Source organism: Acinetobacter sp. A47, from assembly GCF_000805455.1.
Lineage (GTDB): Bacteria > Pseudomonadota > Gammaproteobacteria > Pseudomonadales > Moraxellaceae > Acinetobacter.
Map to the genome: position 1 here is coordinate 1 of NZ_JSUS01000009.1, position 115343 is coordinate 115343.

General features: G+C 45.0%; 98 protein-coding genes and 1 tRNA gene (1 of these 99 running past the window's edge). 47 read left to right on the forward strand and 52 right to left on the reverse strand.

The features are described from left to right. The 4 genes from OC23_RS02915 to OC23_RS02930 all read right to left on the reverse strand — a co-directional run. Window positions 1-5668, reverse strand: a 5668-nt coding sequence (locus OC23_RS02915) for an Ig-like domain-containing protein (protein ID WP_052209135.1), incomplete at its 3' end; no start/stop codon positions are given. Window positions 5669-6068: 400 nt separating this feature from the next. Continuing rightward, window positions 6069-7568, reverse strand: a complete 1500-nt coding sequence (locus tag OC23_RS02920) for a cation:proton antiporter (protein ID WP_038342689.1) — start codon at window positions 7566-7568, stop codon at window positions 6069-6071. Window positions 7569-7850: 282 nt separating this feature from the next. After that, on the reverse strand, window positions 7851-8744 hold the full coding sequence (locus OC23_RS02925) for a neutral zinc metallopeptidase (RefSeq protein WP_038342690.1): 894 nt from the start codon (window positions 8742-8744) through the stop codon (window positions 7851-7853). Window positions 8745-8781: 37 nt separating this feature from the next. Continuing rightward, a complete protein-coding gene (locus OC23_RS02930; RefSeq protein ID WP_038342691.1) occupies window positions 8782-9705 on the reverse strand; it encodes a DUF808 domain-containing protein in 924 nt (307 codons plus the stop codon). Window positions 9706-9869: 164 nt separating this feature from the next. Here OC23_RS02930 and trpS point away from each other — a divergent pair, with 164 nt between their 5' ends. The 3 genes from trpS to OC23_RS02945 all read left to right on the forward strand — a co-directional run bounded on the left by trpS (window position 9870) and on the right by OC23_RS02945 (window position 13689). Then, entirely contained in the window at window positions 9870-10883 is a 1014-nt protein-coding gene (gene trpS, locus OC23_RS02935; RefSeq protein ID WP_038342692.1) for a tryptophan--tRNA ligase, read from the forward strand. A gap of 415 nt (window positions 10884-11298) precedes the next feature. After that, entirely contained in the window at window positions 11299-11943 is a 645-nt protein-coding gene (locus OC23_RS02940; RefSeq protein WP_038342693.1) for a YqiJ family protein, read from the forward strand. Between the two features lie 30 nt (window positions 11944-11973). After that, complete coding sequence (locus tag OC23_RS02945; RefSeq protein ID WP_038342694.1) at window positions 11974-13689, forward strand: flotillin family protein; 1716 nt, start codon at window positions 11974-11976, stop codon at window positions 13687-13689. Between the two features lie 73 nt (window positions 13690-13762). On the opposite strand, the gene sucD is transcribed toward OC23_RS02945, so the two are convergent. From sucD to sdhC, 9 genes are all read right to left on the reverse strand, one after another. Continuing rightward, window positions 13763-14653 (reverse strand): succinate--CoA ligase subunit alpha, encoded by an 891-nt coding sequence (gene sucD, locus OC23_RS02950; protein WP_000114637.1) that lies wholly within the window; start codon window positions 14651-14653, stop codon window positions 13763-13765. Window positions 14654-14665: 12 nt separating this feature from the next. After that, window positions 14666-15832, reverse strand: coding sequence for an ADP-forming succinate--CoA ligase subunit beta (gene sucC / locus OC23_RS02955; RefSeq protein ID WP_001048573.1), 1167 nt, complete (start codon window positions 15830-15832; stop codon window positions 14666-14668). 135 nt (window positions 15833-15967) lie between these two features. Beyond that, window positions 15968-17401, reverse strand: a complete 1434-nt coding sequence (gene lpdA / locus OC23_RS02960) for a dihydrolipoyl dehydrogenase (RefSeq protein ID WP_038342695.1) — start codon at window positions 17399-17401, stop codon at window positions 15968-15970. Window positions 17402-17532: 131 nt separating this feature from the next. After that, complete coding sequence (odhB, locus tag OC23_RS02965; RefSeq protein ID WP_038342696.1) at window positions 17533-18726, reverse strand: 2-oxoglutarate dehydrogenase complex dihydrolipoyllysine-residue succinyltransferase; 1194 nt, start codon at window positions 18724-18726, stop codon at window positions 17533-17535. Further along, window positions 18726-21566 (reverse strand): 2-oxoglutarate dehydrogenase E1 component, encoded by a 2841-nt coding sequence (locus OC23_RS02970; RefSeq protein ID WP_038342697.1) that lies wholly within the window; start codon window positions 21564-21566, stop codon window positions 18726-18728. The genes odhB and OC23_RS02970 overlap by 1 nt, the downstream gene beginning before the upstream one ends. A gap of 741 nt (window positions 21567-22307) precedes the next feature. Then, window positions 22308-23018, reverse strand: coding sequence for a succinate dehydrogenase iron-sulfur subunit (locus OC23_RS02980; RefSeq protein ID WP_004652195.1), 711 nt, complete (start codon window positions 23016-23018; stop codon window positions 22308-22310). A 14-nt stretch (window positions 23019-23032) separates the two neighbouring features. Continuing rightward, a complete protein-coding gene (gene sdhA, locus OC23_RS02985) occupies window positions 23033-24928 on the reverse strand; it encodes a succinate dehydrogenase flavoprotein subunit (RefSeq protein WP_038342700.1) in 1896 nt (631 codons plus the stop codon). A gap of 12 nt (window positions 24929-24940) precedes the next feature. Further along, window positions 24941-25306 carry a succinate dehydrogenase, hydrophobic membrane anchor protein gene (sdhD, locus tag OC23_RS02990; protein ID WP_038342702.1) on the reverse strand — a complete coding sequence of 122 codons (366 nt, stop codon included), beginning with the start codon at window positions 25304-25306 and terminating at the stop codon, window positions 24941-24943. Further along, on the reverse strand, window positions 25306-25707 hold the full coding sequence (gene sdhC / locus OC23_RS02995; RefSeq protein ID WP_152607793.1) for a succinate dehydrogenase, cytochrome b556 subunit: 402 nt from the start codon (window positions 25705-25707) through the stop codon (window positions 25306-25308). The genes sdhD and sdhC overlap by 1 nt, the downstream gene beginning before the upstream one ends. 900 nt (window positions 25708-26607) lie before the next feature. Between sdhC and gltA the strand changes: the two genes are divergently transcribed. Next, complete coding sequence (gltA, locus tag OC23_RS03000; protein WP_038342704.1) at window positions 26608-27882, forward strand: citrate synthase; 1275 nt, start codon at window positions 26608-26610, stop codon at window positions 27880-27882. Between the two features lie 97 nt (window positions 27883-27979). Here the strand turns inward: gltA and OC23_RS03005 are convergent, their stop codons facing one another. After that, complete coding sequence (locus OC23_RS03005) at window positions 27980-28474, reverse strand: DUF1289 domain-containing protein (protein ID WP_038342706.1); 495 nt, start codon at window positions 28472-28474, stop codon at window positions 27980-27982. Window positions 28475-28582: 108 nt separating this feature from the next. Between OC23_RS03005 and OC23_RS03010 the strand changes: the two genes are divergently transcribed. The 3 genes from OC23_RS03010 to OC23_RS03020 all read left to right on the forward strand — a co-directional run bounded on the left by OC23_RS03010 (window position 28583) and on the right by OC23_RS03020 (window position 30970). Then, complete coding sequence (locus OC23_RS03010; RefSeq protein ID WP_038342708.1) at window positions 28583-29515, forward strand: rhodanese-related sulfurtransferase; 933 nt, start codon at window positions 28583-28585, stop codon at window positions 29513-29515. A gap of 137 nt (window positions 29516-29652) precedes the next feature. After that, window positions 29653-30273, forward strand: a complete 621-nt coding sequence (locus tag OC23_RS03015) for a DedA family protein (protein WP_038342710.1) — start codon at window positions 29653-29655, stop codon at window positions 30271-30273. Between the two features lie 388 nt (window positions 30274-30661). Then, entirely contained in the window at window positions 30662-30970 is a 309-nt protein-coding gene (locus OC23_RS03020; RefSeq protein WP_038342712.1) for an ABZJ_00895 family protein, read from the forward strand. Between the two features lie 188 nt (window positions 30971-31158). Here the strand turns inward: OC23_RS03020 and OC23_RS03025 are convergent, their stop codons facing one another. Continuing rightward, a complete protein-coding gene (locus OC23_RS03025) occupies window positions 31159-31683 on the reverse strand; it encodes a YecA family protein (RefSeq protein ID WP_038342714.1) in 525 nt (174 codons plus the stop codon). A gap of 76 nt (window positions 31684-31759) precedes the next feature. Then, complete coding sequence (locus tag OC23_RS03030; protein WP_004775189.1) at window positions 31760-31966, reverse strand: PA3496 family putative envelope integrity protein; 207 nt, start codon at window positions 31964-31966, stop codon at window positions 31760-31762. A 347-nt stretch (window positions 31967-32313) separates the two neighbouring features. Between OC23_RS03030 and rpoD the strand changes: the two genes are divergently transcribed. The 6 genes from rpoD to OC23_RS03065 all read left to right on the forward strand — a co-directional run bounded on the left by rpoD (window position 32314) and on the right by OC23_RS03065 (window position 39184). Beyond that, window positions 32314-34197 (forward strand): RNA polymerase sigma factor RpoD, encoded by a 1884-nt coding sequence (gene rpoD / locus OC23_RS03040; RefSeq protein ID WP_038342719.1) that lies wholly within the window; start codon window positions 32314-32316, stop codon window positions 34195-34197. A gap of 130 nt (window positions 34198-34327) precedes the next feature. Then, on the forward strand, window positions 34328-34615 hold the full coding sequence (locus tag OC23_RS03045; protein ID WP_038342721.1) for a YbeD family protein: 288 nt from the start codon (window positions 34328-34330) through the stop codon (window positions 34613-34615). Between the two features lie 142 nt (window positions 34616-34757). Beyond that, on the forward strand, window positions 34758-35411 hold the full coding sequence (gene lipB, locus OC23_RS03050; protein ID WP_038342722.1) for a lipoyl(octanoyl) transferase LipB: 654 nt from the start codon (window positions 34758-34760) through the stop codon (window positions 35409-35411). 390 nt (window positions 35412-35801) lie between these two features. Then, window positions 35802-36344: a hypothetical protein gene (locus OC23_RS03055; protein WP_038342724.1), complete on the forward strand. Its 543-nt coding sequence runs from the start codon at window positions 35802-35804 to the stop codon at window positions 36342-36344. Further along, window positions 36337-37521, forward strand: coding sequence for an iron-containing alcohol dehydrogenase (locus OC23_RS03060; RefSeq protein ID WP_038342726.1), 1185 nt, complete (start codon window positions 36337-36339; stop codon window positions 37519-37521). The genes OC23_RS03055 and OC23_RS03060 overlap by 8 nt, the downstream gene beginning before the upstream one ends. Before the next feature lie 268 nt (window positions 37522-37789). Further along, complete coding sequence (locus tag OC23_RS03065; RefSeq protein WP_152607794.1) at window positions 37790-39184, forward strand: APC family permease; 1395 nt, start codon at window positions 37790-37792, stop codon at window positions 39182-39184. A 49-nt stretch (window positions 39185-39233) separates the two neighbouring features. On the opposite strand, the gene OC23_RS03070 is transcribed toward OC23_RS03065, so the two are convergent. After that, a complete protein-coding gene (locus OC23_RS03070; protein ID WP_038342730.1) occupies window positions 39234-39788 on the reverse strand; it encodes a flavodoxin family protein in 555 nt (184 codons plus the stop codon). Between the two features lie 117 nt (window positions 39789-39905). Between OC23_RS03070 and OC23_RS03075 the strand changes: the two genes are divergently transcribed. After that, window positions 39906-40289: a winged helix-turn-helix transcriptional regulator gene (locus OC23_RS03075; RefSeq protein WP_038342732.1), complete on the forward strand. Its 384-nt coding sequence runs from the start codon at window positions 39906-39908 to the stop codon at window positions 40287-40289. Window positions 40290-40382: 93 nt separating this feature from the next. On the opposite strand, the gene OC23_RS03080 is transcribed toward OC23_RS03075, so the two are convergent. The 7 genes from OC23_RS03080 to rplU all read right to left on the reverse strand — a co-directional run bounded on the left by OC23_RS03080 (window position 40383) and on the right by rplU (window position 46243). Next, window positions 40383-40853, reverse strand: coding sequence for a tRNA (cytidine(34)-2'-O)-methyltransferase (locus OC23_RS03080; protein WP_038342733.1), 471 nt, complete (start codon window positions 40851-40853; stop codon window positions 40383-40385). A 107-nt stretch (window positions 40854-40960) separates the two neighbouring features. Further along, window positions 40961-42334, reverse strand: a complete 1374-nt coding sequence (cysG, locus tag OC23_RS03085) for a siroheme synthase CysG (RefSeq protein ID WP_038342734.1) — start codon at window positions 42332-42334, stop codon at window positions 40961-40963. Window positions 42335-42401: 67 nt separating this feature from the next. Beyond that, a complete protein-coding gene (gene serS, locus OC23_RS03090) occupies window positions 42402-43673 on the reverse strand; it encodes a serine--tRNA ligase (protein ID WP_038342735.1) in 1272 nt (423 codons plus the stop codon). Between the two features lie 106 nt (window positions 43674-43779). After that, a complete protein-coding gene (locus tag OC23_RS03095) occupies window positions 43780-44550 on the reverse strand; it encodes an RsiV family protein (RefSeq protein ID WP_171194743.1) in 771 nt (256 codons plus the stop codon). Window positions 44551-44675: 125 nt separating this feature from the next. Further along, entirely contained in the window at window positions 44676-45380 is a 705-nt protein-coding gene (gene lolA / locus OC23_RS03100; protein WP_038342738.1) for an outer membrane lipoprotein chaperone LolA, read from the reverse strand. A 278-nt stretch (window positions 45381-45658) separates the two neighbouring features. Beyond that, window positions 45659-45913: a 50S ribosomal protein L27 gene (gene rpmA / locus OC23_RS03105; protein WP_004640422.1), complete on the reverse strand. Its 255-nt coding sequence runs from the start codon at window positions 45911-45913 to the stop codon at window positions 45659-45661. Window positions 45914-45931: 18 nt separating this feature from the next. After that, a complete protein-coding gene (rplU, locus tag OC23_RS03110) occupies window positions 45932-46243 on the reverse strand; it encodes a 50S ribosomal protein L21 (RefSeq protein ID WP_004652230.1) in 312 nt (103 codons plus the stop codon). Window positions 46244-46693: 450 nt separating this feature from the next. On the opposite strand from rplU, the gene sdsA reads away from it, so the two are divergent. The 8 genes from sdsA to OC23_RS03150 all read left to right on the forward strand — a co-directional run bounded on the left by sdsA (window position 46694) and on the right by OC23_RS03150 (window position 57780). After that, window positions 46694-47671, forward strand: a complete 978-nt coding sequence (gene sdsA / locus OC23_RS03115; RefSeq protein ID WP_038342739.1) for an All-trans-nonaprenyl-diphosphate synthase — start codon at window positions 46694-46696, stop codon at window positions 47669-47671. Between the two features lie 14 nt (window positions 47672-47685). Then, window positions 47686-49734: a site-specific recombinase gene (locus tag OC23_RS03120; RefSeq protein ID WP_038342740.1), complete on the forward strand. Its 2049-nt coding sequence runs from the start codon at window positions 47686-47688 to the stop codon at window positions 49732-49734. Between the two features lie 601 nt (window positions 49735-50335). Beyond that, window positions 50336-50986: a phosphatase PAP2 family protein gene (locus tag OC23_RS03125; RefSeq protein ID WP_038342741.1), complete on the forward strand. Its 651-nt coding sequence runs from the start codon at window positions 50336-50338 to the stop codon at window positions 50984-50986. Further along, window positions 50973-52226, forward strand: coding sequence for an efflux RND transporter periplasmic adaptor subunit (locus tag OC23_RS03130; protein WP_038342744.1), 1254 nt, complete (start codon window positions 50973-50975; stop codon window positions 52224-52226). Before OC23_RS03125 ends, OC23_RS03130 begins: the two co-directional genes overlap by 14 nt. A 12-nt stretch (window positions 52227-52238) precedes the next feature. Beyond that, a complete protein-coding gene (gene adeJ, locus OC23_RS03135; RefSeq protein WP_038342746.1) occupies window positions 52239-55412 on the forward strand; it encodes a multidrug efflux RND transporter permease subunit AdeJ in 3174 nt (1057 codons plus the stop codon). A gap of 5 nt (window positions 55413-55417) precedes the next feature. Continuing rightward, on the forward strand, window positions 55418-56878 hold the full coding sequence (gene adeK, locus OC23_RS03140; protein ID WP_038342748.1) for a multidrug efflux RND transporter AdeIJK outer membrane channel subunit AdeK: 1461 nt from the start codon (window positions 55418-55420) through the stop codon (window positions 56876-56878). Window positions 56879-56986: 108 nt separating this feature from the next. After that, the gene (locus OC23_RS03145; RefSeq protein ID WP_005227055.1) at window positions 56987-57337 is read left to right on the forward strand and encodes a YbjQ family protein; all 351 of its coding nucleotides are present in this window, start codon (window positions 56987-56989) and stop codon (window positions 57335-57337) included. A gap of 8 nt (window positions 57338-57345) precedes the next feature. Then, a complete protein-coding gene (locus tag OC23_RS03150) occupies window positions 57346-57780 on the forward strand; it encodes a YbjQ family protein (protein ID WP_038342750.1) in 435 nt (144 codons plus the stop codon). 99 nt (window positions 57781-57879) lie between these two features. Here the strand turns inward: OC23_RS03150 and OC23_RS03155 are convergent, their stop codons facing one another. From OC23_RS03155 to OC23_RS03180, 6 genes are all read right to left on the reverse strand, one after another. Then, entirely contained in the window at window positions 57880-59508 is a 1629-nt protein-coding gene (locus OC23_RS03155; protein ID WP_038342751.1) for an OFA family MFS transporter, read from the reverse strand. Window positions 59509-59743: 235 nt separating this feature from the next. Beyond that, on the reverse strand, window positions 59744-60451 hold the full coding sequence (locus tag OC23_RS03160; RefSeq protein ID WP_038342752.1) for an ATP-binding domain-containing protein: 708 nt from the start codon (window positions 60449-60451) through the stop codon (window positions 59744-59746). A gap of 51 nt (window positions 60452-60502) precedes the next feature. Then, window positions 60503-60823, reverse strand: coding sequence for a hypothetical protein (locus tag OC23_RS03165; RefSeq protein ID WP_038342753.1), 321 nt, complete (start codon window positions 60821-60823; stop codon window positions 60503-60505). Window positions 60824-60853: 30 nt separating this feature from the next. Next, window positions 60854-61660, reverse strand: a complete 807-nt coding sequence (locus OC23_RS03170; RefSeq protein WP_038342754.1) for an SDR family NAD(P)-dependent oxidoreductase — start codon at window positions 61658-61660, stop codon at window positions 60854-60856. Window positions 61661-61672: 12 nt separating this feature from the next. Continuing rightward, on the reverse strand, window positions 61673-62335 hold the full coding sequence (locus OC23_RS03175; protein ID WP_038342755.1) for a hypothetical protein: 663 nt from the start codon (window positions 62333-62335) through the stop codon (window positions 61673-61675). 116 nt (window positions 62336-62451) lie between these two features. Beyond that, a complete protein-coding gene (locus OC23_RS03180; protein WP_038342756.1) occupies window positions 62452-63132 on the reverse strand; it encodes a hypothetical protein in 681 nt (226 codons plus the stop codon). Between the two features lie 366 nt (window positions 63133-63498). Between OC23_RS03180 and OC23_RS03185 the strand changes: the two genes are divergently transcribed. Continuing rightward, window positions 63499-66399 (forward strand): valine--tRNA ligase, encoded by a 2901-nt coding sequence (locus OC23_RS03185; protein WP_038342757.1) that lies wholly within the window; start codon window positions 63499-63501, stop codon window positions 66397-66399. A gap of 188 nt (window positions 66400-66587) precedes the next feature. Here the strand turns inward: OC23_RS03185 and OC23_RS03190 are convergent, their stop codons facing one another. The 5 genes from OC23_RS03190 to OC23_RS03210 form a co-directional block, all read right to left on the reverse strand. Further along, complete coding sequence (locus tag OC23_RS03190) at window positions 66588-66962, reverse strand: endonuclease domain-containing protein (RefSeq protein WP_038342759.1); 375 nt, start codon at window positions 66960-66962, stop codon at window positions 66588-66590. Window positions 66963-67094: 132 nt separating this feature from the next. Further along, window positions 67095-68114 carry a molecular chaperone DnaJ gene (locus tag OC23_RS03195; RefSeq protein ID WP_038342761.1) on the reverse strand — a complete coding sequence of 340 codons (1020 nt, stop codon included), beginning with the start codon at window positions 68112-68114 and terminating at the stop codon, window positions 67095-67097. Window positions 68115-68217: 103 nt separating this feature from the next. Then, on the reverse strand, window positions 68218-68805 hold the full coding sequence (locus OC23_RS03200; RefSeq protein WP_038342763.1) for a hypothetical protein: 588 nt from the start codon (window positions 68803-68805) through the stop codon (window positions 68218-68220). A 136-nt stretch (window positions 68806-68941) separates the two neighbouring features. Then, a complete protein-coding gene (locus tag OC23_RS03205; RefSeq protein ID WP_038342765.1) occupies window positions 68942-69727 on the reverse strand; it encodes a 3-hydroxybutyrate dehydrogenase in 786 nt (261 codons plus the stop codon). 72 nt (window positions 69728-69799) lie between these two features. Further along, window positions 69800-71224, reverse strand: a complete 1425-nt coding sequence (locus OC23_RS03210) for a GntP family permease (RefSeq protein WP_038342767.1) — start codon at window positions 71222-71224, stop codon at window positions 69800-69802. Between the two features lie 500 nt (window positions 71225-71724). On the opposite strand from OC23_RS03210, the gene OC23_RS03215 reads away from it, so the two are divergent. From OC23_RS03215 to OC23_RS03265, 11 genes are all read left to right on the forward strand, one after another. Then, window positions 71725-72648, forward strand: coding sequence for a LysR family transcriptional regulator (locus OC23_RS03215; RefSeq protein WP_038342768.1), 924 nt, complete (start codon window positions 71725-71727; stop codon window positions 72646-72648). Window positions 72649-72786: 138 nt separating this feature from the next. Continuing rightward, window positions 72787-73491 carry a CoA transferase subunit A gene (locus OC23_RS03220; protein WP_038342771.1) on the forward strand — a complete coding sequence of 235 codons (705 nt, stop codon included), beginning with the start codon at window positions 72787-72789 and terminating at the stop codon, window positions 73489-73491. 2 nt (window positions 73492-73493) lie between these two features. Further along, window positions 73494-74135, forward strand: coding sequence for a CoA transferase subunit B (locus OC23_RS03225; RefSeq protein WP_038342772.1), 642 nt, complete (start codon window positions 73494-73496; stop codon window positions 74133-74135). Window positions 74136-74263: 128 nt separating this feature from the next. Beyond that, window positions 74264-75673, forward strand: coding sequence for a short-chain fatty acid transporter (locus OC23_RS03230; RefSeq protein ID WP_038342773.1), 1410 nt, complete (start codon window positions 74264-74266; stop codon window positions 75671-75673). 346 nt (window positions 75674-76019) lie between these two features. Then, window positions 76020-77207 (forward strand): ammonium transporter, encoded by a 1188-nt coding sequence (locus tag OC23_RS03235; RefSeq protein WP_038342920.1) that lies wholly within the window; start codon window positions 76020-76022, stop codon window positions 77205-77207. 427 nt (window positions 77208-77634) lie between these two features. Continuing rightward, complete coding sequence (locus tag OC23_RS03240) at window positions 77635-78579, forward strand: transporter substrate-binding domain-containing protein (protein WP_038342774.1); 945 nt, start codon at window positions 77635-77637, stop codon at window positions 78577-78579. Window positions 78580-78658: 79 nt separating this feature from the next. Then, window positions 78659-79402 (forward strand): amino acid ABC transporter permease, encoded by a 744-nt coding sequence (locus tag OC23_RS03245; protein WP_038342776.1) that lies wholly within the window; start codon window positions 78659-78661, stop codon window positions 79400-79402. Window position 79403: 1 nt separating this feature from the next. Further along, window positions 79404-80087, forward strand: a complete 684-nt coding sequence (locus OC23_RS03250) for an ABC transporter permease subunit (RefSeq protein ID WP_038342778.1) — start codon at window positions 79404-79406, stop codon at window positions 80085-80087. Window positions 80088-80101: 14 nt separating this feature from the next. After that, entirely contained in the window at window positions 80102-80827 is a 726-nt protein-coding gene (locus OC23_RS03255; protein WP_171194745.1) for an amino acid ABC transporter ATP-binding protein, read from the forward strand. Between the two features lie 233 nt (window positions 80828-81060). Then, on the forward strand, window positions 81061-81777 hold the full coding sequence (locus OC23_RS03260) for a phosphatase PAP2 family protein (protein ID WP_038342783.1): 717 nt from the start codon (window positions 81061-81063) through the stop codon (window positions 81775-81777). 61 nt (window positions 81778-81838) lie between these two features. Beyond that, window positions 81839-82651, forward strand: a complete 813-nt coding sequence (locus OC23_RS03265; protein WP_038342785.1) for a serine/threonine protein kinase — start codon at window positions 81839-81841, stop codon at window positions 82649-82651. 16 nt (window positions 82652-82667) lie between these two features. Here the strand turns inward: OC23_RS03265 and OC23_RS03270 are convergent, their stop codons facing one another. The 5 genes from OC23_RS03270 to OC23_RS03290 form a co-directional block, all read right to left on the reverse strand. Further along, window positions 82668-84020 carry an ATP-binding protein gene (locus tag OC23_RS03270; RefSeq protein ID WP_038342786.1) on the reverse strand — a complete coding sequence of 451 codons (1353 nt, stop codon included), beginning with the start codon at window positions 84018-84020 and terminating at the stop codon, window positions 82668-82670. Window positions 84021-84023: 3 nt separating this feature from the next. Next, complete coding sequence (locus tag OC23_RS03275) at window positions 84024-84701, reverse strand: DNA-binding response regulator PmrA (protein WP_038342788.1); 678 nt, start codon at window positions 84699-84701, stop codon at window positions 84024-84026. A 14-nt stretch (window positions 84702-84715) separates the two neighbouring features. Beyond that, window positions 84716-86353: a phosphoethanolamine transferase gene (locus OC23_RS03280; protein WP_038342789.1), complete on the reverse strand. Its 1638-nt coding sequence runs from the start codon at window positions 86351-86353 to the stop codon at window positions 84716-84718. A gap of 290 nt (window positions 86354-86643) precedes the next feature. Continuing rightward, entirely contained in the window at window positions 86644-87795 is a 1152-nt protein-coding gene (locus OC23_RS03285) for a porin (protein WP_038342790.1), read from the reverse strand. 343 nt (window positions 87796-88138) lie between these two features. Beyond that, window positions 88139-89386: an MFS transporter gene (locus OC23_RS03290; protein ID WP_038342791.1), complete on the reverse strand. Its 1248-nt coding sequence runs from the start codon at window positions 89384-89386 to the stop codon at window positions 88139-88141. A 144-nt stretch (window positions 89387-89530) separates the two neighbouring features. On the opposite strand from OC23_RS03290, the gene OC23_RS03295 reads away from it, so the two are divergent. From OC23_RS03295 to OC23_RS03310, 4 genes are all read left to right on the forward strand, one after another. Then, window positions 89531-90157, forward strand: a complete 627-nt coding sequence (locus tag OC23_RS03295; protein ID WP_038342792.1) for a lysophospholipid acyltransferase family protein — start codon at window positions 89531-89533, stop codon at window positions 90155-90157. Window positions 90158-90221: 64 nt separating this feature from the next. Then, complete coding sequence (locus OC23_RS03300; protein WP_038342795.1) at window positions 90222-91139, forward strand: patatin-like phospholipase family protein; 918 nt, start codon at window positions 90222-90224, stop codon at window positions 91137-91139. 181 nt (window positions 91140-91320) lie between these two features. After that, window positions 91321-91779: an NfeD family protein gene (locus tag OC23_RS03305; RefSeq protein WP_038342797.1), complete on the forward strand. Its 459-nt coding sequence runs from the start codon at window positions 91321-91323 to the stop codon at window positions 91777-91779. An 18-nt stretch (window positions 91780-91797) separates the two neighbouring features. Further along, entirely contained in the window at window positions 91798-92649 is an 852-nt protein-coding gene (locus OC23_RS03310; RefSeq protein ID WP_038342799.1) for an SPFH domain-containing protein, read from the forward strand. Window positions 92650-92699: 50 nt separating this feature from the next. Here OC23_RS03310 and OC23_RS03315 read toward each other — a convergent pair whose 3' ends face one another. The 4 genes from OC23_RS03315 to prpF all read right to left on the reverse strand — a co-directional run bounded on the left by OC23_RS03315 (window position 92700) and on the right by prpF (window position 95996). Continuing rightward, a complete protein-coding gene (locus OC23_RS03315) occupies window positions 92700-93068 on the reverse strand; it encodes an MmcQ/YjbR family DNA-binding protein (RefSeq protein ID WP_038342800.1) in 369 nt (122 codons plus the stop codon). A gap of 116 nt (window positions 93069-93184) precedes the next feature. Next, entirely contained in the window at window positions 93185-93652 is a 468-nt protein-coding gene (locus tag OC23_RS03320) for a GNAT family N-acetyltransferase (protein ID WP_038342801.1), read from the reverse strand. Window positions 93653-93730: 78 nt separating this feature from the next. After that, window positions 93731-94648 carry a polyprenyl synthetase family protein gene (locus tag OC23_RS03325; protein WP_038342921.1) on the reverse strand — a complete coding sequence of 306 codons (918 nt, stop codon included), beginning with the start codon at window positions 94646-94648 and terminating at the stop codon, window positions 93731-93733. 160 nt (window positions 94649-94808) lie between these two features. Next, entirely contained in the window at window positions 94809-95996 is a 1188-nt protein-coding gene (gene prpF / locus OC23_RS03330) for a 2-methylaconitate cis-trans isomerase PrpF (protein WP_038342802.1), read from the reverse strand. Between the two features lie 370 nt (window positions 95997-96366). On the opposite strand from prpF, the gene OC23_RS03340 reads away from it, so the two are divergent. Together OC23_RS03340 and OC23_RS03345 are read left to right on the forward strand one after the other, a co-directional pair. After that, window positions 96367-97725 carry an amino acid permease gene (locus OC23_RS03340; RefSeq protein ID WP_038342804.1) on the forward strand — a complete coding sequence of 453 codons (1359 nt, stop codon included), beginning with the start codon at window positions 96367-96369 and terminating at the stop codon, window positions 97723-97725. Between the two features lie 69 nt (window positions 97726-97794). Continuing rightward, window positions 97795-97867 (forward strand) — tRNA-Arg (locus OC23_RS03345). 10 nt (window positions 97868-97877) lie between these two features. Here the strand turns inward: OC23_RS03345 and OC23_RS03350 are convergent. Further along, a complete protein-coding gene (locus OC23_RS03350; RefSeq protein ID WP_038342805.1) occupies window positions 97878-98864 on the reverse strand; it encodes a DUF6607 family protein in 987 nt (328 codons plus the stop codon). Between the two features lie 152 nt (window positions 98865-99016). Here OC23_RS03350 and OC23_RS03355 point away from each other — a divergent pair, with 152 nt between their 5' ends. After that, on the forward strand, window positions 99017-101074 hold the full coding sequence (locus tag OC23_RS03355) for a TonB-dependent receptor plug domain-containing protein (protein WP_081407289.1): 2058 nt from the start codon (window positions 99017-99019) through the stop codon (window positions 101072-101074). A gap of 21 nt (window positions 101075-101095) precedes the next feature. Continuing rightward, window positions 101096-102328, forward strand: coding sequence for an HmuY family protein (locus OC23_RS03360; RefSeq protein WP_038342806.1), 1233 nt, complete (start codon window positions 101096-101098; stop codon window positions 102326-102328). A 52-nt stretch (window positions 102329-102380) separates the two neighbouring features. Here the strand turns inward: OC23_RS03360 and OC23_RS03365 are convergent, their stop codons facing one another. The 3 genes from OC23_RS03365 to OC23_RS03375 all read right to left on the reverse strand — a co-directional run bounded on the left by OC23_RS03365 (window position 102381) and on the right by OC23_RS03375 (window position 105739). Then, complete coding sequence (locus tag OC23_RS03365) at window positions 102381-102941, reverse strand: phosphatase PAP2 family protein (protein WP_038342807.1); 561 nt, start codon at window positions 102939-102941, stop codon at window positions 102381-102383. Window positions 102942-103152: 211 nt separating this feature from the next. After that, on the reverse strand, window positions 103153-104262 hold the full coding sequence (locus tag OC23_RS03370) for a porin (RefSeq protein ID WP_038342808.1): 1110 nt from the start codon (window positions 104260-104262) through the stop codon (window positions 103153-103155). A gap of 139 nt (window positions 104263-104401) precedes the next feature. Further along, window positions 104402-105739 carry a CitMHS family transporter gene (locus OC23_RS03375; RefSeq protein ID WP_038342810.1) on the reverse strand — a complete coding sequence of 446 codons (1338 nt, stop codon included), beginning with the start codon at window positions 105737-105739 and terminating at the stop codon, window positions 104402-104404. Window positions 105740-106497: 758 nt separating this feature from the next. Here OC23_RS03375 and OC23_RS03380 point away from each other — a divergent pair. Further along, on the forward strand, window positions 106498-107958 hold the full coding sequence (locus OC23_RS03380) for a coniferyl aldehyde dehydrogenase (protein WP_038342811.1): 1461 nt from the start codon (window positions 106498-106500) through the stop codon (window positions 107956-107958). Between the two features lie 181 nt (window positions 107959-108139). Here the strand turns inward: OC23_RS03380 and OC23_RS19620 are convergent, their stop codons facing one another. Further along, entirely contained in the window at window positions 108140-108205 is a 66-nt protein-coding gene (locus tag OC23_RS19620) for a hypothetical protein (protein ID WP_413772395.1), read from the reverse strand. Between the two features lie 554 nt (window positions 108206-108759). On the opposite strand from OC23_RS19620, the gene OC23_RS03385 reads away from it, so the two are divergent. Then, window positions 108760-110253 (forward strand): outer membrane protein transport protein, encoded by a 1494-nt coding sequence (locus OC23_RS03385; RefSeq protein WP_038342812.1) that lies wholly within the window; start codon window positions 108760-108762, stop codon window positions 110251-110253. A 254-nt stretch (window positions 110254-110507) separates the two neighbouring features. Continuing rightward, window positions 110508-111737, forward strand: coding sequence for an OmpP1/FadL family transporter (locus OC23_RS03390; protein WP_038342813.1), 1230 nt, complete (start codon window positions 110508-110510; stop codon window positions 111735-111737). A gap of 92 nt (window positions 111738-111829) precedes the next feature. Here the strand turns inward: OC23_RS03390 and thrH are convergent, their stop codons facing one another. Continuing rightward, window positions 111830-112447 carry a bifunctional phosphoserine phosphatase/homoserine phosphotransferase ThrH gene (thrH, locus tag OC23_RS03395; protein ID WP_038342814.1) on the reverse strand — a complete coding sequence of 206 codons (618 nt, stop codon included), beginning with the start codon at window positions 112445-112447 and terminating at the stop codon, window positions 111830-111832. Window positions 112448-112655: 208 nt separating this feature from the next. On the opposite strand from thrH, the gene OC23_RS03400 reads away from it, so the two are divergent. Both OC23_RS03400 and OC23_RS03405 read left to right on the forward strand, forming a co-directional pair. Beyond that, entirely contained in the window at window positions 112656-113276 is a 621-nt protein-coding gene (locus tag OC23_RS03400) for a phosphoadenosine phosphosulfate reductase family protein (RefSeq protein WP_038342816.1), read from the forward strand. A gap of 189 nt (window positions 113277-113465) precedes the next feature. Next, window positions 113466-114854: a WS/DGAT/MGAT family O-acyltransferase gene (locus OC23_RS03405; RefSeq protein WP_038342818.1), complete on the forward strand. Its 1389-nt coding sequence runs from the start codon at window positions 113466-113468 to the stop codon at window positions 114852-114854. Between the two features lie 42 nt (window positions 114855-114896). On the opposite strand, the gene OC23_RS18985 is transcribed toward OC23_RS03405, so the two are convergent. Continuing rightward, on the reverse strand, window positions 114897-115070 hold the full coding sequence (locus tag OC23_RS18985) for a PA1571 family protein (protein ID WP_152607797.1): 174 nt from the start codon (window positions 115068-115070) through the stop codon (window positions 114897-114899). A 136-nt stretch (window positions 115071-115206) separates the two neighbouring features. Next, on the reverse strand, window positions 115207-115343 hold the 3' end of the coding sequence (gene rng / locus OC23_RS03410; RefSeq protein WP_038342819.1) for a ribonuclease G. The gene runs 1318 nt beyond the window's last position; only the last 137 of its 1455 coding nucleotides appear in the window; its start codon lies off the right edge, out of view; its stop codon occupies window positions 115207-115209.

Genomic DNA, 115343 nt, shown 5'->3' on the forward strand with positions numbered 1-115343 from the left:
CTGTACCGGAGATCGGATCAGTACCATTGACCGGATTGATCTCTGGTGCTGCCGGTGGCGTAACATCCACAGTGAAGCCTTGAGTGTCAGTAACCGTGCTGCTGTTACCTGCTGCATCAGTGAAGGTTGCAGTCGCATCGATAGTGGCATCGCTGTCCGCCAGCAAGTCGCTACCAGCCACATCGGCTGTCCAGTTACCTGTTGCTGCATCCACTGTCGCGGTGTAAGTCACGCCATTGATGAGGAGTGTAACCACTGTGGTGGCTGCATCTGCCGGGATACCAGTCAAGCTACCAGTGATGGTCACTGTGCCAGTTGATTCAACTGCATTCAGAACGTTGTCTGCAGTGACATCATTGATAGCGAGTGTTGCTCCTGTGGTATCCGGAGCAGTCACATCAACTACATAGCTCTGGTCTGCAGTAATAGTGCCCGCACCTGTCACATTCACGCTGACATTGATGGTGCTGTCTGCATCTGCAGTCAGATCGCCACCCGGAACGGTCACGCTCCAGGTACCATCCGCCTGTACGGTGGTGGTGTAATTGTTGCCATTGACCACGACTGTCACGGCATCACCTGCTGTGAAGCTGCCCACAACCGCACCGCTAACAGTCTGGTCAACGCCTGCTTCTGCTGCGTTAACGATGTTATCGCCTGCAATCGGATTGATCACGACTACTGGTGTGGTGATGTCAACGGTATAGCTGGCATCTGCGGTTACTGTACCGGTGTTACCTGCAGCATCGGTTGCAGTAATGCTGACATTGATGGTCTTGTCGGCATCAAGGACTAACTGTCCGCCATCAACCGTTACGCTCCATACCCCGCCAGTTTGTACTGTGGTGGTCAGGTTCACACCATTGACGTTGACAGTAACCACGTCACCGACAGTGTATTCACCGGTGACTGTACCGCTAATGGTCTGGTCAGTTGCCGCTTCGCCTGAATCAACCACGCCATCGCCTGCAATCGGGTTGATGGTAATCGTGGTCGTGCTGTTGTCCGGACCAGTGGTATCCACGGTATAGACTTGGGTATCGGTGACTGTGCTGCTGTTGCCTGCTGCATCGGTGAAGGTGGCTGTCGCATCGATAGTGGCATCGGTGTCCGCCAGCAAGTCGCTACCCGCCACATCGGCTGTCCAGTTGCCTGTTGCTGCATCAACCGTTGCGGTGTAAGTCACGCCATTGATGAGGAGTGTAACCACTGTGGTGGCTGCATCTGCAGGGATACCGGTCAGGGTACCTGTGATGGTCACTGTGCCGGTTGATTCTGCTGCATTCAATACATTGTCTGCAGTGACATCATTGATGGTCAGAGTTGCACCTGAGTTGTCCGGTGCAGTGCCATCTACTGTATAAACCTGCGTATCGGTCACATTACTGCTGTTACCCGCTGCATCGGTGAAGGTCGCTGTCGCATCAATGGTCTTGTCACCATCTGCCAGCAAGTCGCTACCAGCTACATCGGCTGTCCAGTTACCTGTTGCTGCATCCACTGTCGCGGTATAAGTCACGCCATTGATGAGGAGTGTAACCACTGTGGTGGCTGCATCTGCCGGAATACCGGTCAGGGTACCCGTGATGGTCACTGTGCCTGCTGATTCTGCTGCATTCAATACGTTGTCTGCAGTGACATCATTGATGGCGAGTGTTGCACCTGAGTTGTCTGGTGCAGTGCCATCTACTGTATAAACCTGCGTATCAGTCACATTACTGCTGTTGCCTGCTGCATCGGTGAAGGTGGCTGTGGCATCAATGGTCTTGTCACCATCTGCCAGCAAGTCGCTACCAGCCACATCGGCTGTCCAGTTACCTGTTGCTGCATCCACTGTCGCGGTGTAAGTCACGCCATTGATGAGGAGTGTAACCACTGTGGTGGCTGCATCTGCAGGGATACCGGTCAGGGTACCTGTGATGGTCACTGTGCCGGTTGATTCTGCTGCATTCAGCACGTTATCTGCAGTGACATCATTGATGGTTAATGTTGCACCTGAGTTGTCCGGTGCAGTGCCATCTACTGTATAAACTTGCGTATCAGTCACATTACTGCTGTTACCCGCTGCATCAGTGAAGGTTGCAGTGGCATCAATGGTCTTGTCACCATCAGCCAGCAAGTCACTACCGGCTACATCGGCTGTCCAGTTGCCTGTTGCTGCATCAACCGTTGCGGTATAAGTCACACCATTAATCAATAAGGTCACAACTGTGCTTGCTGCATCGGCCGGAATACCAGTCAAGGTACCCGTGATGGTCACTGTGCCTGCTGATTCTGCTGCATTCAATACGTTGTCTGCAGTGACATCATTGATGGTCAGAGTTGCACCTGAGTTGTCCGGTGCAGTGCCATCTACTGTATAAACCTGCGTATCGGTCACATTACTGCTGTTACCCGCTGCATCGGTGAAGGTCGCTGTCGCATCAATGGTCTTGTCACCATCTGCCAGCAAGTCGCTACCGGCTACATCTGCAGTCCAGTTGCCTGTCGCTGCATCAACCGTTGCGGTGTAAGTCACACCATTAATGAGGAGTGTCACCACTGTGCTGGCTGCATCCGCCGGAATACCGGTCAGGGTACCCGTGATGGTCACTGTGCCGGCTGATTCTGCTGCATTCAATACGTTGTCTGCAGTGACATCATTGATGGTCAGAGTTGCACCTGAGTTGTCCGGTGCATCAACATCTACGGTATAACCGTGATCGGCACTAATTGGGCCAACACCTGTGACCTCTACAGTGACATTAATTTTACTATCTGTATCTGCAGCCAGATCACTACCTGGAACAGTTACACTCCAGATACCGCCTGTTTGCAAGGTCGTGTTGTAAGTAACGCCATTCACATTGACAGTCACTGCATCACCGACAGTGAAGCTGCCAACAACTGAACCACTGATCGTTTGATTAGTTCCAGCTTCTGCTGCATTAACGACATTATCACCCGCAATCGGATTAACCACGATCACTGGTGTCGTGATATCTACACTATAAGTAATGTCTGCTGTGACGTTACCAACGTTACCTGCTGCATCAGTTGCCTGGATCGTTACATTGATGGTTTTATCTGCATCAAGCGCCAGTTGACCTCCCGGTACACTGATGCTCCACAAACCACCGGTTTGAACCGTTGTGGTAATATCCACGCCATTAACATTTACAATGACAACGTCGCCAACTTTATATTCACCCGTCACGCTACCGCTGATCGTCTGATCTGCACCTGCTTCTGTTGAATCCAGAATATTGTCGCCCGCAACAGGGTTAATCGTAATTGTTGTCGTACTGTTATCCGGTGCTGTTGTATCAACCGTATACGTATGATCAGCAGTAACCGTACCAACACCTGTTACATTTACAGTCACATGTATGGTTTTATCCGCATCGGCGGTAAGTTCAGCACCATTAACCTCAATACTCCAGTTTCCATTGTTATCTAAAGTAGTGGTGTAATCTGTACCATTCACATTGACAGTGACCTGATCGCCGGCAGTAAAGCTTCCTACGACTGAGCCGCTAACGGTTTGATTAGCACCCGCTTCTGCTGCATTCAGAACGTTATCGCCTGCAACCGGGTTAATCACCACAACCGGGGTAGTGATATCTACGGTATAAGTGGCATCAGCCGTTACATTGCCTACATTACCTGCCGCATCTGTTGCCTGAACCGTAACATGGATGGTTTTATCGGCATCCAGTACCAGCTGACCACCGGCAACGGTAATGCTCCATAAGCCACCAGTCTGAACCGTTGTGGTAATGTCTGTGCCATTTACATTGACAGTGACCACATCACCAACGCGATATTCACCTGTTACTTTACCGCTAATGACCTGATTAGCACCCGCCTCTGTTGAATCAACCACATTGTCACCCGCAATCGGGTCAATGGTGATTGTCGTAGTGCTGTTATTTGGCGGAGTAATATCTACAATTTCCGTACCTGGTGCCGATGGGTTACCAGCAGGGTCAGTGGCAATTACCTTGATGGTGTCACCATCTTTTAAGCCACCCGGATTCGGTACCGTCCACTCACCTGTGGTCGGGTCAGCCACCACATCGACCGTACTGCCATTCGGGAAAGTCACAGTGACCTTTGAACCCGGCTCTGCTGTACCTGTAATCGGATCGGTACCATTGACCGGATTAATCTCAGGAACATCCGGTGCAGTAACATCAATCGCATAAGTTTGCGTATCGGTCACTGTACTGCTGTTACCTGCTGCATCTTTGAAGGTTACTGTTGCATCAATGGTTTTATCACTGTCAGCCAGCAAGTCACTGCCTGCAACATCTGCAGTCCATTTTCCAGTGGCCGCATCAACCGTTGCGGTATAACTCACCCCGTTAATCACCAGGGTAACTACTGTGCTGGCCGCATCTGCAGGAACACCGGTTAATGTGCCGGTGATCTTGACGGTTGCTTTTGATTCGGCTGCATTCAGCACATTGTCTGCAGTGACCGGATCGATATTAAATTTGACTGCCCCGGTATCTGGAGGTGTGGTATCAATAACAACCGTTTCCGTACCCGGTGCCGATGGGTTACCAGCAGGGTCAGTGGCAATTACCTTGATGGTGTCACCATCTTTTAAGCCACCCGGATTCGGTACTGTCCACTCACCTGTGCTCGGGTCTGCGACTACATCGACCGTACTGCCATTCGGGAAAGTCACAGTCACCGTTGAACCTGGCTCTGCTGTACCGGTAATCGGATCGCTACCATTGACCGGATTAATCTCAGGAACATTCGGTGCAGTAACATCAATCGCATAAGTTTGCGTATCGGTCACTGTACTGCTGTTACCTGCTGCATCTTTGAAGGTTACTGTTGCATCAATGGTTTTATCACTGTCAGCCAGCAAGTCACTACCTGCAACATCTGCAGTCCATTTTCCAGTAGCCGCATCAACCGTTGCAGTATAAGTCACGCCATTGATGAGGAGTGTAACCACTGTGCTGGCCGCATCTGCAGGAACACCGGTTAATGTACCGGTGATCTTGACGGTTGCTTTTGATTCGGCTGCATTCAGCACATTATCTGCGGTAACCGGATCGACATTAAATTTGACTGCCCCGGTATCTGGAGGTGTCGTGTCCGGATTATTATTCCCGTCGTTATGGTGTCCACCGCCACCGCTTCCGCCACTTGCCGCAGCAATAATACCACCGGCAACCAAAGGAACAGCCCATAACCATGGGTTCATTCCACCGTCATGGTATAGCAAAGGTTCTACAGACTGGATTGGCTGGAATACCACATCTGAAACAGGAGCTTCGGGTACGGCTTCCGGCACAACCGCTGGCGTCTCTTCCAGAAAAACGGCCCCTTCTGTATCTGCATCAGCGTCGGCATCTGCATCAGCGTCGGCATCTGCATCATTTTCAGCATCTTTGAAGCGTGCCCAAATTAATTGGCCATCTTCGCCCTGAAACACAAGGCTATTATCGAGGTTGGCGCCTTCATTAAAGAAGTTTTGAATAACAATCGTTTCCCCATTTTTCAGTAAAATAACGGCATTAGAACCGTCTCTTTTTACTGCCGAGATGTCATTTACAGGTATTTTCACCAAAACGACTGTGGCCTCAGATGGTAAGGACGCTGTTTTTCCCGTCGTATTTGCAAGGGTTTTATGACTTTCCTTGGAAATAATTTGTATTTCAGACATGATTATATTCCTCAATTATATATTATTAATTTCAAATCAATTTCTAATTACGTTATTACTGAAGTTAAAATTATTCTTTCAAGTGATAGACTTCACGACACTACTTTAAATCAAACAGAATAAATGTTAAATAGCTCACAAATTAAAGAAAATAAACTTACATTGAAATAATTTATAACACTTACACAAATATTTGTTTTTAAAAAACAAAAAAAATAATAATTACTTTAAAAAATAAAAAAGTTACACTTTTAAACAAATAAATTTACAAATTATTATTAGGTGCCAAAAAGGTATTTTAATTAAATTAAACAAACTTTTTAAATATATTATTTAAATTAAAATAAAAAGCCTTTTAATAAATAAAAGGCTTTTTTTAACAATTAACAAAATTATGCGCTTAGAAATTATCAGGATTTTCCAACCGTTTTACTTCTTCACGTTTATTTGGATGATGCATGGTTGCCACACCGTCATCCGTCTTCTGGTCCAGCAAGATCTCAGGGTTATAGATGGTAATCACCTCTCTGCCCAAGCTATCTTCACCCACAATATATTTAAACCCACGACGGTTCATCTTGTTACACATGCGTTGGTAAAAGCCCTTTAAACCGACCTTTTCTTCATTCGGGTTATAGTAAAATGCATTCATCACGGCAGGTAAACCAAGACCGCAAACCACGCCAGACAGTAATACACTAATAAATGTATAACCAATCAGGATGCTACTATAAGGGCTAAGTTCAGGAATGTTTGCGACGGCCAGAATCAGGGCAAGTGAAATACCCCCACGCACCCCACCCCAGGACAAGATCGCCAAACTGCCGTTGTAGCTTTTCTTGCGGAAAGAAGGAAATAATGCAAATGCGGCAAAGTTGGCCACAAAACGCGAAACATGCAGGATAATAAAAGCAATGATCCCGCCAATAATCAAATTGGCACTGAGATCCAAAATAAACAGTTCTAAACCGATAAGCGTAAACAGGAACGAGTTAATAATTCCCTCAACGGTATGCCAGAAATGGTTAACCTCACGGATTTCACGCTGCTCACGAATCTCTTGCCATTTATTGCCCACAATCAGACCACCGATCACGCAGGCAATCGGTGCCGAGGCATGGGCAAATAATGCGACCAGATAAGAACCACTGGCTAGCAAGGCGGTGGTCAGGATCAATGACTCCATCTCATGCTTGCCACGCAATAACCGCAAGATCGCAAAACCAAATGCAAAACCGATAATTACCGCTACAAAAATTTCATAGAGCAAGGTTTCAATGGTGGCAAGTAATGAAAAATGTTCACCTTGCAAGACTTTCAATAAAGTCATGAACAATGCAATACACATCGCATCATTAAATAAGGACTCACCTTCCAGTTTAACAATCAGGTGATGAGGTGCACGGATCGAGCTCAGAACGCCTTTTACGCCAATCGGGTCAGTTGCTCCCAGAGCAGCCCCTAATAGCAGTAGTACCCCGATTGGTACAGGATAGCCAACCAGCCATTGGAATAAATACAATAAACCTGCATAAAATCCGGCACATAATACCAGCGCGATGGTGGCCAGAATACCAATAGGCTTCCAGTAACTCTTTAAATCTGAAATCTTAAACTTTAGTGCTGAGGAAGTTAAAATAAAGCAAATTACACCATTAATAAGGAAGTCATAAAAATCGATATTTCGGACCGCAGCTTCAATATTATGAATATTAATGGTAATAAACTGGTTACCATTTAACAGGCTGGCACCCCATTGCAAGATAAAGACAAAAATAGCAGAAACAATTGGAACACCAATCGCCTGAGGAAACCCCAGTATTCGTTTATTAAAAATGGTTGTCGCAATGGATAAGGCAAAAACAACCGTCAATGCTTGTAAAAGAAAAAAATTACCCATACAACCTCTTTATTTAATTCAATTTTCAACACATATACATTATGAGAACCCAAACTTTTATTTAAAAATAAAAAAGCTAAAGCTCATTGTTCTTGCAATTGAAATAAAGAATGAAGGTCTATGCTGCAGTTGTATCACCGTTTTTCATTATTCTTGATTAATGATTTAGATGCAGTAATAAACCAGTCATCCTTAATTCAGCATAGACACGTTATTTTACGTTAATTTTTCTTGTGATTCGTATATCTTCCGTATAAAAATCAAGGACAAATCACCATCAAGTTATTTGAAGGTATTACATTGATTGATATCGCCTGTTTTTAGACCAGTCTGGAACCATTGCATCCGTTGCTCACTGGTACCATGGGTAAAGCTATCAGGCACCACCTGCCCTGTAGCACGGCGTTGCAGATAATCATCACCAATTTTCTCTGCGGCATCCATGGCTTCTTCAATATCCCCTTGCTCAAGGAATTGTGTACGCCGCTGGTTTTGATGTGCCCAGATCCCGGCAAAACAGTCCGCCTGCAATTCCAGTCGCACAGAAAGCTGGTTCCCTTGAGTTTGACTGGCCTGAGCCCGGGCCTGTTGAACCTGACCAGAAATACCTAACAGATTCTGGATATGATGCCCCACCTCATGCGCAATCACATAGGCTTGGGCAAAATCACCGGCCTGATCCTGACGGGAAAGCTCGGTCTGGTTTTGCTCTCCAGAAATCCCCATCTGCTGGCGCATGTCTTTAAAGAAAGAAGTATCAATATAGACTTTTTGATCGGCAGGGCAATAAAAAGGCCCCATGGCAGCCTGTGCCGTGCCACAGCCCGATCTGTCGATACCACTAAACAGCACCAGACGAGGCGGCTTGTAGCTCATGCCCAGTTGCTGAAAAATCGGTGTCCAGGTATCTTCGGTATCGGCCAGCACCGTGCCGACGAAATCACTTGCTTCTTTCTGCTCGGCAGTCAAGCTTTGCGGGGCACTTCCCTGCTGCTGTGAAGATTGCGCTGTAACGGCCTGGGTCGCCTGATACGCCTGCTGGGGATCAACCCCAAAAAACTTCCATGCCACAAAAGCCACCACCAATCCTAATATACTGATACCACCGGCCTTTGCCCCACCGCCGCCACGACGGTCTTCCACATTGGTACTGACTCGACGACCTTTCCAGCGCATAGTTACCTCACATAATGCTGACGATAACGATTCAGGTTTATGTTGCAGCCTTAGGCCAGACTTTTTGAATCAGGCTGACCACCAACAATATAACTGCTCCGGCCACCAGACCAATCCCCAGATTAATCAGCGTAGGCGTTAATGCCCCAATGATTGAACCGACACTCGGGATCAGTTCTAAATGATCAACGGTTTCTTCTGTAAAATGATGCAGTAATGGAATGGTATGCGAAATAATACCGCCACCGACTAAAAACATGGCAATTGTTCCCACAACTGACAGTGTCTTCATCAAAACTGGAGCAAAACCAAGTAAACCACGCCCTATTTTATTTTTAAACTCAGAAGCCTGCTGGGTCAGATATAAACCTAAATCGTCAATTTTAACGATCATTGCCACCAGGCCATATACACCGGCCGTCATGACAACTGCAATAATACTTAATACTGTCACTTTAGACATAAATGATGCAGTTGCAACTGTACCTAACGAAATCACCACAATTTCAGCAGATAAGATAAAGTCGGTACGAATTGCCCCTTTTACTTTTTCCTTTTCAAACTTGGCCAGGTCAACCTCGACATTCTGCAAACTTTCATTTGCCTCTGCGGTGATGGCTGCCTTTTTATGCTGCAAGCTATGAACGACTTTTTCTACGCCCTCATAACACAGGTACAGGCCCCCCACCATTAACAGCGGATTGATTAACCAGGGAGCGATTACACTGATCAGCAAGGCCAATGGTACAAGAATTAACTTATTCACAAATGACCCTTTTGCAACACTCCAGACGACAGGCAATTCGCGGTCTGCACGGACACCACTCACCTGTTGTGCATTCAGCGCCAGATCATCACCCAATACACCGGCCGTTTTCTTTGCAGCCACTTTACTCATCAGGGCGACATCATCCAGAACAGTCGCAATATCATCCAGTAATAGTAATAAACCACTCGCCATTTTTATTTCCTAATTTGTATTTATGTGGCTATTGTAGAACCCCTCACTAAATTCACAATATTATTTTCAGAAAAAGTTTCTGCAATCGCTGACGAAAAAAAATTATTTCCCGTACAATAATATCCATCTTATATTTATTAAATTACTGAATCTTGGAACATATCATGAGTAATATTGATCAACGTCCAATCATTTTGACAGGCGACCGTCCGACCGGACAACTTCATCTTGGACACTTTGTCGGTTCATTACGTTCTCGTGTAGGTCTACAAGACAGTCATCATCAACACCTGTTATTGGCTGATGCCCAAGCCATGACAGACAATGCCGATAACCCGGATAAAGTCCGTAACAACATTCTTCAGGTAGCTCTCGATTACCTGGCTGTCGGGATTGACCCGGCCAAAACCACCATTTGTGTGCAATCATGCTTGCCTGCACTGAATGAACTGACCATGCTGTACCTCAACTATGTGACTGTTGCACGTTTAGAGCGTAACCCGACCATTAAATCCGAAATCCAGATGCGTGGTTTTGAACGCGATATTCCAGCCGGCTTCCTGTGCTACCCGATTGCTCAGGCAGCGGACATCACGGCATTTAAAGCCACGGTTGTACCGGTGGGCGAAGACCAGATTCCAATGATTGAACAGACCAACGAAGTGGTTCGTCGTATCAACCGTCAAATCGGTCATGACCTGTTACCGGAATGTAAAGCGCTGTTATCCAACATGGCACGTTTACCAGGTTTTGACGGTAAGGCAAAAATGTCTAAATCGTTAGGCAATACCATTGTGCTCAATGCGTCTGACAAAGACATCAAGAAAGCGGTCAATGCCATGTATACCGACCCGAACCACTTGCGTATCGAAGATCCAGGTCAGGTGGAAGGCAATGTGGTCTTTACCTATCTCGACGCTTTCGATCCAAACAAGGAAGAAGTAGAAGAATTAAAGGCACACTATCGCCGTGGTGGCTTAGGCGACGGCACAGTAAAAAAACGTCTCGAAGGCGTGCTGAAAGAACTGATTACCCCGATTCGTGAACGTCGTGCCGAGCTGGAGAAAGATCCGGATTATATTATGGATGTACTCAAACAAGGCACTGAAAAATGCCGTATGATTACCCAGCAAACCCTTGATGAAGTGAAAGATGGTCTGGGTTTATTCAAATTCTGATTTATTTTACTTTTCACACAAAAAGCCCGTTTACGGGCTTTTTTAATATAAACAGTTGATTTAAGTTTAATTTTGGAACTTCCCTATAAAATATATAACTAACACTTTTTGTCACTTATTAACATGTATTAACAGTTATTAACATGAATACCTATGAACTTAGTCGGGATTTTAAATATTATTGCCTTGTAGATTAGCAAACACTAATCTCATGACATTTCTCCTTTCAACCGAAACTGTTTTAAACAGATTCGTTGTTCAACGCAATGACAACCCCAATCATTGCGTTTTTTTTCGTCTGCCATAATCTGCATGATTTTGATTGAAATTTACTCGCTTTAGATTTATTCTTATAACTGTTTTATTTTTATAAAAAATTTATTAATTAACTCTAAAAGAAATAAGAGTAATAGCGATGATCTGGGAACTGTTAACACACCCTTCCAATATTATTTTTAGCATTGCCTTAATGCTCTGTCTCTTTATCGGTGTACTTGAGTTTATCCTGCTTCTGTTTGGAGGAAGCTCAAGCTTTCTGGAACAATTCCTGCCAGATAGCCTCACCGAGCTTGACCCTGCCGATGTTTCACTTGAACCATCAGATCACCTGTTGACCCAGCTTTTAGAATGGCTTTATCTGGGTAAGGTTCCCTTACTGATCTGGTTGATTATCTTCTTAACCCTCTACGCCCTCACCGGCCTGATTATTCAGGATGTTTTTTTCCAGTTTACAGAACATTATTTTTCAGCCTGGATTATTGCCCCGGCCTGCCTGTTTCTGGTAATGCCGCTGGTTCGTTATAGTGCGGCACTGATCGCCAGAATTATTCCCAAAGACGAAACCACCGCGATTCGGCATAGTGACCTGATTGGGCGTACAGCGCATATTATTCTGGGTGAAGCCAGACCCAACTCCCCTGCACAGGCCAAAGTCAAAGACCAGTTTGGTCAAACCCATTACGTTCTGGTTGAACCCGAACTGGATACGGTTTTTCATCAAGGACAGGACGTGATTTTAACGCAAAGAACCAAAATCGGATTCCAAGCAATTGTTTGTTAGTTTTTATATTGATTATATGAGGGTGTTTAAATGTTGAATTCAGCATTGTCTGAAATTTTAATTATTACGGGCGTGATTTTTGCCGCACTGATTTTTATAGGAGTCGTGATCGCTCGTCTGTATACCCGCTCAAGTAAGGAAGTCTCTTTTGTACGTACCGGTTTTGGTGGTGAAAAAGTCATTCTCAATGGCGGCGCGATTGTTCTACCGGTTTTACATGAAATTATCCCGGTCAACATGAATACCTTGCGTCTGGAAGTAAAGCGTGCTGCAGATCAGGCCCTGATTACCCGTGACCGGATGCGTGTCGATGTCATGGCCGAATTCTATGTTCGAGTCAAACCGATTGCCGAGTCAATTGCAACCGCAGCCCAAACCCTGGGACGTAAGACCATGTCTCCGCCAGAACTCAAAGATCTGGTTGAAGGTAAATTTGTCGATTCTCTACGTGCCGTAGCTGCCGAAATGGCAATGGAAGAGCTGCATGAAAAACGTGTCGACTTTGTACAGAAAGTTCAGCAAGTGGTCTCGGAAGATTTATCCAAAAACGGTCTGGAGCTTGAAACCGTTTCCTTAACCGGTCTAGACCAGACCAGCTTTAAATTTTTTAACCCGCAAAATGCCTTTGATGCCGAAGGTCTGACCAAGCTGACTGAAACCATTGAAGACCGCCGCAAAAAGCGTAATGACATTGAGCAGGATGCTGACCTGGCAATCCGTGCCAAAAACCTTGAAGCGGAACGTGCCCGTCTTGGCATTTCGCGTGAAGAAGAATATGCCAAACTCGAACAGGAACGTGAAATCTCGATCCGTAAAGCAGAGCAACTGGCTGAAATTGCCTCACAGGAAGCCGGTAAAAAACGCGAGGCTGAAGAAGCACGGATTGCAGCTGAACGTGAAGTCGAGATTAAGCGCATTGCTTCTGCACGTGATGTTGAAAATGAAAATATTCTCAAAGCCCAATTAATCCAGAAAGCACAGGTCGAACAGAAAAAAACCATTGAACTGGCCGAACAGGACCGCGCCATTGCCATTGCTGAAAAATCCCGTGCCGAATCGGAAGCCAAAGCCCAGGCCGATAAAGCCCGTGCTGAAGCGGTAAAAGCAGAAGAAGAAGTCGTCACTGTGCGTGAAACCCAGCGTGCTGAACGACAGAAAGCGGTTGAGCTAGTGGCAGCCAAGCAATCTGCCGAAAAAGAAGCAATTGCCATTACCGTGGCGGCAGATGCCGGTAAAAAAGCTGCTGCCGATGAAGCAGAAGCGGTACGTATCGCAGCAGAAGCGGACGCTGAAAAAATACGCTTGAAAGCCAAGGGTGAGGCAGATGCCAAAGTATTGCTGGCTCAGGCTTTAGAAAAACAATATCAGGTTGATGCCGAAGGTGCCCGTGCAGTCAATGAAGCCGCCAATACCCTTTCTGCTGAACAGGTTGAAATGCAAGTACGTCTGGCATTATTGAAGCATTTACCGGAGATTATCCGTGAAAGCGTGAAACCGATGGAAAATATTGATGACATCAAAATTTTGCAAGTCAATGGTTTAAATGGCTTTGCAGGTGGGTCTGCTGTTGCGGGTGAGAACGCAGAACACGGTACAACTGCGTCACTATCTGATCAGGTGGTGAATAGTGCTCTACGCTACCGTTCACAAGCGCCCCTGATTGATAGCCTGATGAATGAACTGGGCCTGCAAGGGGGCGACATCAATGGCTTGACTCAGGGCTTAAATAAACCAAAAGCCGAATAATATAATCCTGATAACCCAATAAAAAACCCCAATGTCGCCATTGGGGTTTTTTTAAAGATTAAAATCTAACGTATTACGCCAAACCTTTCTCTTTTAAAACTTGCAGCATGGTTGAACCAAGCTCAGCCGGGCTACGAGTATAAGCCATACCTGCTTTTTCAAATGCAGCAAATTTCTCTTCAGCAGTACCTTGACCACCAGAAATGATCGCACCAGCGTGACCCATACGCTTACCTTTAGGCGCAGTTACACCAGCGATGTAACCGACTACAGGCTTAGTCACGTTAGATTTGATGAATTCAGCAGCTTCTTCTTCTGCTGTACCACCGATCTCACCGATCATGATGATTGCATCAGTATCTGGATCGTCCTGGAACAATTGAAGCGCTTCGATCTGGTTCATACCTGGGATTGGGTCACCACCAATACCGATACAAGTAGACTGACCTAAACCAAGCTTAGTTGTTTGAGCAACCGCTTCATAAGTCAATGTACCTGAACGTGAAATGATACCAATACGACCTGGTTGGTGAATGTGACCAGGCATAATACCGATCTTACATTCACCCGGAGTGATCACGCCTGGGCAGTTAGGACCAACCAAACGAGTACCGTTACCATTAGTTTCCAGGTAGCGTTTTGCTTTAAGCATGTCGATAGTTGGAACACCTTCAGTGATCACAACGATCAGGCCAACACCTGAATCAACCGCTTCAACGATTGAATCTAGAACGAATGGAGCTGGTACATAGATTACAGATGCATCAGCATTTGTTTCACGTACCGCTTCTTTCATTGTGTTGAATACTGGTAGGTCAAGGTGAGTTGTACCACCTTTACCTGGAGTAACACCACCAACAACTTTTGTACCGTAGTCTAAAGCTTGTGCAGAGTGGAAAGTACCGTTTTTACCAGTAAAACCTTGTACCAATACTTTAGTGTCTTTATTAATTAATACGCTCATGATTGATACTCCTTACGCTTTAACTGCAGCTACAACTTTTTCTGCGGCATCAGATAAACCGTTCGCAGAAATTAATTTCAAACCAGATTCATCAAGTAATTTCGCACCTAACTCAGCGTTGTTACCTTCTAAACGAACAACAACCGGTACAGTTACGTTTACTTCTTGAACCGCTGCAATAATTGCTTCAGCAATCATGTCACAACGTACGATACCACCGAAGATGTTGATTAAAACACCTTGTACAGAGGTATCGGCAAGGATGATTTTGAACGCTTCGATTACACGCTCTTTAGTTGCACCGCCACCAACGTCAAGGAAGTTTGCAGGCTGGCCACCATAAAGTTTAATGATGTCCATAGTTGCCATTGCAAGACCGGCACCGTTCACCATACAACCGATGTTACCTTCTAAAGCAACATAGTTAAGATCAAATTCAGAAGCTTTTAACTCACGCTCATTCTCTTGAGACTTGTCACGTAAAGCAGCAACTTTTGGTAAACGGTAAAGCGCGTTAGAGTCGATACCGACTTTCGCATCTACACATAAAATTTCGCCGTTTTCACGTACTGAAAGCGGGTTAATTTCAAATAATGCAAAATCATTTTCAACAAATGCCTGGTAAGCAGCTGTCATGATTTTCACGAATTGACCGATTTGTTTGTCTTTCAAACCTAAAGCAAACGCAACTTCACGTGCTTGGAATGGTTGTAAGCCAACTAATGGATCAACTTCAACTTTGATAATTTTTTCAGGCGTTTCTTCCGCAACTTTCTCGATTTCTACACCACCTTCGGTAGAAGCCATGAAAGTAATACGACGGCTAGAACGGTCTACAACCGCGCCTAAGTAAAGCTCGCGCTCAACTGGGTAAACGTCTTCAGCAACGATAATGCTGTTAACTGGTTGACCATTTGCATCTGTTTGATACGTTACAAGACGAGTACCAATGATGTTGTTAGCAAATTCGATAACATCTTCTTTAGACTTTGCAACTTTAACGCCGCCAGCCTTACCACGACCACCAGCATGAACTTGCGCTTTCATTACTGCGAATTTACCGCCAAGCTGTTCAAATGCAGCAACTGCTTCGTCTGCATTTGTTGCCAAGATACCTTCTTGTACTGGCATGCCATATTCTTTCAATAATGCTTTAGCTTGATACTCATGTAAGTTCATTTAGTTACCTACTATGTTGTTTGTAGTGATGCAATCCGGAGCTTCTTAAAACCAGACTGCTACATATTGAATAAATGATTGCCTGAACCAGACAATCATCTTCATTCAAAAAAGTGTGGCGAACCACACTTCATGTTATTTACGCTTACGCTGAATCGCGTGGATTGCACGACCATCAACAGAAAGCGCTGCTTCATGTACAACTTCTGAGAATGTTGGGTGACCAAATGTCATCAACTGCAAGTCTTCAACAGAAGAAACGAACTCAAGCGCGATCATACCTTGGTGTACGATGTCAGATGCATTAGGGCCTACAACGTGCATACCTAAAAGACGGTCTGTTTTCGCATCAGCAACGAATTTCACAAAACCAGCCGTATCACCAGCAGCCAAGGCACGACCATTCACCGCAAACGGGAATTGACCAGCTTTAACTTCGTGACCTTTTTCAGCGGCTTGTTCTTCAGTTAAACCGACCCAAGCAGCTTCAGGATGTGTATAGATCACACTGATGATGGTGTCGTAGTTCACTTGAGCAGCATGACCGTGAATACGCTCAACTGCCATTACGCCCTCTTCCATTGCTTTATGTGCAAGCATTGGACCACGAACCAAGTCACCAATTGCATAAACGCCTTCAACCGAAGTTTGGCATTGATCATTAACATCAACCAAACCACGTTCAGTCAATTTAATGCCACAATCTTCTGCCAATAAACCTTCTGCATATGCTTTACGGCCTACACAAACGATTAACTTGTCAAAAACCTGTTCTTTGTCTTCGCCAGCCTGGTTATATTTAACAGTCACTTCGCGACCATTCACTTCAGTACCAGAAACTTTTGCACCGATACGGATATCCAAACCTTGTTTCTTCAAGATTTTTTGATATTCCTTGGACAAAGCTTTGTCTGCCATTGGCAAGAATGCATCTAGTGCTTCAAACACAACAACTTCTGCACCAAGACGACGCCATACCGAACCAAGCTCCAGACCGATCACACCTGCACCGATCACACCAAGACGCTTAGGAACTTCCAGGAATTTCAATGCGCCAGTAGAGTCAACGATCAAGTCTTCATCAACAGGAGCAACTGGAATATTGACAGGTACAGAACCCGTTGCAAGGATCACGTACTTCGGTTCTAAAACCTGTACATCACCTTCAAACGGTGTGAATTCTACTTTTTTACCTGCAAGTAATTTACCCGTACCTTGTAACCACTCAATCCCGTTACCTTTCAGTAATTGAGCAACACCGCCAGTCAATTGATCTACAACTTTGTCTTTACGTGCCAACAAAGTGTCCAAATCAAATTTAACTTCACCCGTGGTAATACCGTGTTCAGCAAGTTCGTGAACAGTTGCTTCATAACGGTGAGAAGAGTCAAGCAATGCTTTAGAAGGGATACAACCCACATTTAAACAGGTACCACCTAAAGATGGTTTACCGTTGTGAATACGTTTTTCGATACAAGCGACTTTGAAACCAAGTTGAGCTGCACGAATCGCCGCTTCATAACCACCAGGTCCACCGCCAATGACAACAAGATCAAACTGTTGAGACATCTTTATCTCCAATGAATCTCCCCTATCTTCCTTTATCGGAGAAGAATTTCCACAAACCTTGTAACTGATCAGACTTGTGAAAGTCCCTCTTGTAATTCAAGAGGGACTTAGGGGGATTTTTAAATAAAAAATTATAGGTCAAGAATGAGTTTAGCTGGCTCTTCTAACAATTCTTTGATGGTTACCAAGAAACCTACAGCTTCTTTACCATCGATTAAACGGTGGTCATAAGAAAGCGCTAAGTACATCATTGGCAAGATTTCAACTTGACCATTTACCGCCATAGGACGCTCCTGGATTTTATGCATACCCAGGATTGCAGTTTGTGGCTGGTTTAAAATAGGCGTTGAAAGCAATGAACCGAAAGTACCACCGTTGGTGATAGTGAACGTACCGCCTGTCATGTCTTCGATACCCAATTTACCGTCACGTGCTTTAAACGCATAGTCACGGATACCGTTTTCAACTTCAGCATAGTTCATACGGTCAGTATCACGAAGTACAGGAACAACCAGACCACGGTCAGAAGAAACCGCTACACCGATGTCATAGAAACCGTGATAAACGATATCGTCGCCATCAATCGATGCGTTTACAGCTGGATAGCGTTTTAATGCTTCAGTTGCCGCTTTAACAAAGAAAGACATAAAGCCTAAACGGGCACCATGACGTTTCTCGAAGGCATCTTTGTATTGCTTACGCATTTCCATGATTGGCTTCATGTTCACTTCGTTAAACGTAGTCAACATTGCAGTTTGTTGTGTAGCCGCCAATAAACGCTCAGCAACACGCTTACGTAAACGTGTCATTGGAACACGTTTCTCGATACGCTCGCCTACTGCAACGCTTAACGGTTGAACTGATGCACCCGGCTTATGGTTTGCCACATCTTCTTTGGTGATGCGACCGCCACGGCCTGTACCTTGAACGTCAGCCGCATTGATACCAGTTTCTGATAATGCCTTACGCACAGCAGGAGCCTGGTTCTGGTCAACAGGTTGAGTTGATGCAGCAGCGGCAGGTGCAGATACAGCTGCAGGAGCTGCTTCTGCCGGTGCAGCAGCTTCAGGAGCAGCTGCTGAAACAGCACCAGCTTCAAATTGGGCAATCACTTCGTCAGAAAGAACGGTATCGCCTTCATCTTTGATGATTGCAACAAGGCTACCATCTGCTGGAGCAACCACTTCTAAAACAACTTTATCGGTTTCAATGTCACAGATCACTTCATCACGTGATACAGGTTCACCTACTTTCTTGTGCCAAGTTGCGATCGTACCGTCAGCAACTGACTCTGGAAATACCGGTGCTTTAATTTCGGTTGCCATTATTTAGAATCTCCTGATTGTTCAACTTCAATCGCAAGTGCGTCATTGATAAGCTGAGCTTGTTGTTTTGCATGCAAGTATGGCGAGCCACAAGCAGGTGCGGCAGATGCTTCACGACCAGCATAGCTAATACGGATTTGTTTACCAGATTTAAGAACGTCTTCATACAAGCGAGGAACGATGAATAACCAAGCGCCTTGGTTCTTCGGCTCTTCTTGTGCCCAAACAAGTTCTTGAATGTTTGGATACTCAGCCATAACTTCTGCCAGGCGTTGCTCTGGATATGGATACAATTGCTCGATACGAACGATCGCAATATGGTTCAGACCAAGTTCACGACGTTTTTCAAGTAAATCGTAATAGACCTTACCACCACAAAGCACCAGGCGAGTTACGTCTGCTTTATTGATTTGATCAATCTCGTCAATCACGGTCTGGAATGAACCGTTTGCCAGTTCATCTAGCGTCGATGTTGCAAGTTTATGACGTAGCAATGATTTTGGTGACATTACGATCATTGGCTTACGGATCGGACGAATCGCCTGACGACGCAATGCATGGAAAATCTGTGCAGGCGTTGTCGGTGTCATCACTTGCATGTTGTCTTCAGCACATAGCTGCAAGAAACGCTCTAAACGGGCAGATGAATGCTCAGGCCCTTGACCTTCATAGCCGTGTGGCAACAGCATGGTTAAACCACAAACACGCTCCCACTTGGTTTCACCCGAAGCGATAAACTGGTCAATCACCACCTGTGCACAGTTTGCGAAGTCACCAAATTGTGCTTCCCAAACGATCAAGCTTTTCGGCAAAGTCGTTGAGTAACCATATTCAAATGCAAGAACTGCTTCTTCTGACAATAAAGAATCATAAATCGCGGTACGCGGCTGATTTTCCTTAATATGGCAAAGCGGAATATAAACAGAACCGTCAACCTGGTTATGCAGTTTCGCATGACGGTGTGAGAAGGTACCACGACCAACGTCTTCACCGGTGATACGAACCAGGAAACCATCATCAAGCAAAGATGCGTATGCTAAAGTTTCAGCAGCACCCCAGTTGAGTGGCATTTCACCTGTTTGCATTTTGACACGGTCATCAATCACTTTTTGTACCTGACGTTGTAATACAAAACCTTCCGGTAAAGTATTCATTTTCAGGCCAAGCTCTTTCAAACGATCGATGCTGAAAGTGGTATCCCAGATATCGGTATATTCATGGCCGAGATATGGTGACCAGTCCACAAACATCTTTTTGTTCGGCTCACGAACCAATGCATTGGCAACATGGTTACCTGCTTCTAAATCAGAACGGTAGCCTTCAACCATGGCATCTGCGCTGGCACGATCAAGCACTTTCTCTTGAACCAGTTGATCAGCATACAAGGTCCGCGTAGTCGCTTTCTTGTTGATGACCTGATACATCAATGGCTGGGTTGCAGATGGCTCATCCGCTTCGTTATGACCGCGACGACGGTAGCAGAACAAGTCCAGGATGACATCTTTACGGAATTCATGACGGAAGTCATGGGCAATTTGGGTCGCAAAAATAACCGCTTCAGGATCATCACCGTTTACATGGAAAATCGGTGCCTGAATCATTTTAGCAACGTCAGTACAGTATTCAGTCGAGCGTGTATCGCGTGGATCAGAAGTCGTGAAACCAACCTGGTTGTTAATCACGATATGAACCGTACCACCCACCGTGTAACCACGGGTCTGTGACATCTGGAAAGTTTCCTGGTTCACGCCCTGGCCTGCAAATGCAGCATCACCATGTACGATTACCGGAAGAACGTCATCACCGCCAATGTCTTTACGACGAACTTGACGTGCACGAACCGAACCTTCTACAACCGGACCCACGATTTCCAGGTGTGACGGGTTGAACGCCAATGCCAAGTGAACTTCGCCACCCGGAGTCATCACGTTTGAAGAGAAACCTTGGTGATATTTCACGTCACCAGAACCTTTCTTATGCAGGCTCTTACCTTCAAACTCACCAAACAGATCGGCCGGGTTTTTACCCATGATGTTGACAAGCAGGTTGAGACGGCCACGGTGTGGCATACCAATCACAACTTCCTTGCAACCTACGCTACCTGCGCGCTGGATAATCTCGTTCATCATCGGAATAAAAGACTCGCCGCCTTCTACACCGAAACGTTTTGCACCAACAAATTTATTACCCAGATATTTTTCCAGGCCTTCTGCAGCAGTCAAACGCTCAAGGAAACCTTTTTTCTGATCGTTGGTAAAGTTGAATTTACCGCGCACACTTTCCAGACGTTGCTGAATCCAGCGTTTTTCCTTTGTGTCAACGATATGCATGTATTCTGCGCCAATTGAACCGCAGTACGTTGCTTCCATGGCTTCAACCATTTCAGACAAGGTTGCTTCTGCTTTTCCAATGGCGAGGTTGCCTGTATTGAATACAGTATCAAGATCAGATTTAGTTAAACCGTGAGCAGATAAATCGAGGTCAGGAACGTCTTCACGTTTTGCCAGACCTAATGGATCGAGTTTAGCTTTTTGATGACCACGGTTGCGGTAAGCAGCGATTAATTGTAATACACCAATTTGACGACGCTCATGTTCTGTACTTACAGTGCTTTGAACAACAGGTTGAACTCGGCTTGCATTACGGCCCAGAAGGAGGAATTGCTCGCGCACACTGCCGTGTGGTTGATCACCTTTAGGGTATTTATCGAAATATTCACGCCAATCCTCTGACACTGAGGTTGGAGAAGTTAGGTACTGCTCGTATAGCTCTTCAATATACGCTGCACTATCAGCGGAAAGTTCAGTGTCAAGACGCAATGCGTCAGCAACTTCTTGCATTTTTGGACCCATTTCCTATTGCAAAAAATAATACAGGCTGCCTTTTAAGCACACCCATGATTCATAGTGCCAAATTGGTAACACGACACTACTACCCAAGATCATCCAACCTTGAGACATTATTACTACACATCAGGAGTATTCCCTTTGATGTAACAAATGAGTCATGCCCCTTCAATTCAAGGCGCATAACTCATTTTTCATACTCGATAAAATCGAGCAATTTTTTGCAAATCATTTTAGAAAAGTTAAATAAATTTTTAACTTTTCTAAATTGACTTTTTCCATGAAACCTGTACAAATCTTGAGTATCTCATTGCCCGATAAACTCAAGAATCTGCTTATTTTTTGATTCCAGTTGTGGCAGAAATCCTAACATGTAATCACGCCCGGATTGATTTTTTTGACACATACCATCTATAAAGCAGCGAAATACACATATCAAATTATATTCTAATATACCGCCCTTTTGATAAAAGTTGCACTCCAATCGATCAAAAATAAACATTCTCTACAAATCTTGCACAAATGCCACTCAGTTTGATCAAAATAAAACCAGCCCACTCCAGACACTCATTTGAGCAATTTTACTTAAAAGTAAAACCCGTGAGAAGTTCGCAGCACTTTTATCAAATTTAAGCCCCATAGCCTCTTGCGGACGATTATCAACCAGCGCCAATCAGCATTAAAAATAAAAAAGAAGCTCCTTCCGGAGCTTCTTTTCCTGCTTCGATCAACGGATTAACCCGCTTGATCTAATAGCATATTACGAATGTGACCAATTGCCTTTGTCGGGTTCAAACCTTTAGGACATACAGATACACAGTTCATGATTCCTTTACAACGGAACAATGAGAACGGGTCGTCTAAACGAGCCAGACGCTCTTGTGTTGCCGTATCACGAGAATCGATGATGAAACGGTAAGCATTTAACAATGCAGATGGCCCAAGGAACTTGTCAGGGTTCCACCAGAATGATGGGCATGAAGTTGAACAACATGCACAAAGGATACATTCATATAAACCATCAAGGTGTTCACGCTCTGCCTGAGACTGTAAACGCTCTTTTGCCGGTGCTGGCTGGTTGTTGATCAAGAACGGCTGAATCTTGTCATACTGATCGTAGAACTGGTTCATATCGACCACCAGATCCTTGATGACTGGCAAGCCAGGCAAAGGACGGATCACAATCTTTTCAGGCAAATCGTTCAGGTTCCACAAGCATGCCAAACCATTTTTACCATTGATGTTCACCCCATCCGAACCGCAAATACCTTCACGGCAAGAGCGACGGAATGTCAGTGATTCATCCTGTACTTTCAATGCCAGTAACGCATCAAGCAACATACGGTGCTTGTCGGTTAGCTCAAGCTTGAAAGTTTGCATGTACGGCGCTTTATCCTTATCAGGATCATAGCGGTAGATTTCGAATGTACGAGTACCTCTACTCATCTTTGTTCTCCCGATTAGAATGTACGTGGTTTAGGTTCAATAGCTTCAACCGTTAACGGGCTGAAACGTACCGGCTTATATTCAAGACGGTTGTCTGCTGAATACCACAAGGTATGTTTCATCCACTCATCATCACGGCGACCGTAAGAGTAAGTTGGGTGATCAGGAGCCAACTCATAGTCAACAACCGTATGCGCACCACGACATTCTTTACGAGCAGCAGCCGAAATCAGGGTCGCTTTCGCAACTTCATACAAGTTTTCAACTTCCAGCGCTTCAACACGTGCTGTGTTAAACACCTTGGACTTGTCTTTTAAATGAATGTTACGAACACGCGGTTCAAGCGCCAGAATTTCTTTCACACCCTTGTCAAGCAAGGCCTGAGTACGGAATACACCGGCATGATCCTGTACGATGTCACGGATTGCATCAGCAACTTCTTGAGCATTCTCACCCGTAGTAGATTCATCCAGCTTACGGATACGCTCTAATGTCTTCGCCAATACATCAGTAGGAAGCGGTGCATAATCATCGCCATGATGTTTGGTGACATAGTCAATAATGTGTTCGCCCGCTGCCTTACCAAATACCACAAGGTCAAGCAATGAGTTTGTACCTAAACGGTTCGCACCATGAACAGATACACACGAACATTCACCGATCGCGTAGAAACCTTTCACAGGCTTCACATAGTCACGGGTACCTTTATAAGAATATTCTTTTGTATCCTTATTATAGTGAGCAGAGAATTCACCCTCTTCCACACCATGTGGTACAACCACCTGACCATGAATATTGGTCGGAATACCGCCCATTTGATAATGGATGGTTGGTACAACCGGAATTGGTTCCTTGGTACAGTCAACGTTTGCGAATTTCTTGCCGATCTCGAATACAGATGGAAGACGCTTCATAATCGTTTCAGCGCCCAAATGCGTCATATCCAGCAAGATATAATCGGCTTTAGGACCACAGCCACGACCTTCTTTAATTTCCTGGTCCATTGAACGTGATACGAAATCACGCGGCGCCAAGTCTTTTAAAGTAGGAGCATAACGCTCCATGAACGGTTCGCCGTCCTTGTTACGAAGGATACCACCTTCACCACGACAACCTTCAGTTAACAATACACCTGCGCCTGCAACACCCGTTGGGTGGAATTGCCAGAATTCCATATCCTGTAACGGAATACCTGCACGGGCAGCCATACCAAGACCGTCACCAGTGTTGATGTAGGCATTGGTTGAGGCACGATAAACACGGCCAGCACCACCTGTAGCAAATAAAGTCGCTTTTGCCTGGAATACTGCAATGTTACCCGTTTCCTGGTCGATTGCCGTTACACCAAGCACATCGCCTGCTTCGTTACGGATCAAGTCCAGTGCAATCCACTCAACGTAGAACTGGGTGCCCATTTTTACGTTGCTTTGATATAAGGTATGCAATAGCGCATGACCGGTACGGTCAGCTGCAGCACACGCACGTGGAACCGCTTTTTCACCATAGTTTGCTGAGTGACCACCGAATGGACGCTGATAGATCGTACCATCTTCGTTACGGTCAAACGGCATACCCAGATGCTCAAGCTCATACACAACTTTCGGCGCTTCACGCGTCATAAACTCGATTGCGTCCTGATCGCCTAACCAGTCAGAACCTTTCACCGTGTCATAGAAGTGATAGTGCCAGTTATCTTCTTGCATGTTACCTAACGACGCACCGATACCGCCCTGAGCAGCAACCGTATGTGAACGTGTCGGGAATACTTTGGTTAATACTGCAACTTTTAAACCAGCTTGAGCAAGTTGGTAAGCAGCGCGCATACCAGAACCACCACCACCGACGATAACAGCGTCGAAAGTGAGGTTTTGAATATTTGAATAATCTTCTTTAGGGTTAATTGCGCCCATGATCTCTTCCTATCAATTTGCCCAGAAAATCTGGATACCCCAGATTGCGTACACGATCACTGAAATAATGACAGCAGAAGTCAGTACAAGGCGTAAACCTGAAGCTGAAGGACCCATTTGACGAGTCGTTACATAATCAGTAAAGACTTGCCACATACCAATCCAAGCGTGTGCAACGAGCGATAACACTGCTAATAAAGAGAAAATCTTCATTGGCAGGGTCAGCATAAAGCCTGCCCATTGTTCATAACCAAATCCGCTATTGCAGAGGATCCAGCCAAATAAAACCACAGTGTATGCAGCCAATACTACAGCACTGATACGCTGGATATACCAATCGCGAGAACCTGAACCTGTTAAACCTGTAGCACTTTTCATTAGAACATAATCCATACAAAGGCTGCGATGATACCGATCACAGATAAGATCAATGAAATCGTAGCAGCAATGCGACCACTTTGAAGCTCTTCTGCAAAACCGAGGTCAGCAAGTAAATGCTTGATCCCTGCGATAAAGTGGAAAATCAGGCCAGCTACGAATACCCATACGATGAAACGTACAAGGATATTTCCGAAAACGACATTTTTAACGTAGTCAAATCCTTCTGGTGAAGATAAAGATTTATCCAGAATCCATAAAAGAACTGCGACTAATAAGAAAACGATTACACCTGATAGACGGTGTAGAATTGATGCAATAGCCACGGGTGAGCGTAAATTTACCGCTAACACCTGACCCATGGACAAATTGACAGGTCTGTTGCTTTTCACAGCGGGCATCCTGTAGGTAGAAACTCCATCCGGAGTTTGTTTGAATTAATTCAAAGGAAAGCTGGCATTGTTAGGCAAGCACAGCACATGCCTAACCTTATAACGACATCGAATTATAAAACGTGAAATATCAAAATACAAACAATCCACTTTCGCTTTAGTCGAAAAAAACCATAAATAAGAATCATTCACACGCATAATAACGGTTAAAAATCAGGCAATTCTTAATAAACCACACTATCTAATTGTTTTATAAAAATAAAATTTAAATACTATTTTTTATAAATACTTTTCAATTTAATAAATTCTTTTCCTGCATTTTCTTTAAAGTCTACGGCTCTGAAGTTTTAATTTGCCTAAATAATCACAGTTTAAACATAGTCGAAAATAATACTGCTCATTTATATATTAAATATAACCTCTCAATAATCTATTTTTATACTTGGCTTCTAAAGCTTAATTAAACATTTTTCATTCAGTTAATCAGGCTTCAGGCAGTGAATTATTATGATACATATAACGTTTTTAGCCATCTTTTCAAGGCCCTATTCAAGTTGAAAGCTAACTGGCGACAGGCTTTTACAATGAGGTAAGTATTTATTTTATAAGCATCAAAATCTTGTCATTATAAAAATTTACTTACAATTGGACTGATGCTTCATTTTTTTTCTGCACCTAAAACTTGATTTGACATATTATACTCGACCGGTGCTGTGATTTTACTCAGTTTTTTCTTCGATACTGAATGACTAATTGACTGTAGCAACGTCATTTTTTATCCCTAAGTATAATTGACAAAATTTTAGTAGCCACTAATCTTATAGCAAATTTTGACACCGTCTGATTCGCACATGACAAGATTAGTATTTCGAGTCAGATAATCATTCACCAGGACAGGAGATCTATTGAATGTCTGCAGCAACTGGCAAAAAAGCCGTATTACAGCTTGATGGCAAAGAAATTGAATTACCAATTTACAGCGGCACATTGGGCCCAGATGTAATTGACGTTAAAGATGTATTGGCATCGGGTCACTTTACTTTCGATCCTGGTTTTATGGCGACAGCGGCTTGCGAATCTAAGATCACATTCATTGATGGTGACAAAGGTGTGTTATTACACCGTGGCTATCCGATTGATCAATTAGCGACTCAAGCAGACTACCTGGAAACTTGCTACTTATTATTAAATGGCGAGCTTCCAAATGCTGAACAAAAGACAGAATTTGACGCTAAAGTACGTAACCACACCATGGTTCACGATCAGGTCAGCCGTTTCTTCAATGGTTTCCGTCGTGATGCGCATCCGATGGCGATCATGGTTGGTGTTGTAGGTGCGTTATCTGCGTTCTATCACAACGGTTTAGACATTGAAGATGTCAATCATCGCGAAATTACAGCAATTCGCTTGATCGCAAAAATCCCTACCCTTGCAGCGTGGAGCTACAAGTACACTGTAGGTCAGCCATTCATTTACCCGCGTAATGACCTATGTTATGCAGAAAACTTCTTGCACATGATGTTTGCAACACCTGCTGACCGCGATTACAAGGTAAACCCTGTTCTTGCACGTGCAATGGACCGTATCTTTACGCTTCATGCTGACCACGAGCAAAATGCCTCTACCTCTACAGTTCGTCTTGCCGGTTCTACTGGTGCAAATCCGTATGCATGTATCTCTGCTGGTATCTCGGCACTTTGGGGACCTGCTCACGGTGGTGCAAACGAAGCTGTACTTAAAATGCTTGATGAAATTGGTAGCGTAGAAAATGTTGCCGAATTCATGGAAAAAGTGAAGCGTAAAGAAGTTAAACTCATGGGCTTCGGTCACCGTGTTTACAAAAACTTCGACCCACGCGCTAAAGTCATGAAACAGACTTGTGACGAAGTGCTTGAAGCATTAGGCATCAACGATCCACAATTGCAACTTGCAATGGAACTTGAGCGTATTGCGCTTAGCGATCCGTACTTCGTAGAGCGTAAGCTTTACCCGAACGTAGATTTCTACTCTGGTATCATCTTGAAAGCGATTGGTATTCCGACAGAAATGTTTACCGTGATCTTCGCTCTTGCACGTACAGTAGGCTGGATCAGCCACTGGTTAGAAATGCACAGCGGTCCATACAAGATCGGTCGTCCTCGTCAGCTTTACACAGGCCCGACGCAGCGTGACATTCAACGTTAATCTGATTGACGTTAAAAAAAGGATGCTTTTGCATCCTTTTTTATTTTCCGTTATGCCGCACAAACCTGGCAGTCAAACTGGCCTGAACCTAAACAGCTTATTCAAACTCATCTTCTTCCATTGCACGTAATAAGGTATTGCTAATCCCGTCAGCACGTAACCATGCCAGCTCGTAACTGGCTTTGGCCAAGGCAAGTACCCGTCGCTCAAACTCGTCCCAGATCGGTTTAACTTGCGCATCTGTAATGCCAAGGCCGCTGTCATGAGCCAAATGTTTATTCTTTTCACAAATTTTCAGGGCATGATACAGCTTCCGCCCCTTGCTGGCAGTATCCAGAACACGTATCCGCTTATTTTGAATAAAGCCCTCAACATGCTGTAAATTTGCATGGGGAAGCAAAGGCACCAGTATCTGGTCCAGCTGTGCATCCAGACGCTTCCACACCATTAACCTTTGCTCGGCCGTATATGTATTCCATTGAATGACTTCATGATTAAAGCGGCGACAACCACGACAGACCAGATCACCAAATACCGTTGAACAACGCCCTGCGCATGGGGTCAATGAAGGGATTCGACGATCATTACTCAAAACCAACTCCTTTAAAACCATATTTATTTTATGGTTTTCTCGCTTATTTTCGGATTTCGCGCTAAAATATGCGCCTTATTTTCTATCTTAATACATTTGGAGTTATCCATGAACGCTACTGTAGAACAGCTTGCACCTGTAGAACAGCAAGCGACCAATAATTGGGTTGTTGCAGCACTATATCAATTTAAAGAAGTCGCAGATGCAGCGGACCTGCAACAACGTCTTCTCGACCTAGTGAATAGCATCAATTTGTGTGGAACTCTGATTGTCGCTTCTGAAGGAATCAACGGTACGGTTGCAGGTGACCGTGCTGCAATTGATACGGTGCATCAATTCCTTTTGAACGAAGGTTTTAACGCAATGGAATACAAAGAGTCTTTTAGCTCTGAAAAGCCATTCCGTAAAATGAAAATTAAGTTGAAAAAAGAAATTGTAACTTTAGGTGTGGAAGTTAAACCCCGTGATCTGGTCGGACACTATCTTGACCCTAAAGAATGGAATGAATTAATCAGCCGTGATGATGTCATCCTGATTGATACACGTAACGATTATGAATACAAAGCGGGGACGTTTAAGGGCGCAATTGATCCTAAAACAGAGACTTTCCGCGAGTTCCCTGAATATGTAAAACAAAATCTGGAACAGCATAAAGACAAAAAAATTGCGATGTTCTGTACCGGCGGGATCCGCTGTGAAAAATCAACCTCTTTGCTGCTTCAGGAAGGATTTAGCGAGGTCTATCACCTAAAAGGCGGTATTTTAAAATATCTGGAAGAAACCCCAGCAGAAGAAAGCATGTGGGAAGGTGAATGTTTCGTATTTGATGGCCGTACTGCCGTTACCCATGGCGTTGCAGAAGGTGAAAATATCAAATGTCATGCATGTGGCTGGCCTCTGAGCAAAGCCGAAGCGGAATTGCCAAGTTATGAACATGGCGTGTCTTGTGTGTACTGTATTGATAAAACCACGGATAAGCAAAAAGCAGGCTTCCGCATGCGTCAGTCACAAATTGCAGCAGCAAAACGTAAACGCCTGTAATTGTAATTGATATTTTAAAAGCCATAGTTAAGCTATGGCTTTTTTTATGCCCACAAACTGCGTAACGCCCCCCTTGTGCATTACAGCCGCGCTGCCTATGCTAAAAACAACAACTAGATTCGGCGTGTAGGCAAAAAATGGAACTGGAACAATGGGTGCTTTCGATTATGGAAAAACTGGGTTATGCCGGCATCGCTTTCCTGATGTTTCTGGATAACATTTTTCCGCCCATTCCGTCTGAAATTATCATGCCTTCTGCGGGGTATACTGCCTCAAAAGGCGAACTGCAACTCATGGGTGTCATTATCGCCGGTAGTACCGGTTCCATTCTGGCAGCAATGCTCTTGTACTGGATTGGACGCAAGGTACCTCAACAACGCCTGTTCAAGCTGGTGGAGCGCTATGGCAAGTATTTACGTATTCAGGCCCCGGACCTGGAAAAAGCTTTACTCTGGTTTAACAAGCATGGCCACCGGATTGTGTTTTTTGGCAGGATGATTCCAGCAGTCCGCTCTTTAATCAGCATACCGGCAGGCATGAGTCGAATGCCTTTTAGCAAGTTTATGCTCTACAGTACGGCGGGCACTTTGATCTGGACCAGTTTTCTGGCATATCTGGGTTTTTACTTTAGCCAGAATCAGGCATTGATGCATCTGATTATGCAACGGATCAGCACAATTATTTTGATGATTGTCTTTGGGTATGTCCTGTGGTGGGCCGTTAAAAAGTTTTATCTCTCCAGATCAAGGCATCACTAACCGCTTACCCTACCCCCAGTATAAATAAGGGCCGGTAAATTTTAATATAATGTACGGCCCCCATTCATTTTTCTTTAAAACCGGTTAGCCTGCAAAGATATCCCGATAAAGTTATATTCAATAGAGACTGCATATTCATTCCGGAAGAAGCAGGTAAGCTATTTCAATAAAATACAGTTTTAACCTGGCAAAATACTCATAAAAAAATCTTGTTGTACCGTCATTACCCCGAATAAGTAGATGATTCCCTATGTAGGTTTTGCCAGTTTAATCGGATATGAACTAAAAATAATCCTCCCAACAGCAAAACAAGATAGAATATTCTGTATATAAAACTAGTTTTCACACTAGTAGGCTTAAACATATTTAAAAATGGTAAAAACCAAAAATGAAAAAATATATTCTTATATTTTCAGTAGCTTATGCAATTGCGATGATTATTATCGCAACATTGGAAACTTTCTTTAAAGCACCGACAGGCTCATCTATTATCTGTTTAATATCAGGAGGCAGTTGTGCAGCATCTTTCTTTGTAAAAGATCATCAACGCATACCCGATCCATCCGAGAAAAAGAGTCTGGTTTGGGGCTGTTTCTTTGCCTCGATTATCGTCAGTATTATTGCAACCGTAATTAGTCTAATCATCTTCCCTGAAACGGCGCCTTTTTTGTCAGCTATCGCTGATCTGCCAATATAGATATGGTTAATTGCAATCAGTTTTACAGCACTGCTTCATTATCTGGTTTTATCCCTCTCCTTTGGCTGGGTCGCAAAACGTTTGGCGAAAACCAAAACCACAGCATAAATATAAAAAAACGTCCTCTCGGGACGTTTTAATCTTTATTGTTTCCAGAGCAGCTTTTTTAAGCTGCGCTGGATGCATCATTACGCCGGGGTATGATACATCAGGTAAATTTCATTTAAGTTATCCGGAATTTCTTCTGCCAGTTCGTCCATCAGCTGGCCATTACGGCGGAAAGATTCCATTTGCGGATCTTCTTCATCAATTCCGCTAAACACCATGATCGGCAAGGTCAAATCAACCAGCTGTTCCTCAAACTCTGGTGCAAACCATGCCTCTTCGTTCAGGAACATTGCATCGACAAAGCCCACACTCCAATCACCGAGGCTTGACTCGACATCAGCTTCCTCGATTTCAAATGGAAACTCGATTCCATTTTCATTGGCCAGGTCCTGACGAATCGATTCCAGCCAAAGCTTGACCTGCTCAAGTACCTCGGCAGGAAGCTTCTTGTGGTTGCCCTCGAAAAGCTCATCTAACCAACGGTCAAATTGTGGACCAACGGCAATTGCACACAAAAAGCCATGAGTCGCTGCAAAATCTAGACCGTATTCGTTTTGATCACCGTCAAGATAGTTACTCAATAAGTCTAAATCTAACGTGCTCATTCTTTGTTTAATCCAATTCTAAAAATACATCGGCAACAGCATAACATTTTCGGGCCTGAAGTCTTAGCAATTTTGCTTAGTCTTCGTCGTCAAGGTCATCATCGTCGAAATCATAGTCAAAATCTTTTAATTCTCGTTCTAAACGACGTTGAGCTAAAAGGTCATCAATTAAACGGCGCTTTTCTAATGATTCTTTGGCACTGATTTTTCCTGATGACTCATCAAAACCAACATCATCTTCACCGTAGTTATCATCATCTAGTTCAAAATCTGTAGAAGACACTAAGTACCTCTAATGAAAAAATGTTAATGGGTCTAGCCGCTATTTATCGGTCTTCTCAGACCTTGTCAAGTTTTATTTGATTTTTTTAGCATAAAATGTGGTTTTGTACTTTTTTTCGGCAGTTTTTTTGTGTATTTATAATGCAGGGATGCTGTCAAAGAAAAAAGTTGTTTAAACAGGAATTACGCTTGAAAAATTATGACTTACCACCATATTTAATGAACAAACGTGAAATCAAATCTATTTTTTATTTAGAGCAGACGGATCAAATCCAAAACATTCACTGTGAATTGTGCTATCATGCACGGTTTTTCACCGCCACAGATTCAACAAAAGAGTAAGCAAAGATGAGCGATATGAATTCCCCTACTTCGCAAGTAGCGGCTCTGATTAGCCGAGGCAAAGAGCAAGGTTATTTAACTTACGCTGAGGTTAACGATCATCTACCAGACTCAATTACGGAAAGTGAGCAGATTGAAGACATCATCCAGATGCTTCAAGACGTTGGTATTCCTGTGCATGAGCGTGCGCCGGAAACTGATGACACCATGTTTGGTGAATCAACTGAAGCTGCCGACGAGGTTGCCGAAGAAGAAGCTGCTGCCGTATTAGCATCGGTTGAAAGTGAGCCTGGTCGTACTACCGACCCTGTACGTATGTATATGCGCGAAATGGGTACGGTTGAACTTCTTACACGTGAAGGCGAAATTAGCATTGCAAAACGTATCGAAGAAGGTATTCGTGACGTTTTACACTCGATTGCTTACTGGCCAAATGCTGTTGAAGTTGTTTTACAAGAATATAATGATTTTTTAACTGGCGAGCGCCGTCTGGCCGACATTCTTTCCGGTTATCTGGACCCGGAGACTGACGAAGATATTCCGGAAGTTCTTGAAGAAGCCGAAATTGAAGAAGATGAAGAAAATGATTCTTCATCGAAAACCAAAGACGTCAAGCTTGATGATGATGACGAAGAAGAGTCTGAAGGCGACGATGATTCTGAAGGCGATTCAGGCCCTGACCCGGAGGTTGCCAAGATTCGTTTCTCGGAACTGGAAGCGGCATGGAACGAGACCAAAACCGTGATCGCAAAACACGGCCGTAACAGTGAAGAAGCCAAGGCGGCTCTTGAATCACTGGCGGCTGTGTTCATGATGTTCAAGTTTACACCGCGTTTATTTGACATCATTTCGGAAATGATTCGTGGTACCCATGACCAGATTCGTGCCAATGAACGTGAAATCATGCGTTATGCCGTGCGTCGTGGCCGTATGGACCGTAACCAGTTCCGCATGACCTTCCCGGAGCAAGAGTCAAATCCTGCATGGCTAGATGAGCAAATTGCCAAAGCCCCTGCTGAAACCAGAGCACATCTGGAAAAAGTGCGTCCTGACGTATTGGCATTCCAGCAAAAGATTGCCGATATCGAAAAAGAGCTCGGCTTAAACGTTAAAGACATCAAAGAGATTTCTAAACGTATGGCGGTGGGCGAAGCAAAAGCACGCCGTGCCAAGAAAGAAATGGTTGAAGCAAACTTGCGTCTGGTGATTTCAATTGCGAAGAAATACACCAACCGAGGCTTACAGTTCCTTGACCTGATTCAGGAAGGTAACATCGGCCTGATGAAAGCTGTTGACAAGTTTGAGTACCGTCGTGGTTATAAATTTTCGACTTATGCCACCTGGTGGATTCGTCAGGCGATTACCCGTTCCATTGCGGATCAGGCCCGTACCATTCGTATCCCGGTACACATGATTGAAACGATTAACAAGATCAACCGTGTGTCTCGTCAGCTGCTTCAGGAAATGGGCCGTGAGCCGACCCCTGAAGAACTGGGTGAGCGTCTGGAGATGGACGAAGTCAAGGTTCGCAAAGTCCTTAAAATCGCCAAAGAACCGATTTCAATGGAAACACCAATCGGTGATGATGAAGATTCGCATCTTGGCGACTTCATTGAGGATTCCAACATCACTTCACCAGTCGATGCTGCAACCTCGGAAGGCTTAAAGGAAGCGACCCGTGAAGTGCTTGAAAACCTGACTGAACGTGAAGCGAAAGTATTGAAAATGCGTTTTGGTATCGATATGCCAACCGACCATACTTTAGAAGAAGTGGGTAAACAGTTTGACGTTACACGTGAGCGTATTCGTCAGATTGAAGCAAAAGCATTACGCAAGCTGCGCCACCCTTCACGCTCTGAACATTTACGTTCATTCCTGGAAAATGACTAATTGTCGGGAAAGCTTGAGTAAGGGTTAAAGCCCTCACCCGGGACTTGAAGTCCAGTACTTCATCCCCATCTATGTATTAGATCAAAAGCGCCTGCACTGATGCAGGCGTTTCAAATTAAAGAGGTTGCTCATGTTAGACCGCACTCCTTCTCGTGAATTACAAGAACATCTCTGGGTTTTCCCAATGGACTATCCAATCAAACTGATTGGTAATGCAGGGGATGAACTTCGAGTGGCTGTTGTTGATATTTTACAGAAGCACTTCCCTGACTTTGATGGTGAGTCTGTTAAGGTTCAGCCTTCACGTACCGGCAAGTACCACTCTTTAACGGCTCAGTTACGCTTTGAAGAGCTGGAACAAGTTCATGCACTCTATGCAGACCTTGCTGCCTGTCCTTTAATCAAGACTGCACTTTAACTCAAAATCCAAAATGCGAAAGTATTTTGGATTTTTTATTCGGGATGCCGAATCAGGATGCAGCCCCACTGTTGCTCTGGGCAAATCCATCTCATAATTCACCTCTTGAACCATGAACAGCTGCCAAGGAAATTTTGTTGTAATGAGTGCTGCAAAACCGACTTTAATCATTCGTCGTTTCAACAATCTGCAAGATTACACGAACCGTTTTGAAGCCATGAAGGACTTTACAACCCATCGTGATGAAACCACCCCGGATGAAGTCTGGTTACTCCAACATCAGGATGTACTCACGCAAGGACAGGCCGGCAAGGCAGAACACATACTTGTGCATAGCGACTTGCCGGTTGTACATACCGATCGTGGTGGTCAGGTCACCTGGCATGGTCAGGGACAACTGGTGGCATACTTTCTGCTTGATCTCAATCGCTTGAAATGGCATGTCCGTACTTTGGTCAGCTTTGCCGAACAAGCCATGATTGACCTGCTCAAGCAATACAATATTGAAGCATATGCCAAACCTGATGCGCCGGGAGTGTATGTCGACGGCCGCAAGATCGGCTCACTGGGTTTCAAGATTCGTCGTGGTCGCAGCTATCATGGTCTTGCACTCAATATCGATTGTGATCTGAGTGGCTTTCAAACCATTAATCCTTGTGGCTATGCCGGTTTAGAAATGGTGCGCTTACAAGACCTGTTACAGGACTATCCAGACTTTGGCAAATTATGCGAAGATCTGGTTGCATACCTGCAAAAAACAGCGTTGTTTCATGAGGTTATCGTCAAGACTGAATAGCGGGATTTACCGCCCTGTCTGACATAGCCCAATACCCCACAACTTATAGCGGTCCTATTGTCCCAGAATATCAATCATAGCTTGAGAGTGGCGATCTTACCGCTTATCAGGTGAATGACATACGCCCCTGTTGATACAGCCTGTTATAAAGATTTGAAGACTCACAAAGAAAACCATTAAAAAACCCTGAAGTGCCATACCATTACCCTCCTCTTCAAAGTAGGCTATGAGCACAAGCCGTCGTACATTTCATCCCAAGTAAGGCCTGATCTATATTTCTTTTATGACCTATGAGTCAAAACTGAATAATTTACTTTTCAATCCTGATAAAATAAATTAGAGTAAAAGCTCTAAATTAGCTTTTGCATAATTTCAATAAGGGATGCGCAAGTGATTTCAACCAAAGCAGTGAAGCCCACTTTGCAATTTGCCTATGTCAAGCTCATGATGGATGTTGTGGGTCGTGGCCTGGTGATGGCAAGCCAAGTGGATCAAGAAGTACAAGAGGAAGTGTCCAAGTTTCCTGTTGGTTTTATTCTTTCAATGAATGTTTTTCCCAATGGCCCTGCATTTGTTGCACGAGTCACCGACCAAAAACAATTAGAGCTTTTATCCAGTTATAAAGCCAAACCAGATCTTACCATTACCTTCAAGCATCTTACCCATGCCTTTTTAGTATTTTCCTTTCAGGAAAGTACAGCACAAGCCTTTGCCAATGACCGCATGATTGCAGATGGCGATGTCTCCAGTGCAATCCGGCTGGTACGCTGTCTCAATAAAATGGAGGCCCTGATCTTGCCTAAGCTGATCGCTTCACTGGCGGTGAAACGCTATCCGGCTGAACTCACCTTCAAAGACAAATTTACTGGCGCAAAAAATATCTATTTAAAAGTCGCAAAATCATATCTTCAACGGAGTGCATCACATGGCTAAGCCTTATTATGAGTTTTTCTGTCCTGTAAAGGTGATTGCCGGTAATGCTGCCCTGGAGCATATTCCCTTTGAACTGGCAACCCTAGGCGCCAAACGCCCAATGATCATCACTGACAAAGGGGTGCGCGCCAACGGTTTGCTTACACCTATTGAAGCGGCCTTTAGCACAACAGATGCAGTGATTGGTGCAATCTTTGATGATGTTCCACCCGACTCAAGTCTGGAAGTGGTGCGTCAGGCAGCAGAACTTTATCGCAAGCAAAAGTGCGATGCGATCATTGCCATTGGGGGCGGTTCGGTTATCGATACCTCCAAGGCCACCAATATTCTGGTTTCTGAAGGCGGTGACGACCTGTTGCAATATTCAGGCGCACACAACCTGCCAAAACCGCTCAAGCCATTCTTTGTGATTCCGACCACCTCCGGTACAGGTTCAGAAGTGACCATGGTGGCCGTAGTTTCCGATACACAACGCAACGTCAAACTTGCATTTGCATCGTATTACCTGATGCCGCATGCTGCGATCCTTGATCCACGCATGACCCAAACCTTGCCTGCACACCTGACCGCCATGACCGGTATGGATGCATTGACCCACTGTGTTGAAGCATATACCTGTCTGGCGGCAAACCCGCTGAGCGATGCCTATGCCAGCGCAGGCATTAAAAAAATCAGTGAAAACCTGTTCAAGGTTCTAGACAATCCGGGCGATGCACAAGGCCGGCTAGAACTGGCTCAAGCCTCCACCATGGCCGGAATTGCTTTCTCCAATTCAATGGTCGGCCTTGTTCATTCACTCGGCCACGCCCTCGGTGCTGTTGCCCATCTGCCGCATGGCCTGTGCATGAACCTGTTCCTGCCTTATGTGCTGGAATACAACAAAGAAATCAATGGCAATAAAATTGGTGAGTTATTACTTCCTCTTGCCGGCGCAGATATTTATGCACAGACGCCAGCCAATTTACGCGCCGACAAAGCCATTGCCACCATCATGACCATGCGGGATCGCCTATTCAGCTTAACCAAGCTGCCACGTACCTTACGTGAAACCGGCAAAGTCTCTGAAGCACAACTAGATGAAGTGGCGGAAAAGGCACTGAATGATGGTTCCATCATTTACAACCCGAAAGAGGCGAACCTGCAAGACATCCGCGCCATTTTACAAAAAGCCTGGTAATTCATTAGGTTAAAGATAAATTTATCAGATACAGGCCTCGATACCATGACGTTATCGGGGCTTTTTATTATGACGTGAATCTATATTCATCTATTTATTTACCTTTTTGGCAAAAAAGTTGCTAAAAAAAATGTAAAAGTACTGCCAATTTATAGCGTTTTAGGATAGATTGGCGCACTTTCGTTTTTTGTACGGGGGATCGTTTTTGTCTCAAACGATCCTTAACACTATGGCTGATCTTTGATCAACGATTATGAGGATAACGCCGTTGACAAATTTAACTGGGACTCAACCAACAGCGAAGCTTCAAAAAAATCTTGTGCTTTGGCACATTATTATTATTGGCTTGGCTTATATTCAACCATTAACTTTATTTGATACATTTGGTTTGGTATCTGAAAGAAGTGGTGGTCATGTACCAACTTCGTACATATTTGCCTTAGTCGCAATTCTTTTAACGTCAATCAGTTATGGTCACATGATTCGTCGTTATCCGTCTTCTGGCTCTGCATATACCTATGCCCAAAAGTCGATTCACCCTAATGTTGGTTTTATGGTGGGTTGGTCTTCATGGCTAGATTATCTGCTCTCGCCTCTGGTCAATATCATTCTTGCCGATATTTATTTGCGAGCATTGTTCCCGGAAGTAAACAACTGGATCTGGGTGATCGGCCTAACGGTCCTCATGACTGTCATCAACCTGTTTGGTGCACGTTTTGTGGCACGTTTTAACAGTACCATCGTGGTCATCCAGTTAGGTGTGATTTTCTACTTTGTGTATCAGGTCTATATTCTGCTGACACAAGGGGTTTATGCAGATGGCACCCTCAATCCGGACAAGGCTGAATTGTGGTCACTTGCACCGTTCTGGAATGAAATGACCTCTGTCGGCGCCTTAATTGCCGGTGCAACCGTTCTATGTTTCTCGTTTACCGGCTTTGATGCACTTTCTTCACTTGCCGAAGAAACCAAAGATGCACAGAAAACCCTGCCACGTGCAATTTTTACCACAGCCTTGCTTGCCGGTATCATTTTTATCGTCAGCACCTATTTCATTCAGCTGTACTTTCCAAGTAATCCGAATCATTACTTCAACCCACTGGATGAATCGCAGCCAGTCATGGTTGCAGCAATCGGTAGCCTGGCATTCAAGACCATGGTTCTCTATTTTGCAGTCGTGGCCGTGATGGCATCAGGCATTTCAGCACATGCCGGTGTATCTCGTCTCATGTATGTCATGGGCCGTGACGGGGTGATCAACAAGAAATTATTTGGTCATATTAGCCCGCGTCTGCACACCCCGACCTATAACATCCTGATTGTAGGTGTTGTGGCGTTATCGGCAGGTTTCCTTGATCTTGAACATATCGTCAACCTGATCAGCTTTGGGGCATTAACCGCATTCAGCTTTGTGAACTTTTCGGTTATCTCCCGCTATGCCCTGCGAGACGGCAAGAACAAGACTGCAAAAGACATTATCAGCTATATCATCATTCCAACTCTCGGCTTTGCCAGCGTGTTCATGATGTGGCTGGAAATTGACAAACTGGCCTTACAGATCGGTTTGGCCTGGGCAGTCATCGGTGTCGGTTATCTTGCCTACAAGACTAAGGGCTTCAAATACAATGCTCCACAGCATAATGAATTTGATGACCGGTACTAGGACCAGATCAATAAAAAAGGCGCTTGATGCGCCTTTTTTATGCTTGGTATCAGCCATGTAATTTTTCAACAACCGCCTTGACCCGTTTTGCATAAAGCTTCGCTGTTTCCAGATCGCCTGTGGGAATCTCGTCAGTACTGGCATCTGAAGGGGATTGAACCAGCAGCCCTACAGAACCACCCAGATTATTGATATCTTCACGCTTGGCAGCTTTGCTGTTGGCTGGCAACAACCCCAGACTTACCCAGATTCCCCCATGCTGCGAAGCCAAGGTCTGTAAATGAATCAAGGTCACCTGCTTATCTCCGTTCAGGCTTGCACTGTTGGTGAAACCTGCAAACACCTTGTCTTGCCAGCCACGGTTAAACCACACCTTGGAAGATGCATCGGCAAATTTCTTAAACTGCCAAGGCGTTGCGGCCATATAGGTTGGTGCACCAAATACAATGCCTTGTGCGTCATTCAGGGTGTGCCAGTCCTGTTCGGTAATTTCACCATTCTGGTCAATTTCAATCAAGCTCGCATCAATCGCACCCGCAAAGGTTTCAGCTACCACTTTGGTATGGCCATAGCCGGAGAAATAAACAACCGCAATTTTTGTCATGGGATCATCCAGAATTGTTCAAAAGTTCGATTTAATGATATATTTTAGAAACTAGGTGTCAATTAGTTACCAATTGGTAACTAGGCATGTTGAATTGGGAATTTGAGGATTCTGGCTATGAATCAGGCATTAAAATATGATGTTTATCAACAACATTGCCCAGCCCGTTTATTTTTTGAAAAAATTGCAGACAAATGGGTACTGCTGATTATCAATGGGCTTGCACGAGAAACCCAGCATTTCAATTTGTTGAAAAAAAGCATTCAGGGCATCTCGCCCAAGGTCTTGTCGCAGAAACTAAAAATGCTGGAGCGCGATGGTTTTATCGAGCGTCAGGTACAAAACTCGGCGCCGATTCGGGTGGATTATTCACTTACCCCGCTTGGACTGGAAGTTGCAGAAATGGCCTATCAGCTCAAGGACTGGGCAGAAAGCAATATCGAACAGGTGATCTGCGCACAACAGCGTTTTGATGCGATACAGGAACAGCAATCTGAATAAGCCATCGAGGTGAAGGGGATGCTTCTCCCCTACATAGAGCAATATGGTGCTGCAATTACCTCAAAGGCAAATCCCTACCCAGCCCTGAATAGATTAGAGCGGTTTAAAGCCTTGTTGTCGCCACGCTTCATAGACAATCACGGCCGTTGCATTAGAAAGATTCAGGCTTCTTGAGTTTTCTGCCATCGGCAAACGAATCCACTGCTCCTGCGGGAACATGAGACGTACCTGTTCAGGAAGGCCACGCGTTTCAGGCCCCATCAATAACGCAACAGGACGGTTCAGGTCTACCGTATGCGGCGTTGCACTGCCCTTGGTGGTGAGTGGAAAAACGTGCTCAACCCCTTTGGCTTTTAAATCGGCAAGGCACAATTCGATATTGTCCCAGATTTGCATTCTTGCCCATTCATGGTAATCCAGTCCGGCACGTTTCAGCTTTTTATCATCCAGCTCAAAACCTAAAGGTTTGACCAAATGCAGCTGTGCACCGGTATTGGCACACAGACGAATGATATTACCTGTATTCGCTGGAATCTCAGGCTCGTATAGAACGACATGAATCACAAATTTTCTCTACTTTTCATAATCCCTCCTAACCTCTTTGTAAAAGAAGTGAACTCCTCCCTTTTCTAAAGAGGTGAGGAGCGGTTATAGCTCCGCAAGGAGGGATTTTATTGCCATTTTAACTGTTCACGTAAACGGACCACTTCACCAATAATGGTTAAAGTTGGCGCGACGATCTGATTATCAGATACTTTGCTTGCGATGTCTGCCAAGCTACCGATAACCACTTTTTGCTCAGGTGTGGTACCTTTCGAGATTAAAGCCACAGGCATATCTGGACGTTGGCCATGTGCAATCAGTTGCTCGCAAATACGTTCCAGACCAACCAGCCCCATATACAACACAAGTGTCTGGTTTTCATAGACCAGTTCATTCCAAGGCAGCTCAGGCGAACCTTCTTTTAGATGCCCTGTCAGGAAACGTACACTTTGTGCATAATCACGATGTGTCAGCGGAATACCCGCATAGGCTGAACAGCCAGAAGCTGCGGTAATGCCCGGTACGACCTGAAAGGTCACATTGGCCTCAACCAGTTCCTGAATCTCTTCTCCACCACGACCAAAGATAAAGGGATCACCCCCTTTTAAGCGGCAAACACGTTTACCCTGTTGCGCATATTCTACCAGCAAGGCATTGATGCCATCTTGGGGCACCGAATGATTGGATCTGGCTTTACCAACATAAATCTTTTCAGCATCACGGCGACACAAATCCAGAATCGGCGCAGAAACCAGACGGTCATATATCACCACATCAGCCTGTTGCATTAATCGCAGTGCTTTTAAAGTCAAAAGCTCAGGATCACCCGGCCCGGCTCCAACCAGATAAACCTCGCCTTTCGGTGCCGTCCATTCAGTTAAGACCTGTTGTATCAGGTCATTGGCTACAGCAAGATTGTCATTGAAGACCTGTTCTTTCAGTGGACTGGCGTACAGATTTTCCCAGAAGATACGGCGCTCGTCCGGATTGGCAATTTTGGCTTTGACCCGCTTGCGCCATTGCCCCGAAAATTCAGCCAGTTTGCCCATGCCATGTGGCACCAGGGTTTCGATCTGGGTGCGTAACTGTCTGGACAATACGGGCGATGCGCCATTGGAAGCCACCGAAATCACCAAGGGCGAACGGTCAATAATTGCAGGCACCATAAACCGGCAATGGGGAATATCATCGACACTATTCACCAGCAGATTACGCTGTTCACACTGCTCAAACACGGCCTTATTGACATCAGGTTGATCTGTCGCTGCAATCACCAGACGATAAGGCGTGGCCAGAACAGTTTCAGAAAAAGGAGATGCAATATATTGCCCACCTGATTGCTCAACCAGCAGGCTTAACTCGGGAATAATCACAGGTGCAATCACATCGACAACTGCACCTGCCTTGACCAGTAAATTTGCTTTGCGGCAGGCAATATGCCCACCACCCACAATCAGACAACGTTGCTGCTGCAACTTTAAAGAGATTGGGAAGATTTCCACGTCATGCCTCTATATTTTCAATCTGATTGAGCTCAAGCAAAAACCATGCACACATTCGAGGCAAGGTTTAGTCGATGTAGCTAGCACCGCCCATATATGGACGTAATACTTCCGGAATCTCGATTGAACCGTCAGCACGCTGATAATTTTCCATTACCGCAAGCAAGGTACGGCCAACCGCCAGACCTGAACCATTCAAGGTATGCACCAGTTCGATCTTCTTCTGGTCGGCACGGTAACGTGCTTTCATGCGGCGTGCCTGAAAGTCACCCACATTTGAGCAGCTTGAAATTTCACGATAGGTGTTCTGGCTTGGTACCCAGACTTCAAGGTCATAGGTCTTGACCGCACCAAAGCCCATATCTCCCCCACAAAGTAAAACCTTGCGGTATGGCAGACCGAGTGCCTGCAAGATACCTTCGGCATGTGCAGTCAACTCTTCAAGTGCCTGCATCGAGTGCTCCGGTTTGACGATCTGTACCATTTCGACCTTGTCAAACTGGTGCTGACGGATCAAGCCACGGGTATCACGACCATAAGAACCCGCTTCACTACGGAAACATGGCGTATGCGCAGCATATTTCAGCGGCAAACGATCGGCATCAATAATTTCGTCACGCACGAAGTTGGTCACTGGCACTTCAGCGGTTGGAATCAGGTAATATTCTTTTTCGCCTTGTAGCTTGAACAGGTCTTCTTCAAACTTTGGTAACTGACCTGTACCACGCAAGCTGTCTGCATTGACCAAATACGGTACATAAGCTTCGGTATAACCATTTTTAAGGGTATGAGTATCGAGCATGAACTGGGTCAAGGCACGTTGCAAACGCGCCAGAGGCCCTTTCAGGACGCTGAAACGAGAACCGGTCAGTTTGGTTGCCGTTTCAAACTCCAGCCCCCCCATCCATTCGCCCAGATCGGTATGGTCTTTGATTTCAAAATCAAACTGGCGCGGGGTACCCCACTTCAGGATTTCAAGGTTATCACTTTCATCTTTACCAAAGGGAACAGACTCATCTGGCAAGTTTGGAATGGCCAGCGACTTTTGCTCAAGCTCGGCCTGTAACTCAGATAACGCCACTTCAGCAGCTTTGATCTCGTCACCAATGGCCGCCATACGCGCCATGATTTCGGAAGCATCTCCACCCGATTTTTTGATTTGACCGACTTGTTTAGCACCAGCATTACGCTCTGCCTGCAAGTTTTCAGCTTTGGATTGCAACTCTTTACGACGCACTTCCAAATCTGCCCATTCCTGCACATCCAGCTGAATACCACGCTTTGCCAAAGCAGCATTGACTGCTTCAATATTATTTCTGAGTAATTTTGGGTCGATCATAATCAATCATGAATAGAGAAAAAACTGGCTATAGTGTAAGGCTTTAACCTAAAAAAATACAGCGCTTGCGCAGCATCCAGATATAATTGCAGATGCTGCGTGCAAACTAGTCCGGATCTTTGGGCAAGCTCGGCAAGTATTCAGCCTTGATAAACTCCTTCGCCGCATAATAAGGCAAGGTCAGTTCACTCATTCCCTCTGCATAAGATGCCAGCTCATACAATGGATAAACAAAAACAATCCCGTTCACGCCATAGTAATAGTTATCACTGACCTGTAACTGGTCTTTCTTGATATTATGTGCTTCAAGCCAGTTCTGGTTAGCCGCATACAGTTCATCCCGAAGTTTGCTATTCATGTCGGGCTTAAGCAGCTCACTCACGGTAATATGCTTTTGATTACTCAGGTCAAAATTGACAAATTCCTGATGTGACATGCCATGTGCCGCACCTGTAGAATAGGAATAGCTCTGAATCGCAAATGTTGCCAGATTATAGTTCTGGCCGATAAAACGGACATAAGTGCTGCTCTCGTTCTGCACACTTCCATCCGCAGGAGCTTTTACAGGCTGCTCTGGCAGATTAGTAAAGGCATTCGGCTCAGCTTTTTTCATCCGGTTAACAAAATATTCATCAATCCATTTCTGGTTGGTTTCAACTGTCTGCAAGTCATAACGGGTACAGCCATCTTCCAGGCACACCTTTTGTTTGGGAAGCTTGACCGCCACGACTTTTGCATGAATCAGGGGAATATCTGTCTTGGCATCATTCACGGCTGCCGGTCGCTCCTGTTTAGGCTGGCAACCGACTAGTGCAACAACAGCCAAAACAGGAATAAGGGGAATCATTTTTGATAATTGTGTGGTCTTCATCGTCAGCCAATTCTCTGATGTTTTTCTTCACTATACAAAGCCTTGCCCCTAGATGACATTAAAAAATGTATCTTGCCCCTAACGCATGAAAAAAAGGCCGCATCAACTGCGGCCTTTCCAATGCTTGATTGTTACTGATCAATAATATCTGTTCCTTTAGGCGGGGTAAAATTAAATACCGATGCCGGAATTGGCTGATTGACCTTGATATTACTAAAACGGACATAAGTGGTTTGACCCAGAGAGTCCTGCAAGACCATCAAGTTAGGTGCCTTATTGCCACCGAAACTAATGGTTAGGCTCTGGAAAGCCCCATCTTGCTGTTTCGGATACAAGGTATAGTACAGTTTGCTACGGTCAGGCTGGGTTACCCGATATGACTGCATGATCTGGTTGGTATTGCCTGACAGCAATAATGCCGGCGTATTGGCAATCTGGTCATCCAGGCTTTGGCGTACTGCCTGTTGCAAATCAGGATCGTAGATCCAGACGACCTTACCGGTCGTTACAATGGTTTGTTTGGCCGGACTGGTGGTTTCCCAGTAAAATTTCCCCGGACGTTCAACTTTCATTGTGCCTTTAAAGGTCTGGTTCATATGCTGGGCTGTTAACCCCTTTTTCTGTGCGACTTTATTACTATTACCGGTTGCCACTTTGGTGGTCTGTTCAAAATCTGCGGTGAATCGTTGCAAGCCCGACAACTGCTGTACCAGACTGTTTGTTGCTTGCTGAGCCGATGCAGCGACAGGTGCAGCGAATACCTGACTACTCACAACAGGAGCAAGTGTCATTGCACTTAATGTTGCAGCATAAGCCATTTTTTTTACGAAATTCATAAAAACAACCTTCTATCAGATTTCTACTGTTATGCCGACATCTTACTGTTTTTGATCATTAAAAAAATGAAGAAAAGCACGGGTTTTGTGTAGTTCGTGTCGCAAAGTTCTATATTATGTATGAAGTTACCGCCTTTATGTAGAGATTGCAAGGATCACTCTCCCTCTCCTTACATGGCTATTCTCTGCACAGCGAGCAGCGCAATCAATTTCAGGCTCAAGCCCGAAACACGCATAAAAAAACCCGCTCAAAGCGGGTTTTTCCGAACCGTAAAAGCTTAAGCTTCAACAGTTACATAGCGACGGCCAAACTGACCTTTCACTTCAAATTTTACTACGCCGTCAGCAGTAGCAAACAAAGTATGGTCACGACCCATACCAACGTTTGCACCAGCGTGGAACTCTGTACCACGTTGACGAACGATGATGTTACCAGCAGTTACAGTTTGACCACCGTAAACTTTAACACCCAACATCTTAGGATTTGAATCACGACCGTTCTTCGTCGATCCACCGGCTTTTTTAGTTGCCATGTCTATTTACTCCTCGTGTTAGCCTGCGATACCAGTAATTTTCAACTCGGTAAACCATTGACGGTGACCTTGTTGCTTACGGTAGTGTTTACGACGACGCATTTTGATGATGCGGATTTTGTCGTGACGACCATGGCCAACTACTTCTGCAGTTACTTTTGCGCCAGCTACAACTGGAGCACCGATTTGAATGTTGTCACCGTTAACAACCATTAATACGTCATCAAACGTAATAGTCGCGCCAGTTTCAGCTTTCAATAATTCTACTTTAAGGGTTTCACCCTCAACAACACGGTGCTGTTTACCACCGCTTTGGATTACTGCGTACATAATGTACTCCAACTTGCCCGTGTCGTCGTGCCGGTAAAGGGATATACCGATCTTAAAACGAACGCCACTGGGGTTATACAAGGGGACAAATTTTAAGTGAAAATGGTCCAAACAACAAGTGATTTTGCATAAATGCCTTCATATTGATAACTTGCTTGGATTTTCAAGTAAAATCAATTAGATTGAAGGCCGACTTTTTGGATTGATTCGCAGCAAAATTTGAAATACATTTAAAAAAACAAATTTTGACAATAACAAACTGTGTTTTTACAGCGCTACGGGTAAAGTGATTGCGCTTTGGTGGGAACACCCATTTTTCTGCCTAATTTAAGACCAAAGAGTTCATGATCGTGTTTTAAATGGCAGATTACACCGTCTGTATAACAGTTTAGTCATAGATTAATTGCTACACTTGGCAACATTACCCACCTATACGAGGTTTTCCTTCATATGGTTATCGATTTTAAGCAAGACATTCTCTCCCCTGTTGCGACAGATTTTGCTGCGATGGATCACCTCATCAATGAAGGAATCAGCTCCAAGGTGGGCCTGGTCATGTCTGTCAGCAAGCATGTGGTGGAGGCTGGCGGCAAGCGCATGCGCCCAATCATGTGTCTGCTTGCAGCACGCGCCTGCGGTTTGACCAACATGCAGCAGGCACAGCATCTGGCGGCGGTGATCGAAATGCTGCATACCGCGACGCTGGTTCACGATGATGTGGTTGATGAATCAAGCTTGCGCCGTGGCCGACCAACCGCAAATGCCACCTGGAACAACCAGACTGCAGTTTTGGTTGGAGACTTCCTGATTGCACGTGCCTTTGACCTGCTGGTCGACCTGAATAACATGACGCTCCTCAAAGACTTTTCAACAGGCACCTGTGAAATCGCTGAAGGCGAAGTGCTACAGCTGCAATCCCAGCATCAGCCGGATACCACAGAAGAAACCTACCTAAGAATTATTCACGGCAAAACATCACGCCTGTTCGAGCTGGCCACTGAAGGTGCAGCGATTCTGGCGGGAACTGAAGAATATCGTGAACCCTTACGCCGTTTTGCCGGGCATTTTGGCAATGCCTTTCAAATGATTGACGATATTCTGGATTACACCTCTGACGCAGAAACATTAGGTAAAAATATCGGTGATGATTTAATGGAAGGTAAGCCGACTTTACCGTTAATTTCAGCATTAGCCCATTCTACTGGCGACGATCATGCGATTATCCGTCGCAGTATTGCAACAGGTGGGATCGAGCAACTAGACAAAGTGATCGAGATTGTACATCACTCAGGTGGCCTGGAATATTGTCAAAAACGTGCACAACAAGAAACGGATGCCGCTTTAGAAGCATTAAAAGCACTCCCGGATAATGAATATCGTCAGGCACTGATCAATTTGACCCTCATGGCTTTACATCGACTCCAATAATTTTCTGACTGCTTATGCATTTAACTTTATCTGATCTTTTTTTAAACATGCAGGAACAGCTTGACCAGACTCAGGCTGTTCTTGATGAACAGGTGTTGATTGAACTGGTCAATCGTATCCGCCCCAATAACCCCAATGATGCGGATGAAGTCAAACAGCGTATTCAGGCACTGATCAAGATCCTCTTGCTCACCCCGACCTCAGCCATTTTGCTACAAAACTTTCTACTCAAGCTGATTAGCCAGTACAAACAGATTAGCCTGTATGCCGATAGCGGCATTCTTTCATTAGATGGTTTCTGGAACCAGTTAGGCCAACGCCTTGGCGCACATTTCCTTCCTCTGGTTGAAGATGGACAGCAGCTCAGAACGTTAGTTGGCAAGGTATTTCATCAGGAAAATGATAGCGAATGGCTGGATCTGATCGACAATCAGGACTGGATTACCTTATTTAACCTGCTGGGCGAAAGCCAAAGCAACACGCTAGAAAAACAGATTTCAAAAAATGAACTGGTCAAGGCCATTACGGTTTTGTCCTATCGCATCAGCGGCATTGGCCTGTATCCGGAATTTATTAATGCACAACCGGATATTACTGAATACGAATCGCCGTTTCTGGTACAAAACCGGGAAATTGTCGATTTCATCGAGAAATATAAGAAACAGATTGATGATCGCGATGCAGTGGTGGTGCTGCCTCCACCAGATGCCTCACAAGCATTTGTCATGCTGGACCAGTGTCGTGAAGCGGTGCTAAAAATTCGCCGTGCCACCAAGCGAATCGGGGTCAGTATCAGCCTGACCTACTTATTGTCTTTGCTGGAACAGGCAATTGACCGGATTGAACTGTTGCTCACACTGCTGGCCAGCCAGACCGAGGCACGCTATACCTCACTCGGTGAATTGGTTACCGACCTTACCAAGGCGCATTATAACGAGAAAAGTGTCCGGCATTTATTAACCTCAACCAGTGAACTGATTGCGCTACAGGTTACCGAGAATGCCAGTAGAACCGGCGAACATTATGTCAGTACCGACAAGGCAGGCTTCTTTGGCATGTACAAGGCAGCTGCGGGAGCTGGTGCAATTATTGCCACCATGGCAACACTGAAGATTTTAACGGCACGTTTGGTTCTGGCACCTTTTGGCCATGCCTTTTTATATAGCATGAACTATGCTCTCGGTTTTATGCTGATTCACGTGTTGCACTTTACCGTTGCCACCAAACAGCCAGCCATGACCGCGGCTGCACTGGCGTCAACCGTACAGCAGCAAAAAGGCAGCAAGACCGCACAAATTGCAGAGCTGGCAGCCCTGATTATCAATATTATCCGCACCCAGTTTATTGCGATTCTGGGCAATATCTCGATTGCGATTCCAACCGCGGCCCTGATTACCTATTTGTGGCAATACAATCTAGGCGAGCCATTATTGAATCATGCCAAGTCAGCTGCAGTGTTACATAGTCTTAATCCGTTTACATCACTGGCTGTTCCCCATGCGGCAATTGCCGGGGTATGCCTGTTTTTCTCGGGACTCATTGCCGGCTATTTTGATAACTTGGCAGTTTACCGCAAAGTTGGCCCGCGCTTAAGACAACACCGGCGCCTGAAACGCTGGATGGGACAAAAGCGTCTGGACAAGTTTGCCAGTTATATCGAGACCAACTTAGGCGCGCTGGCAGGTAACTTCCTGTTCGGGATCATGCTTGGCAGTATGGGAACCATCGGGTTTATCCTCGGTTTACCGCTAGATATCCGTCATATTGCCTTTGCTTCTGCCAACTTTATTCAGGGCTTGATGACCATTGGCAGTCCGGATATCGGGCTGATACTGGTTTCATTCCTTGGGGTGCTGCTCATTGGCTTAACCAACCTGTTTGTCAGCTTTACCCTGACCATTATTGTGGCCTTACGGGCACGCCGTGTCCGCTTTGCCCAGTGGAAGCCTTTGGCAAAACTGGTGACTACCCATTTCCTGACCCGTCCAAGTGACTTTTTCTGGCCACCCAAACAGCCTGTTGAAGTAGAGGAACAAAGCAAAACCACCCCTCCATCCCACTAGCGTTGTACAGAAAAAGCTAAGAAGTACAAGTCTAACATTTGAACTATTTTTGGATATAATCCATCAACCAAAAATAGTTCATGTGGGTTGGTATTCCCAGAATCTACTGTTCCGGTAGAAAACTTCTCAGCCGTGGTATCGTCCTTTTTTCAGGAGATACTTGCAGATCACATCAGGTATCTCTGCTTTTGTTGATGAGTTCTTGCCATGCTGCCAAATGCACTGCCTTATTTTACAACTGATATTCTCCACCGCTATACACGACAGTGCTGGTACGGATTTTTTAGTTAAACTTAAGTTGGGTCGAAAAAGGTTGCCGTTTTATAGGTTTATTTGTTCATGCTGTTCTGTCAGGATTTTTCCATTATGGATTGTTTCTGCCCGCTTCAGAATGTATAAAATAGCATCAGACACCAAATAAGTATTTCAAGCAAAAAATGAGATATACATCAAATTTTGTTATGTTTTTTTACTGAACCTTAAAAAAACGTCAAAATGAAATTATCATAAAATTTCAAGACTTGACCAAAAGTGTACTCACGAGTACACTTTCAAACACTCAACAACCCTGAATAATGGTTAAGCAAATAATGAGTAGCGCATGCCGTACCTATTGCTTTGTATTGGTTGCTTTTTTTTAGGATTCGGTGCGATTGGACTAATGCTTTCCAGCGCATCAACTTTAGACCTTTTAAGTGTTCAAGCTTTTTTTGAGCACCGTTCATTTACGCTTAACCATATAACAATCCTGCTCTCCCGACTCGGTGGCATGCCCTTTTTATTATTTTTAACTGCATTTTTGTGTCTTTACCAAACTTGGATTAAAAATTATAAGAATGTGACATTTATCTGTTTAAGTGTGAGCGGCAGCATTGTCATTGGTTGGCTTCTGAAATGGGGCATTGATCGGCCAAGACCAATGGAGTTTTATCACTTGGTTCAAAGCTATGGCGCATCCTTCCCAAGTGCCCATAGCCTTTATGCTGCAACCCTTGCGAGTTTGACCATGTTGTTATGCCAACAACATAAATTTCGCACCAGTGTCATTTTAGTATCTACTTTATGGTTTATTTTCATGGGGATATCTAGAGTTTATGCAGGGGTTCACTACCCGACTGACGTTCTTGCCGGTTGGGGAATTGGGTTGATTTGGACTGCGTTGCTTTGGTTTGGGCTGTATCAAAGCACTTTCAGCAACAATTTGTTTTTAGATAAAAAATCTAAATTGAGGTGGAATAATGATGTCGGCTAAGCTTTGGGCACCTGCCCTCACTGCTTGCGCATTAGCAACAAGCATTGCGCTTGTTGGTTGTAGCAAAGATCCTAAAGATGCACAGCAAGCTGCTGCTGCTCAAAAAATGCCGCCTCCAGAAGTTGGTGTCATTGTTGCTCAACCACAAAGCGTTGAACAAAACGTCGAGCTGTCGGGCCGGACCTCTGCCTATCAGGTATCAGAAGTTCGTCCGCAAACAGGCGGCGTGATTTTAAAACGATTATTTGCAGAAGGTAGCTACGTTCAGGCGGGTCAGGCGCTTTATCAGATCGATGCAAATACCAACCGTGCAACAGCAGACAATGCACGCGCAGCTTTATTGCGTCAGCAAGCAAACCTGAATGCTTTACGTGTAAAAGAAGGCCGTTACCGTCAACTGGTTGGAACCAATGCGGTTTCCAAACAGGAATATGACGATATCAATGCACAGGTCAAGCTGGCTGAAGCAGATGTCGCTGCGTCTCAGGCTGCATTGAAAAATGCCGAGATTACCCTGGGTTACTCGACTGTTCGTGCCCCGATTTCGGGTCAGTCTAGCCGTTCTTCAGTAACGCCGGGTGCGCTGGTTACCGCCAATCAGGCAGATCCTTTGGTAACGATTCAACAGCTTGACCCAATCTATGTGGATATCAATCAGTCTAGCGCCGAGTTACTGCGTCTTCGCCAGCAACTGAGCAAAGGCAGCTTGAACAACAGTAACAATACCCGTGTCAAGATTACCCTGGAAGACGGCTCTGAATATCCGATTGAAGGCCAGCTGGCATTCTCTGATGCAAGTGTCAATCCGGATACGGGTACGGTAACCTTGCGTGCGGTGTTCTCAAACCCGAACCATTTACTGTTACCGGGCATGTATGCAACCGCCAAGATTTCGCAAGGGATCTTGCCAAATGCTTACCTGATTCCACAAGCAGCGGTATCACGCTTACCAACAGGACAGGCCATTGCCCTGGTTGTTAATGCCAAAGGTACGGTTGAAACCCGTCCAATTACAACAGTGGGTGTCAAAGGTCAGGACTGGATTGTCACGAATGGCTTACAGGCTGGTGATAAGGTTGTTGTCGATGGTGTGGCTAAGGTCAAAGAAGGACAGCAAGTGTCTGTAAAGCCTTATCAGCCAAAAGCAGCTGAAGGTCAAAATGCAGCGCCAAAAGCAGCAGAGCAACAAAAGCAAGCCAACGCACCACAAGCTGAACAAAAAGCAACGTCAGAAGCTTAAGGGGTAGATTGCATGGCTCAATTTTTTATCCATCGCCCAATTTTTGCCTGGGTGATTGCACTGGTCATTATGTTGGCGGGGATTATCACGCTAACTAAAATGCCAGTTGCGCAATATCCAACGATTGCTCCCCCCACGGTCACGATTTCTGCGACTTATCCTGGGGCTTCTGCTCAAACCGTTGAAAATACAGTCACCCAGATCATTGAACAACAAATGAATGGTCTGGATGGTTTACGTTATATTTCATCGAACAGTGCGGGTAATGGTCAAGCATCCATCAATTTGAACTTTGAACAGGGGATCGATCCTGATATCGCTCAGGTTCAGGTTCAAAACAAACTGCAATCTGCAACGGCGCTGTTACCGACTGATGTACAACGTCAAGGTGTTAAAGTCACCAAGTCGGGTGCCAGCTTCCTGCAAGTTATTGCGTTTTATTCTCCAGATAACAGCCTGTCTGCATCTGATATTAAAGACTATGTCAACTCAAACATTTCTGAACCGCTCAGCCGTGTTGCAGGTGTGGGTGAGTTACAGGTGTTTGGTGGCTCTTATGCAATGCGCATCTGGCTGGACCCGGCCAAGCTGACCAGCTTCAAGCTGACGCCAAATGATGTGGCAACAGCAATCCGTGCCCAGAACTCGCAAGTTGCAGTCGGTCAGCTCGGTGGTGCCCCATCGACAGCAGGTCAGGTACTCAATGCGACAGTGAATGCACAAAGCATGTTGCAGACTCCTGAGCAGTTTAAAAACATCTTCCTGAAAAACTCGGCAGATGGCGCGCAGGTACGTTTGGGTGATGTTGCACGTGTCGAACTGGGTTCAGACAATTATCAATTCGATTCAAAATTCAACGGTAATCCTGCCGGTGGTGTTGCGATCAAGCTTGCAACAGGTGCCAACGCGCTCGATACCGCAGCTGCTGTTGAAAAACGTCTATCCGAGTTACGTCATAACTATCCGGCGGGTTTGAAAGATAAACTGGCTTATGACACTACTCCGTTTATCCGTTTATCGATTGAAAGTGTAGTTCATACCTTGATCGAGGCAATTTTCCTGGTCTTCATCGTCATGTTCCTGTTCTTGCAGAACTGGCGTGCGACGATTATTCCAACCCTGGCTGTGCCTGTGGTTGTACTGGGTACATTTGCCGTCATTAACATCTTCGGTTTCTCAATCAACACCTTGACCATGTTTGCCATGGTACTGGCCATTGGTCTTCTGGTCGATGATGCCATCGTGGTGGTCGAGAACGTTGAACGGGTCATGCAGGAAGAACACCTGGAACCTGTACCTGCGACTGAAAAGTCAATGAGTCAGATTTCCGGTGCGCTGGTCGGTATTACCAGTGTGTTAACAGCAGTATTCGTACCGATGGCGTTCTTTAGCGGAACCACCGGGGTAATTTACCGCCAGTTCTCGATTACGCTGGTCACAGCAATGATCCTGTCTTTGGTCGTGGCCTTGACCTTTACCCCTGCCCTGTGTGCGACCCTGTTAAAGCAACATGATCCAAACAAGCAAGAAAGCAACAATATCTTTGCGCGTTTCTTCCGCTGGTTTAACCGTAGCTTTGAAAAGGTTGCGGTGAAATACCAGGGTGGTGTCAATCGCATGACGCACCACAAGTTATTCTCCGGCGTGCTTTATATTGCGGTAATTGCAGCCTTGGTCGGCATCTACAAGATGTTGCCATCTTCATTCTTGCCAGAAGAAGATCAGGGTGTGGTCATGACCTTAGTCCAGTTGCCACCGAGTGCAAGTCTGGAGCGTACAGATAAAGTCATTGACACCATGACAGGCTACTTCCTGAACAAGGAAAAAGAAAACGTCGACTCAATCTTTACTGTTGCCGGCTTCTCTTTCACAGGGGTAGGTCAAAACGCCGGTCTTGCCTTTATCAAGCTTAAAGACTGGAGCGAACGTACCACACCTGAATCGCAGATCGGTGCCATTATTCAACGTGGTATGGCATTGAACATGATTGTCAAAGATGCCTCTTACATCATGCCATTACAGTTACCGGCAATGCCTGAACTGGGTGTCGCTTCTGGTTTTGATATCCAGTTGAAAGATGCAAGCGGTCAAGGTCATGAAAAACTGATTGCTGCACGTAATGCGGTATTAGGCATGGCATCACAAGACAAACGTCTTGCCGGTGTACGCCCGAATGGTCAGGAAGATACACCACAGTACCAGATCACCATTGATCAGGCACAAGCCGGTGCCATGGGTGTCAGCATTGCCGATATTAACAGCACCATGAGCATGGCTTGGGGTGGTTCATATATCAATGACTTCGTTGACCGTGGTCGTGTGAAAAAGGTTTATGTACAGGGCGAAGCCGATACACGCATGATGCCTGAAGACCTGAACAAATGGTATGTACGTAATAACAAGGGTGAAATGGTTCCGTTCTCTGCTTTTGCCAAGGGTGAATGGACGTATGGTTCCCCTCGCCTTGAGCGTTATAACGGCGTATCCTCTGTCAATATCCAAGGTACTCCTGCACCGGGCGTCAGTTCGGGTGATGCAATGCTGGCCATGGAAGAAATTATTGGCAAGTTGCCGTCTATGGGCTTAAATGGTTTCGACTACGAATGGACCGGTCTATCATTGGAAGAACGTGATTCTGGTAGCCAGACCGCACCATTACTGGTTCTTTCATTATTGATCGTCTTCCTGTGCCTTGCTGCACTTTATGAAAGCTGGTCAGTTCCAATGTCTGTCTTGCTGGTGGTACCTTTAGGTATTGTCGGTGCATTTACATTGACCTGGTTAGGCATGATCATTAAAGGTGATCCGAACCTGTCCTTTAACATTTACTTCCAGGTAGCGATTGTTGCGGTAATCGGTCTCTCTGCGAAGAATGCGATCTTGATCGTCGAATTTGCCAAAGAATTGCAAGAACAAGGTGAAGACCTGTTTGAAGCAACCTTGCATGCAGCGAAAATGCGTTTACGTCCAATCGTCATGACCACACTGGCTTTCGGTTTCGGTGTATTGCCATTGGCGCTTGCAAGCGGTGCAGGTGCAGGTAGCCAGCACTCGGTCGGTTATGGTGTACTGGGTGGCGTAATTTCTTCAACACTTTTAGGTATCTTCTTCATCCCTGTATTCTTCGTGTGGATTCGTAGTATCTTTAAGTACAAACCTAAAACTTTAAATACTCAGGAGCATTGATCGTGATGCAAACTGTATGGTCTATTTCCGGTCGTAGCATTGCAATTTCTGCACTCGCGCTGTCTTTGGCTGCCTGCCAAAGCATGCGCGGGCCAGAGCCTGTGGTCAGCTCAGATATCCCTGAAAGCTACGCGTCTTATGGCAATGCTTCTGGAAAATCAATCGCTGAACAAGGCTACAAAGATTTCTTTGCAGACCAGCGCTTATTGCAAGTGATTGATATGGCGCTTGCCAACAACCGTGATTTACGTACTGCGACCCTGAACATCCAGAAAGCTCAGCAGCAATACCAGATCTCGGAAAACAACCAGTTGCCAACCATTGGTGCAAGTGGTAGTGCGGTTCGTCAGGTCACCCCTAGCCGTGATCCGGGCAATCCTTATTCAACCTATCAGGTAGGTTTGGGACTGACCTCTTATGAGCTGGATTTCTGGGGCCGTGTCCGTAGCCTGAAAGATGCAGCGCTGGATAGCTATTTGGCGACGCAAAGTTCACGTGATGCCACCCAAATCAGCCTGATTGGTCAGGTTACCCAGGCCTGGTTGAATTACTCGTTTGCAAGTGCCCAACTTAAGCTTGCAGACCAGACGTTAAAAGCGCAACTAGACTCGTTCAACCTGAACAAGAAACGTTTTGATGTGGGTATTGATAGTGAAATTCCTGTGCGTCAGGCACAGATTTCAGTAGAAACTGCACGTAATGATGTGGCCAACTACAAAACCCAGATTGCTCAGGCTCAAAACCTGTTGAACTTGCTGGTGGGCCAGCAGGTTCCTCAGAACCTGTTGCCACAACAACAGGTTACACGTATCACCAGACAGGGTGTATTAAGCGCTGGCTTGCCAAGTGATTTGTTGAACAACCGTCCGGATGTCAAGGCCTCTGAATACCAGTTAAGTGCTGCAGGTGCGAATATTGGTGCGGCTAAAGCACAACTGTTCCCAACCATCAGCCTGACCGGTTCTGCGGGTTATGCATCGACTGACCTGAGTGATTTATTCAAGTCAGCCAATGGATTATGGTCAATTGGCCCAAGCCTGAATATCCCGATCTTTGACTGGGGTACACGTAAAGCCAACATCAAAATCTCTGAAACCGATCAGAAAATTGCCTTGGCTAACTATGAAAAGTCAGTCCAGTCTGCTTTCCGTGAAGTCAATGATGCTCTGGCAACACGTGCCAACATTGGTGACCGTTTAACTGCGCAACGCCGTCTGGTCGATGCCACCAACACCACCTATAAACTCTCCAATGCCCGCTTCCGTGCAGGTATTGATAGTTACCTGACCGTGTTGGATGCTCAGCGTTCTGCTTACTCGGCGGAACAAGGCTTGCTGTTATTACAGCAGGCTGACCTGAACAATCAGGTCGAGCTTTATAAGACCCTGGGTGGTGGTGTAAAAGCCACAACCAGTGAGACGATTACGCATCAGCCATCAAGCTCGCAACAGCACTACGCAAAATAATTTGATTTTGCAGACAAAAAGCTCACTCCGGTGAGCTTTTTTTTATTGCAACGCCTGCAAATATTTCTTATCTTCAAAGTCTGAAAATTGATGATTTAGAAGAAGACGATGTTACTGAGCAGTTTAGAATCTGTACCTGGCCATGAAATTTTACGTCAGCTTGATGTGGTTTATGGCAGCACCGTCCGCAGCAAGCACGTCGGGCGTGACCTGATGGCAGGCTTAAAGAATATTGTTGGTGGTGAACTGACAGGCTATACCGAATTACTTGAAGAATCCCGTCAGGAAGCGACCCAGCGCATGATTGATAAAGCAAAGGCTTTAGGTGCCAATGCCATTGTCGGGATTCGTTTCTCGACTTCAAATATTGCCCAGGGCGCATCTGAACTGTTTGTTTATGGTACAGCAGTGGTGGTGCAACCTGTTGCACCTAAACTCCCTGACCCATTCGGCGCATAGGCCATTGTATGGAAGGATTAATTTTTCAGGTTGTGCTGTTCCTGATCCTGTTTACTGTGGGTTGGGGCTTTGGTCGCCATATCGAGCAAAAACACTTGCGTGAACTGGATCAGAAAGAACAACAGTTTGCCCATATCCGGATTGATACCAACCGCTTTGTACACCCCACAGCACCCGGGCAAATGATCAGCAGTAATGTGGTGATCTCTCACGATTATTTTAAATATGTCCTGGCATCCATTCGCAACTTCTTTGGAGGACGTCTGGTCAGTTATGAAAGTGTGGTTGAGCGTGCACGCCGTGAAGCGATCCTGCGACTGAAGCAGGAAGCGCATGCCATGGGCGCCAAACAGATTATGGGGGTTCGCCTCAGTACCACAGAACTGGGAATGCAAGGTGGTATGGTTGAAGTGTTTGCTTATGGTACAGCCATCATCGAATAAGCTGTTCTAGTCGCATATTCTCAAGCCGCAACAGACATATCGAACACAATAAAAAATGCCTCATCATTCGAGGCATTTTTTATGACCAGGATTTTCAGATTAATGAAATAAAACGATCGCCTTTTGTAAGGTAAAGCAAATGCCGGCCAGCAAAGGCAGACCAACTACCAGCCAGGCCAGTACCACAGTAATTGTCCTGGAAGGTGCATGCACTTCCTCATGATTCAGACTGGAATCTTGCGGTAATTTCTCATGAGCCAAGGCCTTCTCGGCAGCCAATTCAGCCTCGGTCATGTATTGATCTTCATCAACCGGCTTGACCATTAAATTAAGGACAAATCCAAGCGCCAGCATAGCCGCCAGAATATACATGGTGGTGTCATAAGACTGTGCTTGAGCCACGCCATGTGCCAGTTGATAATCTCGGATATTGGTAATCAGCAAGGTACCCAATACCCCCGCCACCGACCATGCAGTCAGTAACCGTCCATGAATCGCCCCGACCATTTGGGTACCAAAAATATCGGCCAGATAAGCAGGTACCGTGGCAAATCCCCCGCCATACATGGACAGAATGATGCAGAAAGCTAAAACGAATAAAGGCAGGTTTTCGGCATGCGCCAGTTGTGGAATCGAAACGTATAATAAGAAACCCAAGGCCAGAAAAATGAAATAGGTATTTTTACGGCCAATAAAATCCGATGCAGATGCCCAGAAGAACCGCCCACCAATATTAAACAACGACAGTAAACCGGTAAAACCTGCGGCAAAGGTCGCAATCTGCATTTTTTGTTCTGTGTTTAGTTCATTGATGCCGATCTCCAAACCGATCAGACGTCCCCCAAACACTTCCTGCAACAACGGAGACGCCATTGCCAAAATGCCAATACCTGCCGAAACATTTAAGCATAACACGCCCCAGATCAGCCAAAACTGTCTGGTTTTCCATGCCTTGTTCAAATGCACATGACGACTGGTGACCAGCGCATTCGCTTGGGTTGCTGCGGGCTGCCAGCCACTCGGTTTCCAGTTTGAAGGCGGAATCCGGTAACCAAACGCACCTCCCATCATAAAAACAAAATAAACGGCGGCTAACACCAGAAAGGTTTGCCAGACACCGACCGAAACATCGGTCGCGAAGAACTTCATCAACTGATCTGCAAAGGGTGCACCAATCATGGCACCACCACCAAAGCCCATAATCGCAAGACCTGTGGCAAGACCTCGACGATCCGGAAACCACTTGATCAGGGTCGATACAGGCGAAATATAACCCAGCCCCAGCCCGATGCCTCCGACGCCCCCTCCTAGCCACAACAGCCATAACTGATGCGTATATACACCTAGCGCAGCCAGGATCAAACCACCTGCCCAGCAAAATGCCGCAACCACACCCGCCTTTCGTGGCCCGGCATGCTCAAGCCAACCACCAAATAAAAAGGCAGATGAACCCAGGAATACAAAAAACAAGGTGTACATGATGCTTAGGGTAGACACACTCCAGTCACAGGTCGTGGTGAACAGTTGTTCAAGCAAACCGATATCTTTACATTCAAGTGGTGCATCAATGCCGAGGGCTTTGGACAAGGGTAACCAAAATACGGAAAAGCCATAGGCCATACCAATACTGAGATGAATTGCCAGTGCGGCAGGTGGCAATAGCCAACGGTTATAGCCGGCGTGGGCAATCGTGCGTTCCTTGGCTAAAAGTGAAAGTCGTCGTTCCATCTACAATCTCCATGCCTTCACGGTTAAAGCGAGGCAAGCTTTTTTTCATTTTTGTACAACCCTAAGCTGCGCTCAGACCTGCTGGGTACGGTGTGGTTCTATTGGGATAAAGCTCAATCGAGCGATCGATTGTGCATAAGCGCCATAATTTTGTTCAAACCGTTTTGATCCATTAAAAATAAAGAAATAAGTTAATAAATTTTAACAGTCCTGTGCCATATACCAGACCTTGGCCCTATTCTGCAAAAATGGCTTGCCAGTAGTGATAGGTTTTTTCTTCGCCATTGTCCAGCTTGAACTCATACGACATCTGACGCGTTTCAGCAATTTCAAACTTGACAGGATGTTTGAATAAGGCACCTGCATAAGCAAAGCTGTGATATTCACCATTTTCACCACAGACATCCACCTCCGCTGGCATACGTTCAAGCAAAGCGGCATCAATGTCTTGTCCGATAAAAGACTCATCAAGTTTACTGGCATCGGTCACAATGATTTTGGTTTTGATTCCTGAATCCAGAAATTGCTGCATCACTTCAAGCGAGTCCAGATTCCAGATCGGCTCCACCACCTCAATGCCTAAAGGGTGCAAACGCTCTTCCCGATATTGCCGTACATCGCTCAGGTAAATATCACCAAAAATAAAATGCGCAACCCCTTGTGCCTTAAAATGGTTTGCTGCATCGAGCATACGTTGCTCATACACAGGTAAATTTTTGGGTAAAAATACCGGATAGAGCGGAATGCCGATACTTTCAGCCTGCTTTTTTAATAGTGTATAAGGAATCGCATGCATCGAAGACAGTTCAGTCTCTTCGTTCACCGTGGTTAACAGCGCAATCACCTCAAACTCGTTTTGTTGTAGCACGGTATACAACGCCAAAGCAGAGTCTTTGCCCCCGCTCCAGTTAAAAACGGCTTTCTTGCGGCTATGTACTGTCATTTCATTCTATCCTTTAAGTATTATGGCTGGCTGTATGTTTAATGAGATCAGTCAGTTAAAGAATCCCAACAGTAAAGTTAAACCAGCAAATACCCACATAACAGCAGGCAAAATTTTTGGTGCCTTTTTAATCATGATCGGTAGAGCAATCAGCGTGGCTAAAAAGCTGATCGGTGCTGTCAACATAAAAAACAAGATCGCAGCATAGCCACTGCGACCTTCAAAATTCGACATATTAAACGTGAATAGCCAGCTCAATATTACACCCATAGAAATACTGGCAGTTAATGCCAGCAATATATAAATGATGATCGTTGTTATGGATACTCGCTGGCTTGAAGATGACTGAGGTAAGTCTTGACTATCTTCCACTTATATTCCCTTTCAAAATAATATCCATGCTTATTTCACTTTGCTTTTACGAATCATTTTATATAACAAACGGGGTGACAAACGTGAAACCAGTACCCCAAGCTGTTCTTTTTTACCACCGACCACAATGTATTCGTCCCCTGCCATCAAGGATTGTACCACCCGTTCGGCAAATACATCGGCATCCAGACCATTTTCAATCGCTTCATCCTGATAGCCTTGCGGTTTACCTTCACCATTTAAGGCATTGAATGAAACATTGGTTTTGACAAAACCCGGAAAGACCACTGACACTTCAACACCGTCATTGGCAACTTCGGCACGTAGGCTATTGGCCCACATATGAATGGCAGCCTTGGCTGCTGAATAAGTGGCGCGATATTGGGTACCCAATAGCCCCGCCACACTGGAGACAAATACCACCCGGCCAGACTTTTGTTGCAGCAAGGTCGGTAATACGGTCTTGGTAAAGAACACTTGCGAAAAGTAATCGACCTCCATAATGGTACGTTCCGTATGCATGCTGGTGTCCTGAATCAAGGCACGTTGGCTTAGACCGGCATTATTGATCAGCCAGTCAATCCGCCCCTTTGCTGCCAGCACCTGTTCATAGGCATGTCGTACCTGGGCTTCATCGGTAATATCGGCAGCAATCGAAAGATGCTGTTCTGGCTTGAGCAAGCCGACCCGTACCGCTTCCAGCTCATCATAACGGCGTGAGGTCAAAACCACCTGTGCACCCTGCAAGGCACATTCACGTGCCAGCGCCTTACCTAAACCCGATGAAGCGCCGGTAATCCAGACCACCTTATTTTCAAGACTTGTCAGTTTTGCCATATTTATTCCTGCCTATACCGAATGACGCATAAATTTAAGAAAGTAGTCCACATAGGTGGCTGCCAGTTGCTGGTCAATCTGGGTTGCCAGCTTCTCCAGACGCTTATAGCCCAGATGTGTGGTCATGTTAATTACACCATTTAAGGTTTTATCCACCACAAAATTGAACTTTAAACATTTTTTCGGTTCACGAATCAGGTGATCGACCCCGGCATCAATCACCTCGGTCAGTAATTTAAGGGAATTTGAAATTTCGCTGTGATCGCCACTTGCCAGTTTCTGGCTAGATGCCTTGACCTGTTCCGCCAACGGTTGCTTGACCGGATAAGTCATATAAATGGTTTCATCTTCAATCTGGATGGTTTTTGAAAGATATTCAACCAGCGGAATCAGACGGTCATTGCCAAAAAATGAAATCGACCAGGGCATATATTTACGAATAGCTTCCAGAATTTGCTGGATCACTTTTTCAGACTCGCCTGTTTGCGAATGTTGCTGGTTTTCTTGTAATAATACGATAAAGACCTGCTCAATGACTTCACAGGCCATCTCGGACAAGACGCTCCCTAATGCGCCAGCCTGACTTTCTTTATTGCCTTGTAATAATTGCGTCCGAATATGTGCAAAACGTGCATAAGTATCCGCATGAATATTTAAAAAAACGGCGGTGTTCATTCTGATAACCCTAACTGTCAGATTCCATAAAAAAAGAGCTTGTTAAACAAGCCCTTTAATAATTAAATCTATTTTTCTATCATTTTTGGCGTTGTACCCGCCGAATTTATCACACTCTATTCTGTATCGACATGCATAAATGCTAAAAAATGGTTCACACAATCGGTTGCCGCATGACTATCGACCTGATTGCTCATTTTTTCCAAACGTTTATAACTGAGATGCGCCGTCATATTAATCACTCCGTTCAGGGTTTTATCGACCACCGTATTAAAGTTGAGGCACTTTTTCGGTTCACGGATCAGGCTGGTCACCCCCAGATCCACAATCTGGATCAGGGTCTGGAACACATCCAGCATATCGCTGATTTCATTATTTCTCAGACGGGTTACCAAGGCATGCGCCTGCTGTACCAGATTACGGTCAATCGGATAGGACACATAGACCTGTTCATCGTGGTACTTGATCATGTTGGAAAAATAATTGGCAAAGGGACATAGCCGTTCATTGCCAAAAAATGAAATCGACCAGGGCATATATTTGCGTACCGCACCAATGATCTGCTGGATTACTGTTTCAGACTCGGCGGTATACTTTTGCATTAACGGCGTTGGCTGGCGGTTCTGGATCAGCAATACGGAAAAGACCTGTTCAACAATCTCACAGGCGATCTCGGAAAGGACTTCTCCCAGTTCTCTTGCCTGACTCACCTCCGTGCCGGCATTTAACTGCTGGCGAATCACTTCAAACTGTCCATGTGTCACTTCATTAATTTTCAACAGAATTGAATAACTCATGAGCATCATCCCTTTTTGTAGTTTTCAGTTTTTATATTGTTGTTTTAAGCATCAATATTTTTAAGTTATGTGATGCACAACACAAATTTAACGCTATTTGTATAAAAAACCAATGCCTTTCATCGGTTTTATGTGAAAAATCAAAGCTTACAAATGCCTGATCAGGAATGAGCCCGTCTTGTCTGCATTCAGATCTTTTGCGCTAAAGAAGCGGAATGTGCTCTCATGCCACTGTAACAAACCGGAATGCAGACATTATTTGAGCGGCTGTATTGATTCGGCGATGGCATGCTGAAAGACCTACAGAAGCGAGGATTTTTTGCTACAATAGATGCAATTTTTTATTCAATTTTAATCTTCTGTACTATGACTGACGCTCAATCTGCTCAAAATATTGCAACCACTTACGATCCAACCGAGATCGAAAAGAAGTGGTATCAAATCTGGGAACAACAAGGTTACTTCAAGCCTTCAGGTCAAGGTGAATCATTCTGTATCATGATTCCACCACCGAACGTCACCGGTAGCTTGCACATGGGTCATGGCTTTAACAATGCCATCATGGATGCCCTCACCCGTTACAACCGTATGATGGGTAAAAATACCTTATGGCAACCGGGGACTGACCACGCAGGTATTGCAACGCAGATGGTGGTCGAACGTCAGTTGGGTGCACAAAACATCAGCCGTCATGACCTAGGCCGTGAAAAGTTCATCGAAAAAATCTGGGAATGGAAAGAACAGTCAGGCGGTACCATTACCCGTCAGATCCGTCGTCTCGGCTCGTCTGTAGACTGGTCACGTGAACGTTTCACCATGGACGAAGGTCTATCCAATGCAGTGAAAGAAGTGTTCGTCAAACTGCATGAAGATGGCTTGATCTATCGTGGCAAGCGTCTGGTTAACTGGGACCCGAAACTACAGACTGCGCTATCTGATCTCGAAGTTGAGTCAGATAAAGAAGAAGCAGGTTCATTGTGGCACTTCAAATATTTCTTTGAAGACAAATCACTGCGTACCCACGATGGTAAAGATCACATCGTTGTGGCAACCACACGTCCTGAAACCTTATTGGGTGATACCGCTGTTGCAGTAGCACTGGATGATGAACGCTATGCACATCTTGTAGGCCAGAACATTATCCTGCCAATTACCGGCCGTGCTGTTCCAATCGTTAAAGACGAATATGTCGACAAAGAATTTGGTACCGGCTGTGTAAAAATCACCCCTGCGCACGACTTCAATGACTATGAGGTAGGTAAGCGTTGTGAATTGCCAATCATCAATATCTTCAATAAAAATGCAGAAGTTCTGGCTGAGTTTGAATATATCGCCAGAGCGGGCGAGCAGATTTCTAAAACCATTGCTGCGCCAGCAGACTATATCGGTTTAGAACGTTTTGAAGCGCGTAAGAAACTGGTTGAACAGGCTGAAGCTGAAGGCTGGTTAGAACAGATCCAACCGTATACCTTGAAACCACCTCGCGGTGACCGTTCTGGTGTGATCATTGAGCCATTATTGACTGACCAGTGGTATGTGAAAATTGCGCCATTGGCAGAGCCTGCAATCGAAGCGGTGAAAGATGGCCGTATCAAGTTCGTTCCAGAGCAATACAGCAACATGTATATGGCGTGGATGAACAACATTCAGGACTGGTGTATTTCACGTCAGTTGTGGTGGGGTCACCGTATTCCAGCCTGGTACGATGCTGAAGGCAATGTATATGTGGGTCGTGACGAAGCTGAAGTTCGTGCCAAAAATAACATCCCTGCGGATACTGCTCTAAACCAGGATGAAGATGTACTGGATACATGGTTCTCCTCTGCCCTGTGGACCTTCTCAACCTTAGGTTGGACCGGTGATGCAGAGAAAGATGCGGCCAATGATTTCCTCAAAACTTTCCATCCGACTGATGTGTTGGTGACAGGTTTTGACATCATCTTCTTCTGGGTTGCACGTATGATCATGATGACCCTGCACTTCATGAAAAATGAAGACGGTTCATCTCAGATTCCATTCAAGACCGTTTACGTGCACGGCCTGGTTCGTGATGGCGAAGGCCAGAAGATGTCGAAATCTAAGGGTAACGTGCTTGACCCACTCGACCTGATTGACGGTATCGATCTGGAAAGCCTTGTTGCAAAACGTACTACAGGTTTGATGAATCCGAAACAGGCAGCGAAGATTGAAAAATCAACGCGTAAAGAATTCCCGGAAGGCATTCAGGCTTACGGTACAGATGCAGTTCGTTTCACTTTCTGTGCGCTTGCCAACACCGGTCGTGACATCAAGTTCGATATGAAGCGTGTTGAAGGCTACCGTAACTTCTGTAACAAGATCTGGAACGCGACCCGTTTCGTATTGATGAATGTTGAAGGACAAACTGTTGGTCAAGAAGCACGTCCTGATCTATGGGAACTGCCTGAACAATGGATCATGAGCCGTCTGCAAAAAGCAGAAGCTGCGGTACACCAGGCATTCGCCACTTATCGTTTAGACCTTGCTGCGCAAGCGATCTATGACTTTATCTGGAATGAATACTGTGACTGGTACGTTGAGTTAACCAAACCGGTTCTGAACGATGCCAACGTATCTGAAGAGCGTAAAGCCGAAGTTCGCCGTGTATTACTTGCAGTAATGGAAGCCTCTTTACGTTTGGCTCACCCATTGATGCCGTATTTGACTGAAGAAATCTGGCAAACCCTTGCGCCAATGTTAGGCAAAGGCGGCGCAACGATTATGACTGCGCAATACCCTGTTCCTGATCAAGCGAAGATGAATGATCAAGCTGAAGCTGATATGCAGTGGTTACAAGGTCTGATTGGTGCGGTACGTAACATCCGTGGTGAAATGGGCTTGGGTAATGCGCGTTTATTGCCGGTATTGCTGCAAAATATTTCTGATGCTGAACGTGAGCAAATCACACGTATCGAAGCGTTATTTAAAGCCTTGGCGAAAGTTGAAAGCATTACCTTCCTGACACAAGGCGAAGAACCACCGCTTTCTTCTTCAAGTGTTGTAGGTCATGCATCGGTATTTGTACCAATGAAAGGCTTGATTGATCCTAAAGCTGAATTGGGTCGTTTGCAGAAGGACTTGGATAAGGTTCAAAAGCAACATGATCAAATTGCCAATAAACTTTCTAATGAAGGTTTTGTTGCTAAAGCACCAGCAGCGGTTGTTGAAGGTGAAAAAGTGAAATTGGCTGAGTTTGCTGATCAGTTAGCGAAGATTAAGCAAAGTATGGAGCAGATTGCTGCGCTTTAAAGTGTTGCTTGTTTGATCTATTTTATACATAAAGGGCTGATAATTCAGCCCTTTATGCTTTTTAAAACTGAGTCGATTCATAGAACCAATTAACCTAAATAAAAATCAACTTTGCTAATTATTAATTTTAGATATGTGAATTAATATAGTATTTGATGTGTCATATTCCCTCTCCTCGTAGGAGAGGGTTAGGGAGAGGTGCTTTTTCTTTTTAAATGCAAACAAACATTCCATAAATCTCCTAAAACTGATTCAGTATTTTTTAGCACATCATGATTCCAATACCGCACCACTTTTAAACCTAAAGCTTCTAAAAACTTGGTTCGTTCAGCGTCATATTCTTTTCCGTCGTCAGTACCGTGCTGACTGCCATCTAACTCAATCACCAAACCCAATTCATGACAGTAAAAATCCACGATATAAGGTGCAATCACATGCTGTCTGCGAAATTTCAGATTCATAAACTGTTTAGCACGAAGTAATTGCCACATCAGATGTTCAGCATCTGTTGCATTACTGCGCATAGCTTTGGCGAATTCTAATAATTGTGGGTCTAGTTTCATTTTTTTCTCCTCTTTTTAATTCCCCTCACCCCAACCCTCTCCCTGAGGGAGAGGGAGCATCCTTTGTAAATTTGATAGTTATTCGATACGCAATGAAGTTCCCTCTCCTTTCAGGAGAGGGCTAGGGTGAGGTTACAACACCCCATGCCCCAACAACATCTCTACCCCACTCACCTTCTTCATATGCTTTAAACGCTCTTTTTCCCACTTCAACTGCTGTTTTAACTCAGCACAATCCGCATCTATGGCTTTATATACATCACTAATATGCACATGCTCTGCTTTGACTTTTTTCCCCAACTGAAAAGAATCCAGAATCTCTTCAATTTGACTTTCAAGCTGCTGACTTTGCTCATCCAAAGCCAGTTTATAAAACTTCACTTGTTCTGCAGATAACTCTTTAGCCCCAACGCCTTTATTCTGTTCAAGCTGTAATTGAAGCTTGAGCAAATAAAACAAATCCTGCTGTTCATAGGCCTGACTGGCCTGCTGAAACAACACTGTTTTTTCTTCCTTTTTGGACTCGTCTTGCTCACGATCAGGATGAATCATCGCGGCAATTTTTAAATACACCGTTTTCAGCGATTGCGCTGCCATTTGCTCAGCTTGTTCACGTTTCTGTTGCTGTCGAAGTAATTTGGCCTGTTCCCTAGCCTGTTGCTGTTCAGCCGCATACTGCTCAAAATCACCTTGTTCTGATGCTGCACCATGCTCAGGACTTTCATCCTGTTCAAACTTGGTTGACTGTACTCTTTTATTCTTTTTAGCCAATTGCTGGGCATGTTGCTGATAAAAGGTATCGATCTGCCTGACCAGTTTTAACTGTTCCTCCTTCAACATCTTGGAATGCTTTAACATTTGGGCAAGTTGGGCAATTTTTTCATCCAGTTGCTGCATATCGGCTTTGGAAAACTCATGCTGTTGTAACAGCATCCAAAGCTGATTCAACTGCTGAAACAGGATGTCATGCAGCTCGCTATACACAGGCATCAGTTTTTGCCGTGTATGTTGCTGAATTTCAGCTTGGGCATTCTGCCACATGGCAAGGCTGATTTTTTGCTGTTCTATTTGATCAATCAGGCGATTCAGCTTTTTCTGCTGTGCAGAAGGTTCAGCCCTTTGCTTTAAACTGACTTTAAGATCAAAAGACATCATGTATCTGCCTAAAAATAAAAAAGTGTAGCAATAATCAGCCGACAAAGTCAGCCAACATTCTCAATATCCTGCTTGGATAAACCAGTCGCTGAACGAAGCTTTACTCATCGCCAAATAAGGCATTGGCTGAAACGACTTTGGTGATTTTAACTTTATCCTGTTTCAGCAAAGGATAGATTTTTTGTCTAAGTACATCACTGGTCATGCTGCCATTCAGATTCAGTAACACGGGTTCTTCACTCAACGATCCTTTGCCCAAGTACTCTTGATTCAAATCATTGGTAGTTGCTTGATTGACCACCACAAAATAGCCTGAAATGCCTTTGACCTGACCACAGGCCAAACTTTGTGGTGACCAATCCCCTTGGCGAATCACTTTTTGCAACCTATAACCTTTACTTTTTAATTGCTGCGTTTGCGCTGCGGTGGCGATGGGAAAATCAATGCGCTTTTGCTGTCCTTTCCAGTTCACCAGCAAATGACTCGATTGACAGGATTCACGCATGACGCCGCCACTGCCTCTCAACGTACCTTCGTCTGGATCATAACAGGACGAGATCACTTGAAAAATCGCTTCACCACAATGCAACGGCTCGGATTGATACGTCTTGAATGGCGTTGCTTGGGCTTGGCTCAACTGAAGTAAACAGACTGATAAAAGACAAAAGCTGATGAGTTTATTGTTCATATGAAGTCGTATTAGAATTAAAGGCTGATTCATTCTAACAGATGAAAAAATTAAACAAATTGCGCTGTGCTAGCTCATTACTTTCATTTCATAAAAAACCGCCCAATTGAGCGGCTTATGCAATCACATACACAGCTTACTGTGCGGTATACCCCCCATCCATCACCACTGCCTGCCCCGTAATCCCTGCGCCTTTGCTGCTGGCCAGGAAAATCGCATAGTCGGCAATTTCCTCCACACTGAGTAAACGCTTTTGGGGCACCATGGCTAAAATCACATCTTCCAGAGCACTTTCCAGACTCACATTACGGGTTTTGGCCAAATCGGCAATTTGCCCACGCACCAACGGTGTATCGACATAACCCGGACATAAGGCATTGACGGTAATCCCGTCACGCGCACATTCCAGAGCTGCCACTTTGGTCAAACCAATCACCCCATGCTTGGCGCTGTTATACCCCGCCTTACCTGCAAAGCCAATCAGACCATTGATCGAAGACATATTGATAATCCGGCCATATTGTTGTGCTTTCATAATCGGAAATGCATGTTTAATCCCGATAAATGAACCTGTCAGCATCACTTGGACCAGTTTCTGGTAAATCTCGGTTGAGAAGTCTTCAATCGCGGCGACATGCTGAAAACCGGCATTATTGATCAGGATATCCAGACGCCCAAACGTGTGTGTGGTCAAATCAATCGCGGCTTTATAAGCCTGTTCATCAGTGACATCACAAGGCGCAGACAAGGCTTCAAACCCTTGCTGTTTTAACTGCTCCACTGCGAGCTGGCATTTCTCGGCATTCACATCAGAAATCACCACTTTGGCGCCTTCCTGCGCAAATTTTTTCGCAATTTCCACACCAATGCCACTGGCTGAACCGGTAATAAAGGCCACTTTGGCTTCGAGTTGTTGAGTCATTGTGTTACTCCTGTTCTTGATGATCTGTATTGCCCGCCCATCCATACGGGCAAGCACAACTTAAAATATGCCTTACACAATCCCGAACCATGTAAAGGCAGCAATCACCACAAATACCGCCAAGGTTTTAATAATCGTCACTGCGAAAATATCTTTATAGGATTGCTTATGGGTTAAACCTGTAACCGCAAGCAAGGTAATGACCGCGCCATTATGCGGCAGCGTGTCCATGCCACCCGAGGCCATCGCCACCACCCGATGCATCACTTCCGGTGGAATGCCCGCAGCGACAATGGCAGCGTTATAGGTTTCTGCCATCGCACTCAGGGCAATACTCATCCCGCCCGAGGCTGAGCCGGTAATGCCGGCCAATACGGTCGTGGTCACAGCGCCATTGACCAAAGGATTGGTAAAGGTGGTACCGAGTGCATGGCTAATCAAAGCAAAGCCCGGCAATGCCGCAATAATCGCACCAAAACCATATTCTGACGCAGTATTCATCACCGCCAACAATGAACCGCTGATACTGGCATTCACCCCTTCTTTAAAGTTGGTCACCACGCGCTGATAATCGAACAAGATCGCCGCAATAATCCCGACAATCAAGGCTAAACCGACTGCCCAAATCGCTCCTGTTTTTGCCACATCAACCGTGTAGTTAGCGAGGCCAATTGCATTGAAATCAAAGCCATTCGGATACCATTCTTTAATGGCGGTAGATAGATAACGGTTCATGACCGCAACCAGAATCAACGGCACAAAGGCCATGCATTGACGCAGCACTGAACTATTGCTTTGGGTTGATGATTCAACATCGGCAGCCGTTTGCGTGACGGCACCTTCAGTAGCAAAACAGGCATAGCCTTCACCTGCACGAGCCGCAGCCTTACGGCGTGACTCCAGATACAGCAGCCCCATCCCCAAGACAAAAATCGCCCCGATCACACCCAGAAACGGCGCTGCATAGATATTGGTACCAAAGAAGGTGGTCGGAATTACATTCTGAATTTGCGGTGTCCCCGGCAAGGCATCCATGGTGAATGTAAATGCGCCGAGGGCAATGGTGCCGGGAATCAGACGTTTTGGAATATTGGCTTGCTGGAACAGCTGATTGGCAAATGGATAAATCGCAAATACCGCCACAAACAGGCTGACACCGCTATAGGTCAGAATGGCACCGAGTAGCACCACGGTTAAAATCGCTTTCTTGGCACCAATCCAGTTGACAATGGTACGGGCAATCGACTCGGCAATGCCCGACATTTCCACCACTTTGCCAAAGATCGCCCCTAGCAGGAACACCAGAAAATAGTCTTTAATGAAATTGACCATCTTTGGCATGAAAACGCCCGAATAAAACGGCAGCACATTAGCAGGATTAATCAGAAAAACCGCCAGCAAGGCACATAACGGCGCCATCAAAATCACGAAAAAACCACGATAGGCCGTGTACATCAGCAAGCCTAAAGACAGCAGAATGACAAATAAGTCCCACATATTCTTTTACTCCATTCTCAAGAATATATGTCAGGGTCAACCAAATATTTATTAATATTTTATAGGGGTTATCCTAACCATAAAAAATACGTTATTGCTTCATGCAATACATAAAACCCAACATGCATACAAACGCACTGTAGTATTTAACATAGCATTAAAACCATAAAAAACCATAATATTAAAACAAAATAAATAATTTAAATTCCATTTAAAAATCAATAAAATACACAAACAAAGCCAAATAAATTTAATTGATTAATAAAATAAATCAACTGTTCAAAAATACTCATTAATCTTGGCAGAGATGAGTCTGTTTTATTTTTAAAATTCACTTCTCCATAGGCAGACAAAATAAACCTATAATCACTATGGGTATTTTTTAAAAATAAAGCGCTTGTCTCGCGCCAGCAAATTAACAAAAATGCCAGTCACAACTGACCGTTTTTTTTATAAATTACTTCTGATAAAACAAAAACTTTCCGAACAGGCAATGGCACATGACACTCAAGCAACTCAAGGCATTTCTGGCTTTAACCCGTACCCTGAATTATGCAAATGCCTCTGCTGAACTGCATCTGAGCCAGTCAGCTTTAAGCTTGAGTATCAAGTCACTGGAAGAAGAGCTGGGCGGTAAACTGTTTAAGCGCAATACCCGCCGGGTTGAACTGACCCAGGAAGGTAAATCGCTGATTCCCTATGCCAAGAAATTACTGGCCAATTGGGAAGATATGGAAAAAGACGTCAAGCAGCGTTTTAAGCTCAATCGCGGTACCCTCAATATTGCCTCGATGCCCTTTGTCACCCATGCCATTTTGCCGCAAGTGATCCATCGTTTTTTAGCCAGACATCCCAATATCAGCTTTTCCATTCACGATATTCCCAATGAAAAAGTGCTGGAAAATGTACTGGATGGCATTTTTGAAATCGGCATCTGCTTTGAGCCACCACGCAATGACCAGCTGGAGTTTAAGCCCTTATTTGAGGAGGATTTTCTGGCGCTGTTACCCAAGACGCATCCACTGGCTAGCGCAGATTCGATCAGCTGGAAACAGCTGTGTGCCAACCCCTTTGTGACCCTACAGCATCCTTCCATTGTTCGGCACCTGATCGAAGAAAACTGCCTGAAAAACCATTTGACCCTGGACTTGAAAATTGAATGTCACCAGATCAGCTCCCTGTCCAGCTTTGTGGCACTGGGTATGGGCGTCAGTGCCATTCCCCGTCATTTTCAGAATTTTATTGATAAAGAACACAATGTCCTGATTGAAATCGAAGATGGTAAACTGCCTCAGGCGATTGGCATTGTCTATAAGAAGGACTTTGAGCTTTCCAATATTTCAGCTGAATTTATAGATGTTTTAACCCGACATGATTTTTCCGCTTCGGCCCAAAATCTCGATTCTGTCGCCATTGAAGCTTAGCCTTGGCCACTATGAACCATTTTGTCTGGCGCTTGCCAATTAATGAGTTTCGCTTATTAATTCTTTAAAAATTTAAACTTCTGTAAATAATTGCCGAGTGCTAAAACTAATAAAAACCAGGGAATTTACAGGTGAACCATGAATAAAGTCTATTCAACTGCGGCATTGGCCTTACAAGATGTGGTGCAAGATCAGCAGACCTTGGCTGTAGGCGGTTTTGGCCTATGTGGCATTCCTGAGGCCTTGATTCAGGCACTCAAAGAAACTGGCGTAACCGGCCTGACCTGCATCTCCAACAATGCCGGTATTGATGATTTTGGCTTGGGTGTGTTGCTCAAGACCCGACAAATTAAAAAAATGATCTCGTCTTATGTCGGTGAAAATAAAGAATTTGAACGCCAATATCTAAACGGCGAACTGGAAGTGGAACTTACCCCGCAAGGTACACTCGCCGAAAAATTACGTGCAGGTGGCGCAGGCATTCCTGCCTTTTATACCGCAACAGGTGCAGGCACCCTGGTGGCTGAAGGCAAGGAACAACGCGACTTTAATGGCCGCAGCTATATTCTTGAGACCTCACTGACTGCAGATGTGGCACTGGTCAAGGCCTATAAAGCCGATAAAGCCGGCAATCTGGTGTTCCGTAAAACCGCACGAAACTTTAACCCTGAATGTGCCATGGCAGGCAAAATCACCATTGCCGAAGTCGAGCAGATTGTCGAGATTGGTGAACTTGATCCAGATGAAATCCATTTGGCGGGTATTTACGTCAATCGTGTGGTATTGAATGCCACACCAGAAAAACGGATCGAACAAAAAACCCTAAAAGCACAGGACGCATAATCATGGCATGGACACGTGAACAAATGGCACAGCGTGCCGCACAAGAATTACAGGACGGTTTCTACGTCAATCTCGGCATTGGCCTTCCCACACTGGTTGCCAACTACATTCCAGAAAATATTGATGTGTGGTTACAATCGGAAAATGGTCTACTCGGCATAGGCGAATTTCCAACTGAACAGCAGCTCGACCCTGATTTAATCAATGCAGGTAAACAGACGGTGACGGCACGTGCAGGTGCGGCCTTTTTCTCGAGCAGTGAATCCTTTGCCATGATTCGTGGCGGCCACGTCAACATTGCCATTCTCGGTGCGATGGAAGTTTCGGAACAAGGCGACCTCGCCAACTGGATGATTCCGGGCAAAAAAGTCAAAGGTATGGGCGGTGCCATGGATCTGGTTGCAGGGGTACAGCGGGTGGTGGTGCTGATGGAACATACTGCCAAAGATGGAACAGCCAAAATCGTCAAACAGTGCAGCTTACCCCTCACAGGCCAAAAAGTGGTGCATCGCATCATTACCGATCTGGGCGTACTCGACGTCGTTGCAGAAGGCATCAAACTGGTCGAGCTGGCACCCGATGTGACTGAACAACAAATTCAGGCGGCGACAGGTGTTGAGCTGTTGATCGATACCCAGGCTTAACCGACTAAATCCTTTTATTTTCCTTATTGAAGTGATGCTTTCCGGGCATCACTTTTGGCCGTTTCTAGGCAACAAAACATTCATTCAGGACAAATGAACGTTATAACAAGCAAAGATGGATACTTAACATGAATAAACAACCTGCGCTGCTGGAGCGTTTCGCCTTACGGATCAGCAACTGGTCGGAAAAATGGTTTCCAGACTCTTATATTTTTGCCTTACTCGGTGTCATCATTGTTTCATTTGCAGCCATCTGTATCGGCGCCCCGGTACAGGATGTCGCCAGTTCGTTCGGTAACGGTTTCTGGAGCCTGATTCCCTTTACCCTGCAAATGACCATGCTGATCATTGTCGGTTACGTGGTTTCCGTGTCTGCGCCTGTGAAAAAACTGATTCAGATGATGGCGCGTATTCCGCATTCGGGACGTAGTGCCATTGTCTTGGTTGCCACCACAAGTCTGCTCATTTCACTGGTCAATTGGGCGGTCAGTACCATTTTAACCGCCTTACTGGTGATTGCCCTGGCCAAGCGCAAAGAACTACAGATGGACTACCGTGCTGCTGCAGCTGCCGCCATTATTGGCATGGGCGCGACCTGGGCACTGGGCATCAGTTCATCTGCGGCACAATTACAGGCCAATAAAGCCAGTCTGCCCGAATCAATCTACAACCTGACCGGCGTCATTCCATTTACCGAAACCATCTTCCTGTGGCAGTCTTTGCTGATGACCTTGATCTTGGTGATGGTCTCGATTGCGATTGCCTACTGGTCGGCCCCCAAAGGGGATAATGTCAAAACCATGCAGGATTTTGAACTGAATTTTGAAGAAGAGGAAAAAACTGAGGTTAAATCGACCCGACCAGGAGACTGGCTGGAAAACTCGCCGTTACTGACTATTATCGTGGTGATACTCGGCCTGATCTGGATGTTTATCGAGTTTTCCAAGACCAATCCGATCATTGCCATTTCCAGTCTCAATACCTATAACTTTGTGTTTTTAATGTTAGGTCTGGCCTTACACCGTACCCCGCGTAATTTTCTCAATGCCGTCAGTCAGGCAGTACCTGCGGTCTCAGGGATTCTGATCCAGTTCCCGCTCTACGGCAGCATTGCCTTTATCATGACACAAGCCCTGAATGCTCAGGATTTATCACTGTCACACTATATTGCCGAATTCTTTGTCTCGATTGCCTCCAAAGAAAGCTTTGCCATTGTGATGGGGATTTATTCTGCCGTGCTGGGTTTCTTTGTGCCTTCTGGCGGTGGCAAGTGGATTATTGAAGCACCCTATGTGATGCAGGCTGCCAATGATCTGCAAGTGCATCTCGGCTGGTCTGTGCAGATTTATAATGCTGCAGAAGCCCTCCCCAACCTGATCAACCCGTTCTTTATGCTGCCGATGCTTGGCATTTTAAAACTCAAAGCCAAAGACGTGATTGGTTTTACCGTCACCCAGCTGGTGGTTCATCTACCTCTGGTCCTGTTCCTGCTCTGGATTTTAGGCAGAACCTTAAGCTATACCCCACCCGTGCTGTAAATACACAGACGCTCCATCGTCACGCCTGATCTTCAGTCGGAACAAGATAAAGCGTGATGGTGGCGATCTGTCTTCATGCTTGTCACGAACAACCAATCAATAAAATCTGCTGGATGATAATGCATTCACCCCCATAAACTGTGCTATTTTTAAGCAAATTGCACCACTATTCATCAAAATTACAAATTCATTTCTAAATTGGTGCACTTTTTGCATTATTTATTTGACTAAGTTGAGATGTATCCACATCGCTTGAATTTCTGGTTGGATTACTTCTGTTTTGGTGCAGCATATGAATCAAAGCTATGCATCACAACCAGATTTAGCACTTTTTTTGAGCACCACTATGCAAAATGTAGATCTATTTTTCTTACTGCTCGGTGCAGTACTGGTATTGGCAATGCATGCAGGCTTTGCCTTTTTGGAACTGGGTACGGTACGCCATAAAAATCAGGTCAATGCCTTGAGTAAAATCCTGACTGATTTTGCCATTTCAGCCATTGCCTACTTCTTTGTCGGCTACTGGATTGCCTATGGTCAGAATTTTTTCCATGCAGGGAGCACCTTAGCCTCAGACCATGGTTATAACCTGATGCGCTGTTTCTTCCTGCTGACCTTTGCTGCGGCTATTCCAGCCATTATTTCAGGCGGCATTGCCGAACGTGCCAAGATGCGTTCGCAAGCGATTGCGACCCTGCTGTTGGTGGCGCTGATCTATCCGTTTTTTGAAGGCATGATCTGGAATGGCAACTATGGCTTGCAAAAGTGGCTCGAAAATACATTTGGTGCCAGTTTTCATGATTTTGCCGGTTCGGTTGTGGTGCATGCCATGGGCGGCTGGATTGCACTTGCTGCAGTGATGCTCCTCGGTGCACGTCATGGACGTTATAAAAATGATGGTCGTGTCAGTGCCCATCCCCCGTCATCAATTCCGTTCCTGGCTCTCGGCTCTTGGATTCTGATCGTGGGCTGGTTTGGCTTTAACGTGATGAGCGCTCAACGGGTTGAAGCCATTTCAGGACTGGTGGCGATCAATTCACTCATGGCCATGGTCGGCGGCACACTTGCTGCCAACTTTATGGGGAAAAATGACCCGGGTTTCTTACACAATGGCCCGTTGGCCGGACTGGTCGCAATTTGTGCAGGTTCCGATATTGTGCACCCTATTGGTGCATTGGTCATCGGCGGGACTGCCGGTGCACTCTTTGTTTACCTGTTTACCTATACCCAAAACAAGCTGAAAGTCGATGATGTACTGGGGGTCTGGCCCTTGCACGGCGTATGTGGTGCCTTTGGGGGAATTGCGGCCGGCATCTTTGGACAGCAGGAGCTAGGAGGCCTGGGTGGTGTTTCCCTTATTTCACAAATCATTGGCACGGGTCTGGGGATTATTGTTGCACTGGCTGGCGGCTTTCTTGTTTATGGCCTGTTAAAAGCCACACTTGGACTACGTCTTTCTCAGGAAGACGAATACCGTGGTGCAGACCTGTCCATCCATAAAATTTCAGCAAACTCTGAAGAATCCATGTTCTAGTGAAGCACACATTTCAAAGCGGCTGACCGGGCCGCTTTTTTTTATCTGCTCAAAATCTCGCCTGTATCCATGCAATGGTGTCCTTTTTCCGCAACAACCGTACCGTTGTCGGCTTTTACAGGGTAATGAAAGCCCTGCTTTTCCTATATCAAACAGTCAAATTCCAGTGCATAGATGGCATGCATTATGCTTTATCTATCCTGCATTTTTATCGGGCTATATTAATTTAAAAATTGCTTAATTCATCAACAGTTACCATTAACAAAACGGTAAACAATATCGCTTGAGCAATCGTATACAAGTTGATTAAGATGAAAAATAATGTATTTTTTATGTCTAAAAAAACACACATTATGTTCATAACAATCAACGGTTAAACCGCAACAATTACGAATGCGATCATAACGATACAAAAGGAGTTTTGTAGATGACATATAAACGCAGCATGGCCTCGCTACTTTGTACCGGTGCACTCATGTTTGGGCTCAGTGCCTGTAGTGATAACAAGGCACCGGTTACAGGTGATCAGGCAAGCGCAGGTGATGCCTCCGCTTCAGGAACATTAAACAAGATCAAAAGCTCTGGTACGATTGTGCTCGGTTATCGTGATTCGTCCATTCCTTTTTCTTATATTGCATCCAATCCAAACCAGCCTGTCGGTTATGCACATGACCTGCAACTCAAGGTGGTGGATGCAGTCAAGAAAAAGCTCAATCTGCCAGACCTGAAAATCCGCTATAACCTGGTGACCAGCCAGAACCGTATTCCACTGGTCTCCAACGGTACGGTAGACCTCGAATGTGGCTCGACTACCAATAACAAGGAACGCCAGCAACAGGTGGATTTCTCTGTCGGTTTCTTTGAAGTCGGTTCAAGACTACTGACAGCAAAAAATTCCGGGATCAAGGACTTTTCAGATTTAAAAGGCAAAAAACTGGTGACTACCGCGGGTACGACCTCGGAACGTTATATCCGCCAGCACCAGCAGGAACTCGGGATTGGCGAAATCATTTCTGCCAAGGACCATGCCGAATCATTCCTGATGCTACAAAATGGCCGTGCTGTGGCATTTATGATGGATGATATTTTACTGGCAGGTGAAAAATCCAAGGCCAAAGATCCGGATCAATGGGAAATCGTCGGCACTGCGCCTATCCATGAAATCTATGGCTGTATGCTGCGTAAAGGGGATACAGGCTTTAAACAGGTCGTTGATGATGCCATTAAAGCCACCTATGCGTCCGGTGAAATCAACACCATGTACCAGAAATGGTTCCAGCAACCGATTCCACCAAAGAACATTAACTTGAACTTTGCCATGACGGATCAACTCAAGGCCCTGATCAGCCAACCGCATGATCGGGATCAGTAACGCTCCTCCCTTATCACCAGAATAGTATTGCGGGATCGGGAAACAGTTGCTGTTTTGCCGGTCCTGCTCAGGAGTTCTTATGAATTATAGCTGGAACTGGGGAGTCTTGTGGCAATCGACAGGTATTGGAGATAGCACCTATCTCAACTGGATCATTACAGGTCTGGGCTGGCTGGTTGTGATTGCTGTGGTGGCATGGAGTATTGCCATGCTGCTGGGCAGCATGCTCGGAATCATGCGCACACTCCCCAATCAAACCGCCAGAGCCATCGGTACGGCCTATGTCACCGTGTTCAGGAATATCCCCTTGCTGGTACAGTTGTTTATCTGGTTTTATGTGGTACCCAACTTTCTGCCGGCACCGATTAAAAACTGGTGGATGAATGATCTGGGAGCCAATACCACCGCACTTATATCCGCCAGTATCGGTTTGGGGCTTTTTACCGCAGCACGGGTCTGTGAACAGGTCAGAACAGGTATCGAAGCCTTACCCAAAGGGCAAATTAATGCCGGCTATGCCATGGGCTTTTCTACGGCACAGCTCTATCGCTATATCATTTTGCCACAATCGTTCCGGACCATTTTACCGCCGTTGAGTTCAGAACTGACCAACTGTGTCAAAAATACTTCGGTTGCCTCACTGGTGGGGGTTGCCGAAATTATTACCCAGATGAAAACCATCAGCGAATATACCCAGAACACTATCGAAATCTACAGTTACGTCACGATCATTTTTATCGTAATTAATGTCTGTCTTATTTTGGCCATGAACCTGCTGGAAAAGCGCCTGCGCATTCCTGGTTTAATATCAGGAGGAAAATAGCATGGAATGGTTAAGCTCTTTTCTCCATGACCTGCAACAATCCGGGCCTGCCCTCTGGCACGGTTTCAGCATTACCTTAAAAGTCGTGGTGATTGCCACCATTGGCGGTATTGCCATTGGCACCCTGCTTGCCCTGATGCGCCTGTCATCGAGCAGGCTCCTGAATGTGATTGCACAGGCTTATGTCAACCTGTTCCGCTCCATTCCGCTGTTACTGGTGCTGATGTGGTTCTATTTTGCCGTGCCCTTTATCTATACCGCAGTAACCGGTCAGTATCTGACCATTGATACCGCACTGGTGTCCAGTATCGTGGCATTCATGCTGTTTGAAGCCGCTTACTTTTCAGAAATTGTCCGTGCCGGTATCCAGTCCATTCCCAAGGGGCAAGCAGCCGCAGCCTACGCACTGGGCATGAGTTATGGCCAGTCAATGCGCCTGATTATCCTGCCACAGGCATTCAGGAAAATGACGCCGTTGTTACTCCAGCAGACCATTATTTTGTTTCAGGACTCAACCATGGTGTATGCCATTGGCTTGCTTGATTTTTTCAGGACCAATTATGTCCGTGGAGATTTAATGTCCCTGCTGACCCAATATATTCTATTTGCAGGACTCGTGTACTTTAGCATCAGCGCCCTCGCAACATTCGCGGTTAAACGTTTACAAAGGAGGTTACGTGTATGAGTGACAATAAGGTAATGATCGACCTCCAGAATGTCAGTAAATGGTATGAGCAGTTTCAGGTTCTGACCGATTGTAGCACCCAGATTCGCCAGGGAGAGGTGGTGGTGGTCTGTGGCCCATCCGGTTCAGGCAAATCCACACTGATTAAAACCGTAAACGGGCTGGAGCCGTTTCAGCAAGGGAAAATTTTTGTCGATGGTGTACCGGTACATGATCGCAAAACCGACCTGACCCAGCTACGTAGCCGGGTTGGTATGGTCTTCCAGCACTTTGAACTGTTTCCTCATCTTAGCATTACTGAAAACCTGACCATTGCCCAGATCAAGGTTCTGGGTCGCTCAGAAGCTGAAGCCCGCAAGAAAGGACTGGCCTATCTGGACCGGGTTGGACTCAGCGCCCATGCCAATAAATACCCGGCCCAGCTTTCAGGGGGGCAACAGCAACGGGTGGCGATTGCCCGTGCCCTGAGTATGGACCCAATTGCCATGCTGTTTGACGAACCCACCTCTGCCCTAGACCCGGAAATGATCACTGAAGTACTGGATGTCATGGTTGGACTGGCCAAAGAAGGCATGACCATGATGTGTGTGACCCATGAAATGGGCTTTGCCCGTCAGGTGGCTAACCGGATTATCTTTATGGATCAGGGCAAAATTGTGGAAGACTGCTCCAAGGATGAATTCTTTGGTACGCCACGGGGCGAACGTGCACAGCAGTTTCTTGATAAGATCCTGCATTAATGGCGTAATCTGACCATCAAAAATAAAGCAGCCCTCGTGCTGCTTTATTTTTGAAAGACCGACCTTAAAATATAAGCGGATCACAGTCTAGTCCGAGCTTGCCATTGACCCTGCGATAAAACACTAGCCTCCGGTTGATGATTTCTCTCCAGATTTTTATAGCAATTTAAGAGCAGATTAAGCTTTCAGCATTTAAATAGTGAGATGACTATCTCACCTTAACAGAATGTTCCATGATTTTAAGAACCCCTTTTTTCTTATGGACCAGCTTTTTACTTTTTATCAGTTTTTTTATTTTAGTTTTTGTATTTCCGGTCGGTGGTTCCATTGATCTCTATCTCATACAGCCCTGGGTCAGTGCCCAGGGAACATTCCCCTATAAGAATGACTGGTTTCTCGACAAGCTTAACCATACTTATGTGAAACAACTCTTAACAGCAGTCTATGTCATTTTCTTCTTTTTATGGGCTGCGTCTTTTAAGGTTGAAAAACTAAAACCGAAACGCTGGGAATATGGCTATATGTTCTGGGTCAGTATGCTGTGTACCTGTCTGGTCGGATTACTTAAAGCGCATTCTGCCCAAGCCTGTCCATGGTATATGACCCATGAAACCGCAACAGGTTTCACTTGGGACTTTTCGGCCACGGCTGGTCATTGTTTCCCTGGTGGACATGCCAGTACAGGCTTTGCCCTGATCACCGGTTATTTTGTCTATCGCCTCGATCAAAAACGCAGAGCATGGTTCTATCTTTTTGCTGGAATGCTGATTGGATTCGCTATGGGCTGGGCACAAATGATGCGTGGTGCGCATTTCCTCAGCCATAATCTTTGGACAGCATGGGTCTGTATGGCGATTAATTTAGTATGTTATACATTCACTTATAAGTATCATCAAAACCATGCAAACCGCAATTCAGTACCTTTATGCGCACCTGATGTGATAAAGTGAACGGCAGTGCCCATAGAGCGGGCACTGATTTCTGCTCATATTAGGATGTTTTTGCTGTCGTATGTCTGACTTTCAAATTTTTTTAGAATCTACTTTAAATACCCAAAAAGACTCGATTCAATCTTATGAATTAGGCTTACGTAAAGTATGGTTAAAAAAGGCCTCTGAACGTCATGGACTATGGCTATACACGCCACTGAAATGGCTGGCCAAAATCTTTAATCTGGGGGCCATCACCCCTGTACCTAACCAAGGTGGCTCCAAGGCAATCCAGTGTGAGTTCAAGCGTATTCAGCAGCTTAAGGCTCTAGGTATCTCTACCCCCAATGTTCTGGCTGTTTCCAACAAAGGGATTTTATTAGAAGATGTCGGCTCACAGCGCCAAAGCAAGGTAAAGCAACTCGATCAGAAGCTGGGTGGCATAAAAAACAATCCAGAAGCAAGATTTGCATTATTCGGGCAGGCAATTCAAGCCATTAGCCATATTCATCAACAACAGGGCTACCTGAGCGAAGCCTTTGCCCGCAATATTCTGGTCGATCAAAACAACCAGTTTACCTTTATTGATTTTGAAACCGATCCAAAAGATGTACTCAGCCTGCATGACTGCTTTGTCCGTGACTGGTTATTATTTATTTTTTCAACAGCCTATCATTTTGAGTTTGAACAGCTTGAACAGGCCAGCCAGCAGCTGTATCAGGCTTTACTGGCCGAACCGCAAGTCTATAAAGACATCTGCAAAGTAGGTAAGCGCTTAAACTGGGTACTACGCTTTAAAGTCAGTAAAGTTGGCAATGACGGTAAACGTATCCAGAAGTGCGTGCTTTTCCTGCGCTATCTACGCGCGCAGACAGAGGCAATCTCCCCGGTGTAAGACAGCCAGCTGCATATTACAACTCTACTTTGTCTTCATGATGGGGAAGTTTTTTCGGTAACTTGACCAGCACCGACAAGCCTCCCAGCTCGAGACTTCTTGACAAGGTAAGGATGCCACCTAAACGCTGAGTTGCCTTATCGACAATAGACAGCCCCAGCCCACTACCCACTTCTAAATGATGATGGACACGATAAAAGCGCTTTAACACCTTGTCATATTGTTCAGGATCAATCCCGGCGCCGCTATCCTCAATCTGGATATAGGCAAAATCATCGGCATCACTATAGACCGAGATATTGATAATTCCTTGTGCTGGCGTGTACTTGATGGCATTGTCAATCAGGTTAAAAATAATGGAATGAACGGTAGACTCCAGACTCAGCATCTCGATCGGATCATTACGTTCAAAACCCAGATCAATTTCTTTTTGCATAGCCAGATTGACAAGCTGTTCCACACAGTTAAGGGCTACATCATTAAGGCGAAAACTGCTATTCGGTTCAATCAGGCTCAGCGCTACATCCTGCTTGGCCAGTGCCAGCAATTGAGTCACCAGATGCTGAATCCGGGCCAGTCCTTTGCTCAGGTTTTGCAAGGCCTCATGTTCCGGAAACTGGCTGATCAAAATTCTGGTTTGCAAATTCAAGGCAGTAACAGGCGTCCTTAATTCATGGGCAGCATCGGCAATAAACTGTTTCTGTTCGGTCTGGGCATGCTGAATCCGTTCAAACAGCCGGTTCATTTCCTCAATGGTAGGCAAGAGTTCTTGAGGATAGTCTTTGATATTGATCGGTGATAAACCGTCAGAATCGCGCTGGGTCAGTTCTTCCTTAAAATCATCCAGAGGTTTAAGACTGAGGCTGATGATGAACGCCAGCACAATAATCGCAACCGGCAAGAGCAGGATATACGGGATAAACATGCTACCGGCCAGTTCCCAGGCAAACGCATGACGGACCTTTTCTTGCTGGCTGACCTGAATCTGGTAATCCTTCAATGGAATCACATATACCCGCCACTTTCCTTGCGGCGTATTCTGGGTATAAAAACCGGCCTGCTTCACTGGCGGTACCAGTAAATGGGTCTGATGCCATAAATGCGACTGGTCTTTATAAGCCCAGATATCGATCAGCAAATCTTCTTCATGGTAGGTCCGGTGCAATTCAACACGACTGGCAATTGGCGTTAAAGGCTGGGTCGTGGAACGCTCAGCCATATACTGCATTTGCGTATCCAGAATTTCGTCAACTTCATGCAGCGAAATCTTATATGCAGCCAAGATCAGGAAACAGCCCAATACCACACTAAATAGCGAGGTTCCCCAGATGAGTCTTTTCTTCAGTGAATAATGTCGTGCCGGGTGCATAAATCAAGTTTGTCCCAAACGGTAGCCTAAACCGCGAATGGTTCGGATAAAGTCTTTGCCCAGCTTGGCGCGCAAGTGATGTACATACACTTCAATCGTATTACTGGTGACTTCGCTATCGAAATCGTACAGTTTATCTTCCAGGTTGGCCTTGGAGAAAATTTTATTGGGATGAGACACCATCGGAATCAGAATTGCCCATTCTCGGTTAGACAACTCGATTTGCTGCCCTTTGAATGTGGCCAGATGCTGTTCTACATCCAGTGTTAACTCACCGCATTTCAATAGCTGTGACTGGTTTTTCAGTGGTGAGGCTTCAACATTGCCACGGCGTAATAAAGCATTAATCCGCGCCAGCAGCTCATCAAACTCATAAGGTTTGATCAGGTAATCATCGGCCCCCTGGTTTAATCCGTCAACCCGGTTTTGTAGCTGGTCTCTGGCAGAAATAATCAGAACCGGCAATGAGCTGCGCTGACGAATCTGTTTCAGGATCTGCATGCCGTCCATGAGTGGCAGGCCCAGATCCAGAAGTACCAGATCAAAAGATTGCTTGGTAAGCAAAGCCAGCCCATCCACCCCGTTATTGACCCATTCCACATCAAACTGATGATATCGCAGTAAGGTCAATGTTGACTCTGCAATCATAAAATCATCTTCTATCATCAAGATCTTGGTCATGATTTCATTTCACCTTATGGGTTAGCACATGTTTCTAACATGTCATCTTTAGCATTCATTACTTTGGTTTTTACATCCAGCAAACTTAACAGGGTTGGGAACAGGTTATCCTGACTGAGTTTGGCCTTGCTTTGTTGTGCCAGACATTTCATCTGTTTGCTGGCCTGTTGTTGCCATGCACCTGAGAACCACATCAGCATCGGCACATGGGTCTGCTGGGTGGGTGCTATGGCATAAGGTGCGCCATGCAGATACATGCCACTTTCACCAGTCGACTCGCCATGATCCGATAAATACCACAATCCGGTTTGATATTGCGGAGTATTTTTCAAGGTTTCAATCAATGCATCTAAAATATAATCGGTATAGAGCAAGGTATTGTCATAACTGTTGATCAGGGCTTCCTGACTACAGCCCTGAATTGCATTGGTATCACATGTCGGTTGAAAGACACGGAACTGCGCAGGTATGCGCTTATAATAGGCTGGACCATGGCTGCCCATCTGATGCAGTACGATCAAGCGCGGACGGGTATCCTCTTTCGGAATCGTTGCCAGATAGGCTTTCAGGCCATCAAGCAGAATATCATCCAGACATTCATCACCTTTACACCATTTTTGCTGAATCGGCTCAGGGATTTTAAACTGCTCAACCCGATCACATGTGCCTTTACATCCCGAATTATTGTCAATCCAGGTCACCTGATATCCGGCACGTTTGGCAATATCGAGCAATCCTTCACGATGACTTGCCAGCTGCTCATCATAATCTTCCCGCTTCATGCCCGAAAACATGCATGGTACTGATACAGCAGTTGCCGTACCGCATGAACTGACTTGGGAGAAATTGATAATATCCTGTTTGGCCAGTCTGGGATTGGTTTCTTTGGCATAACCATTTAAAGAAAAATTTTCGGCACGTGCAGTTTCACCCACCACCAGAACCATCAGTTTAGGCAACCCCTTTGCACCCTGGCTTCGCTGTGCATCTTCACCATAACGGACTAAGGGCAAATTCTGTTTTGGAGCTTTCTTTTTATAATATGAAAGCGTCGAGGCAATCATATTTTGTGGTGAAATCATGCCCTTGATATCACGGTTCTCACGGAAAATGGCAGCAAAATCGACATAGAACACAAATAATAATCCGCCAACCAACGCCAGAGAAACAACAGAAGCAATCAACTTTTTAAACAGTTGCCGAATGATGGGCTCAGGTTTGATTCTGGTCAGCAAAATCATCACAATCGGCAGCAGTACCATCCCCAGCATCCAGACCAGCAAGCGCCAGGACCAGGTATCCCTAGCTTCAGCAAAGTTGGTCTGCATCAGGTTCTGGATCTGGTCCGAGGTAATCCAGACACCTAAAGTATTGACGGCATAGGATGCAAAACCACCAATAAAGACCAGAACAACTGCCAGAATTTTTGCGCTCCATTTCCAGCTCAATAGCTGAAAAACAAAGGCATACAAGGCAGTCACAACACCAACAGAAGCGGCGACGAAAAGCCCGGCCTTAATACCGGTATACGGTGTTAAAGCTAGCATCTTCTGATAAAACGCCAAATTCAGGAAAACACCTAACCAGATTGCAAGTAATACATTAAAGGTCAGTAAGGAAATTGGCTTTGTTTTGAGTCTTTGCAGCAACATAGGCATCGTGTTCTAAAAATAATTTCTTAGGGTTATAAAGATAAGAATAAAAACTTAAAAATGACTTAAACAATATCAGAGCAGGCATGAAGCTAGCCGGTTGCATGATAATTTTAATAAAGCTTAAATAACATCTTGTTTTATAAAAACAGTTTAATGTGATTTGGATATATATGCTATCAATTTATTGTGATGGCTGCTGCGTACTGAAGCACGCTCAGGAGATCAGATAAAAATAAAAACGCCCTTTAAGTTGTTAACCTAAAGGGCGTACATTCAAGCAAAAAAGCTTAGAATTTAAACTCCAGACCTAAACCGGCCACGGGTTGCTTATCTTTCTTGCTGGCTTGCTCAAGGGTTAAATAACCGGCATAACCATAGGTCTTGACCTGTTTGTTGAAAGCATAGTCTGCCCCGGCAATGGCCTGTTTTGCTTTAAAATCAGCTGTGTTGTTTTTAAAACTGGTGTCATTCTGGCTGTACTGACCTTTGACTGTCCAGTTTTTGGCTTGTGGAAGATTATATTCAGCGCCCACTAACCAGCCTTGAGCATCGTCAATATTCTGGCTATCTGTACGCCATTTTGCATATTTAGCTAAATCATCTGCCGAAGTTGAATAGGTTGCATTCTCAGTTTTTTCAACTTCTGATGTTTGATATAAAGCCTTTAATGCCAAGCCTTCAACCGGTGTTACCTTTCCGATTGCACGAACCGTATTGGCTGCTGCAAACAGGCTTCCGCCAGCAATGGCAGGCTCAGCAGCATTTAGGAAACCACGACCTAAAAAGTTACTTGGAATCGCTTTATCATAACCGATACCCACCACAACCAATGGATTCTCATAGGTTAATGAAGCAGACCATGCATCCCCTAAACCACGGCCTGCAACTTTTGCACCGCCGCTGCTGGTCTTGATTCCAGAAGACTCACCCGTTGCAAGTAAAGCATTAAACTTGAAAGCACCATCGAGTAACTGAACAGCAGGAGATTCATACACCAAGGCATTATCAATACGGTTTTCACCCGTGAAAATACCACCGATATCGGCCTTGTTCGCCACATAGTTGTTGAAGGTATCAACCACACTGGATAATTGTTTGACAGGGGTATCATGCTTACCAATTTTTAATGTCCCCAGCTGCGCATCTTTTAAACCTACAAAACGGTTACGCTGGGTCCAGTCACTGCTGTCACCGTCCGCACTAAAGCCCCATTCAATTGCATAGACCGCGCTTAAACGATCCGTCAGCTTTTCCTCACCTTTCAGGCCGAGGAATGAACTGTTTGAACTAATTTCCCAAACATCCTTATTGGCTTTGGTTGCATTTTTTTCTGGTAAATAGTCAACACTGGCATCAATTTCACCATAGAAGGTCGGGACTGCAAATGTTGTGGTTGCAAGTAAACTGAGCACTGCTGCTGTTACAATTTTGATTTTCATTGTTTACATCCTGGTTAAATTTGTAACAAATCCTACACATTAACTTTATATGACAAAATAATTAAAATCTTATTTATTTATTCTAATTTCGACTAAAGTTTAATTTTTATACATTTTAGCTGTCTACTAATTTTTCTTTCTATCCCTTTATATTTTAATAAATTAATTTCCTTATCAATAAATTAAGCAACACATAAAATAATACTTTTCCAGTAAATTTCAATATTCAAAAATTATGAAAATCTGCCCCAAAACGACTCATCTGCTGATAAGCCTCAAAGCACGCGGTCAGACGTTGTTACAGGACTGATCTATTTAGCCATAAAATTGTAATAAAGAAATTTTATCGGACTTGATTTTTCCAATAATAAATGGGCCATAAACACAGGACTGAAATTGCACAGATCACTCCCAGATAATGGGAATAACCCGCTAGCTCTGCCATGACACCACTGATCAGATACAGTCCACCACTGACCGTCGCCATGAGGGAAACCTGAAAGGTAAAGTCTGTTCCAGCAAGCTGCTTGCGACTATATTGCATGACCAGTGTCAACATGACCACCAGCAACATGGCCGAACAAGCATCTTCAAACGCATTGACTGCATATACATACACTGGCGCAATCTGGATCTGGGCTTCATATCCATAGGCAAGCACGGCATACGCCATCAAACTGCTTATTTTCAAAATAGAGAAAACCGTTAAACAGGCAGTTCTGGAATAATGCTTGAGCAGTAACCCGGCCATCCCCGCACCCGCAAGTGCTGCCACAGCTCCGAGCATGGTGATATAGACCCCGATCTGGGTAAAGTTCAATCCCATATCGACCATGAGCGGTTTTAACACGGGACCTGACAGTCCATCGGCCACCTTGAAACTGAGCAAGACCAGTAACCATGCTTTTAATTCTGGTGTGGATTGAAAGTATCCCAGATAGGTTCTGATTGCCTGTCGCAATGATACAGAACCAGCCTCCGGCCTTGGGGCAAAGAAGGCATGAACCGGTTCTTTATAAAACAGAACCGGCAAGGTATTGAGCAATACCAGTAAGGCCAGGGCCAGAAAGGTTTTTTGCCATTGCAACCAGTCCAGACACCAGAGCACTGCCCCGCCCCCTACAATAAAACCGAGACGTGAACCGATGACCTGAAAGGTATTGCCCCAATGTTGCTGGTCGGTTTTGAGCAGGTTCACCGCCAGACCATCTGTGGCGATGTCCTGAGTTGCACCCGTCAGGTTCATTGCAAAGAGCAGGACAAAAAAGACCAGCAGATAACCGGGCTGGTCTAGTGCCTGAATCGGGAAGAAGGACAAAATGATCAGGATGATCACACTCGACAATTGCGTCGGAATAATCCAGCTACGGTAGTGCCCCAATCGGGACAAAGCCACCTGATCAACATAAGCCGCCCAGAAAATCTTGACCGACCAGGGCAGCATCAACAAGCCGAAACCGCCAATATGTGCCAGAGAAACCCCTTGCGCCCTCAAGATCACAGGCAATGCATGGGTCATAAAACCGACAGGTAAGCCCTGCGCCCAGTACAGAGAAAACAATAAAATGTAAACCTGTCGAAGATTCGGCATTGGAAGATTCCGTAGCGGGACAATTTGGGGGGCTTTAGTATCCAATCCTTTCATTATGTTGGCAATAAAATCTTATTTTTTGCCAATGCAGTCGCTGTCATCAGCGTTTAACATGCATATAGCTGTCTTGGTTTATATGCATTTATGTCACAATATTTTCCAGATTTACCCCCTCTTGTTCCCCAACGTGGAACAGCCTATAGCCGGGCATTATGTAAAAAACTGTTCCTTGCACAAGGCTGGAAGGTGGTCGGTGAAATTCCTAACCTGCCTAAAGCTGTCGCCATCATTTCGCCACATACCTCCAATATTGATGGCTGGTACGGCTTTCTGGCAATTGGAGGCTTGGGACTGAAAATTACCGTGCTCGGTAAAGACAGCCTGTTTAAGCCCCCACTGCAGCCGCTGCTCAACTGGGCCGGACTGATTCCGGTTCGTCGCGATAGCGCCCATGGCCTGACAGAACAGGTGGTCGCGACCATTCAGCAGCACGACAAAATCTGGGTCGGCATGGCGCCGGAAGGTACACGCAAAAAAGCCGAGAAAATGAAAAGCGGTTTTTATCATATTGCCCATGCAGCCGGCATTCCAATCGTGATGTTTGCTTTTGATTATGACCATAAAACCATTTACTGTCTGGGTGCCTTTACCCCGACCGGGCATTATCAGCAAGACCTCGAACAGATCATGCAGCGCTATGTCGGGCATTTCTCTGCCAAGAACCCGGACTGGCTGGCCGAACCCTTACAAAAACTTGTGAAAAAAAACTAGAAAATTAGGGGCAAATCTGCTCTGATGTGCCCATCTTTTTTTGTACATTTTATCTGCATTTGTTATGAACATTGCTCGCTTATCCTGCCTGACTGTTCTTGGTCTGGCTTTATATGGTTGTGACCAAACTGTAAAGAAAACTCCCCCGACGTCTGCTATTCAGGCGCGTGAGCCAGTTATTGCACTGGCATTAGGCGGCGGTGGTGCCAAAGGCTTTGCCCATATTGGTGTCATCAAGGTACTCGAGTCACATGGCATCAAACCAAAAATCGTGACAGGCACCAGTGCCGGTAGCTTTGTCGGCAGTATTTATGCCAGCGGTCAAACACCTTATCAAATGCAGAACCTTGCCTTGAAACTGCAAGAGTCGGATTTACGTGATCTCACCCTCAATAGTCAAGGTATTATTCTGGGCCAAAAACTGCAAAACTATGTGAACAACCAGGTCGGCAATAAGCCGATTGAGCAATTCCCGATCCGTTTTGCTGCGGTCGCCACCCGTCTGGACAGTGGTAAAAAAGCCGAGTTTATTAAAGGCAATGCCGGTCAGGCGGTACGTGCCTCTTGCAGTATTCCCAATGTATTTGTGCCAGCGGTCATCGGCAAGACCAAATATGTAGATGGTGGTTTGGTCAGCCCGATTCCGGTCAAAACCGCCAAAGATATGGGAGCTGATATCGTAATTGCGGTGGATATTTCTGCCCGTCCGGTCGGCGGCAAACCGCTCAGTATGTGGGGCCTGTTAGACCAGACCATTAATATCATGGGACAGCAAAGTATTAATGAAGAACTGAATCAGGCCACCGTGGTGATTCAACCCAAAGTAGGCCATCTGGGTGTACTGGATCTTAAATCGAGCAATGAAGCCATCTTGGAAGGTGAAAAAGCAGCTCAGGCCAAGATCACAGCAATTCAAAATGCAATTACGAGCTTCAAAAAATCCCCGGCTGCCCTAAAACCGGCACCACGCGCAAAATTCTAAAAACGGCCTAAACCGCTGCCGAGACCTGCGGAAACTTGCAGTATGCACAAGTTCCTTAAGTATCGGCAGCCTTCCTGCCTAAAAAAACAATCTTTTTATATTCATAAAGATAATCATCTGCTACAGTGCTAAAGGTGAATAATTTTTCACCTTTACTCTGTTTAGTCATGCGAGCAAATCTATGGAATTTGTAGTTGAACCTTGGCACTGGTTTGTATTAGGGATTTTACTGATTCTTTCAGAATTGATTCTGCCTGCCTTTGCTGCCTTGTGGTTTGGCATCGCAGCAGTCATGGTGTGTATATTGCTGTGGCTTTTCCCGATGATGGGTTTTACCACTCAGGTCATTACCTGGGGTATTTTGTCTATTTTATGTACGATTCTCTGGTTCAAATTTATCAAGCCGCTGTCGATTGATAAAACCAAGGCAGGACTCCCTCGCGAAGCAACCATCGGTCAGGTCGGTATGGTGATCCAGACCGGACTGGCCCACGGACAAATTATTGTACGCTTCCCGATCCCTGTCTTAGGTTCCGATGAATGGCACTGCCGTTGTACCAGTCCGGTACAGGTCGGTGATCGCGTTCGCGTGGTTGATATTTTGGGCAATGATTTAGTCGTTCAACCTCATACGTCATAAACACAAAGAGGGTTTCTAATGTCTGTCGGTACGATTGTCGTCTTAGCTTTTCTAGCTTTTATCGGTGTTACTATTTTTAAAGGGGTACGTATAGTTCCCCAAGGTTATAAATGGATTGTACAACGTTTAGGTAAATACCATACCACGTTGAGTCCAGGCCTGAACTTCGTGATTCCTTATGTGGATGAAGTAGCGTATAAAATTACCACCAAGGATATTGTTCTGGATATTCCTTCACAGGAAGTCATTACCCGCGACAATGCCGTGCTGGTCATGAACGCCGTAGCTTATATCAACCTGACCACACCTGAAAAAGCGGTGTACGGGATTGAAAACTATACCTGGGCCATTCAAAATCTGGTGCAGACCTCACTGCGTTCGATCGTGGGTGAAATGGATCTGGATGATGCGCTGTCTTCACGAGATCATATCAAGGCAAAACTTAAAGCAGCCATTTCTGATGATATTTCTGATTGGGGTATTACCCTGAAAACCGTTGAAATTCAGGATATCCAGCCGTCCCATACCATGCAGGCTGCGATGGAAGCACAAGCTGCCGCCGAACGTCAGCGTCGCGCGACCGTCACCAAGGCAGATGGTGAAAAACAGGCCGCCATTCTGGAAGCGGATGGTCGTCTGGAAGCCTCTCGTCGTGATGCAGAAGCGCAGGTTGTACTTGCAGAATCATCACAACGTGCCATTGAGATGGTGACCAGTGCGGTAGGCGATAAAGAAATTCCTGTGGCTTACTTGCTCGGTGAGCAATATGTAAAAGCCATGCAAGATCTGGCCAAATCGAACAATGCAAAAACCGTGGTACTTCCTGCCGATGTACTCAATACCATTCGCGGGATTATGGGCAAGCACTAGGCCTGATGTCTCCATAAAAAATAAAGCAGCGTTTCCGCTGCTTTATTTGTTTAAGCTTTTCCGATCAGCTTTCGGGTCTTGACCGGGAGCGTATTTAGCACCAGATCGTATGAATCCTGAATCAGGTCTTGAACCAGATCAGGCGTAATCTCCGGACCACTGGCAATCGAAATCCAGTGTTTCTTGTTCATGTGATAACCTGCAGAGATAGAAGGATACAGCTCCTGATACTCCAGACTTTTTTCAGGCTGGCATTTTAGCGTGACAATCAGTTGTCCGGCATTGACCCCGATATACATAAACATCTTGTCAAAGACTTTAAACACTTCAAAATCAGGACCAAAAGGCCGGGACTGCTTTGCAAAGGCCAGATTTTGTCCATAGTGCAAGGCGCATTGTTCAAGTTGATCCTGTTGCATTCAGTTTTCTTCCCTGCTCTACAATGAGCGTGATTTGACCTTATTATAAAGCGGTTACTTTGATTGAATCCGGTTTTGTTGAGCGGGCCTTGAGTATCCCGACCGAACAGATGCAATCAGTCCGATGGAAAGGCAATGGCAAAAAACCGGCTTTCCGATTGCTCCTGAAAACCGAGTTTACGGTATAACGTCTGGGCCTTTATATTGTCCGCTGTCGTTTCCAGTGCAATAAATCTGGCATCTGTTTGTTGCGCAAAGTCGATGGCCTGTTGCATTAAAGACGCTGCAATTCCTTGTCGACGATAGCTTTGCTCTACATACAGATCATTTAAAATCCAGGCCTTGCCAAGTGATACTGAAGAAAAAGTCGGATAGAGCTGTACAAAACCAATGATCTTGTTGGTGTCGTTTTTCCGGATAAACAATACTGAATCTTTATGTTTTAAGCGGTCTTCAATAAATTGTCTGGCACCAGCCAGATCACTGGCTTGCTGATAAAAAACCCGATAGGCATTAAATATTTCGGCAAGCCCATCCAGATCGTGTAGAGAGGGAGTATCTGCCGTGTTGACTGAGGTTTGCATTTTATGATTTCCCAAAAATAAAAGACCATCACAATGGTCTTTTATAGCATGAATACTTTTAGAAAAATGCCGGGCTTGCTAACTTTTACGTGCCAGTAGAAATTGTGAAATTTCAAGCAACTGTTTCGCATTTTCACCAAAATACGCCAAGGCTTCAAAGGCTTGATCATGCAGGCTTTGGGCATAAGCTTGTGCCTGTTCCAATCCCATCAGGGCCGGATAGGTCGACTTCTGCATTTGCTCATCCTTGCCTGCCGTTTTGCCCAGAGTTTCTGTACTGGCTGTAATGTCCAGAATATCATCCTGCACCTGAAAAGCCAGACCAATGCTTTGCCCGAACTGACGTAGTTGAGGAATGGCCTGATCTGTACCACCAAACAGGGTTACAGCCCCCATCATGATGGCAGCCTGAATCAAGGCACCGGTTTTATTGCGGTGAATATTTTCCAATTCGGCCTGGTCAATCTGCTTGCCTTCCCCTTCCGCCTGCAAATCAAGAATTTGACCGCATACCATTTTTGAACTGGCCGTCGCTAAAATCTGTACCTGCTTCAACACAATTGCAGCATCAGTTCCCTGACCTTGCTCATCAAACAAACGGCTTCCTAAAACCTCGAAAGCCATCGACTGCAAAATATCACCAGCCAGCACGGCAATATCTTCACCGAATGCAACATGGCAGGTTGGCTGTCCGCGACGCAGCAAATCATCGTCCATACAAGGCAAATCATCATGTACCATTGAATAGCAGTGGATCAGTTCAACTGCAACTGCCGCACGGCGGACAGCAGCAAAGTGTTGATTGGGTTGTATTGACGCTGCCGCATAACACAAAGCTGGACGAATACGTTTTCCACCAAGCATGACAGCATGATGAACAGCTGCTTTTAAAGGTTCTGGAATCGAAAATGCAGCCAAAGCAGTCAATAAATCCTGTTGAATACGTTGCTGAGCCTGTTTTAACACATCCGCATTAACTTGAGAAATAGATGACACAATTGCCTCGGGAAATCTTAATGGAAGGAAAATGACAAGACTTGCCAGAATGGCGACATCATAACACAATTTGTCAGCAGAAATTGCATTTGCAGCTTTAATCCCTTCCAAAACATAAAGCCTTCAAATGAAGGCTTTATCAGACAATTCAAGCATTTGCTCAGAAAGTATCCCCCGGTACACGCACCCAGCCTTCCATCAATACACGGGCGCTACGGCTCATAATGGCCTTTTTCACAGCCCATTTGCCATCGATCAGCTCGGCCTGTGCCCCAACACGTAAGGTGCCTGACGGATGTCCAAACCGGACTGCTTCACGCTCGCCGCCCCCGGCCGCCAGATTCACCAGCGTCCCCGGAATGGCTGCTGCCGTGCCAATTGCCACAGCGGCCGTTCCCATCATGGCGTGGTGCAGCTTGCCCATCGACAGGGCACGTACCAGTAAATCGACATCACGCTCATCTACGTGCTTGCCGCTTGATGAGGTATAGCTTTTCGGTTTTGATACAAATGCAATTTTAGGGGTATGCTGGCGTGCTGCCGCTTCGGAAATATCCTTGATCAGGCCCATATGGACAGCACCATAGGCACGGATTTTCTCAAAACGGGCCAAGGCAGTGGCATCGCCGTTGATATGATCTTGCAGTTCTGTGCCTTGATAGCCGATTTCTTCTGCATTCAGGAAAATGGTTGGAATGCCTGCATTGATAAAGGTCGCTTTAAAAGTCCCCACATCCGGAACCACCAGTTGATCCACAACATTTCCTGTCGGGAACATATCCCCCCCTTCTTCGCCATCATCCGCAGGATCTAGAAACTCGATCTGCACTTCTGCTGCCGGAAAAGTCACACCATCCAGCTCAAAATCACCGGTTTCCTGCACTTCACCATTGGTCACAGGTACATGCGCGATAATGGTTTTCTGGATATTCTTCTGCCAGATGCGTACCGTACAGATACCATTTTCAGGAATACGGTCGGCATCGACCAGACCATTAGAAATCGCAAACGAGCCCACAGCGGCGGTGAGGTTGCCGCAGTTGCCACTCCAGTCTACAAATGGCTGATCAATGGAGACTTGTCCAAATAGATAATCCACATCATGGTCTGGCTCTGAACTTTTTGCCAGAATCACGGTTTTACTGGTACTGGAGGTTGCGCCACCCATCCCGTCAATCTGCTTGCCATAAGGGTCCGGACTCCCAATCACACGAAGCAGTAACTGATCACGCGCCTTGCCTGCTACTTGTGCCGCTTCAGGTAAATCATCCAGTTTGAAAAATACCCCTTTACTTGTGCCACCACGCATATAGGTTGCAGCGACTTTGATTTGCGGTACTGAGCTCATGTCCATTTTCCTTTTATGATATTCTTGATGCAGCCGGATTCTGTTTCTAAAATTACGGCACAGCCGTTAAAAATACCAGAGCAGCCAAGCTGCGTGAATGTATTTTCATGGGTAAAATCTGTTCATTATAGTGAGAACTTTTCACGGCTTATACAATGGCAGAAATACCTCACCATCCGTCGGGAAAAACAAGACGATCAACACACTGTGCAAATAAACAGCAACAATAAGTCAAAAAATAAAATAAATGATTGATTTTTAACTATATTTAAAAGCAACTTTCCAGTCATGGCAATGCTGTACTTTTACTAGTCGAAAATCAATCAATCTATTAGAATAATCCAGTTAATTCCTCGTCGAGCTCAGTCCTTTGAACAACGATTCTTCTCAACTTCAGCGTGGACTAAAAAACCGCCATATCCAACTCATCGCAATGGGTGGAGCGATTGGTACGGGCTTATTTTTAGGTTCTGCGCAAATTATCCAGTCTGCTGGACCATCGATTATTTTGGGTTATGCAATTGGCGGCCTGATTGTTTTTCTCATCATGCGTCATTTAGGTGAAATGATTGTCGAAGAGCCCGTTGCCGGTTCATTTAGTCATTTTGCCTATAAATATTGGGGTAAATTTCCGGGCTTTATCACAGGCTGGAACTACTGGGTGCTCTATATCCTTGTGGCAATGACTGAGTTAACTGCCGTAGGTAAATATATTAATTACTGGTGGCCGCAAATTCCCGCCTGGCAGTCGGTCTTGTTTTTCTTTGTCGTGATTACGGCAGTGAACCTGACCAATGTTAAATTCTATGGCGAATCAGAGTTCTGGCTAGCAATTATCAAGGTAACAGCTGTGGTTGCCATGATCCTGTTTGGCCTGTTTCTGCTGTTTACCGCAGATGCCAACTCAACGGCTTCTTTTAGCAATCTCTGGACTCATGGCGGCTTCTTCCCGAACGGCTTTGAAGGCCTGTTCTACATGCTGGCTTTCCTGATGTTTGCTTTTGGGGGAATTGAACTGATCGGGATGGCAGCGGCTGAAGCCAAGGAACCCAAGAAAACCATTCCTAAAGCGATTAATCAGGTGGTGATTCGTATTCTGGTCTTCTACGTCGGTTCTCTTGCTATTCTGCTGTCACTGGTGCCCTGGAACCAGCTCGATCTTGGCGGACTGGATAAAAGCCCGTTCGTGATGATTTTCAGCCAGATGGGCATTGGCTGGGCAGCTCATCTGCTGAACTTTATTATCCTGACCGCGGCATTGTCGGTCTATAACAGCGGAATGTATGCCAATAGCCGTATGGTCTTTGGCTTAGCCCAACAAGGCAATGCACCGAAGATCTTTACCAAGACCAACAAGCAAGGTGTCCCGGTTCCAGCCGTACTTCTCTCTGCATTCCTGATTTTCGGCTGTGTCTTGCTAAACTACTTTGTACCTGAAGATGCCTTAGGCCACCTGATGTATGTAGTGGTAGGTGCTCTGGTATTAAACTGGGCAATGATTAGCCTGACCCATCTAAAATACAGACAACATATCAAGGCTGCCCAGATCAAGACCTCTTATCCGGCGCTATGGTCTCCGTTCAGTAACTATCTGGTCTTGGCATTTATTGGCGTTGTGCTGTATATCATGTGGCAACAAGGCTTTAAAGAGTCGGTGCTGATGATTCCGGTGTGGATCGTGTTCATGTTTATTTTTTACAAGTTCTTAAACCGCCAGACTGAAAACTGACAATAAATCGGCTGACACAAAAAGTGATTGCACAAGCAATCACTTTTTTGTTTATAATCATAAAATTATGCGCTCATAGCTTAACTGGATAGAGCAGTTGCCTCCTAAGCGACCGGCGTGGGTTCGAGTCCCGCTGAGCGCATAGCCCGATTTTAATTGACCTTGCCTTCTACAAGTTGCTGGTTGAGTAAGGTTTTTGCCTGAGTTTGCAGCTGTTCCATTTTCATGTTCTTGCCTGCCACCGACTTTGCCTGATCATTAAAATAGCTAAAATGCGACTTCTCATTTTTTCCAGCGAATTTTAATGCCACGATCTGGTTCTGGTTAAATGCATTTGCCCAGGCTGTTCGGACAGCTCCCCAATAAGTCTTATTCTTGTTCCAGTAATCATACGCAGCCTTGAAGTCATGGCCTTCAACCTTGTTGTACTGGTTGACGCCCAGCTCGCGGGCAAGCGGTGTATTACTACGGGTATCGAATTTAATATTGTCTTGCTCATGCACCCACCCGGTTGCAGTTAAGGCATGCCGGTTGATCCCGATAATCACATCATAGTCATTACGCGTTGTATGCTCACGGCGCGGTAACGGACGATAAGTTTCATTCGATATCCATTCAACAGCACCATTGTCTTTGCTCCATACGCCCAGCCCGGCATAACGCGGAGAATCATCTACCTGCCAGACGGTCTGTAACCATTTGCCTTTACGCTCTTCAGGCTTTAAATCAATACTTTTCCAGCGATAATCACCAATGTAGCTCCACATCCTGGCCGGTTCATATTCCCAGTCCTGACGCCAGTGCTTCACCACATGCCCATCGGCAACCAGAATATGCTGTAACGAAACTTTATCCGGTGTATCGGCCAGAACCATAACGGTTTCATAACCGCTAGACAGGTCATCTTTTTTAATTTTATAGTCCGGTTTAAGTGAATAAAGCTCTTCAAAGCGAAAATCGACTTTGTATTCCCCGGCCATTTTCAGGATGGCCTGACGGGCCTGTTCCTGGGTCAGCTGCTGATGCAAGGATTGCTGCTGTAAAGCATCTGCCAATTTGACTGGCTGTTGTGCAGCATACACACTGCTGATCCCCATCATCAATGCAGTCACAAAACCATAAGATAACTTAAGCTTCATATAAAAAATCTCAACTTGACGCTAAATTACTGAATCAATTAAATAAAGCAACTTCCCCTCGTTCAGTTGCCTGTATCTTTTTGAAATAAACCTGTTAAGCATTGTAAATTAATGTGAGAATGATTACCATTTAAATTATGGAATAATTTTCATTGCGATTAAATATTGTGAATACACGTTCTCCTCAGCCGGCTTCTCAGCCCAGTTTTTTATTTGCTTCCCTTTTGGCCGCAGGTCTGGTTTCCCCTGCTGCTTATGCAGCCGAATCACCAGCCGACACAGCCACTACCGCTCCGTTGCATGTACTCGATACCATTGTGGTCACGGGAACACGCTCAGAAAAAAAATTAATAGACAGTCCGATCCGGACAGAAATTATTGATGCACAAGAATTAAAAAGAACCAATGCCACCACCTTGAAAGATGCACTGGAAAATGTTCCCGGCATCCTGTTACGCGAAATCCATGGCAAATCCGGTTATGAAATTTCCTTGCAAGGTCTCAGTAGTGATCAGGTACTGGTATTGATCGATGGCCTGCCTCTGGCAGCCAGTACCAGCTCGACTGTTGATCTGGAACAGTATTTAGTCGCCGGGGTTGAACATATTGAAGTGATCAAGGGGGCTGCCTCGGCCCAGTATGGTTCATCGGCAATGGGAGGTGTCATCAATATTATCACCAGAAAGGTTCAGAATGGCGTTGCCATTTCCGGACAGGTCGATATCGGGACTTATGGCAAACAGAATGCGAATGGTAAAAGTACCTCGATCAACAATCACCATCAGAAAGTCAGCATTGAAGCTGCCAATGCCAGCCTGAAGGGTCGCCTTATGGCTGACCGTTTTAGTAACCATGGCTTTGCGGTCGAACCGAAAGACTATCCTCAACAAGGCGATGAGCAAAAACGACAGCAATATGCCTTTTACGGGGCATGGCAGCCTTCTGATCAGTTTATGCTGTGGGCAGATTTCAACGAATATAAAGAAAAAGACCAGCAACGCAGCCTGAATTTCGTTCCGCCGTTTTATTTAAAACAATACAAAATTGAGGATATCGAACGCCAACGTTTCAGTGCAGGTTCACAATTTAACTTGCCTAAAAATACCAGTCTCGAGTTAAAAGCCGTTCATGAAACCTATGACTCAACCTCAACACAAACCCTGGATGGCTACCTGTCTGCTTTGAGGAACTCACATCAGGAAAATAATCATTTCAGCTCACAACTCAGCTTACCTGAATGGAACAGGCAAAACTGGCAACTGGGCTATGACTGGCATGAAGAAAAATTACAGCAACGCAATAACGGTAAAATCGAGATGCAAGGCGGCTCCGTAAAACGGGATCGTCATGAGCTCTATGTACAAAATGATGTGCATCTCGTACAGAATGTTGATGCGGTGCTGGGCTGGCGTTTCCAGAATGATGATGATTTTGGCGATCACAATGCCTTTAAGTTCAGTACGAAATACCGGTTTTATGATCAGCATGACCTGCTCGCCGACCTGCGCTTCAGCTATGGACAGGGCTATCGTGTACCGAATTTAAAAGAAAGGTTTTACTCTTTCGACCATAGTCACCTCGGCTATATTGTCATTGGCAACCCCAACCTGAAACCGGAATCTTCAGACAGTTATCAGGTCGGGCTGAACCTGATACAGAAAGAACACTGGAATGCCGATATCAACCTGTTCTGGAACGATGTCAAGGACCTGATCCAGATCGACTATGACAATGCCTCAACACGAAATGGCATTACCCAGTATAGCTATAGCAATGTTGCCAAGGCCGAAACCAAAGGCATTGAAACCTCGGCCAAATGGTATCTGACCCCTTATCTGGCCCTGAATGGTGCCTATACCTATACCGAAGCCAGAGATAAAACCAGCAATACCCTGCTCACACGACGCCCTAAACATATTGCACGTCTAAGTGCCGATTATGCCCTGAACGATCAACTGGATCTGACCTTGCGCGGCCGTTATCAAAGCAGCGAATACGGCGATAGCAACAATCAACAACAATCGCCAGCCTGGGTGACTTTTGACTCGCAGGTGGACTATCGCATTAACCGCTACGTCAGCGCCTTTGCAGGTATCGACAATATATTGAATGAACAACGTAATTTTTCTAGCGCTGTAGATTACCGCCCGGTTGCCGGACGTTATACCTACATGGGGCTTCGCTTTAACTGGAACAGTGACCTAAAATAATCTTCAAAGGATCAATCAAGAATGTCTCAACTCAATTTAGCCAAGCTGTTTGCTTTAAGTACCTTAAGTGGCCTTCTGATCGCTTGTGGTGGTGGCGGTGACGGCTCATCTGGCCACAATGGAAACGGCAATCCACCGCCAGCCAACAGTACCGATCTGTTTAGCCTAAAAGGCAAGCAATGGAGCATAACACCAACAGCAAATCAAACGTACTGTTATGATATTGATACTCAGGCCGAAGTTTCCTGTAGTGGCAATGACTGGGATCTCAAGTTTGCCATGGGCACGCGCACCCCGTTGCTGTTTAGCAACAGCGGGGTCAGTGGCTCGGGGAATGGCGGGGTGCTCTATTCGCCTTTTGATGCGACCTGGGCAAATCTGTCTAAAGAAAAAGATGCTACCCAAGGCGGCAGCCTGCCGGCACAGGCATGGAGTTTAGATGCTTATAGCAATGCCTTTATGGATAGCGCATCAGGTAACAATAGCTTCTTTGAATATAACCTATTTGGTGATCACCGCATGTCACCAAACTTTAAAACCTTCCTTGTGACGACCGATTCAAGCTCCAAGGCCGTGATCGGTACCTACGAAAAACCGGTGTTTGCAGTACAGATTTATAATTATTACCAAGGCTCAACCTCAGGTTATATTTCAATCCGTTATATCAATACCCAGCAGCCTTATGATATCAAGACCTTGACGATTGATGCGACACAAGGCTGGAATTATGTTGATCTCACTACAGGCATGAGCTCAAAAAATGCAACCGGACCATGGCAACTCGCCTTTAACCGCTATAATGTCCAGCAGAATCAGGGAGTCGGTAGCATGATTGCCTCACAACCTGCCGGATTCTATTCTGCCGATGGTCAACCGGTCATTGAAAAGTTCAAGGACAGTCACGCCTATGTCACAACAGAAACCGATCTGAAAGCCGCAGTCAACACCAGCAATATCAAATGGGGTTCTAACAGTATTAACTCCATTTTAAATCCGACGTTTAAGGGAGCATATCCTCAGAAACTTTCATATGGCTGGTACAACTATTATCCAACCTTAAGTGCAGCACAAGCAGATGGCCTGCAAGCAGCCCATATGCTGAAAGCCAATCCCGAGAGTGCAAGCCTCATCCGTGGCAATAAAGGCAACAGTTATGCACGGCTCCATTTGACCGATATTCACTATGCCGATCCTGCCAATGCCTCCAGCGCCACCACCTGGACCTTTGAACTGGATATCCAGCCTGCCAGATAAACCATAAAAAAACGGAGCATCTGCTCCGTTTTCGTTGAGGTATAACGCAAAACTAATCGATCACACGGATGGGACGGATACGTCTGATTCTTAACGTCATTTCTTTTACAGCATAATTGGTGGCAACAACCAGTAAAAAGCCAATGATAAAAGAACCCACGATATCGAAAGGAAAATGGACGCCTACAAAAACCCGGGATGCCCCAACGACCAGACTCACCACCAGACCTAGCACACCAATCTTTTTAAATCCGGCCAGCAGATAGGAAAAGGCAATGATTACAACCGTTAAAGTATGCTGACTCGGAAAGGAAGAGGTTGCACCATGTCCAATCAGTTTATCGCCTAAATGCAACTGGAATGGTCGAGGATGATGATAAAAAAATTCGATCAAATCACTTAATAGCAGTGACAACAAAACGATCAGCAAGGTTTTTGCAAATAGCCCCCCATAGGTCTTCCACTGCATGAGCAGCAAAAATACCAGAAAACTGATAAAAACCGTATTCAGGTCTTCTGCCAGAAAAATTACGATCTTGTCTAAAACAGGAAAATCCTTCGCAAAAGTATTTACGCTGTTAAACAAAGAAATATTTAACTCTTTAAAAATCATTTTCCGTCGCTATCCCTACTATCCATGACAGATTTATAGCGCCACCATACCGGGGGAAAGTGTAAGAATTATGAATTTTTATGGTTTATTTTTCTCAGATTTTCCGGCATTAACACGGGTCATGCCACATGGCTTGCCTGCTTGCAGCCCAAATAACATGGCCGAATAAACAGTCTCATTTTCCTCTATTTATTCAGCCTGTCCTTCACGTTTAAAACTTAAACTCTAACCCTGTACCGACTACAGGCTGCTTGTCTTTGGCACTCGCCTGCTCAAAGGTTGAATATCCGCCATAACCATAGACTTTCACCTGCTTATTGAATGAATAGTCTGTACCCACCAGCAACTGTTTGGCATCAAAGTCAGCTGCACCATTTTTAAAACTAGTTGAGTTCTGGCTATATTGAGCCTTGACTGCCCATTTCGACTGATTTGGCAGCTTGTATTCAGCACCGATTAACCAGCCTTGTGCATCATCAATATCAGTAGCCCCTTCATCATACCCCTTTTTTAAATTCACTTTAGAGGTTTGATATAAAGCTTTTAATGCCAGTCCTTCAATTGGCGTCACACGCCCAATCACACGTACCGTATCGGCTGCAGCAAATACCTCATCCACCTTAGTTTCTGTATCTTTGCTATTTAATAAACCATGTCCCAAGAAATCACTTGGAATTGCCTTATCATAACCGACACCAACAAGGAACATTGGATGGTTATAGCTCAATGAGGCAGACCAGGCATCTCCCAAACCACGCCCGGCCACATTCACTCCGCCATGCTTATCATCTTCAATGCCTTTGCTCTCGCCTGTTGCCAGTAATACACTTGCCTCCAGCTTGCCTTGATAGAATGCAATTTCAGGAGAATCATAAACTACTGCATTATTGACACGGTTCTCACCGGTCATAATCCCGGTAACGTCAGCTTTATTACTGATATAGTTATTGAAACTATCGACCGGGCTAGATAAATCCTTTAACGGTGTATTGTGTTTACCGACTTTAAGCGTACCAAAACGCTCATCTTTCAAACCAATAAAACGGTTGCGCTGTGACCAGTCTGTTTTATCACCATCCGCATAAAAAGCCCATTCAGCCAAATAAACCGCGCTCAGGTTTTCGGTTAACTTTTCTTCCCCCTTAATCCCGACAAATGAACTATTACTGTTCACTTTCCAAACATCACGGTTAGATGATTGGGCATTGATCTCGGGTAAATAGTCCAGACTGGCATCAATTTCACCATAGAATTTTGGTGCTGCAAAAGCAGAGCTTGCTGCAATACTCATCATTGTGACGAATAAAATCTTCATCTTCATTGTTGTCTTCCTAACCATCTCAAAAAAAATTAAAACAACCCTGTTTCGCTATATTCCAAACAAAAAAATAAATAAAAAGGATTCAAATCAAATGCTGTGCTTTTATATATGCCACATAAAAGCACATGAATAATCAGAGCTACAGATTATAAAAAGGAAAAACACCAAATATCAAAGCACTACCCATCAATACACAACAGGTAATAAATGCCCATTTCAAGGTGAATTTCTGATGATCTCCCATTTCAACTGCTGCCAGTCCGCATAATAGATAAGTTGAAGGAACCAGTGGCGATAATAAGTGGATCGGCTGGCCAATAATCGATGCACGCGCAATTTCAACAGGTGCAATGCCATAATGCGATGCGGCTTCCGCTAAAATTGGTAAGACACCAAAATAGAAGGCATCATTCGACATGAAGAAAGTTAAAGGCATGCTGAGAACACCAGTAATCGGTGCCAGATAAGGCCCGAGACTTGGCGGAATCACCGCAACGAAGCCTTTCGACATTGCTTCAACCATACCTGTACCGGATAAGATCCCGGTAAACACGCCCGCAGCAAAGATCACCCCCACCACAGCCAATACGCTATCTGCATGCATGGCGATCCGTTTTTTCTGCATATTGACACATGGGTAGTTCACCACCAGTGCAATACAGAAGCCCAGCATAAACAGGATCGACATTGGCAAAATCCCTTTCACCAAAGAAGCCATCAATACCAGTGTGAGAATACCGTTAAACCAGCGTAAATGAGGACGTTGTGCTTCTGGATCTTTTGAAATGGAGATATTATCTGCATGGCTAATATCGACCAGTTCAACCACGCCCAGACGTTTGCGCTCATATTTGCCATAGAGATAAGCAAGGAAGAACAACCATGCGGCCGCAATCACCATGGATGGAATCATGGGAATAAAGACTTCACTTGCATCCACCTGCAGCGCACTGGCAGCACGTGCCGTTGGACCACCCCACGGCGTTAGGTTCATCACACCGCTACAGAGCAGCATCAGGCAGGTCATGATTAATGGATTCATGCCCACACGCTTGTACAGTGGCATCATTGCCGCGACACAGATCATATAGGTGGTGGAACCATCACCATCTAACGACACAAGCAAGGTTAAAAAGACCGTTCCCAGCGTAATTTTTAATGGATCGCCTTTGACCTTCTTTAAAATCCATCGTACTGAAGGATCAAATAAACCCGAGTCAATCATTAAGGCAAAATATAGAATGGCAAACAGCAGCATGACACCCGTTGGAGCAAGCTTTTTAATACCATCCAGCATGGTATTTCCAAGCTCAGCCAGCTGAATATGACTCAGACTTTCAAAATAGAAACCTAAGCCCCAGGCAATAATAGCGAAGATAAAAGGGATTAAAATTAATGCAACCAATGCACTGAGACGTTTTGACATGATCAAGTACATGAAACACATGATCATGCTGATACCTAAAAAAGTCAGCATTTAAAGCAATCCTTAGCCTGATAAGTTTTTTTTATGGGTAAATACCTTACCCGAATTCAGCACAGATTCTATGCGATTTAACTTTATACAATTCATTTAATTTTATTATATACCTAACGCACTCATTCACATGAAAAATGATTTAAAATTCAGTTTAAAAGAAAATAGTTAATAATATGATTTTTAAAAATTTATATATTTATTTAAATTTAAATAAGCTTTTTCAATGACCTATATTCAATAAAATAATGTCACATTATGGTGCATTTTTTGATTAAAAATTAACTTATTCTGATAAATGATAATTAAAATAAATATCATTCATTGATCTTAAAAAAATATACTGAGTAAAATATAATCTGCATTTACTCTCCTCAACATCATTCTGGATTATAATCCCAACGTCACCAGATAAATAGTCAAAATTGCATATATTGAGAATTTTACTTCTTATTTAAGCGGCACTTTCTTATTTTTGCTTGACCAATATTCATTTTATGAAAGATCTGCCAGTCTTGAAGCATGCGACCCGACAGCGCCCGATTAACCGGTTTATCTAAGGGTCTTTTGCCGATGTATTATACCGGCAGTGTTGTCTGGCCTATTCAGATCAAACTGCTCCCGTTTACGCTTTTTCACCTTAATGCCTTGCTGATTCAGGCATAATAATGGCACTTTTTGTTGGCCTCTGTTCGGGTCAACCATAAAACTTATTGATTATTAAGTCTCTTCTATTAATAAACATGAACGGAGCAACAATGACACTTCTACAAACACAACAATTTAATGATGCTGCATCCGAACACATGCATACCGTTTTCCGCCAACAACGAGCTGCCTTTGACGCAACGCCCTATCCGGATTTAGAACATCGCCGTTCAAAAATATCTGCCATCAAGAAACAGGTCATCCGTTATCAGGAAGTCATTGCCAATGCCGTGAATACCGATTTTGGCTCAAGATCTAAAGATGAAACCAAACTGCTTGATCTGCTGGGGCTGGTTCTGGAAGCCGAACATGCAATTCACCATGTAAAACACTGGATGCGCCCAAGCAAACGTCATACAGAATTATTGTTTTTATCGAACCAATTGCATGTGCAATACCAGCCTAAAGGCGTAGTGGGAGTAATTGTCCCCTGGAATTTCCCGGTTTATCTGGCCCTTGCACCATTGATTATGGCAATTGCTGCAGGCAACCGGGTAATGATCAAATTATCTGAAGTTACCCCGGCCACCAATGCGGTTATCAAACGTATGCTGGCCGAGATTTTTGCCGAAGATGAAGTTGCCGTTTTTGGTGAAGAGATTGTAGATCCAGCCCAGTTTACAGCCTTGCCGTTTAATCACATTATATTTACCGGCTCGCCAGCGATCGGCCGTGTAGTGATGCGTGCCGCAGCAGACCACCTGACCCCTGTCACCTTAGAACTGGGAGGAAAATCTCCAGCCCTGGTCAGCCGCAACTATCCGTTGGCAGATGCAGCAAAACGGATCTTGCACGGCAAGGCCACCAATAGCGGCCAGATCTGCGTGGCTCCCGACTATGCGCTGGTACCCAAAGAAAAGGTAGATGCCTTTGTTGCTGAATGCCAGTCCAGCTTTATGACCATGTATGGGGCCGGTTTTAGCAGTAACAGCAATTACACCTCGATTATAAACGAACGGCATCTTAACCGTTTGCTGGATATTCTGGAGGATGCCAAGGCCAAAGGTGCCGATGTGATTGTGTGCGGCGAATATGACCGGACCAGAGATGCACGGCGCATGCCGGTCCATATTGTGCTCAATTGCACCCCAGACATGCGCATTCTCAAAGAAGAACTGTTTGGCCCAGTGCTGCCGGTAGTGGCCTACGATACTTTAGATGAGGCGATCCAGTATATTCGTGCAGGCGAAAGACCACTGGCTTTGTACTGCTTCAGTCTGGATGCCCATGAACGCGATAATATCCTGAAACAGACCCACTCCGGTGGTGTAACCATCAATGACTGGGGCTGGCATGTTGTCAATCACGATGCACCTTTTGGCGGTATTGGCAACTCAGGTATGGGAACCTATCATGGCGAAGAAGGCTTCCGCGAGCTTTCACATGCAAAAACAGTGTTTGCACGTCACCGTTTCTTTCCTACCCAGCTGTTCTACCCGCCTTATGGTACCTGGGTACAAAAAATGGCATTACGTTTCTTCTTAAAACAGGGTGATCCGGATTTAAAATAATTCTTTTAATCTTAAAGAGAGCCTGATGCTCTCTTTGCATTTTCGCTTTAAGACCGGCCCGGAAAACCTAGTCCGATGCCTGCAAAGATCAAAGTATCGTGAGGGTAAATGGCAGAACCGCCAATCTTGCTCCTCAGCTTTTTGACTACAATGCGAAGACAATCAGTGTCCTGTTCATGGCTCATGCCCATGATCCGGTCATGATCTGTTTTTGGGGCACGATCTGGCCTGGGTGATGAACCAACACGGCCAGAAACTGAAATTCTTTTGTAGTTAAAATATAACACTCATCCCCGCTAGCAGTGAGCTCCTACAGCCCATTCATTTAAAAACAGGTCATCTGAACATAAAGATAGACCAACTGAAGTGTCTATATTGAGAAAAGCAGCTGGCGTAAATTTTGTGTAAAATTATTCGAAATTGTGCGAATGCGTTTAAAAATTTACCAAAAGTGAAAATATGGAGAAAAAAATCTCATTTTTTACAAAAAATCTTTGACCAAATAAAAATCTTTTTTTTGAAAACGGCAAACATAAATGATTATTATTTTAAAATAATAATTTATATTTTTCATTGCATTACCAATAAAAACACATATGTATATAAATTTTTTAAGTTTTATTTTTATCCAGTTTCAAAAAAAACGGGATACTACACAGTTCATTTAGAACATTTACTCTTATTTTAATTATGGTATTTTTGTTACATGAAGTTATAGCCAATCACGATAGATAACGTTTTTGTTGTCCGATCATAGCTTCTTAACACTTAAGAATCTTGAAGTTCAAGGAAAGATTAACAATGAAACTAAAACATCTTAGCACTGCAATGATTTTAGCAACGCTACCTGCAACTGGAGTATTTGCAGCTGCGTTAGACCGTTCAGGTCAATCTATGTCTGCTTTTTTACAGCCGGGTAACTATTTTGAAGCGGGGATTTCTGTTCTAGACCCAACAGTTAAAGGTCAGGAAGCAGGTACATCACAAACTAAACGTAAAATTGGCGATATGGGTGATGACTATTATTTCCCAAGCGCAGCCTTAAAACTTCAACTCACCGATAAATTCTCTTTTGGTCTACTGTATGACCAGCCTTATGGTGCAGATGCACAATACACAGGAAATAACGTTTTTGTATCCAATCCTGGTACAGATACCGTTTTACCCCAGGATCGTTTAGATGCCCTAGCAGACGCAGGTAAAGCGAAAGTTGCTGCTTATATGCAATCAGATGCAGCAAAACAAGCCATTGGCGCTTTAATGTCAAAAGGGATGACTCAACAAGCTGCGACTCAGGCGGTACTTGCTGAGGCTAGCAAACCATTGCTCGCTATGCAAAAAGGTCTTGCTGATGCCAATGCATCTTTAGGTGTGGGCAATACTGCTGTAGAGGTTGATACCCAGAATATTTCACTTGTGTTTGGCTACCAACCGATTCCAAACGTCAATCTCTATGCAGGTGGCGTATATCAAACTGTAAAAGGTAAAGTAAACCTACGCGGTACTGCTTATAGTATTTACAATGGTTATGATGCTGATATTAAAGAAACAGGCGGTGCTGGTTGGTTAGTTGGTGCGGCTTATCAGATTCCTGAAATTGCATTAAAAGCATCAGTCACTTATCGTTCTGAAATTGATCACAAAGTTAATATTAATGAAAAATTCTCAGTAACCTCAGCATTAACCAGTAATCCTGCTGTTCTTGCCGGTTTACTTGGTGTAACTCCTGAACAGGCATTAGCTCAAGCTCAAGCACTTGAAGAAGGTAGTGCTGGTAAAAAAACCAAAATTACAACACCTCAATCAGTCAACCTAGATTTCCAAACGGGGATCATGGCAAATACGGTTGCATTTGCAAATGTTCGCTGGGTGAACTGGAAAGACTTCGCAATTCAACCATATAAGTTTGGCTTATTATCCAAACAAATTGGTGGTTTAGTTGGCCGTCCAAATGGCTTTAATCTGGTTGAATATTCTGATGATCAATGGTCTGTAAACGCAGGTGTGGGCCGCAAGCTTAGCGAACAATGGGCAGGTAATGTCTCTGTTGGTTGGGACTCTGGCGCAGGTAATCCGGTAACTACCCTTGGTCCGACAGAAGGTTATTGGAATGTTGGTGTAGGTTTACAATATAGCCCGACTCCTGCAACCTTCATTGCAGGCGGTGTAAAATACTTCTGGTTGGGTGATGCAAAAGCACAAACAGGTGCTCAGGCAGGTGGTAATGATTACGTTGCGAAATTTGAAGATAACAACGCAATCGCTTACGGTTTGAAGATCGGTTATAAATTCTAATCCATCTCTAAATACACAAAGGCCATCTCCGGATGGCCTTTTTTTATACATAGATCATGAAGAAAATCAAAATCATAGATTAATAAGATCGGATTAACCCAATATTCGGAAACATCAAGATAAAATGTAAATGCTCAAGCACTTTTGGTGACCTTGCCAGTTCATTTATTGACATTTGTAAAATATTTAAGCGAATAAAAATTATGATACTTTTCGCGCCATTCTGTTACAAAGTGATTTGAGAGAACATATTAATGAAGCTGAATGCTATTCAAACGGCTCTTCTACTTAGCTTGGTTCCTACAACGACAACATTCGCCGCAGCACTGGATCGCTCAGGCCAATCAATTGCAGCTTTTTTACAGCCAAATAATTATTTTGAAGCGGGCATCACGGTTCTTGATCCGAACGTATCCGGTAAAGATCTCTCGCAAAATCATACGGGCAATATGGCGAACCATTATTACTCGCCTAATGCTGCCTTAAAAATTCAGGCAACCGACAAATTTTCAATTGGTTTGATCTATGACCAGCCTTATGGTGCCGATGCAGAATATACGGGTCATAGTAACTTTATCGAAAGCCGCCCTGTCCCGTTTAAAGGTGGCACATCAGTTACCGTAGATACTGAAAACTTAAACCTGTTATTCGGTTACCAACCGAACCAGAACTGGAACCTCTATGCCGGCGCAGTTTACCAAACGCTAGACAGTACCGTATTACTACGCGGTCAAAGCTATAGTGCGTATAGTGGCTATGATTTTAAAACAGGCCGTGATGAAGCTGTAGGCTGGTTAGCGGGTGTAGCTTACCAGATTCCTGAAATTGCACTTAAAGCCTCATTAACCTACCGTGCCAAAATCAAGCATGAAATGAATGCTTATGAAAAGCATGGTATTGCAGGCATGACAGGTAATGCTGGTTTTGATGCGGTTTTAAATAAAATCAATAATGCCGAAGGCGTAACAGAAATTACCACACCGCAATCGGTCAATCTCGACTTCCAAACCGGAATCATGAAAGATACAGTGGCATTTGCGAATTTACGCTGGGTGAACTGGAAAGATTTTGCCATTCGTCCGTATAAGTTTGGTGCTGCTTCAACTTTACCACCAATTATTGCCTCAACAGGTAAAAAAGACGGTTTTGATCTGGTTGCTTATACCGAAGATCAATACTCGATTACCGCAGGTGTCGGACATAAACTGAATGATCAATGGGCTGGTAATGTATCCGTCGGCTGGGACTCTGGTGCGGGTAACCCGGTGACGACATTAGGACCAACCGAAGGTTACTGGAATGTCGGCTTAGGTCTACAGTATAGCCCTGCCCCAAATTACTTTATTGCAGGCGGCGTGAAATATTTCTGGCTAGGTGATGCCAAGGCACAATCTGGCTCACAGTTTAATACCCCGGGTTATGTGGCTGAATTTGAAAACAATGATGCGATCGCCTATGGTCTAAAGATTGGCTATAAGTTCTAAGCAATCTCCCTTAACCCTGAGCCACGACTGAAGTAGCGCAAGGTTAAAAAGGAACCACCCTCCTTTTCTAAAGGAGGGCTGGGGAAGATTCTTTACTCGGGAATGTCACGTTGAGATACAGAACGGATCGCCTGCTTTAATGCCTCATAGCCATGCAATGGTGGGAACTGTGGAAATTCGGCAATAACATTGGCAGGCGCATCAAACAAGAAACCGTGATCAGCCTCACCCAGCATGGTGGTGTCGTTATAAGAGTCGCCTGCTGCAATGACACGGAAATTCAGACCATGCAATGCTTTTACTGCCTGACGCTTCTGATCCGGCTGGCGTAATTTATAGGCAGTGATCATGCCATTTTCATCAGTTTCAAGTTTATGACAGAAGATCGTCGGCCATCCTAACTGTTTCATCAATGGATGTGCAAACTCATAGAAAGTATCAGATAAAATAATCAGCTGAAAATGCGTACGCACCCACTCAACAAACTCTTTTGCACCTTCAAATGGTCCCATCTCTGCAATCACGGCCTGAATATCATTTAAGCCTAAACCATGCTGCTTGAGGATATTCAGGCGCTGCGTCATGAGCACATCATAATCCGGAATATCACGTGTGGTGGCTTCGAGTTCTTTAATCCCTGTTTTTTTTGCAAAGTTAATCCAGATTTCCGGAACTAACACCCCTTCAAGATCCAGGCATACGATTTCCATGCTTATTCAACTATCCTATGTGTTAAAAATTGCGCTAGTTTAGCATGGAGACCTGCTCAACAATTGCCCTTTTTTCATTCCCTAACCATAGATTTTTTGAATAAGAATTTCCTTCATGGACATATCCGGCCAGTCATAATTGCATTACTATATGGAGCAATGTGTCGTGTAAACGATAAAGACCGATAAGCATAAAAGGCAACGTGTTATGACTTTAAACCTGGATCAAATCAATACAGAATTTGGCAATGATGCTGAAAAACTCATTGAGTGGGCATTAAGCCTGAATGAAAAAGCCATCGTGACAACGAATTTCCGTCCATTTGAAGCTGTCATTTTGCATATGTTGACCCGTGTCAAACCGGATATCCAGGTGGTCTGGATGGACAATGGCTACAATACCGAAACCACATATAAATATGTAGATGAAATTAGCAAGTTACTCAACCTGAATCTGCTGACCTACCTGCCAAAACGTTCACGTGCCCATCGTGAAGCCCTGGAAGGCCCTGTACCGGCACTAGATGACCCAAAACATGAAGCCTTTACAGCAGAAGTAAAACTAGAGCCTTTTGAACGTGCCTTACGTGAAACGGCGCCTAAAGTCTGGTTTACGGCTTTACGTGCCACAGATACTGCTGTGCGTGCAGAAATGGACCCTGTCAGTATTAATCCGGATGGCCTGATCAAGGTTGCGCCATTATTAAAATGGACCTCAAAAGATCTGTGGGAATACATGCAAAAACATAATTTACCGGACAATGAAGATTACTTTGATCCGACCAAAGGCGAAGAGCATCGTGAATGCGGCTTGCACTTAAGTCACTAATCTATGCCCTGCATTAAAATAAAACCACTGATTCGTCAGTGGTTTTATTTTTCCTGACTCGCTTGTCTAAAGTCATATTTTAACCAGAACAAACAGTATATACTGCGCAGGACGGTTCAATAATACAAATAAGTCTCCCTTTCACCAGAGGGTGTCTTAGAAAAAATGCGATAAGAGGCTAGATCTGCTATGCGCCCACTACATCCGATTGATTTTATCTTTCTCTCCCTCGAGAAAAGGCAGCAACCTATGCATGTAGGCGGGTTGTTCCTGTTTGAGCTGCCAGAGAATGCTTCACCTACCTTCGTACATGATCTAGTCAATGAAATCCGCCAGTCAAAAAGTATCCCTGTTCCACCCTTCAACAATCAACTGAACGGCCTGTTCTGGGGTGAAGATAGCGAGTTCGATCTTGACCACCATTTCCGTCATATTGCCTTACCAAATCCTGGCCGGATCCGTGAGCTACTGGTATATATTTCCCAGCAGCATAGTTCCCTGATTGACCGCGCCAAGCCCCTCTGGACCTGTGACATTATTGAGGGAATTGAAGGCAACCGTTTTGCCATGTATTTCAAGATTCATCATGCCATGGTGGATGGCGTGGCAGGTATGCGCCTGATCGAAAAATCCCTGTCACATGATCCTAATGAAAAACATGTAGTCCCGTTATGGTGCGTAGAAGGCAAACGGACCAAGCGTTTAAAGGCACCTAAACCGCCTACGGTCAGCAAAATCAAGGGCGTGATGGAAGGCATCAAGTCACAGCTTGAAGTAGCCCCGAAAGTCATGCAGGAGCTGTCGCAAACCATTTTTAAAGAGATGGGCAAAAACCCGGACTATGTCTCGACCTTTCAGGCACCACCTTCCATCCTGAATCAGCGTGTCAGTTCTTCGCGCCGTTTTGCTGCACAATCCTTTGAACTGGAACGTTTCCGCCGTATTGCAAAATCTCTGGGCGTCACTTTAAATGATGTGATTCTGGCAGTTTGTTCAGGCGCTTTACGGGAGTATCTGCTCAGCCACAACAGCTTGCCTAAGAAGCCATTGATTGCAATGGTACCGGCTTCATTACGTACCGATGACTCGGATGTCAGCAACCGGATTACTATGATTCTGGCCAATCTGGCGACCCATATCGAAGACCCGATTGAACGTCTGGACATCATTCGCCGTAGCGTACAAAACTCAAAACAGCGTTTTAGCCGCATGACGGCCAATGAAATCCTCAACTATAGTGCAGTGGTGTATGGTCCGGCAGGCTTGAATATTGCTTCTGGCATGTTACCTAAACGTCAGGCCTTTAACCTTGTGATTTCCAATGTACCCGGCCCACGTGAGCCATTGTACTGGAATGGTGCCAAGCTAGATGCGCTCTACCCGGCATCAATTGTGATGGATGGTCAGGCACTCAATATCACCATGACAAGCTATCTGGATAAACTGGAAGTCGGTTTGATTGCATGCCGTAACGCATTACCGAAAATGCAGAATTTACTGACTCATCTTGAAGATGAAATTCAACGCTTTGAACAGGCGATTGAGAAATTACCGCAACCAGATAAAGTTGCGAACTAAACAACAAAGAGCAGAATAAATTAAGGGGCTTTCGTTAGCCCCTTACTTTTTAATTGTACGGCAACGCTGTAAGAGCTGATGGCAGGCTGTACGGATCATTGCTGTGGTAATCTGAACTTCTTTACCCTGGCTATCGACCATATAGCATGTATTTACAGGATTGCTGTCTAACACATGTTTGAAACCGTGATTCACTAATCTTTCACTCACATTCATCATTATATACCTCATATTATTTGCTAAGGACCTCACAAAGATCCTATGGCTCATTCTATGGTTCTAGTATTTAAAATTCGTGATCGAAAGTAAAATTTCAGTTGTAACAAGGATTAAGCGAAATCTTGTTACAACTTTAGGTTAAAATGATATCGTATTGCTCTTGCGTATACAGATTTTCCACCTGGAATTTAATCACCCGGCTAATGAAATGTTCCAAATCCGCGACAGCTGGGGCTTCTGCTGTTAATAAGCGGTCAATCACCGCTGGAT

Bases quoted from the DNA above. Each gene is read 5' to 3' on its own strand.
- OC23_RS02920 (WP_038342689.1), bottom strand. From the start codon at position 7,568: ATGGGTAATTTTTTTCTTTTACAAGCATTGACGGTTGTTTTTGCCTTA.
- OC23_RS02925 (WP_038342690.1), bottom strand. From the start codon at position 8,744: ATGCGCTGGAAAGGTCGTCGAGTCAGTACCAATGTGGAAGACCGTCGT.
- OC23_RS02930 (WP_038342691.1), bottom strand. From the start codon at position 9,705: ATGGCGAGTGGTTTATTACTATTACTGGATGATATTGCGACTGTTCTG.
- trpS (WP_038342692.1), top strand. From the start codon at position 9,870: ATGAGTAATATTGATCAACGTCCAATCATTTTGACAGGCGACCGTCCG.
- OC23_RS02940 (WP_038342693.1), top strand. From the start codon at position 11,299: ATGATCTGGGAACTGTTAACACACCCTTCCAATATTATTTTTAGCATT.
- OC23_RS02945 (WP_038342694.1), top strand. From the start codon at position 11,974: ATGTTGAATTCAGCATTGTCTGAAATTTTAATTATTACGGGCGTGATT.
- sucD (WP_000114637.1), bottom strand. From the start codon at position 14,653: ATGAGCGTATTAATTAATAAAGACACTAAAGTATTGGTACAAGGTTTT.
- sucC (WP_001048573.1), bottom strand. From the start codon at position 15,832: ATGAACTTACATGAGTATCAAGCTAAAGCATTATTGAAAGAATATGGC.
- lpdA (WP_038342695.1), bottom strand. From the start codon at position 17,401: ATGTCTCAACAGTTTGATCTTGTTGTCATTGGCGGTGGACCTGGTGGT.
- odhB (WP_038342696.1), bottom strand. From the start codon at position 18,726: ATGGCAACCGAAATTAAAGCACCGGTATTTCCAGAGTCAGTTGCTGAC.
- OC23_RS02970 (WP_038342697.1), bottom strand. From the start codon at position 21,566: ATGCAAGAAGTTGCTGACGCATTGCGTCTTGACACTGAACTTTCCGCT.
- OC23_RS02980 (WP_004652195.1), bottom strand. From the start codon at position 23,018: ATGAGTAGAGGTACTCGTACATTCGAAATCTACCGCTATGATCCTGAT.
- sdhA (WP_038342700.1), bottom strand. From the start codon at position 24,928: ATGGGCGCAATTAACCCTAAAGAAGATTATTCAAATATTCAAAACCTC.
- sdhD (WP_038342702.1), bottom strand. From the start codon at position 25,306: ATGAAAAGTGCTACAGGTTTAACAGGTTCAGGTTCTCGCGATTGGTAT.
- sdhC (WP_152607793.1), bottom strand. From the start codon at position 25,707: ATGCCCGCTGTGAAAAGCAACAGACCTGTCAATTTGTCCATGGGTCAG.
- gltA (WP_038342704.1), top strand. From the start codon at position 26,608: ATGTCTGCAGCAACTGGCAAAAAAGCCGTATTACAGCTTGATGGCAAA.
- OC23_RS03010 (WP_038342708.1), top strand. From the start codon at position 28,583: ATGAACGCTACTGTAGAACAGCTTGCACCTGTAGAACAGCAAGCGACC.
- OC23_RS03015 (WP_038342710.1), top strand. From the start codon at position 29,653: ATGGAACTGGAACAATGGGTGCTTTCGATTATGGAAAAACTGGGTTAT.
- OC23_RS03020 (WP_038342712.1), top strand. From the start codon at position 30,662: ATGAAAAAATATATTCTTATATTTTCAGTAGCTTATGCAATTGCGATG.
- OC23_RS03025 (WP_038342714.1), bottom strand. From the start codon at position 31,683: ATGAGCACGTTAGATTTAGACTTATTGAGTAACTATCTTGACGGTGAT.
- rpoD (WP_038342719.1), top strand. From the start codon at position 32,314: ATGAGCGATATGAATTCCCCTACTTCGCAAGTAGCGGCTCTGATTAGC.
- OC23_RS03045 (WP_038342721.1), top strand. From the start codon at position 34,328: ATGTTAGACCGCACTCCTTCTCGTGAATTACAAGAACATCTCTGGGTT.
- lipB (WP_038342722.1), top strand. From the start codon at position 34,758: ATGAGTGCTGCAAAACCGACTTTAATCATTCGTCGTTTCAACAATCTG.
- OC23_RS03060 (WP_038342726.1), top strand. From the start codon at position 36,337: ATGGCTAAGCCTTATTATGAGTTTTTCTGTCCTGTAAAGGTGATTGCC.
- OC23_RS03070 (WP_038342730.1), bottom strand. From the start codon at position 39,788: ATGACAAAAATTGCGGTTGTTTATTTCTCCGGCTATGGCCATACCAAA.
- OC23_RS03075 (WP_038342732.1), top strand. From the start codon at position 39,906: ATGAATCAGGCATTAAAATATGATGTTTATCAACAACATTGCCCAGCC.
- serS (WP_038342735.1), bottom strand. From the start codon at position 43,673: ATGATCGACCCAAAATTACTCAGAAATAATATTGAAGCAGTCAATGCT.
- lolA (WP_038342738.1), bottom strand. From the start codon at position 45,380: ATGAATTTCGTAAAAAAAATGGCTTATGCTGCAACATTAAGTGCAATG.
- rpmA (WP_004640422.1), bottom strand. From the start codon at position 45,913: ATGGCAACTAAAAAAGCCGGTGGATCGACGAAGAACGGTCGTGATTCA.
- rplU (WP_004652230.1), bottom strand. From the start codon at position 46,243: ATGTACGCAGTAATCCAAAGCGGTGGTAAACAGCACCGTGTTGTTGAG.
- sdsA (WP_038342739.1), top strand. From the start codon at position 46,694: ATGGTTATCGATTTTAAGCAAGACATTCTCTCCCCTGTTGCGACAGAT.
- OC23_RS03120 (WP_038342740.1), top strand. From the start codon at position 47,686: ATGCATTTAACTTTATCTGATCTTTTTTTAAACATGCAGGAACAGCTT.
- OC23_RS03125 (WP_038342741.1), top strand. From the start codon at position 50,336: ATGCCGTACCTATTGCTTTGTATTGGTTGCTTTTTTTTAGGATTCGGT.
- OC23_RS03130 (WP_038342744.1), top strand. From the start codon at position 50,973: ATGATGTCGGCTAAGCTTTGGGCACCTGCCCTCACTGCTTGCGCATTA.
- adeJ (WP_038342746.1), top strand. From the start codon at position 52,239: ATGGCTCAATTTTTTATCCATCGCCCAATTTTTGCCTGGGTGATTGCA.
- adeK (WP_038342748.1), top strand. From the start codon at position 55,418: ATGCAAACTGTATGGTCTATTTCCGGTCGTAGCATTGCAATTTCTGCA.
- OC23_RS03145 (WP_005227055.1), top strand. From the start codon at position 56,987: ATGTTACTGAGCAGTTTAGAATCTGTACCTGGCCATGAAATTTTACGT.
- OC23_RS03150 (WP_038342750.1), top strand. From the start codon at position 57,346: ATGGAAGGATTAATTTTTCAGGTTGTGCTGTTCCTGATCCTGTTTACT.
- OC23_RS03155 (WP_038342751.1), bottom strand. From the start codon at position 59,508: ATGGAACGACGACTTTCACTTTTAGCCAAGGAACGCACGATTGCCCAC.
- OC23_RS03160 (WP_038342752.1), bottom strand. From the start codon at position 60,451: ATGACAGTACATAGCCGCAAGAAAGCCGTTTTTAACTGGAGCGGGGGC.
- OC23_RS03170 (WP_038342754.1), bottom strand. From the start codon at position 61,660: ATGGCAAAACTGACAAGTCTTGAAAATAAGGTGGTCTGGATTACCGGC.
- OC23_RS03175 (WP_038342755.1), bottom strand. From the start codon at position 62,335: ATGAACACCGCCGTTTTTTTAAATATTCATGCGGATACTTATGCACGT.
- OC23_RS03180 (WP_038342756.1), bottom strand. From the start codon at position 63,132: ATGAGTTATTCAATTCTGTTGAAAATTAATGAAGTGACACATGGACAG.
- OC23_RS03185 (WP_038342757.1), top strand. From the start codon at position 63,499: ATGACTGACGCTCAATCTGCTCAAAATATTGCAACCACTTACGATCCA.
- OC23_RS03190 (WP_038342759.1), bottom strand. From the start codon at position 66,962: ATGAAACTAGACCCACAATTATTAGAATTCGCCAAAGCTATGCGCAGT.
- OC23_RS03195 (WP_038342761.1), bottom strand. From the start codon at position 68,114: ATGTCTTTTGATCTTAAAGTCAGTTTAAAGCAAAGGGCTGAACCTTCT.
- OC23_RS03200 (WP_038342763.1), bottom strand. From the start codon at position 68,805: ATGAACAATAAACTCATCAGCTTTTGTCTTTTATCAGTCTGTTTACTT.
- OC23_RS03205 (WP_038342765.1), bottom strand. From the start codon at position 69,727: ATGACTCAACAACTCGAAGCCAAAGTGGCCTTTATTACCGGTTCAGCC.
- OC23_RS03210 (WP_038342767.1), bottom strand. From the start codon at position 71,224: ATGTGGGACTTATTTGTCATTCTGCTGTCTTTAGGCTTGCTGATGTAC.
- OC23_RS03215 (WP_038342768.1), top strand. From the start codon at position 71,725: ATGACACTCAAGCAACTCAAGGCATTTCTGGCTTTAACCCGTACCCTG.
- OC23_RS03220 (WP_038342771.1), top strand. From the start codon at position 72,787: ATGAATAAAGTCTATTCAACTGCGGCATTGGCCTTACAAGATGTGGTG.
- OC23_RS03225 (WP_038342772.1), top strand. From the start codon at position 73,494: ATGGCATGGACACGTGAACAAATGGCACAGCGTGCCGCACAAGAATTA.
- OC23_RS03230 (WP_038342773.1), top strand. From the start codon at position 74,264: ATGAATAAACAACCTGCGCTGCTGGAGCGTTTCGCCTTACGGATCAGC.
- OC23_RS03235 (WP_038342920.1), top strand. From the start codon at position 76,020: ATGCAAAATGTAGATCTATTTTTCTTACTGCTCGGTGCAGTACTGGTA.
- OC23_RS03240 (WP_038342774.1), top strand. From the start codon at position 77,635: ATGACATATAAACGCAGCATGGCCTCGCTACTTTGTACCGGTGCACTC.
- OC23_RS03245 (WP_038342776.1), top strand. From the start codon at position 78,659: ATGAATTATAGCTGGAACTGGGGAGTCTTGTGGCAATCGACAGGTATT.
- OC23_RS03250 (WP_038342778.1), top strand. From the start codon at position 79,404: ATGGAATGGTTAAGCTCTTTTCTCCATGACCTGCAACAATCCGGGCCT.
- OC23_RS03255 (WP_171194745.1), top strand. From the start codon at position 80,102: ATGATCGACCTCCAGAATGTCAGTAAATGGTATGAGCAGTTTCAGGTT.
- OC23_RS03260 (WP_038342783.1), top strand. From the start codon at position 81,061: ATGATTTTAAGAACCCCTTTTTTCTTATGGACCAGCTTTTTACTTTTT.
- OC23_RS03265 (WP_038342785.1), top strand. From the start codon at position 81,839: ATGTCTGACTTTCAAATTTTTTTAGAATCTACTTTAAATACCCAAAAA.
- OC23_RS03270 (WP_038342786.1), bottom strand. From the start codon at position 84,020: ATGCACCCGGCACGACATTATTCACTGAAGAAAAGACTCATCTGGGGA.
- OC23_RS03275 (WP_038342788.1), bottom strand. From the start codon at position 84,701: ATGACCAAGATCTTGATGATAGAAGATGATTTTATGATTGCAGAGTCA.
- OC23_RS03280 (WP_038342789.1), bottom strand. From the start codon at position 86,353: ATGTTGCTGCAAAGACTCAAAACAAAGCCAATTTCCTTACTGACCTTT.
- OC23_RS03285 (WP_038342790.1), bottom strand. From the start codon at position 87,795: ATGAAAATCAAAATTGTAACAGCAGCAGTGCTCAGTTTACTTGCAACC.
- OC23_RS03290 (WP_038342791.1), bottom strand. From the start codon at position 89,386: ATGCCGAATCTTCGACAGGTTTACATTTTATTGTTTTCTCTGTACTGG.
- OC23_RS03295 (WP_038342792.1), top strand. From the start codon at position 89,531: ATGTCACAATATTTTCCAGATTTACCCCCTCTTGTTCCCCAACGTGGA.
- OC23_RS03300 (WP_038342795.1), top strand. From the start codon at position 90,222: ATGAACATTGCTCGCTTATCCTGCCTGACTGTTCTTGGTCTGGCTTTA.
- OC23_RS03305 (WP_038342797.1), top strand. From the start codon at position 91,321: ATGGAATTTGTAGTTGAACCTTGGCACTGGTTTGTATTAGGGATTTTA.
- OC23_RS03310 (WP_038342799.1), top strand. From the start codon at position 91,798: ATGTCTGTCGGTACGATTGTCGTCTTAGCTTTTCTAGCTTTTATCGGT.
- OC23_RS03315 (WP_038342800.1), bottom strand. From the start codon at position 93,068: ATGCAACAGGATCAACTTGAACAATGCGCCTTGCACTATGGACAAAAT.
- OC23_RS03320 (WP_038342801.1), bottom strand. From the start codon at position 93,652: ATGCAAACCTCAGTCAACACGGCAGATACTCCCTCTCTACACGATCTG.
- prpF (WP_038342802.1), bottom strand. From the start codon at position 95,996: ATGAGCTCAGTACCGCAAATCAAAGTCGCTGCAACCTATATGCGTGGT.
- OC23_RS03350 (WP_038342805.1), bottom strand. From the start codon at position 98,864: ATGAAGCTTAAGTTATCTTATGGTTTTGTGACTGCATTGATGATGGGG.
- OC23_RS03360 (WP_038342806.1), top strand. From the start codon at position 101,096: ATGTCTCAACTCAATTTAGCCAAGCTGTTTGCTTTAAGTACCTTAAGT.
- OC23_RS03365 (WP_038342807.1), bottom strand. From the start codon at position 102,941: ATGATTTTTAAAGAGTTAAATATTTCTTTGTTTAACAGCGTAAATACT.
- OC23_RS03370 (WP_038342808.1), bottom strand. From the start codon at position 104,262: ATGAAGATGAAGATTTTATTCGTCACAATGATGAGTATTGCAGCAAGC.
- OC23_RS03375 (WP_038342810.1), bottom strand. From the start codon at position 105,739: ATGCTGACTTTTTTAGGTATCAGCATGATCATGTGTTTCATGTACTTG.
- OC23_RS03380 (WP_038342811.1), top strand. From the start codon at position 106,498: ATGACACTTCTACAAACACAACAATTTAATGATGCTGCATCCGAACAC.
- OC23_RS03385 (WP_038342812.1), top strand. From the start codon at position 108,760: ATGAAACTAAAACATCTTAGCACTGCAATGATTTTAGCAACGCTACCT.
- OC23_RS03390 (WP_038342813.1), top strand. From the start codon at position 110,508: ATGAAGCTGAATGCTATTCAAACGGCTCTTCTACTTAGCTTGGTTCCT.
- thrH (WP_038342814.1), bottom strand. From the start codon at position 112,447: ATGGAAATCGTATGCCTGGATCTTGAAGGGGTGTTAGTTCCGGAAATC.
- OC23_RS03400 (WP_038342816.1), top strand. From the start codon at position 112,656: ATGACTTTAAACCTGGATCAAATCAATACAGAATTTGGCAATGATGCT.
- OC23_RS03405 (WP_038342818.1), top strand. From the start codon at position 113,466: ATGCGCCCACTACATCCGATTGATTTTATCTTTCTCTCCCTCGAGAAA.
- OC23_RS18985 (WP_152607797.1), bottom strand. From the start codon at position 115,070: ATGAATGTGAGTGAAAGATTAGTGAATCACGGTTTCAAACATGTGTTA.